Source organism: Actinocorallia sp. B10E7, assembly GCF_039871655.1.
Classification (GTDB): domain Bacteria; phylum Actinomycetota; class Actinomycetes; order Streptosporangiales; family Streptosporangiaceae; genus Actinocorallia.
Genome location: NZ_JBDPLZ010000012.1, coordinates 1 through 109840, shown reverse-complemented (window position 1 = coordinate 109840; position 109840 = coordinate 1). Strand labels below are relative to the sequence as shown.

The 109840-nt window shown below is 70.2% G+C and carries 112 protein-coding genes, 3 pseudogenes and 3 riboswitches (1 of these 118 cut by a window edge); of the genes and pseudogenes, 67 read left to right on the top strand and 48 right to left on the bottom strand.

Annotated features, from left to right (window positions below):
• From ABGB12_RS30645 to ABGB12_RS30625, 5 genes are all read left to right on the top strand, one after another.
• Positions 1-373 carry the 3' portion of a hypothetical protein gene (locus ABGB12_RS30645; RefSeq protein WP_347683242.1) on the top strand. Its footprint begins 14 nt before the window's first position, so the window shows 373 of its 387 coding nt (coding positions 15-387); the start codon falls outside the window, past its left edge; the stop codon is at positions 371-373.
• A gap of 83 nt (positions 374-456) precedes the next feature.
• Positions 457-1128, top strand: a complete 672-nt coding sequence (locus ABGB12_RS30640) for a DUF6766 family protein (RefSeq protein ID WP_347683240.1) — start codon at positions 457-459, stop codon at positions 1126-1128.
• Between the two features lie 12 nt (positions 1129-1140).
• Positions 1141-1635 carry a DUF6328 family protein gene (locus tag ABGB12_RS30635; RefSeq protein WP_347683238.1) on the top strand — a complete coding sequence of 165 codons (495 nt, stop codon included), beginning with the start codon at positions 1141-1143 and terminating at the stop codon, positions 1633-1635.
• Positions 1636-1769: 134 nt separating this feature from the next.
• Entirely contained in the window at positions 1770-3836 is a 2067-nt protein-coding gene (locus ABGB12_RS30630) for a catalase (protein WP_347683236.1), read from the top strand.
• Positions 3837-3882: 46 nt separating this feature from the next.
• Positions 3883-4212: a plasmid stabilization protein gene (locus ABGB12_RS30625; RefSeq protein WP_347683234.1), complete on the top strand. Its 330-nt coding sequence runs from the start codon at positions 3883-3885 to the stop codon at positions 4210-4212.
• A gap of 69 nt (positions 4213-4281) precedes the next feature.
• On the opposite strand, the gene ABGB12_RS30620 is transcribed toward ABGB12_RS30625, so the two are convergent.
• The 5 genes from ABGB12_RS30620 to ABGB12_RS30600 all read right to left on the bottom strand — a co-directional run bounded on the left by ABGB12_RS30620 (position 4282) and on the right by ABGB12_RS30600 (position 12646).
• Positions 4282-7680 (bottom strand): SbcC/MukB-like Walker B domain-containing protein, encoded by a 3399-nt coding sequence (locus ABGB12_RS30620; RefSeq protein ID WP_347683232.1) that lies wholly within the window; start codon positions 7678-7680, stop codon positions 4282-4284.
• Positions 7677-8888, bottom strand: coding sequence for a TIGR02678 family protein (locus ABGB12_RS30615; protein ID WP_347683230.1), 1212 nt, complete (start codon positions 8886-8888; stop codon positions 7677-7679). The genes ABGB12_RS30620 and ABGB12_RS30615 overlap by 4 nt, the downstream gene beginning before the upstream one ends.
• Positions 8885-10417: a TIGR02677 family protein gene (locus tag ABGB12_RS30610; protein ID WP_347683228.1), complete on the bottom strand. Its 1533-nt coding sequence runs from the start codon at positions 10415-10417 to the stop codon at positions 8885-8887. Before ABGB12_RS30610 ends, ABGB12_RS30615 begins: the two co-directional genes overlap by 4 nt.
• A 33-nt stretch (positions 10418-10450) precedes the next feature.
• Positions 10451-11458, bottom strand: a complete 1008-nt coding sequence (locus tag ABGB12_RS30605; protein WP_347683226.1) for an ADP-ribosylglycohydrolase family protein — start codon at positions 11456-11458, stop codon at positions 10451-10453.
• 135 nt (positions 11459-11593) lie between these two features.
• The gene (locus ABGB12_RS30600) at positions 11594-12646 is read right to left on the bottom strand and encodes an NAD(P)/FAD-dependent oxidoreductase (protein WP_347683224.1); all 1053 of its coding nucleotides are present in this window, start codon (positions 12644-12646) and stop codon (positions 11594-11596) included.
• Positions 12647-12729: 83 nt separating this feature from the next.
• Here ABGB12_RS30600 and ABGB12_RS30595 point away from each other — a divergent pair, with 83 nt between their 5' ends.
• From ABGB12_RS30595 to ABGB12_RS30580, 4 genes are all read left to right on the top strand, one after another.
• On the top strand, positions 12730-13320 hold the full coding sequence (locus ABGB12_RS30595) for an XRE family transcriptional regulator (RefSeq protein ID WP_347683222.1): 591 nt from the start codon (positions 12730-12732) through the stop codon (positions 13318-13320).
• 130 nt (positions 13321-13450) lie between these two features.
• Entirely contained in the window at positions 13451-14245 is a 795-nt protein-coding gene (locus ABGB12_RS30590) for an enoyl-CoA hydratase-related protein (RefSeq protein ID WP_347683220.1), read from the top strand.
• 126 nt (positions 14246-14371) lie between these two features.
• Entirely contained in the window at positions 14372-14869 is a 498-nt protein-coding gene (locus ABGB12_RS30585) for a SigE family RNA polymerase sigma factor (RefSeq protein ID WP_347683218.1), read from the top strand.
• The gene (locus tag ABGB12_RS30580) at positions 14866-16044 is read left to right on the top strand and encodes a hypothetical protein (RefSeq protein ID WP_347683216.1); all 1179 of its coding nucleotides are present in this window, start codon (positions 14866-14868) and stop codon (positions 16042-16044) included. Before ABGB12_RS30585 ends, ABGB12_RS30580 begins: the two co-directional genes overlap by 4 nt.
• 15 nt (positions 16045-16059) lie before the next feature.
• On the opposite strand, the gene ABGB12_RS30575 is transcribed toward ABGB12_RS30580, so the two are convergent.
• A complete protein-coding gene (locus ABGB12_RS30575; RefSeq protein ID WP_347683214.1) occupies positions 16060-17436 on the bottom strand; it encodes an FAD-dependent monooxygenase in 1377 nt (458 codons plus the stop codon).
• A 153-nt stretch (positions 17437-17589) separates the two neighbouring features.
• Positions 17590-18009: an organic hydroperoxide resistance protein gene (locus ABGB12_RS30570; RefSeq protein WP_347683212.1), complete on the bottom strand. Its 420-nt coding sequence runs from the start codon at positions 18007-18009 to the stop codon at positions 17590-17592.
• Between the two features lie 67 nt (positions 18010-18076).
• Here ABGB12_RS30570 and ABGB12_RS30565 point away from each other — a divergent pair, with 67 nt between their 5' ends.
• A complete protein-coding gene (locus ABGB12_RS30565) occupies positions 18077-18622 on the top strand; it encodes a TetR/AcrR family transcriptional regulator (RefSeq protein ID WP_347683210.1) in 546 nt (181 codons plus the stop codon).
• 16 nt (positions 18623-18638) lie between these two features.
• On the opposite strand, the gene ABGB12_RS30560 is transcribed toward ABGB12_RS30565, so the two are convergent.
• Genes ABGB12_RS30560 through ABGB12_RS30550 form a run of 3 tightly spaced genes read right to left on the bottom strand, consistent with a single transcriptional unit; the run spans position 18639 to position 20210 of the window.
• The gene (locus tag ABGB12_RS30560; protein WP_347683208.1) at positions 18639-19076 is read right to left on the bottom strand and encodes a hypothetical protein; all 438 of its coding nucleotides are present in this window, start codon (positions 19074-19076) and stop codon (positions 18639-18641) included.
• A complete protein-coding gene (locus ABGB12_RS30555) occupies positions 19076-19447 on the bottom strand; it encodes a roadblock/LC7 domain-containing protein (RefSeq protein ID WP_347683206.1) in 372 nt (123 codons plus the stop codon). The genes ABGB12_RS30560 and ABGB12_RS30555 overlap by 1 nt, the downstream gene beginning before the upstream one ends.
• A 52-nt stretch (positions 19448-19499) precedes the next feature.
• Positions 19500-20210 (bottom strand): hypothetical protein, encoded by a 711-nt coding sequence (locus ABGB12_RS30550; RefSeq protein WP_347683204.1) that lies wholly within the window; start codon positions 20208-20210, stop codon positions 19500-19502.
• Between the two features lie 436 nt (positions 20211-20646).
• Here ABGB12_RS30550 and ABGB12_RS30545 point away from each other — a divergent pair, with 436 nt between their 5' ends.
• Positions 20647-21360: a hypothetical protein gene (locus ABGB12_RS30545; protein WP_347683202.1), complete on the top strand. Its 714-nt coding sequence runs from the start codon at positions 20647-20649 to the stop codon at positions 21358-21360.
• Positions 21361-21420: 60 nt separating this feature from the next.
• Here ABGB12_RS30545 and ABGB12_RS30540 read toward each other — a convergent pair whose 3' ends face one another.
• The 4 genes from ABGB12_RS30540 to ABGB12_RS30525 form a co-directional block, all read right to left on the bottom strand.
• A complete protein-coding gene (locus ABGB12_RS30540) occupies positions 21421-21960 on the bottom strand; it encodes a flavoprotein (protein WP_347683200.1) in 540 nt (179 codons plus the stop codon).
• A gap of 105 nt (positions 21961-22065) precedes the next feature.
• Positions 22066-22734: a hypothetical protein gene (locus ABGB12_RS30535; RefSeq protein WP_347683198.1), complete on the bottom strand. Its 669-nt coding sequence runs from the start codon at positions 22732-22734 to the stop codon at positions 22066-22068.
• A gap of 188 nt (positions 22735-22922) precedes the next feature.
• Positions 22923-23330, bottom strand: coding sequence for a nuclear transport factor 2 family protein (locus ABGB12_RS30530; RefSeq protein ID WP_347683197.1), 408 nt, complete (start codon positions 23328-23330; stop codon positions 22923-22925).
• A gap of 147 nt (positions 23331-23477) precedes the next feature.
• A complete protein-coding gene (locus ABGB12_RS30525) occupies positions 23478-23681 on the bottom strand; it encodes a cold-shock protein (RefSeq protein ID WP_347683195.1) in 204 nt (67 codons plus the stop codon).
• A 312-nt stretch (positions 23682-23993) separates the two neighbouring features.
• Between ABGB12_RS30525 and ABGB12_RS30520 the strand changes: the two genes are divergently transcribed.
• On the top strand, positions 23994-24188 hold the full coding sequence (locus ABGB12_RS30520) for a DUF1918 domain-containing protein (protein ID WP_347683194.1): 195 nt from the start codon (positions 23994-23996) through the stop codon (positions 24186-24188).
• On the opposite strand, the gene ABGB12_RS30515 is transcribed toward ABGB12_RS30520, so the two are convergent.
• Entirely contained in the window at positions 24173-24784 is a 612-nt protein-coding gene (locus ABGB12_RS30515; protein ID WP_347683193.1) for a TetR/AcrR family transcriptional regulator, read from the bottom strand. The two genes, ABGB12_RS30520 and ABGB12_RS30515, sit on opposite strands and share 16 nt — an antisense overlap.
• A 51-nt stretch (positions 24785-24835) precedes the next feature.
• A complete protein-coding gene (locus tag ABGB12_RS30510; protein ID WP_347683191.1) occupies positions 24836-25093 on the bottom strand; it encodes a DUF6343 family protein in 258 nt (85 codons plus the stop codon).
• A 168-nt stretch (positions 25094-25261) separates the two neighbouring features.
• Here ABGB12_RS30510 and ABGB12_RS30505 point away from each other — a divergent pair, with 168 nt between their 5' ends.
• Complete coding sequence (locus ABGB12_RS30505) at positions 25262-26302, top strand: iron-containing redox enzyme family protein (protein ID WP_347683189.1); 1041 nt, start codon at positions 25262-25264, stop codon at positions 26300-26302.
• On the opposite strand, the gene ABGB12_RS30500 is transcribed toward ABGB12_RS30505, so the two are convergent.
• The 5 genes from ABGB12_RS30500 to ABGB12_RS30480 form a co-directional block, all read right to left on the bottom strand.
• Complete coding sequence (locus tag ABGB12_RS30500) at positions 26273-26497, bottom strand: CDGSH iron-sulfur domain-containing protein (RefSeq protein ID WP_347683187.1); 225 nt, start codon at positions 26495-26497, stop codon at positions 26273-26275. The genes ABGB12_RS30505 and ABGB12_RS30500 overlap by 30 nt on opposite strands.
• Complete coding sequence (locus ABGB12_RS30495) at positions 26481-27125, bottom strand: HemK2/MTQ2 family protein methyltransferase (protein WP_347683185.1); 645 nt, start codon at positions 27123-27125, stop codon at positions 26481-26483. The genes ABGB12_RS30500 and ABGB12_RS30495 overlap by 17 nt, the downstream gene beginning before the upstream one ends.
• An 80-nt stretch (positions 27126-27205) precedes the next feature.
• Positions 27206-28792: an alpha-L-fucosidase gene (locus ABGB12_RS30490; protein ID WP_347683183.1), complete on the bottom strand. Its 1587-nt coding sequence runs from the start codon at positions 28790-28792 to the stop codon at positions 27206-27208.
• Positions 28764-30074: a hemolysin family protein gene (locus ABGB12_RS30485; protein WP_347683181.1), complete on the bottom strand. Its 1311-nt coding sequence runs from the start codon at positions 30072-30074 to the stop codon at positions 28764-28766. Before ABGB12_RS30485 ends, ABGB12_RS30490 begins: the two co-directional genes overlap by 29 nt.
• A 95-nt stretch (positions 30075-30169) precedes the next feature.
• Positions 30170-31480 carry a helix-turn-helix transcriptional regulator gene (locus tag ABGB12_RS30480; RefSeq protein ID WP_347683179.1) on the bottom strand — a complete coding sequence of 437 codons (1311 nt, stop codon included), beginning with the start codon at positions 31478-31480 and terminating at the stop codon, positions 30170-30172.
• A gap of 191 nt (positions 31481-31671) precedes the next feature.
• Between ABGB12_RS30480 and ABGB12_RS30475 the strand changes: the two genes are divergently transcribed.
• The 3 genes from ABGB12_RS30475 to ABGB12_RS30465 are packed head-to-tail and all read left to right on the top strand — an operon-like array spanning position 31672 to position 33397.
• Positions 31672-31893, top strand: a complete 222-nt coding sequence (locus ABGB12_RS30475; protein ID WP_347683177.1) for a hypothetical protein — start codon at positions 31672-31674, stop codon at positions 31891-31893.
• Positions 31890-32852 carry an ATP-grasp ribosomal peptide maturase gene (locus tag ABGB12_RS30470; protein WP_347683175.1) on the top strand — a complete coding sequence of 321 codons (963 nt, stop codon included), beginning with the start codon at positions 31890-31892 and terminating at the stop codon, positions 32850-32852. Before ABGB12_RS30475 ends, ABGB12_RS30470 begins: the two co-directional genes overlap by 4 nt.
• A gap of 5 nt (positions 32853-32857) precedes the next feature.
• On the top strand, positions 32858-33397 hold the full coding sequence (locus ABGB12_RS30465; RefSeq protein ID WP_347683173.1) for a GNAT family N-acetyltransferase: 540 nt from the start codon (positions 32858-32860) through the stop codon (positions 33395-33397).
• A 56-nt stretch (positions 33398-33453) separates the two neighbouring features.
• Here ABGB12_RS30465 and ABGB12_RS30460 read toward each other — a convergent pair whose 3' ends face one another.
• The gene (locus ABGB12_RS30460) at positions 33454-33663 is read right to left on the bottom strand and encodes a hypothetical protein (protein ID WP_347683171.1); all 210 of its coding nucleotides are present in this window, start codon (positions 33661-33663) and stop codon (positions 33454-33456) included.
• 113 nt (positions 33664-33776) lie between these two features.
• Here ABGB12_RS30460 and ABGB12_RS30455 point away from each other — a divergent pair, with 113 nt between their 5' ends.
• From ABGB12_RS30455 to ABGB12_RS30435, 5 genes are all read left to right on the top strand, one after another.
• A complete protein-coding gene (locus ABGB12_RS30455) occupies positions 33777-34004 on the top strand; it encodes a hypothetical protein (protein ID WP_347683169.1) in 228 nt (75 codons plus the stop codon).
• A 179-nt stretch (positions 34005-34183) separates the two neighbouring features.
• Complete coding sequence (locus ABGB12_RS30450; RefSeq protein WP_347683167.1) at positions 34184-35620, top strand: helix-turn-helix domain-containing protein; 1437 nt, start codon at positions 34184-34186, stop codon at positions 35618-35620.
• Positions 35621-35774: 154 nt separating this feature from the next.
• Positions 35775-37748, top strand: a complete 1974-nt coding sequence (locus ABGB12_RS30445; protein ID WP_347683165.1) for a hypothetical protein — start codon at positions 35775-35777, stop codon at positions 37746-37748.
• Between the two features lie 72 nt (positions 37749-37820).
• Positions 37821-38549, top strand: a complete 729-nt coding sequence (locus tag ABGB12_RS30440) for a hypothetical protein (protein ID WP_347683163.1) — start codon at positions 37821-37823, stop codon at positions 38547-38549.
• A 64-nt stretch (positions 38550-38613) separates the two neighbouring features.
• Positions 38614-39204 carry a TetR/AcrR family transcriptional regulator gene (locus ABGB12_RS30435; protein ID WP_347683161.1) on the top strand — a complete coding sequence of 197 codons (591 nt, stop codon included), beginning with the start codon at positions 38614-38616 and terminating at the stop codon, positions 39202-39204.
• A 60-nt stretch (positions 39205-39264) separates the two neighbouring features.
• Here the strand turns inward: ABGB12_RS30435 and ABGB12_RS30430 are convergent, their stop codons facing one another.
• Together ABGB12_RS30430 and ABGB12_RS30425 are read right to left on the bottom strand one after the other, a co-directional pair.
• Entirely contained in the window at positions 39265-39387 is a 123-nt protein-coding gene (locus tag ABGB12_RS30430; protein WP_347683159.1) for a hypothetical protein, read from the bottom strand.
• A 161-nt stretch (positions 39388-39548) separates the two neighbouring features.
• Positions 39549-40037, bottom strand: coding sequence for a hypothetical protein (locus ABGB12_RS30425; protein WP_347683157.1), 489 nt, complete (start codon positions 40035-40037; stop codon positions 39549-39551).
• A gap of 224 nt (positions 40038-40261) precedes the next feature.
• On the opposite strand from ABGB12_RS30425, the gene ABGB12_RS30420 reads away from it, so the two are divergent.
• The 8 genes from ABGB12_RS30420 (at position 40262) to ABGB12_RS30385 (ending at position 44291) form a co-directional block, all read left to right on the top strand.
• Positions 40262-40486 carry a hypothetical protein gene (locus ABGB12_RS30420; RefSeq protein ID WP_347683155.1) on the top strand — a complete coding sequence of 75 codons (225 nt, stop codon included), beginning with the start codon at positions 40262-40264 and terminating at the stop codon, positions 40484-40486.
• The gene (locus tag ABGB12_RS30415) at positions 40483-41121 is read left to right on the top strand and encodes a hypothetical protein (RefSeq protein WP_347683153.1); all 639 of its coding nucleotides are present in this window, start codon (positions 40483-40485) and stop codon (positions 41119-41121) included. Before ABGB12_RS30420 ends, ABGB12_RS30415 begins: the two co-directional genes overlap by 4 nt.
• Complete coding sequence (locus ABGB12_RS30410) at positions 41118-41309, top strand: helix-turn-helix domain-containing protein (RefSeq protein WP_347683151.1); 192 nt, start codon at positions 41118-41120, stop codon at positions 41307-41309. The genes ABGB12_RS30415 and ABGB12_RS30410 overlap by 4 nt, the downstream gene beginning before the upstream one ends.
• A gap of 144 nt (positions 41310-41453) precedes the next feature.
• Positions 41454-42227: an N-acetylmuramoyl-L-alanine amidase gene (locus ABGB12_RS30405; protein WP_347683149.1), complete on the top strand. Its 774-nt coding sequence runs from the start codon at positions 41454-41456 to the stop codon at positions 42225-42227.
• A gap of 22 nt (positions 42228-42249) precedes the next feature.
• A complete protein-coding gene (locus ABGB12_RS30400) occupies positions 42250-42672 on the top strand; it encodes a hypothetical protein (protein WP_347683147.1) in 423 nt (140 codons plus the stop codon).
• A 57-nt stretch (positions 42673-42729) separates the two neighbouring features.
• Positions 42730-43302, top strand: a complete 573-nt coding sequence (locus ABGB12_RS30395) for a hypothetical protein (RefSeq protein ID WP_347683145.1) — start codon at positions 42730-42732, stop codon at positions 43300-43302.
• Positions 43303-43608: 306 nt separating this feature from the next.
• Positions 43609-43896 carry a hypothetical protein gene (locus tag ABGB12_RS30390; RefSeq protein WP_347683143.1) on the top strand — a complete coding sequence of 96 codons (288 nt, stop codon included), beginning with the start codon at positions 43609-43611 and terminating at the stop codon, positions 43894-43896.
• Positions 43897-44084: 188 nt separating this feature from the next.
• Entirely contained in the window at positions 44085-44291 is a 207-nt protein-coding gene (locus tag ABGB12_RS30385) for a hypothetical protein (protein ID WP_347683141.1), read from the top strand.
• Between the two features lie 245 nt (positions 44292-44536).
• Here ABGB12_RS30385 and ABGB12_RS30380 read toward each other — a convergent pair whose 3' ends face one another.
• Positions 44537-44896 carry a hypothetical protein gene (locus ABGB12_RS30380; protein ID WP_347683139.1) on the bottom strand — a complete coding sequence of 120 codons (360 nt, stop codon included), beginning with the start codon at positions 44894-44896 and terminating at the stop codon, positions 44537-44539.
• Positions 44897-45156: 260 nt separating this feature from the next.
• Here ABGB12_RS30380 and ABGB12_RS30375 point away from each other — a divergent pair, with 260 nt between their 5' ends.
• The 9 genes from ABGB12_RS30375 (at position 45157) to ABGB12_RS30335 (ending at position 51360) form a co-directional block, all read left to right on the top strand.
• Positions 45157-45810 carry a hypothetical protein gene (locus tag ABGB12_RS30375; RefSeq protein ID WP_347683137.1) on the top strand — a complete coding sequence of 218 codons (654 nt, stop codon included), beginning with the start codon at positions 45157-45159 and terminating at the stop codon, positions 45808-45810.
• Between the two features lie 362 nt (positions 45811-46172).
• Positions 46173-47066 carry a hypothetical protein gene (locus ABGB12_RS30370; protein WP_347683135.1) on the top strand — a complete coding sequence of 298 codons (894 nt, stop codon included), beginning with the start codon at positions 46173-46175 and terminating at the stop codon, positions 47064-47066.
• Positions 47063-47863: a hypothetical protein gene (locus tag ABGB12_RS30365; RefSeq protein WP_347683133.1), complete on the top strand. Its 801-nt coding sequence runs from the start codon at positions 47063-47065 to the stop codon at positions 47861-47863. Before ABGB12_RS30370 ends, ABGB12_RS30365 begins: the two co-directional genes overlap by 4 nt.
• Positions 47863-48996 carry a hypothetical protein gene (locus ABGB12_RS30360; protein WP_347683131.1) on the top strand — a complete coding sequence of 378 codons (1134 nt, stop codon included), beginning with the start codon at positions 47863-47865 and terminating at the stop codon, positions 48994-48996. Before ABGB12_RS30365 ends, ABGB12_RS30360 begins: the two co-directional genes overlap by 1 nt.
• Positions 48993-49232 (top strand): hypothetical protein, encoded by a 240-nt coding sequence (locus ABGB12_RS30355; RefSeq protein ID WP_347683129.1) that lies wholly within the window; start codon positions 48993-48995, stop codon positions 49230-49232. Before ABGB12_RS30360 ends, ABGB12_RS30355 begins: the two co-directional genes overlap by 4 nt.
• Before the next feature lie 14 nt (positions 49233-49246).
• Positions 49247-49834 carry a hypothetical protein gene (locus tag ABGB12_RS30350; RefSeq protein WP_347683127.1) on the top strand — a complete coding sequence of 196 codons (588 nt, stop codon included), beginning with the start codon at positions 49247-49249 and terminating at the stop codon, positions 49832-49834.
• Positions 49834-50082: a hypothetical protein gene (locus ABGB12_RS30345; protein WP_347683125.1), complete on the top strand. Its 249-nt coding sequence runs from the start codon at positions 49834-49836 to the stop codon at positions 50080-50082. Before ABGB12_RS30350 ends, ABGB12_RS30345 begins: the two co-directional genes overlap by 1 nt.
• A 3-nt stretch (positions 50083-50085) precedes the next feature.
• On the top strand, positions 50086-51117 hold the full coding sequence (locus tag ABGB12_RS30340) for a hypothetical protein (protein WP_347683123.1): 1032 nt from the start codon (positions 50086-50088) through the stop codon (positions 51115-51117).
• A 12-nt stretch (positions 51118-51129) separates the two neighbouring features.
• The gene (locus ABGB12_RS30335) at positions 51130-51360 is read left to right on the top strand and encodes a hypothetical protein (RefSeq protein ID WP_347683121.1); all 231 of its coding nucleotides are present in this window, start codon (positions 51130-51132) and stop codon (positions 51358-51360) included.
• A gap of 206 nt (positions 51361-51566) precedes the next feature.
• Here the strand turns inward: ABGB12_RS30335 and ABGB12_RS30330 are convergent, their stop codons facing one another.
• Positions 51567-51707, bottom strand: a complete 141-nt coding sequence (locus ABGB12_RS30330; RefSeq protein ID WP_347683119.1) for a hypothetical protein — start codon at positions 51705-51707, stop codon at positions 51567-51569.
• A gap of 230 nt (positions 51708-51937) precedes the next feature.
• Between ABGB12_RS30330 and ABGB12_RS30325 the strand changes: the two genes are divergently transcribed.
• Both ABGB12_RS30325 and ABGB12_RS30320 read left to right on the top strand, forming a co-directional pair.
• Positions 51938-52267: a hypothetical protein gene (locus ABGB12_RS30325; protein ID WP_347683117.1), complete on the top strand. Its 330-nt coding sequence runs from the start codon at positions 51938-51940 to the stop codon at positions 52265-52267.
• Between the two features lie 111 nt (positions 52268-52378).
• Positions 52379-52957, top strand: a complete 579-nt coding sequence (locus tag ABGB12_RS30320; protein WP_347683115.1) for a Uma2 family endonuclease — start codon at positions 52379-52381, stop codon at positions 52955-52957.
• 107 nt (positions 52958-53064) lie between these two features.
• Here ABGB12_RS30320 and ABGB12_RS30315 read toward each other — a convergent pair whose 3' ends face one another.
• From ABGB12_RS30315 to cobN, 4 genes are all read right to left on the bottom strand, one after another.
• Positions 53065-53256, bottom strand: a complete 192-nt coding sequence (locus ABGB12_RS30315) for a DUF397 domain-containing protein (RefSeq protein WP_347683113.1) — start codon at positions 53254-53256, stop codon at positions 53065-53067.
• Positions 53253-54062, bottom strand: coding sequence for a helix-turn-helix transcriptional regulator (locus ABGB12_RS30310; protein WP_347683111.1), 810 nt, complete (start codon positions 54060-54062; stop codon positions 53253-53255). The genes ABGB12_RS30315 and ABGB12_RS30310 overlap by 4 nt, the downstream gene beginning before the upstream one ends.
• 242 nt (positions 54063-54304) lie before the next feature.
• On the bottom strand, positions 54305-55084 hold the full coding sequence (cobF, locus tag ABGB12_RS30305; protein ID WP_347683109.1) for a precorrin-6A synthase (deacetylating): 780 nt from the start codon (positions 55082-55084) through the stop codon (positions 54305-54307).
• Positions 55081-58707 (bottom strand): cobaltochelatase subunit CobN, encoded by a 3627-nt coding sequence (cobN, locus tag ABGB12_RS30300; protein ID WP_347683107.1) that lies wholly within the window; start codon positions 58705-58707, stop codon positions 55081-55083. Before cobN ends, cobF begins: the two co-directional genes overlap by 4 nt.
• A 294-nt stretch (positions 58708-59001) precedes the next feature.
• Positions 59002-59213: riboswitch (cobalamin riboswitch) on the bottom strand.
• Between the two features lie 48 nt (positions 59214-59261).
• On the opposite strand from cobN, the gene ABGB12_RS30295 reads away from it, so the two are divergent.
• The 4 genes from ABGB12_RS30295 to ABGB12_RS30280 all read left to right on the top strand — a co-directional run bounded on the left by ABGB12_RS30295 (position 59262) and on the right by ABGB12_RS30280 (position 63917).
• The gene (locus tag ABGB12_RS30295) at positions 59262-60152 is read left to right on the top strand and encodes a nitrite reductase (protein WP_347683105.1); all 891 of its coding nucleotides are present in this window, start codon (positions 59262-59264) and stop codon (positions 60150-60152) included.
• Positions 60153-60302: 150 nt separating this feature from the next.
• Complete coding sequence (locus ABGB12_RS30290; protein WP_347683103.1) at positions 60303-60959, top strand: precorrin-8X methylmutase; 657 nt, start codon at positions 60303-60305, stop codon at positions 60957-60959.
• Positions 60956-62500, top strand: coding sequence for a precorrin-2 C(20)-methyltransferase (locus ABGB12_RS30285; protein ID WP_347683101.1), 1545 nt, complete (start codon positions 60956-60958; stop codon positions 62498-62500). The genes ABGB12_RS30290 and ABGB12_RS30285 overlap by 4 nt, the downstream gene beginning before the upstream one ends.
• Before the next feature lie 202 nt (positions 62501-62702).
• A complete protein-coding gene (locus ABGB12_RS30280) occupies positions 62703-63917 on the top strand; it encodes an oxygenase MpaB family protein (protein ID WP_347683099.1) in 1215 nt (404 codons plus the stop codon).
• A gap of 98 nt (positions 63918-64015) precedes the next feature.
• Here ABGB12_RS30280 and ABGB12_RS30275 read toward each other — a convergent pair whose 3' ends face one another.
• A complete protein-coding gene (locus ABGB12_RS30275) occupies positions 64016-64555 on the bottom strand; it encodes a hypothetical protein (protein ID WP_347683097.1) in 540 nt (179 codons plus the stop codon).
• Between the two features lie 169 nt (positions 64556-64724).
• On the opposite strand from ABGB12_RS30275, the pseudogene ABGB12_RS30270 reads away from it, so the two are divergent.
• Positions 64725-64904, top strand: a pseudogene (locus tag ABGB12_RS30270) (hypothetical protein); the annotation flags it as partial.
• A gap of 694 nt (positions 64905-65598) precedes the next feature.
• Here ABGB12_RS30270 and ABGB12_RS30265 read toward each other — a convergent pair.
• A complete protein-coding gene (locus ABGB12_RS30265) occupies positions 65599-65739 on the bottom strand; it encodes a hypothetical protein (RefSeq protein ID WP_347683095.1) in 141 nt (46 codons plus the stop codon).
• Positions 65740-65751: 12 nt separating this feature from the next.
• On the opposite strand from ABGB12_RS30265, the gene ABGB12_RS30260 reads away from it, so the two are divergent.
• Positions 65752-66417 (top strand): STAS domain-containing protein, encoded by a 666-nt coding sequence (locus tag ABGB12_RS30260; protein WP_347683093.1) that lies wholly within the window; start codon positions 65752-65754, stop codon positions 66415-66417.
• Between the two features lie 29 nt (positions 66418-66446).
• Here ABGB12_RS30260 and ABGB12_RS30255 read toward each other — a convergent pair whose 3' ends face one another.
• A complete protein-coding gene (locus ABGB12_RS30255; protein ID WP_347683091.1) occupies positions 66447-67181 on the bottom strand; it encodes a GAF and ANTAR domain-containing protein in 735 nt (244 codons plus the stop codon).
• 369 nt (positions 67182-67550) lie between these two features.
• Here ABGB12_RS30255 and ABGB12_RS30250 point away from each other — a divergent pair, with 369 nt between their 5' ends.
• A complete protein-coding gene (locus ABGB12_RS30250) occupies positions 67551-67835 on the top strand; it encodes a lipase family protein (protein ID WP_347683089.1) in 285 nt (94 codons plus the stop codon).
• 92 nt (positions 67836-67927) lie between these two features.
• Here ABGB12_RS30250 and ABGB12_RS30245 read toward each other — a convergent pair whose 3' ends face one another.
• Positions 67928-68530: a TetR/AcrR family transcriptional regulator gene (locus tag ABGB12_RS30245; RefSeq protein WP_347683087.1), complete on the bottom strand. Its 603-nt coding sequence runs from the start codon at positions 68528-68530 to the stop codon at positions 67928-67930.
• A gap of 79 nt (positions 68531-68609) precedes the next feature.
• Between ABGB12_RS30245 and ABGB12_RS30240 the strand changes: the two genes are divergently transcribed.
• From ABGB12_RS30240 to ABGB12_RS30230, 3 genes are all read left to right on the top strand, one after another.
• Entirely contained in the window at positions 68610-71117 is a 2508-nt protein-coding gene (locus tag ABGB12_RS30240; RefSeq protein WP_347683085.1) for an SDR family NAD(P)-dependent oxidoreductase, read from the top strand.
• 100 nt (positions 71118-71217) lie between these two features.
• On the top strand, positions 71218-72735 hold the full coding sequence (locus ABGB12_RS30235; RefSeq protein ID WP_347683083.1) for an NAD(P)/FAD-dependent oxidoreductase: 1518 nt from the start codon (positions 71218-71220) through the stop codon (positions 72733-72735).
• Positions 72732-73766, top strand: a complete 1035-nt coding sequence (locus tag ABGB12_RS30230; RefSeq protein WP_347683081.1) for an alpha/beta hydrolase — start codon at positions 72732-72734, stop codon at positions 73764-73766. Before ABGB12_RS30235 ends, ABGB12_RS30230 begins: the two co-directional genes overlap by 4 nt.
• Before the next feature lie 74 nt (positions 73767-73840).
• Here ABGB12_RS30230 and ABGB12_RS30225 read toward each other — a convergent pair whose 3' ends face one another.
• Together ABGB12_RS30225 and ABGB12_RS30220 are read right to left on the bottom strand one after the other, a co-directional pair.
• A complete protein-coding gene (locus tag ABGB12_RS30225; protein ID WP_347683079.1) occupies positions 73841-74374 on the bottom strand; it encodes a hypothetical protein in 534 nt (177 codons plus the stop codon).
• Entirely contained in the window at positions 74367-74789 is a 423-nt protein-coding gene (locus tag ABGB12_RS30220) for a hypothetical protein (RefSeq protein ID WP_347683077.1), read from the bottom strand. Before ABGB12_RS30220 ends, ABGB12_RS30225 begins: the two co-directional genes overlap by 8 nt.
• Positions 74790-74977: 188 nt before the next feature.
• Between ABGB12_RS30220 and ABGB12_RS30215 the strand changes: the two genes are divergently transcribed.
• The 3 genes from ABGB12_RS30215 (at position 74978) to ABGB12_RS30205 (ending at position 77585) form a co-directional block, all read left to right on the top strand.
• Positions 74978-76177, top strand: coding sequence for a histidine kinase (locus ABGB12_RS30215; RefSeq protein WP_347683369.1), 1200 nt, complete (start codon positions 74978-74980; stop codon positions 76175-76177).
• Entirely contained in the window at positions 76174-76776 is a 603-nt protein-coding gene (locus ABGB12_RS30210; RefSeq protein ID WP_347683075.1) for a response regulator transcription factor, read from the top strand. Before ABGB12_RS30215 ends, ABGB12_RS30210 begins: the two co-directional genes overlap by 4 nt.
• A gap of 143 nt (positions 76777-76919) precedes the next feature.
• Positions 76920-77585 carry a hypothetical protein gene (locus ABGB12_RS30205; RefSeq protein ID WP_347683073.1) on the top strand — a complete coding sequence of 222 codons (666 nt, stop codon included), beginning with the start codon at positions 76920-76922 and terminating at the stop codon, positions 77583-77585.
• Between the two features lie 40 nt (positions 77586-77625).
• Here the strand turns inward: ABGB12_RS30205 and ABGB12_RS30200 are convergent, their stop codons facing one another.
• The gene (locus ABGB12_RS30200; protein ID WP_347683071.1) at positions 77626-78417 is read right to left on the bottom strand and encodes an SAM-dependent methyltransferase; all 792 of its coding nucleotides are present in this window, start codon (positions 78415-78417) and stop codon (positions 77626-77628) included.
• Positions 78390-79598, bottom strand: coding sequence for a precorrin-6y C5,15-methyltransferase (decarboxylating) subunit CbiE (gene cbiE / locus ABGB12_RS30195; protein ID WP_347683069.1), 1209 nt, complete (start codon positions 79596-79598; stop codon positions 78390-78392). The genes ABGB12_RS30200 and cbiE overlap by 28 nt, the downstream gene beginning before the upstream one ends.
• 63 nt (positions 79599-79661) lie before the next feature.
• A riboswitch (cobalamin riboswitch) is annotated at positions 79662-79795 on the top strand.
• Between the two features lie 21 nt (positions 79796-79816).
• On the opposite strand from cbiE, the gene ABGB12_RS30190 reads away from it, so the two are divergent.
• The 6 genes from ABGB12_RS30190 (at position 79817) to ABGB12_RS30165 (ending at position 86172) form a co-directional block, all read left to right on the top strand.
• Positions 79817-81862 carry a VWA domain-containing protein gene (locus ABGB12_RS30190; RefSeq protein WP_347683067.1) on the top strand — a complete coding sequence of 682 codons (2046 nt, stop codon included), beginning with the start codon at positions 79817-79819 and terminating at the stop codon, positions 81860-81862.
• Positions 81862-82476, top strand: a complete 615-nt coding sequence (cobO, locus tag ABGB12_RS30185) for a cob(I)yrinic acid a,c-diamide adenosyltransferase (RefSeq protein ID WP_347683065.1) — start codon at positions 81862-81864, stop codon at positions 82474-82476. Before ABGB12_RS30190 ends, cobO begins: the two co-directional genes overlap by 1 nt.
• Positions 82470-83864, top strand: a complete 1395-nt coding sequence (locus tag ABGB12_RS30180) for a cobyrinate a,c-diamide synthase (protein WP_347683063.1) — start codon at positions 82470-82472, stop codon at positions 83862-83864. Before cobO ends, ABGB12_RS30180 begins: the two co-directional genes overlap by 7 nt.
• Positions 83864-84934: a uroporphyrinogen-III C-methyltransferase gene (gene cobA / locus ABGB12_RS30175; protein ID WP_347683062.1), complete on the top strand. Its 1071-nt coding sequence runs from the start codon at positions 83864-83866 to the stop codon at positions 84932-84934. The genes ABGB12_RS30180 and cobA overlap by 1 nt, the downstream gene beginning before the upstream one ends.
• Positions 84935-84956: 22 nt before the next feature.
• Positions 84957-85093, top strand: a riboswitch (adenosylcobalamin (AdoCbl) riboswitch).
• Position 85094: 1 nt separating this feature from the next.
• Positions 85095-85307: a CbtB-domain containing protein gene (locus tag ABGB12_RS30170; protein WP_347683060.1), complete on the top strand. Its 213-nt coding sequence runs from the start codon at positions 85095-85097 to the stop codon at positions 85305-85307.
• A gap of 91 nt (positions 85308-85398) precedes the next feature.
• Positions 85399-86172: a CbtA family protein gene (locus ABGB12_RS30165; protein ID WP_347683058.1), complete on the top strand. Its 774-nt coding sequence runs from the start codon at positions 85399-85401 to the stop codon at positions 86170-86172.
• A 31-nt stretch (positions 86173-86203) separates the two neighbouring features.
• On the opposite strand, the gene ABGB12_RS30160 is transcribed toward ABGB12_RS30165, so the two are convergent.
• The 3 genes from ABGB12_RS30160 to ABGB12_RS30150 are packed head-to-tail and all read right to left on the bottom strand — an operon-like array spanning position 86204 to position 93161.
• Positions 86204-86950, bottom strand: coding sequence for a cobalt-precorrin-6A reductase (locus tag ABGB12_RS30160; RefSeq protein WP_347683056.1), 747 nt, complete (start codon positions 86948-86950; stop codon positions 86204-86206).
• On the bottom strand, positions 86947-88455 hold the full coding sequence (locus tag ABGB12_RS30155; protein WP_347683054.1) for a cobyric acid synthase: 1509 nt from the start codon (positions 88453-88455) through the stop codon (positions 86947-86949). The genes ABGB12_RS30160 and ABGB12_RS30155 overlap by 4 nt, the downstream gene beginning before the upstream one ends.
• A gap of 35 nt (positions 88456-88490) precedes the next feature.
• Positions 88491-93161, bottom strand: a complete 4671-nt coding sequence (locus ABGB12_RS30150) for a lysylphosphatidylglycerol synthase domain-containing protein (RefSeq protein WP_347683052.1) — start codon at positions 93159-93161, stop codon at positions 88491-88493.
• Between the two features lie 169 nt (positions 93162-93330).
• On the opposite strand from ABGB12_RS30150, the gene ABGB12_RS30145 reads away from it, so the two are divergent.
• Positions 93331-93543, top strand: coding sequence for a hypothetical protein (locus ABGB12_RS30145; protein ID WP_347683050.1), 213 nt, complete (start codon positions 93331-93333; stop codon positions 93541-93543).
• A 61-nt stretch (positions 93544-93604) separates the two neighbouring features.
• The gene (locus ABGB12_RS30140) at positions 93605-94168 is read left to right on the top strand and encodes a hypothetical protein (protein ID WP_347683048.1); all 564 of its coding nucleotides are present in this window, start codon (positions 93605-93607) and stop codon (positions 94166-94168) included.
• Positions 94169-94184: 16 nt separating this feature from the next.
• On the opposite strand, the gene ABGB12_RS30135 is transcribed toward ABGB12_RS30140, so the two are convergent.
• Positions 94185-94835: a thioredoxin family protein gene (locus tag ABGB12_RS30135; protein WP_347683047.1), complete on the bottom strand. Its 651-nt coding sequence runs from the start codon at positions 94833-94835 to the stop codon at positions 94185-94187.
• Here ABGB12_RS30135 and ABGB12_RS30130 point away from each other — a divergent pair.
• Complete coding sequence (locus tag ABGB12_RS30130; protein ID WP_347683045.1) at positions 94834-95190, top strand: hypothetical protein; 357 nt, start codon at positions 94834-94836, stop codon at positions 95188-95190. The two genes, ABGB12_RS30135 and ABGB12_RS30130, sit on opposite strands and share 2 nt — an antisense overlap.
• A gap of 53 nt (positions 95191-95243) precedes the next feature.
• On the top strand, positions 95244-97106 hold the full coding sequence (locus ABGB12_RS30125) for a glycoside hydrolase family 15 protein (RefSeq protein ID WP_347683367.1): 1863 nt from the start codon (positions 95244-95246) through the stop codon (positions 97104-97106).
• Positions 97107-97115: 9 nt separating this feature from the next.
• Here the strand turns inward: ABGB12_RS30125 and ABGB12_RS30120 are convergent, their stop codons facing one another.
• A complete protein-coding gene (locus tag ABGB12_RS30120) occupies positions 97116-97508 on the bottom strand; it encodes an NUDIX domain-containing protein (RefSeq protein WP_347683044.1) in 393 nt (130 codons plus the stop codon).
• Between the two features lie 204 nt (positions 97509-97712).
• On the opposite strand from ABGB12_RS30120, the gene ABGB12_RS30115 reads away from it, so the two are divergent.
• Positions 97713-98942, top strand: a complete 1230-nt coding sequence (locus ABGB12_RS30115; protein WP_347683042.1) for an alginate lyase family protein — start codon at positions 97713-97715, stop codon at positions 98940-98942.
• A 63-nt stretch (positions 98943-99005) separates the two neighbouring features.
• Here ABGB12_RS30115 and ABGB12_RS30110 read toward each other — a convergent pair whose 3' ends face one another.
• Positions 99006-99296, bottom strand: a complete 291-nt coding sequence (locus tag ABGB12_RS30110) for a DUF1905 domain-containing protein (protein ID WP_347683040.1) — start codon at positions 99294-99296, stop codon at positions 99006-99008.
• A 27-nt stretch (positions 99297-99323) separates the two neighbouring features.
• A pseudogene (locus ABGB12_RS30105) lies at positions 99324-99844 on the bottom strand (transposase).
• Positions 99845-100445: 601 nt separating this feature from the next.
• Here ABGB12_RS30105 and ABGB12_RS30100 point away from each other — a divergent pair.
• Positions 100446-101306 (top strand): M12 family metallopeptidase, encoded by an 861-nt coding sequence (locus ABGB12_RS30100; RefSeq protein ID WP_347683038.1) that lies wholly within the window; start codon positions 100446-100448, stop codon positions 101304-101306.
• Between the two features lie 14 nt (positions 101307-101320).
• Positions 101321-101626 (top strand): hypothetical protein, encoded by a 306-nt coding sequence (locus ABGB12_RS30095; protein ID WP_347683036.1) that lies wholly within the window; start codon positions 101321-101323, stop codon positions 101624-101626.
• A gap of 12 nt (positions 101627-101638) precedes the next feature.
• On the opposite strand, the gene ABGB12_RS30090 is transcribed toward ABGB12_RS30095, so the two are convergent.
• The 3 genes from ABGB12_RS30090 to ABGB12_RS30080 are packed head-to-tail and all read right to left on the bottom strand — an operon-like array spanning position 101639 to position 108942.
• Complete coding sequence (locus ABGB12_RS30090) at positions 101639-105199, bottom strand: hypothetical protein (protein ID WP_347683034.1); 3561 nt, start codon at positions 105197-105199, stop codon at positions 101639-101641.
• The gene (locus ABGB12_RS30085) at positions 105196-107925 is read right to left on the bottom strand and encodes a hypothetical protein (RefSeq protein ID WP_347683032.1); all 2730 of its coding nucleotides are present in this window, start codon (positions 107923-107925) and stop codon (positions 105196-105198) included. The genes ABGB12_RS30090 and ABGB12_RS30085 overlap by 4 nt, the downstream gene beginning before the upstream one ends.
• Positions 107926-107934: 9 nt before the next feature.
• Complete coding sequence (locus ABGB12_RS30080; RefSeq protein ID WP_347683030.1) at positions 107935-108942, bottom strand: hypothetical protein; 1008 nt, start codon at positions 108940-108942, stop codon at positions 107935-107937.
• A 262-nt stretch (positions 108943-109204) separates the two neighbouring features.
• Here ABGB12_RS30080 and ABGB12_RS30075 point away from each other — a divergent pair.
• Positions 109205-109715 (top strand): annotated as a pseudogene (locus ABGB12_RS30075) (IS5 family transposase); the annotation flags it as partial.
• Positions 109716-109840 lie beyond the last annotated feature (125 nt).

The window sequence follows — 109840 nt, the reverse complement described above, 5'->3', positions numbered from 1 at the left end:
TGCGCTGGTGCCGGTGGCGGCCGCCGTGACCGGCGGCTGCTCCCAGGCGCGGGACGAGTCCTCCGTCGAGACGACGGCACGGAACTTCTTCGGCGCCGTGACGTCCGAGGACGGGAGCCGGGCGTGCGCCCTGCTGACCCCGCGGGCCCGCAGTGCTCTGGAGACCGGCGGATCGCGGTGCGACGAGGAGATCACGAAGCTGCCCCTGGAGGGCGGGGAGGCCGGACCGGCCGAGATCTGGGGTGAGCAGGCGCGGATCCGGATGGGCGGGGACACGGTGTTCCTGACCCGCTGGGCCTCGTCCTGGAAGATCACCGCCGCCGGTTGCGAGCACCGCACCGGGGAGCCCTACGACTGCGAAGTCGAGGGCTGAGCCGTGCGGATCCTGTTCACCGCGACGCTGCTGTTCATCTTCGGGGGGCTCGCCTACCTCATCGCGCTCGGGGTGATGCACCGGTGAGGCGCTTCCTGCGGGACAACGGGCTGACGCTCTTCTTCCTCCTGATCATGGCGGTGGCCCTGGCCGGGCAGGCGGTCGCGGGGGTGCTGGACTACAACGACCGGGCGGTGAGCCAGGGCGGACACCCGGTCTCCCTGGGACGTTATGTGACGGGATCGCAGTTCGCGGTGGACGTCGCGGAGAACTGGCAGTCGGAGTACCTGCAGTTCCTCCTCTTCGTCACCGTCACCGTCTGGCTGGTCCAGCGTGGCTCCCCCGAGTCCAAGCCCGTCGGCTCGCAGGGCGCCGAGTCCGACGCCGACCAGCAGATCGGCGTCCACGCCCTGCCCGGCTCTCCCGCCCCGGCCAGAGCCGGCGGCCTCCCCGCCCTGCTCTACGGGTACTCCCTCGGGCTGACCATGGGCGTGATCTTCCTGCTGTCCTGGCTGGCCCAGTCCATCGCCGGGCGGGCCGCCTTCAACTCCGAGCGTCTCGCCGACCACCGGGACACCCTGTTGTGGACGCAGTACCTCGTCTCCCCCGACTTCTGGAACCGCACCCTGCAGAACTGGCAGTCGGAGTTCCTGGCGGTGGCGTCCATGGTCGTCCTGTCCGTCTACCTCCGGCAACGGGGCTCCCCCGAGTCCAAGCCCGTCGGAGCCCCCCACGCCACCGGCATCGAAGGGTGAGAGCACTTGAGCATGGAAGAACCCCAGGACATGGACGAGGCCCCCAGCGGAGTGCCCGGCGAGAGCCCCGCCGCCAGGGCCGACCGGAACTTCGTGGAACTGCTCCAGGGGCTGAGGGTCGCCGTCACCGGAGTGCAGGTGCTCTTCGCCTTCCTGCTCACCGTGCCGTTCTCCCCCGGCTTCGGGGAGGTGACGGAGCTCCAGCGCGTCCTGTACTACGTGGCGCTGGTGGCCGCGGCGGTCGCCTCGATCTTCTTCATCACCCCCGCTGCCCAGCACCGCATCCTGTTCCGGCAAGGGCTGAAGGAGCCCCTGGTGCACCGGTCGAACCGGTACGCCATGATCGGGACTCTCTCCCTGGCGGTGTCCATCACCTCCGCGACCCTGCTGGTCGTCGACTACATCTTCCGCTGGCCCCTCGCGGTGGTCACCGCCTCCATCCTCGCCTTGATGGCGCTGTGGCTCTGGTTCGTCGGGCCGATCGTCTACCGCTCCCGCAAGGGCTGAGACCCGCCCCGGCGTCACGAGAGACGATTCACAGATCATCACCGTAAATAAACGACAAGTGACAGATTCAGCCCTGACTACGGGGGGAGGTGGCGATATATCGGACCCCGCGCGACACCGAAGGCGGAACAGGCATGACCCACGACGGTACGTCCAAGGACCGGCAACTCGCCGGCTTCCGGGTGAACGCCGCGGAAGGGACCCTCACCACCGACCAGGGCATACGTGTCGACGACACCGACAACACACTGCGCCCCGGCGAACGCGGACCGAGCTTGCTCCAGGACTTTCACTTCCGCGAAAAGCTCACCCATTTCGACCATGAACGCATTCCCGAGCGGGTGGTCCACGCCCGCGGCGCGGGCGCCTACGGCTATTTCGAGCCCTATGACGGCTCCCTCTCGGAGTACACCAAGGCCCGCTTCCTGACCATTCCGGGGCAGCGGACACCGGTGTTCGTCCGGTTCTCCACGGTCGCGGGCTCCCGCGGCTCGGCCGACACCGTACGGGACGTCCGGGGCTTCGCCACGAAGTTCTACACCGACCAGGGAAACTTCGACCTCGTCGGCAACAACATGCCCGTCTTCTTCATCCAGGACGGCATCAAGTTCCCCGACTTCGTCCACGCGGTGAAGCCCGAGCCGCACAACGAGATCCCCCAGGCGTCCTCGGCCCACGACACCCTCTGGGACTTCGTGCAGCTCCAGCCCGAGACCACGCACATGATGATGTGGCTGATGTCCGACCGCGCGCTGCCGCGCAGCTACCGGATGATGCAGGGATTCGGCGTCCACACCTTCCGGTTCGTCGACTCCGCGGGCCGCAGCACGTTCGTGAAGTTCCACTGGAAGCCCCGGCTCGGAGTGCACTCCCTGGTGTGGGACGAGACCAAGAAGATCGCCGGGCAGGACCCTGACTTCAACCGGCGGGACCTGTGGGAGGCGATCGAGAACGGCGACTTCCCCGAGTGGGAGCTCGGCGTGCAGCTGGTGCCCGAGGAGGACGAGCACAGGTTCGACTTCGACCTGCTCGACGCCACCAAGATCATCCCGGAGGAGGAGGTGCCGGTCCGGCCGGTCGGCCGCCTGGTCCTCGACCGCAACCCCGACAACGTCTTCGCCGAGACCGAGCAGGTCGCCTTCCACCTGGGCAACGTGGTCCCGGGCATCGACGTCACCAACGACCCGCTGCTGCAGGCCAGGCTGTTCTCCTACCTGGACACCCAGCTCATCCGCCTGGGCGGCCCGAATTTCACGCAGATCCCGGTCAACCGCCCGGTCGCCGAGGTCGCCACCCACCACCGGGACGGCTACCACCAGACGACGATCCACAAGGGGCAGGCCTCCTACCACCCCAACTCCGTCGGCGGCGGCTGCCCCGCGTTGGCCGGCGACGCCTCCGCCTACACCTTCTACACCCAGCAGGTCGACGGGCCGATGATCCGCAAGCGCGCGGAGAGCTTCAACGACCACTACAGCCAGGCGACCCTGTTCTGGAACAGCATGTCGGTCTGGGAGAAGAAGCACATCATCGCGGCTTTCCGGTTCGAGCTGGGCAAGGTCGGCCGGAAGCACATCCGGGAGGGCGTCGTCCGCAACCTCGCCCACGTCGACCACCACCTGGCCGTGGCGGTCGCCGAGGGCGTCGGCGTCACCCCGCCCGAGCGGGCCGGGGAGACCCACAAGCGCTCCTCGCCCGCGCTCAGCCAGGCCGTCGACCCGGTGCGCGACGTCGCCACCCGCAAGATCGCGGTCCTCGTCGCCGACGGCGTGGACGCCTCCGACGTGACGGCGGTGGCCGAGGCCCTCACCGGCCGGGGCGCGGTGTGCGAGGTCCTCGCCTCCCGCGACGGCTCCGTGCGCGGCGCGAACGGGGACCGGGTGGAGGTCGACAGGTCGATCAAGACCGTCGGCTCGGTGCTCTACGACGCCGTCTACGTACCGGGCGGCGACGAGAGCGTCGAGGAGCTCGGCAAGGACGGGGACGCCCTGCACTTCGTCACCGAGGCCTACAAGCACGGCAAGGCCGTCGCCGGTTCCGGAGAGGCGGCGCGGTCGCTGCTGGAGCGCGCCGGGGTCCCTGCTTCCGCCGAGGGCGTGGTGACCGGCAACGCCTCGGCCGCCGAGTTCACCAACGCCTTCACCGAGGCCGTGGCCGCCCACCGGCACTTCGGCCGCGACTCCGAGCACGTGCCGGCCTGACCGGCGCGTCCCGAGGACAACTGATTGAAAGGAAGGAGAAGAAGAGATGCCTGAGGCATGGAACGCCAAGCGGGAACGCCAGTACGAGCACATCAAGCAGTCCCAGGAGGAGCAGGGCACCGGTGAGAAGCGCGCCAAGGAGATCGCGGCGCGCACCGTGAACAAGAACCGCGCGCAGTCCGGGGAGGCACGCCAGTCGAGCAGGACCTCCAGGGAGGACATGTCGCCCCAGCGCCGGGGCGGCCTGCGCTCCGGCAAGCCCGGCCCGCGCGGACGCACCAAGGAGCAGCTCTACGAGGAGGCCAAGCGCCGGGACATCCCCGGACGCTCCAACATGACGAAGTCGGAGCTTGAGAAGGCGCTCAAGTCGGACTGAGCCGAATGCTCCGCCCGTCGGCCGGACGGACTCCGTCCGGCCGACGGGCGACGTCACCGGGCGGTGGGCTCACCGCGTCCGTTCGCCGTCCCAGACGAACCGGGTGGTCGTGACGGCGTCGTCGCCGTCGCCCGTCTGCAGGACGTGGACGGCGATGCCGTCGAGCTCCCGGTACTCGCACCACTCGTGGTCCGAGGTCAGCACCAGGTCCAGGCCGAGGTCCACCAGCAGCTGGAAGACCTGTCCCCGGTTGGCGCGGTCGACGCCGACGAAGACCTCGTCGAGCAGGATGAACCGCGGGCAGCCCGGGTCGGCCTGGTAGTGGGCCGCCACCGCCGCGAACAGCGGCAGGTGCAGGGCGATGGCCTTCTCCCCGCCCGACAGCGCGCCGTGCAGCTTGCGGGTGAGCTCGTGCCAGCCCCTGCCGTCGCCCCGGTCCAGCCGGACGACGAACTGGTGCCAGGCGGTGTAGTCCAGCACCCTGAGCAGCTGCTCCTCCCAGGTGGCCGCGGTGTCGTCGGCCCTGGCCTCGTCGAGCAGGCCGCGGAAGAACCGGTGCAGCGCGGCCCGGTCGGCCTCGCCCAGCTCCCCGGGATCGCGGAGCAGCAGTCCGCGCGCCTCCCTGGTGTCGGCGGGCTTGCGGGGGTCGACCTGCCAGACCAGCTCGACCGCGACCCTGGAGGCGGTGCGCACCCTGCGCAGCCGCTCGTTCATGCCCGCCACCAGCTCGGTGGCCTGGCGGATCCGTTCGGCCAGGTGCCGGCGGGTGTCCCCGGCCAGGGTCCGGTCGAACAGCTCGTGCTCGGAGTCGGTGATGTCGGAGCTGCGCTCGTCGCGTTCGGCGCGCAGCGCCTGCTCGAAGGCGGCGATGCCGAGCCTGATGCCGCCGACGGCGGCGGTGAGGATCCGCACGTCCTCGTCGGGGGTCAGCTCCAGGTCGGCACGGGTCTGCAGCACGTCCCTCGCGTGGTGGTAGGCCTCCTGGAGGGCGGTCTCGGCCTCGCGGACGTGCTTGGGCCCGTGCGGAACCTTCGGCAGCCGTTCGGTCACCGCCCGCGCCGCCGCCGTGACCGCGCCGAGCTCCGCTCCCGGCGGGGCCAGGTCGAGGCGGGCGTCGGTGAGCAGATGGCCGCGGGTCAGGCGGTGGAAGCGGGCGGCGGCCCGGTCGCGGGCCCTGGCCGTCTCCGCGCGGCGGACCTCCAGCGCGGCGGTCTCGTTGGCCAGTACCCCGATGGCGACCTTGAGCCCGGTCCGGCGTTCGGCCAGCTCCCCGAGCCTGGCGCGGCCCGCTCGGCGCTCCTCCAGTGCCGCCTGGATGCTCTGGAGGATCTCGCGGTCGGAGGAGCCCAGCGCGGAGTCGACCGCCGCGTGGCGCTCCTCCAGCGCCTCGGCCCCGGCCGCCGCCTCCGCCGCCTCGGCCGCGGCTCGCCGGGCCAGGTCCCGGTAGGCGCCGGCGGTCTCCTGCGCGACGTCCCTGAGTTCGGCGGCGGTGCGAGCGCGCTCCCTGGCGTCGAGCCAGGCGTTCAGCGCCTCGTCGGCCTTGTTGCGGGCCGCGTCCAGCAGATCGAGCTCGAACCGGGAGGTGGGCAGGCCGAGCTTCGCCCCCGTGTAGCCGAGCCTGCGGGACGCCGCCGCGACCTCCTTCTCCCGGGTCTTGACGTGCTCCTGCCGGATGCCCGCGGTGTCCTCGCGGTCGGCCGCGGTGTGCTCGGCCAGGTCGAGTTCCCGGACCGCCTCCTCGAACGGACCCCTGTCGGGCCGGGCGTCGAGTTCGCCGCCGAGCGCCTTGCGCTCGTCCGCCAGGGAGAAGGGGCCCGTCCCGTGTTCTCGGGTTCCAGGGGTCGCCCCCAGCCCGGCGACGAGCGCCTCCAGCCTCCCGGCGGCCAGGCGGTCGATCGCGTCGTCACGCGCGGTGCCGATCATCGTCTCCACCGCCGCCGCGTCCTCGGCCGCCGAGGCGAGGGCGGAGCCGTCGAGCTCCAGCAGGACGCACTTCTCCGCCCAGGCGGTGTAGGCGGCGGCCAGCTCGTCGCCCAGCTCGTCGCGCACCGTCCGGGCGTGGTCTGCGGCCTCCCTGGCGGAGGCCAGGCGTTCCAGCGCCTCGTCGCGGTCGCGCTCGGCCTCGGTGCGCAGCCGCACGGCATGCGCGTGCGCCCTGACCTGGGTGCCCGCTTCGCGGATCCGCGCGGCACGGGCGCCGATCGCGGCGCGCAGGAGCGTACGGGCCTGTGCGAGACCGGGTGTCCCCCGGAGCTCCTCGTAGACGGTCTCCAGACCGGACTGCTGGGCGATGCGCGCGGCGTCGTCCTCCGCGCGGGCGAGGAGTCCTTCGGCCTCGGACAGCTCCTGGCGGGCCTTCTCCGCGGCTTGCTCTTTCTCCTCGGCGGCGCAGGCCGCTTCATCGGCCCTCCTCCGCCGCTCCCCGGCCAGCCGGAGGGCTTCAGCCGCCTCGGCCTGGAGCCGGGACAGGTCGTTTCCGGCCCTGTAGGCATTACTTTCCTTGAGGCCTTCGACCCTGGCCTCGAGCCGTTTGACGAGGTTGTCGGTCTCGGTGTGCTCGGCGGCCACCTCCTCCTGCTCCTCTTCGGCGGCTCGCAGGGCCTCGCGCTTGGCCTTCAGTTCGCCTTCGGCCTTCTGCGTGGTCTCGACCGCGCCGAGCACGGCGTGCGCGGCGGCGCACAGGACCCTCCGGGCATAGGTCTTCTGCTCGGAGGCGAGTCTCGCGGCCTCCTCGACGTGCTCGTCCAGGGCGCGCAGCTCGGTGCGCTGGCGGTCGAGCCGTTCGAAGCCCTCGGCGATCTCGTGGATCTCCCCCTCTCCGAGCGGCGGCAGCGCGCTGGACAGCAGGTCCGACAGCAGTCCCGGGTCGAGCCTTTCGGACAGTTTCGGTGTCCGGAGCTGGCGCAGCGCGGCCAGGAGGGAGTCGTAGCGCGCTTCGCCGAGCCCCCTGTAGAGGGTCCGGCGGACCCGCGCCCGGTACTCGTCGGCCGAGTCGTGGACGGTTCCGTGCCCTCCGAGCGCGGTTTCGAGCTGGGCGCGGGTGAGCGGCTGGCCGGTCTCGGTGGTCAGCGACAGCCCGTCGCCGATCCGCAGCCCGGTCGTGAAGTAGGACGGTGTGACGGTCGTGGTGTGCGCGGTGGCCTGGAGCCGGACCCCGCAGGTGAACCGGCTCCCGTCCGGATGCTCGAACTCCACCCACACGTAGCCCGCGCGGGTCGTGCCGGTCGCGCCGTCGCCCATGAGGTTCCAGTGCATGGTGCGTTCGGTGCCGCCGAACGTCGACAGGCGGCTCGCCTTGAGGCTCCCGTCCAGCACGAACGGCAGCAACAGCTCCAGCACCTTGGACTTGCCGCTGCCGTTGGGGCCGCGCAGCAGCAGCCGCCCCTTGTGGAACTCGAAGATCTCGTCGTAGTAGCGCCAGACGTTGAGGATCCCGGCGCGCGTCGGCATCCAGCGGGGTTGGGTCATGTGGTTTCCAGAGCGACGCGGTAGCGGGCGGCTGCGGGCAGGGGGAGGGTCATGCCCTCGGTGCGGTGAACCAGGCCGAAGAGGGCCAGGACGTCGAGGGCGTCGTCCAGGAGGCGGGCCGGGCCGCCCTCGGACCGGTAGGCCCTGGCCCATCCGGGGAACCTCTCCAGGATCCCGTCGAGCTCCTGTTTGAGCCTGATCGTCGACAGGGGGCCGTGCTCGGCCAGGAGGTCCAGGAGCAGGAGGGCGGCGACCTGGGCGGGGCTGCCGTCGTCGGGGAACCTCGTCTCGGTGGCCAGGCCCTCGGCGTCGACCAGCAGCAGGCCCTCGGCGCGCTCCTCCAGGACGAAGCCGGCCCGTTCGGCGGCCTCCCGCACGGTCCTGCGTCCGGCGGGCGAGGCCAGGAAGGCCGCCTGGTCCGGGGTGAGTTCCTTGCGGTAGACGACGGGGTCGTCCAGCAGCCGGCGGAGAAGGGAGTGGCGGGCCCAGAGGTTGCGCTGGTTGCTCGTGGGGGCCGCGGGACCGGCCGTGCCTCCCTTCGGGGAGGCGCCGTAGCGGCTCTCCACGGCCAGTCCCGCGGGGTCGGGCCAGCCGTCGCCGTCCTCGGTCCGGGACGGGGGGACGGGTGTCGCCAGGAGACGCATGATCCTGGTGGTGTCCACCCGGTAGAGGACCTTGGCGTCGGCGTCCTTGAGGTAGGCGTCCGTCATGCCGTCGGTCGCGGCGAGCACGCCGTAGTGCTCCAGCAGTTTCAGAGCGTCCACGAACGCGGACCTCTCGTCGGCGCGTACGGGATCGAACTCCGGGACGTCCGGCTCGGCCGCGGCCGCCTGGACGACGCTCCGGGCGATCATCCCGATGGTCGTGACGGGGGTGGCGAGCAGTTCCGCGCAGGCCAGGCAGAACAGCGTGTAGCGGCGGCGGTCGAACGGGGCGCGGCCGCCCCGCCGCCGTCTGGCGGGACGCGACGGGCCCGCGTCGCCCCGGACCTTGACGAGGCGCGCGTAGCCGTGGCGGGGCTCCACGACGAGCCGCCAGCCGCAGTAGTAGTCGAACCACGCGGTGAGCGGCTGCCGGCGTTTGCGGATCAGGTCGAATCCCGCGGGGTCGAGGTGCACGGAGATCAGCGGGTCGCGCAGCAGCAGCCTGATCGCCCGTGCGATCTCCTCGCGTTCCCGGCGGGCGAGCTGGTTGCCGGACCGGCTCACGCGCCCGCCGCCGCTCTGCCCGCGACGCGCACGTCGATGACGTAGTCCGGGCCCAGGAGCCGCCCTTCCGACGTGCGCAGCTCGGCCGTCGCCCCGTCCGCCGGAGGACGGAGGAGGATCTCGGCTCTCCCGTCGGAGGTGACGGCGCGTCGCGTCCCCTCGGCGTCCGCCCGTTCCGCGAGGGCGCGTCCCAGGAGTTCCAGGAGGCGCCCGAAGGTGCCGTGGTCGAGGTCTCCGAAGGACGACAGGCGGACGGGGCCCGGGGTGGCGAGCATCGCCCATGCCGCTTCGAGTTCGGCGCGTTCCCGTTCGGCGCGGGCTCTGCGTTCCGCCCGTACGGCGGTGACGTCGCGGACGCGTCCGGGCCTTCCCATGCGTTCGGTCTTGCCCTTCTCCCGCAGCAGAGCCGACACCCGGACGGGCGCCGCCCCGCTCCAGGGGATCCCGGCGGGGATGACTTCGGCGTCCTCGTGTCCCAGGTGGGCGTGCAGTGAGGAGCCGAGTCCGAACGCCACGGACCACAGCCGGTGGGCTTCCGGTTCGGACGGGGCGGTGGCGAAGCGGCGTGCCAGCGTCCGGAAGTCTCCCGCCACACTCGAGGAGCGCCGCCGTGAATCGGTGATGCGGTCGAGTACCTGGAGCAGCGACACGATCGCGTGGCGGGCCACATCGTGCAGCCGTGTCACGCGCGGTGCGCCGCCGTCTTCGGGAGCGAACCAGTCGCGCAGCGCCTCCCAGCGGGCGGCGCGCGCGCTGAGCCAGGCCGCCGACGGGTCGGTTCCGTGTGCGGGCGGAAGGTCGGCTCCCGAAAGGGCCCTTCTGTGCAGGGTGTTGACGCCGTGTGCGTTCACGGTCTCCAACGCTTGTGCGACGGCGTCCGCGCGCGCTTCCAGGTCGGTGACGAACTCCTGGAGGTAACTGACGGTCGCGCGTTTCACCTCGTGGAAGGTCGCGAGGTCGGTTCCTTCGATGCGCATCAGCCGTTGCAGTTCTCCGTTGAAGCCCTTGGTGTTGGCCCGCAACGTCTCCAGGTGTCCTTCGAGTTCCTGCAACGCGGAGAAGATACGCCGGTCCTTGCTCCTGTCGGCGTCGCCCAGCAGTGTTCCGAGTTCGTTCAGCCGGTCGGCGATCGCATCCAGGACCGCCGTCTGCAACGCTCCAGTCGAGCTCAGCACCGACAGCGCGTGCCGCACTCCCGCGAACGCGGCCTCGCCTCGCCTGGTCAACGAGTACTGCAGGTTCTTGCGCTCGTACTCCTCGGCTGTCGCGAAGTGGCCGGAGTGGTTGAACACCACGTCCAGCAGACCCCACTGCACCAGGTTGTCGAGCGCGCCGCTCAGCTCGCCGACCTCCAGCGCGAGGTACCATCCGGCCGCGCGCAGCCGTTCCAGCACCTGCTCGACGGTCAGCGCGGCCACCAGCAGTTCGCCGGCCTCACCGAAGGCCCACAACACCGCGGTGTGCAGTTCGGCCTTCTCCGTGGTGGTGAACCGGAACATCTCACCCGGCACCCGAGGCACCCCTGCCACCGCGTACCCCCTCCCAGACCGCCAGCCCGAATGCTACGCCAACCAAAAGGCACCAAATAAGACGTTCCAGGCCGCGCCGAGCGCCAGCAGGCGGTCCCGGTACTCCACGGCTTCCGTCCACTCCCGGGGCCAGGCGTCCGCGCCGTGGTGCGCGCCGACGAAGGCGCCCGCCAGCGCGGCGATGGAATCGGAGTCCCCCGAGGAGCACGCCGCCCGCCGCACCACCGCCGTCGGATCATCGGGCAGCATCAGGAAGCAGTACAGGCCGGTGGCGAAAGCCTCCTCGGCGATCCAACCCTCGCCCGTCGCCAGGCACGGATCGGCCTCGACATCGGGGTTCGCCAGCGCGGCCTCCAGGCGGTCCAGCGCCTCCAGGCACTCATCCCAGCCCCGGGCGATGAAGGCCTCCCGGTCGTGGTCGTGCGCGTGCTCCGCCAGGTCTCCGAGCCAGTCCTCCCGGTAGATCAGGCGGTTCTCATGCGCGTACGCGCGGAGCAGTCCGGGCAGCCCGGCCGGATCGGCGCCCCGCGCCAGCAGCCGGACGGTGTAAGCCGTCAGGTCGCTGGCGGCCAGCGCGGTGGGATGCCCGTGGGTGAGGGCGGACTGCAGTTGCGCGGCGCCCGCACAACGCTCGAGGTCCAGCCCCGGGATCAGGCCCAGCGGCGCGACCCGCATGTTCGCCCCGCACCCCTTGGAACCTACCTGGCTCGCCGCCCGCCAGTCGCCTCCGCGGCTCAGCTCCTCGCAGGCCCGCAGGCAGGTCATCCCCGGCGCCCGGTTGTTCTCCGGCGACCGCCACCACTGGACGAACCGTTCGCGCACCGGCGGCTCCATGCGGTCCGCCGTCAGCGGCCCCCGGGCCAGCGCCTCGACGAGCCCCTCCCCCAGCGCCAGCGTCATCTGCGTGTCGTCGGTGACGTAAGCGCGTCCCGAGGCCAGAGGCAGGGGCATCTCCCGCCAGGGACCGACCTTGGCGACGATCCGCGCCAAATCGTCGAACTCCGTGGGGAAGCCCATCGCGTCCCCGATCGCCAGCCCCATCAAGGCTCCGGTCGCCGCCCGCTTCACTCCGTCCCCTTTCCGCCTCCGGCAGACTATCCGGCGCCTTCGGACATGTCCCCCCTTCCGCGGCCCCTCCTGACCTGGACCGGCGGCTTCTCGGTGAACTCCTCCCGGTCACAGGCCGTGGCGGCGGGCATCCAGGACGCGTTCACAGACCTCCCGTTCCAGCTGGGCCGAGAACGGCTCGCCGCGGGCGGCGACGGCACGGCTGGTCTCTTCCGCGATGAGGTCCGCGTTGACGGCCGCGCCGGCGCGGACGCCGCCCGCCGCGGCGGCGATGACCTGGGCGCTCAGGTCGGTGACGTTCCCGGCGACCCAGACACCCGGGACGGACGTCGCTCCCGAGGCGTCGGACGGGACGCGGCTTCCGACCGCGTGGCCGAACATCTCCTGTTCCTCGGACTCCAGGCCGAGAGAGGTGAGGAGGCCGGAGCGGGCGGCGAGGTAGGGCGCGACGACCAGGGCCCGGCAGGACACGAAGCGGTCGCCTTTCAGACGGACGCCGGCGAGCCTGCCCTTCCCGATGTCCAGCCCCGTCACCTCGCCGGTCACCAGCCTGATCTCGCGGGCCGCGAGCCGTTCGTACTCGTCGTCGCCGAACTCGGGGGCGGTGTGCTGGAAGAGGGTCACCTTCGGGGTCCACTGCCGCCACAGCAGAGCCTGGTGGACGGCCATCGGGCCGGTGGCCAGGACGCCGACGGCCTGGTCGCGCACCTCCCAGCCGTGGCAGTACGGGCAGTGCAGGACCTCGCGGCCCCAGCGCTCCCGCACCCCGGGCACCGGGGGCAGTTCGTCGACGAGGCCGGTGGTCACCAGCAGCCTGCGGGCCAGGACGGCGGAACCGTCCGCGAGGACGACGCGGAACCCGCCGTCACCCGGGCGCTCTACCGCCACGGCCTCACCGGTCATGATCTCGCCGCCGTAGGCGGCCACCTCCGCGCGGCCGATCCCCAGCAGTTCCGAGGGCGGCGTGCCCTCCCGGGTCAGGTAGGTGTGCATGTGCTCCGCCGGGGCGTTGCGCGGCCTCCCGGCGTCGATCACGAGGACGGAACGGCGGGCGCGGCCCAGGGTCAGCGCTCCGCTCAGGCCCGCGGCGCCCCCGCCGACGACCACTACGTCGTACCGCTTCGCTCCCCCGTGGGGGACGTGCTCGGTCTGTTCGCTCATCTCACTTCCTTCCATGGAGTGAGATGCTGCGTCGGACTCCTTTGATTTGACAAAGTTTATTGCCGTATCGGCAAAATACACTCATGCCTGAAGACGACTTGGACGGGGTGCTCGACGCCGTGGGCCCCCGGTTGCGCGAGATCCGGAAACGGCACGGCCTCACCCTGGCCCAGGTCGGCGAGAGCACCGGAATCTCCCTCAGCACCCTCTCCCGGCTGGAGTCCGGGCAGCGCAGACCGACCCTGGAGCTCCTCCTCCCCCTGGCCAAGGCCTACGACGTCCCCCTGGACGACCTCGTCGGCGCCCCTCCCACCGGGGACCCCCGCGTCCGGTTCCGCCCCTTCACCCGCTACGGCATGACCTACATCCCGCTGACCCGCCACCTCGGCGGCCTCCAGGCCTACAAGCAGATCCTCCCCGGCAGGACCACCGACACCCCGCCCGAGCAGCGCTCCCACGAGGGGTACGAGTGGCTCTACATCCTCTCCGGCCGTCTTCGCCTCAGGCTGGGCGAGCACGACCTCGTCCTCACTCCGGGCGAGGCCGCCGAGTTCGACACCCGCACCCCGCACGGCTGGGCCGCCGCCGACCGCGAACCCGTCGAGTTCCTCAGCATCTTCGGCAGCCAGGGCGAACGCATGCACGTCCGGGCCAAGCCGCGGTCCCGTCCCTGAACGTGCCGCCGGAACGGCTACCGGACACCGCGCTCAGGATGCGGGAACGCCGTCGGCTACGGTTGGCTGCGCGTCGGAGTGGCCGCCACCACACCGAACTCGTGTCGAGGAAGTCCGTAGGGAGACAGCGTTGGGCAGCAAAGTTCGTTACGAGGCGGTGGACGGCACCGCCCGGATCACTCTCAGCTCGCCCGGAGACGGCAACGCCATCAACCCGGAGCTGGCGTCGGACCTCCTCGCCGCGGTGCGCAAGGCCAAGGCCGACGACGTCCGGGTGGTCGTGCTGTCCGCGGAGGGCAAGGCCTTCTGCGTCGGAGGCGACATCCGCTCCTTCAGCTCCGCGGATGATGTCGAGGTCTTCCTGGACGACCTGGCCGAGACCCTGCACCACGCCGTCAGCGAGCTGCAGCGGATGGACGCGATCGTCGTCTCGGCGGTCGCCGGGGTGGCGGCGGGAGCCGGAGTCCCGCTCGCGGCGGCGGCCGACCTCGTGCTGGCCGCGCAGTCGGCGAAGTTCACCCTCGCCTACACCGGCATCGGCTTCTCCCCCGACGGCGGCACCTCGCTGCTGACCGCCTCGCTCGGCCTGCACCGGGCCCTGCACATGGCGCTGCTCAACCCCAGGCTCTCGGCGGAGCAGGCACGGGAGGCCGGGCTGGTCGCCGAGGTCCACCCCGACGAGGAACTGCCCGCCGCCGTCGAGCGGGTGGTCTCCACCCTGCTGGCGGGTTCGCGTACCGCGCAGGTGGCGACCAAGCGGCTGCTGCGCGAGCAGGCCACGCCGCTCGCCGAAGGCGCGCTGCGCAAGGAGACCCTGTCGATCCGCAGTTGTGCCGCCTCCCCCGACGGGCGGGAGGGCGTCGCCGCCTTCCTCGACAAGCGTGCCCCGCAGTTCCCCAGCGGACGGTCCCGGTCCGCCGAGTGACCGTCTCCCGGGCCGGTACGGGCCGGTCGCCACGATCCGTGGCGACCGGCCTTTTCTCTTCCCATGCAACCCGGACGGAGGCCGACGGCATCAAGGGGGTGTGACCCCCCAACAGAAAGGGCAGGTGTGAGTTCCGACGACGAATACACCGCCTACGTCTCGTCACGTCTGGCCTGGCTGACCCGTGTGGCGTTCCTGCTGTGCCAGGACCGCGCCCGCGCCGACGACCTCGTCCAGACAGCGATCACCCGCCTGTACACGCGGTGGCCGCAGGTCTCCCAGGTCGAGAACCTCGACGGGTACGCCCGGACCGTCCTCGTGCATGTGTTCCTCGGCGAGCAGCGCACCTCCTGGTGGCGTCGGGTCACGGTCACCCGCGACCTGCCCGAGACACCCGGAACCGCCGCCGACCTCGAGCAGGCCGAGGACCTGCGCACCGCGCTCGCGTCCCTGCCTCCGCGGCAGCGCGCCGCCGTGGTGCTGCGCTTCTACTGCGACCTGTCCGTGGACGACACCGCGGCCGTGCTCGGCTGCACGGCGGGCACCGTCAAGAGCCAGACCTCGCGCGCCCTCGCCTCCCTCCGCCGCCTCCTGGAACCCCGCCTCGAAGGGAAGACCTCATGACCGACCAGCACCTGACCGAAATGGAGGGCGAGCTGCGGACGGCGCTGCGGCTGCTCGCGGACGACGAGAACACCGCCCCCGGCGCCGACATCGCCCGGGCCCGTCTCCAAGGGCGGCGCGCCATCCGCAACCGACGCCTCACGAGGATCGTCGCGCCCGTCGCCGTCGCCGCGGTGGCAGCCGCCGCGGTGGGGCTGTCCCTGCCCCGCGAGGCGGACCGGGTGGCTCCGGCGCAGACGGGCGACGACGCGCAGAGCCGGTGGAGTATTCCGGTGTCGTTCGGCCGGCTCCCCTCCAGGTACGTGGGAGCGCTGACGAAGGCTGAGGAAGGCTCGTACACCATGGTGGCCGAATCCTCCGATCCGCAGAAGCCACTGATCACCCTGACGGTCTTCCACGAGAACGGAGAAGGACGCCCCTGGCAGTGGAGCGCCGAGAAGGACGTCGAGACCTGGGCCGCGGACCCGGTGCACGGCAGGGCCGCGCACTGGGTGACTGCGGGCCAGGATCGGTCGATCTTCGACCTGCGCTTCCAGTACGCCGAGAATCTGTGGGCCCAACTCGAGACGTTCCAGTTCAAGGCGACCAGGGAGGAGACCCTCGCAGTCCTGCGCGAGGTCGCCGACAGCCTGGACTTCACCGAACGGGCGGTGGCCCTGCCATTCCGGATCACGGGTCTCCCCCCGGACCTCTGGACGTTGACCACGAGGATCATCGAGCCGCATGATCCTGCCCGCCGGAAGGTCGAGGTCTCCTTCCGGCACGGCCTCCGCCTCGAGATCACTCCGGCGGGGTCCGACCGCCGGCACCGGCCGAACACGACCGCGGACGGACGTCCCGCCTACCATTTCGCGGGCACCGAGACCCGTCTCCCGGCCCTGTCCGGCCGGAGGGGGGAAGCGCCCCAGCACTTGGAGGAGATCGACGGGCGCCAGGAGAGGCTGGTCGGTTCGGAAGTGCTCTGCGTCTACGGGGTCCGGCGGTTCGACGTGTGCCTTTCCACCAAGGCGCAGGTGCCCATCGACCCCACCGTCTCCATCGACGTGGTGACGCCCGGGGCCGACTGGGCGTCGGAGCTCCTCAAACCGTCCGGCGGCCTGCTCGGCCTGTTCCGGCGGATGACGCTGATCGACGGGCCGGCGTCCGAATGGAGCACCACTCCCCTGCCCGGCTGACCCGGCCGGGTCGGCTCATTCGTCGCGGACCGCCGCCGTGCCGACGAGGACCCGGGCCTCCCGGACGGCGGCGGGGCGGGGGCGCAGCACCCTGGTCAGAATTCTGGGCGAGAAGAGGCTCTGCGGCGGGGCGACCAGGTTCGTGACCTGGAGGAAGGCGTTGCCGACCACCGGGTCGGCCTCGGCCGCGACGTGCAGCCGGGCGATGTAGGCGTTGAGCAGCTTCACCCGCAGGGTGCGGCGTCCCTCGATGTGCGGGAAACGCAGGTCGGCGCCCACCGCCATGTCCCACGGCACGTCGACGACCTTGGCCGCCAGGGGGAAGAACCTGCGGGCCACGCCCTCGACGCCGCCGCGCAGCGCTTCACGCAGTGCGACCGCCTCGCAAGCGGCGACCGTCATGCCCTGCCCGTAGGACGGGTTGAACTGGCACAGCGCGTCACCGAGCACCACATAGCCCTCGGGGAAGCGCCGGAGCCGTTCGTAACGCCGCCGGATGCTGGTCGGAATGCGCATCAGCCTGGGGGCCCCGATCGGCTCCAGGCTCTGCATGAGCCGGTGGATGTCCGGGATCGGCAGCCCTTCGGCGAACCGCTCGTACTCGTCGGGGTCGGCGGAGGGGATGTCGTCGCCCATGCCCAGCACGGTGATCAGCCAGCGGTTCCCCTCGGCCCTGATCGCGAATCCGCCCCGGGGCGCGGCGGTGCTGTGCGCGATGAGGATCGCGGCGGCCTCGGAGTCACCGGGACGTCCCCGGTATTCCCGCGACACGTAGACCAGCCCGGAGTCCACCCGTTCCTCTTCCGGGACCCCGTACCCCAGTTCCCGCAGCCACACGACGCCCCGGTCACCACGCCCCGCCGCGTTCACGACGAGCCCGGCCGCGAGTTCCTCGGGTTCGCCGCCTCCCACGGGCAGCACCTTCACCCCGCTCACCCCGCCGTCGCCCGGCAGCAGGCCCACGGCCTCGCACCGCGAGCGGATCTCGACGTTCGGCAGCGCCGCCACCCGCGACCGCACGTGCTGCTCCAGCAGCGGCCGGCTCACCACCAGTCCCCGCAGCTCCGAGGGCGCCGGGTGCAGCCGCCGCGCGTCGTTGTGCCAGACGCAGTCGTTCTGCGTGTCGCATTCGACGGCCCCGAGCGCGACGAGTTCCGCCGTCAACCCCGGGAACAGCTCGTTGAGGATCACGCGTCCCCTGTCCAGCATCCCGTGCGGGTGGTGCCCCTGCGGCGCCCTCCGCCGCGGCGCCGCCTCATCGACCAGTTCGTCCCGGTCCACCACGGTCACCCGCGCGAACTCCTCGCTGAGCACCCGCGCCGCCAGCAGCCCGGCGATGCTCCCTCCGATGACGACGGCGTGCCCCCGCCTGCCCTGTCCGCTCTCCGGCATGACGACCCTTCCAGTAGGCGCTGCTCGTACCGGCCCGGCCGGCCGACCCCCTGATCGGCCGTCTCTCCGGACCGGTATGAGCATGGATCCGCCTACTTGGCGGCGGCTTGGAAGCGACTTGCCCCGCTGGTCAACCGTCGCGCCGCCGGGCGGTCACTCGCGGACGAGGGAGACGGGGATGTTGCCCCGGGTGGCGTTGGAGTAGGGGCAGACCTGGTGGGTGGCCTCCAGGAGGCGCTCGCCGTCCTCGGCGGAGATGGTGTCGGGGAGTTCGGCGCGCAGGACGACTTCCAGGGCGAAACCGCCGGAGCCGTTGGGTTTGAGGCCGACCTCGGCAGTGACGGCGGCGTCGGAGACGTCGAGCTTCATGCCTCCGGCGACCAGCTTCATGGCGCTGGCGAAGCAGGCGGCGTAGCCGGCCGCGAAGAGCTGCTCGGGGTTGGTGCCGAGGCCGTCGCCGCCGAGCTCCTTGGGCAGGGCCACGGCGACGTCCAGCTTGCCGTCGTTGCTGGCGGCGCGTCCGTCGCGGCCGGAGGCGGTGGCTATGGCGGTGTACAGGGGGCTCATGCTCATCTCCTAGACAGACCTGTCTGTATTGGGCTTGCCCAACGTAGACAGGTCTGTCTGGTAAAGTCAAGCCATGAAAGACGCCCGGCGGAGGATCCTCGACACCGCGACGCGCCTCTTCTACACGGAGGGCGTGCACACCGTGGGCATCGACCGGATCATCGCGGAGGCAGGGGTGGCGAAGGCCACCTTCTACCACCACTTCAAGGCCAAGGACCTCCTGGTCTGCGCCTACCTCACCGAGCAGTACGACCTGCAGCGCATCGCGCTGCCCGCCCTTCCCGGCGAAGGGCGGGCCAAACTGGAGACGGTCTTCGCCAGGCTCGCCGAGCTCGGGACGGGGCCGGGGTTCCGCGGCTGCCCGTTCCTCAACGCCGCCGCCGAGTTCGCCGACCCCGCCCACCCCGTCCGCGCGATCGTCGACGACTACCGCGTCTGGTTCACCGGGTTCATGAGCGGGCTCCTCACCGAGGCCGGCCACCCCTCCCCCGAGCCCACGGCCCACCAGCTGCTGCTCTTGCGGGACGGAGTGGCCGTCAGCGGTGCTCTCGACACCCCCGAGCAGGTGCGCGCGAGCGCCCTGGCCTCCCTGCGGAGCCTCCTGGACGCACCCGCTTAGGGCTCACACGCTCGCATCAGGCCGCCGTGTACTGGGAGATCACGCGGCGGCTCTGGGCGAAGAGCATGCCGACGTTGACGGACTTGCGGCACACCACGACGGCGACCACGTCCTGCTGGGTGATCATGCGGAGGAACAGGTGCGTCACGTGCTGGCTGTTGACGAGGACCTCCTGGAAGTAGTGCTGGTCGGACGAGACCCCGCGGCGCTCCTTGAAGACGTCCTCGATCATCAGGACGGTGCGGCCCTGGAAGAGGTCGAGGGTGGCGCCGGCCAGCAGGTCCAGCACCTCGGTCGGGTGGTTGTCGACGGTCTCGTAGGCGAGCAGCATCCCGGTGGCCATGTCCACGACCCCGGCGGCGACGCAGTCGGGCGCCTCGGACCGGAGTGCCTTGACCATGCTCTGGATCTGGTCCGAGAAGTTGCCCGTCATCTGCTTCTGCGGCGTTCCCATCATTCTCCTTCGGTGAGGATCGAGCCGATACGTTCGAGCGCGGGGCGTGACTGGCCGTGCAGGCTGCCGACGTCGAGGCCCTCGTCGCCCAGGACCACCATCAGCGCCATGTCGCCGACGGCGTAGACGGCGGTGCAGCCCTTGCGGCCCTGGATCATGGTCTGGAGGAGGGCGCCGCGGTCGGTGACCTCCACCGTGCGGCGGGCGATGCTCAGGCCGGCGGCGGCGACGGCCGCGAGGTGGTCGGCCGCCACGCTCTCCTCGGTGTCCGAGGCGACGAGCAGTCCGTCGATCGTCGCCACCAGGGAACCGGTGACCCCGACCACCCGCTTGCGCAGGCCCAGCATCTCCGCGGTCAGTGCGTTGTTCATATCTGTTCCTCCCGAGAGTGCGCTTTCGGTTCGTCTTCGGAGGTTCTCAACGTCACTTGGCCAGATCGCGGAACCGGGCGAAGTCCGCCCAGTCTCTGGCGCGTTTCTCTGGCCTTGAGGGATCGATGCCGTTACGTCCCGGTTTCCTTCGGGGAAGTTCCTGCGGAGAGCCGAGGACCGTGCCCTCCGGCACCGGCGCCCTGGGCAGGAGTGGCATCGGCGTCTCCCCCTCCGCCCCGAGCTTCGGCTCCTCGAACGCGACCCGTTCCAGCAGCCCGTCCCCCAGCATCCGGGAGACTTCTACCGCGACCGAATAAACCCCATGGGCCGTGGCATAAGCGATGTCCCGGCATGTTCTGCGCCCATCAGCCAGAAGAAGGATCTCCTTTCTGATCGGCGGCCTTCCTCTTTCTTCCAGGTCGATCCCGGCAGCCGCGACCACCCTGTCGTCGTGCGGCAGGACCGCGTGCGGCAGCGCCTTCAACGCCTCCACCCGCCGCAGCGCCTCCCGCACCAGCCTTTCGGGCTCCTCGCCGCGCCCCGCCGCCTCCGGTTCGCCCCCGGTGCGCAGCACGCAGTCCTCCACCGTCCCCGCGATGATCGCGAAGGCGGCGTCATAGGCCGAGACCATCCGGACGACCTCGAGTTCGGCGGCTCCCACCTTCCTGCCCTCCTCCCCCGCGCACTCCCCCGGCGAGGCGATCCGCCCGGTGCGCATCAGCAGGGCCTCCGGCCCGGGGGCGCCCGGCGTCTGTACCGCCACCACGAACCCCCGCCTGTAGTGGAAGACCCCTCCGGGCCTTCCCTGGACAAACAATGTCCCTGTTATCCGGGTCTGCCCGCATTTGACGAGCGCGCCGGGCAACAACCGGTACCCGGCCTGGTCGGAGAACCACTCGGCAGTGGACAGCGCTTCCCCCGATTCACGACTTGAAGGACGGAGGTTGCATTTCTACCAGCCATCGCAAGACAGTTCACAAGAAATACCGAAAATCAATAAGAGAGGAAAATTCACTACCCGAAACCGAATTCCTACCGGTAGGTATCTGACCTCTAACGCAGCCTCAGTGCGGTCCCGGTCATCACGTCCCCGACGACCCCCGTCCCCGTGGCGGCCTCCTCCTCCGGAGCGTTCCCTGTGCGCGATCCCACCTGGCGCTCCGTTGCGCGCGTCCGGTGGAGATCATTAGCCTCCTCCAGTGAGAACCCCCCTCTTTTTCGTCGCGACGGCGGTGGCCGCCTCGCTCCTCATGACCTCCGCATGCCTGGGTACGGACGACCCCTCGGCGTCTCCCGGCAGCAAGGCCCCCTCCCGGTCGGACGCCGCGGAGCCCGAGAAGCTCACCGGCAAGGAGCTGAACCGGCTGCTGCTTCCCGCGAAGAGCGTTCCGAAAGGGCTGAAGCTGGACCCGGACAGCGTCCGGAACACCGGGGACACCGGGGAGGCCGCTCTGGAGAAGATCCCGGCCTCGAAACTCTGCGACAGGCTGGGCAGCACCAGTTGGAGTTCGGTCGCCGGAGTCAGACCGGCGGCTTTCGCGCAGAACTATTACATCGACGCGAAGCAGCACAACCTGTTCGGGCAGGAGATCGAGACCTACGAGGGTTCCGGCGCCCAGACGACCATGGCCGGGATCTCCGCCGCCCTCGCCAAATGCGCCTCCTTCACGTCCCATGAGGACGGGGTGACCGCGAAGGTCACGGTCACCAAGGGCAAGACGAAGAGCGGCGGCCTCAAGGCCACCATCAGCTCCCCCGTCTGGGAGGGCGGAGCGACTCTCGTCGCCCTCAGGGTGGACGACGCCGTCGTGACGGTCATCTACGACACCGACCGCGCCGACCGCGGCGTCCGGGCCGTCGCCCTCGCGGAGAAGCTCGCGAAGAGGGTCCAGCAGGCCCGGCAGCGCTCCTGAGACGGCCTCCTCCCGGCTCGGCCGCGGCACCGAGGCCGTGTCGCGGCCGGCGGTCCGGTTTCACCGGTCGGCGTGCCGGTCCCGCAGGAGGTCCAGCGCCCGGTGCCAGGGGAAGGCCGACGGTGCGGGCCGGGGGTCCGGATGGAGCAGGGACACGCCCGCGCCTCGGAGGAGGCTCAGGTTCGCGGACAGGGCCGGGTGGGCGGAGAGCGCGTCGCTGAGGCAGGGGACGGCGGCGACCGGGATGCCGAGGCCGAGGGCCTCGTTGGCCAGGCCCAGGGCCAGGGTGTCGCTGATGCCGGCCGCCCATTTGTTGAGGGTGTTGAAGGTGGCGGGGGCCACCAGTACGGCGCCGGGCGGCGGCAACACGTCGGGATCGATGGGCCGTTTGTAGGCGGATCGAACCGGATGCCCGGTGAGCGCCCCCAGGTCGGTGAGGTCGTCGGCCAGCCAGCGCGCGGCGGTGGGAGTGGCGATGAGGCACAGGTCGTACCCGCGCTCGTGGGCCTCGCCCACAAGGTCGCGGACGTGCAGGGCGGGCGGCGCCGCGCAGACGATCGCGTACAGGACGGTCTGCGCCGTTCTCGACGGAGAGCTCACCACTGTCTCCAGACACCCGGCCTCTCGCGGCTGGGATGTCACCGTTGCGGACGCCGCAGGCGTTCGTGCCTGCGCGCGAGCCCGGCGGCGTCCGCTGAGCCGGTGTCAGCCGCCGAGGTCGGAGACGGCCGTGTCCAGGGCGCGGGCCACCTGCTGGAGCGCGGTGCGGGACCGGTCGCCCGCGGGGAGGGTGCGCAGGACCTCCTCCCGTTCGGCCACGACCAGGCCTCCCGAGGACTCGGCGGAGGAGACGACCTCGATCCTGCCGCCGACCGCCACCAGGGCGGCGCCGGGGTCGTCGGTGTTCAGCAGCTGCTCGACGTGTTCGGCGGTGACCGTGCCCGGGGACGCCGGGGCGGACGGGGTCTCGACGACCGGTGTCCTCATCGCCGCGCGGCGCTCGGCCACGGCGGCCTGACGGGCCTTGCGGCCCATGCGGAGCCAGGCGACGATCCAGGCGGCCTCCAGGGCACCGTCCAGCAGGTACGTCCAGCGGATCCGGCCCCTGGGCGCGTAGATCAGGTCGATGGCCAGCAGGGTCGCGGCCGTGCCCAGGCCCGTCCGGCGGGCGTGGGCGTGGCCGCCGGGCTCGCCCACGGTGAGCACCTGCGAGCAGCCGGCCGCGACCAGCAGGGCGCCGGTGGTCTGCTGCAGCCATTCCTCCTGTTTGGGGCCGAAGAATCCCTCGAAGCTCCGCCGGTGCACCAGCGGCCACGCGCCGCCGACGATGTTGAAGAGCCCGTGGGCGCGGGCCAGCCCCTCAGGGGTGCTCAACTTCGCGGATCGACTCCGAGAGCGAAACGGCATGGTCTTTCCCTTTCCCCCGACTACACGGAACGGCGGTGTCGCCCCGGACACCACTCCTAGCCCATGCCCTGACCGCAGCTCAGATAACGCCCAAAACCACCCGTCGGGCCTCAAAGAGGGGGCAAAGACCGCCCCCGAGTGCTCTGGAGATCGGTTCAGCCGGGCTGGAGCACGCCGAAGTCCCCCAGCCTGATACGCATGTCGAACCTTCGGTAGGACAGCCGCCACCCGTCCCCGGTGCGCACCCAGCGGTCCTCGTATTCGCCGAGGCATTCGAAGAAGCCCCCCGCGCGATCCCCCGCCCCCTCGTGGTAGACCCGCGCGTAGGTGAGGGACCGGGCGCCGTCGCCGTCCACCTCGACGCGGTGGTTGCCCAGCAGGTGCTGCGTGGCCCCGCATCCGCCGAGGTGCCCCCGGATCGTGGCGATGATCGCGTCCCTGCCGCTCCGGCCGTAGGCGTTCGCGTCCTCGGCGAGGAGCTCCCGGAGCAGTTCCCAGTCCTTGGCGTCCAGCCCCGCCGCGAACCGGGCGAGCTGCTCGATGATCTGGTGTCGGTCGTCCATCAGGAGTTTCTAACGGCACCGCGCGCCGGAGGCGCCGGGCCGTCCCGCTCAACGGACGAGGGCCCGCCGGGCCGTCGCCTCCGGCCGGAACGGGCCGAGGCCCGCACCTTTCCAGGTGCGGGCCTCGGTCGTGTCGTGCGTGCTGCGTCAGGCGGGAACGATGTTCTCGGCCTGCGGGCCCTTCTGGCCCTGGGTGACGTCGAAGGAGACCTTCTGGCCCTCCAGCAGCTCGCGGTAGCCCTGGGCAGCGATGTTCGAGTAGTGGGCGAAGACGTCGGCGCCGCCGCCGTCCTGCTCGATGAAGCCGAAGCCCTTTTCGGAGTTGAACCACTTCACGGTGCCTGTAGCCATGTCGATCTCCCTTGGTAAATGGGGGGCAGAGCCGGAATCCGCACTGTGCCGATTCCGCGTCGCCGCGATGAGCCCCATCCGGAGATGACCGGTTAGAACAAAAATGCGCCCGAGGGTTACATCCCGTCAGGCGCACACAAAGTCTCATGGGTACCACAACTGCAACTGGGCCGAGCGTAGCACCGATCCGCTGACGAGTGGTAATCGGTCGACCCCGGGCCGCCGATCCGTCCCTTCCTCCCCGGACGGCCCCGGGAGGCGTATCTTGGAAGAAACCCCCCTACGGCTGCTTGTTCGGGGGAGGAGAGGTCCGTGAAAGCCACTGTGGGAGATCGGATCGACATTCTGCGGCACGACGAGCACGGGGTCTTCCGGGACGGCGTGGTCATCGAGGTGCCGGACCCGGCGGGAGATCCGCCCTACTACGTGCGCTGGTCCGACAACGGGCACGTCTCGCTGTTCTTTCCGGGGCCCGACGCCAGGGTGACCCACTACGCGCACGGGTGAGGCCGGGCCGGGGGCCTCACCGGGCGGGTGATGTTCTCCATGAACGTCCACAGATGTTCGGTCAGGACCGCTGGATCCGGCCTGGGGGTGCGGTTGAGGGCCAGGCCGATGGCCGAGCGGAGGCCGCCCATGAGGTTGGCGGCGAGGAGTTCGAGGTCGCCGCCGGCCGCCGCCTCGCCCCGGGTGCGGGCGGCCGTGAGGTTGCGGGCGGCGCGGTCGATGACCAGACGCATGTAGCGGGCCTCGACCTCGGCGGCCTGGACGTCGCGGCTCATCTGGCCCAGGATCACCGGGGCCACGGGGTCGGCGTACAGGTGCCGTACGAGGGCCTCCATCCTGGCCCGCTCCCGTTCGGCCCAGGTCTCCCCCGGGAAGCCCCGGAAGACCTCGGCGTCGACGCCGTAGTAGAAGCGCGCCAGCAGGGCGCTCACCAGGCCGCTCTGGGTGCCGAAGTAGCGGTAGGGCAGCCCCACGCTCACCCCGGCCCGCCGGGCGACCGCGGCCACCTCGACCTGGCCGGTGCGGATCAGTTCCTCGGCCGCGGCGTCCAGGAGGCGCCTGCGGGTCCGGACCCCGCGTTCCGAAAGGGATGTCATGCCCTGGAGACTAAGTTGAGTTCAGCTCAGCCATCAAGGCCCCGCCGATGCTCAGCCGGGCTCGTGGCGGGATTTCCGCCTGGCCACGACGGCGAGGTCCACGACGGCGGTGAGGGCGATGAGGCCGAACAGCACGGCGAATCCCCAGGGCAGGCCGAGGGCGAGGACGAGGACCACGCCCGCGAGACCGGCCAGCAGTCCGAAGGCCGCCAGTACCAGGCGGGCGGTCAGAGCGCTGCGGGCGGGCGGCAGATGGCCGCCCGCCGTCCTGGGATCCAGGTCGGTTCCGTACAGGCGCTTCCAGGGCATCGGATCACCGGGGTTCGGGCCGCGGGCTTGAGGATGACCTTGCGCTTTCCAGGCAATCAGAACTCGGGGCAAGCCCAGGGAAAGAAACGGATGAAACACCATGAAAGCGCCTCTTTGGCCACACGGTTCATGTTTCATCACCGAAGTCGGGGGCAAGGCAACGACACCATGACCATCACCACCGCTCACCTCGAGAAGACCGGCTTCTTCGAGGTCCCTCTGCCCCGTCCGCGCGGCCCTCTGTCCGCGCTGGTCGTCCACGCCCTGCAGGGCCCGCCGCGCGCCGGCGCCGTCCCGGCGGGACCGGCGGCCGACGGGCTGGACGGCGCGGACCCCTTCGGAGAGGACATCCAGCTCGCCCTGTATGTCTGCTACGAACTGCACTATCGGGGTTTCGTCGGCGTCGACCCCGCCTGGGAGTGGGAACCGGATCTCCTGAAGCTCCGCCGCGACCTGGAGGACGTCTTCCTCCGCGGTCTGAGGGCCGAAGTCGCGGGCGGCGACGACGTCGGAGCCGCTTTGGGAGAACTCCTGGTGGAGGACCTCGACGTCCCCGGCGTCTCCCACCACCTCAAGGACCGGGGCGAGTGGTGGCAACTGCGCGAGTACCTCGTCCACCGCTCGATCTACCATCTGAAGGAGGCCGACCCGCAGGCCTGGGTCATCCCCCGCCTCCAGGGCCAGGCCAAGGCGTCGCTCGTCGCGGTGGAGTTCGACGAGTACGGCGGCGGGCGCGCCGACCGCATGCACTCGCGGCTCTTCGCCGAGCTGATGGAGGAGGCGGGCCTGGACTCCGGTTACCTCTACTACCTGGAGATCGCCCCGGCCGTCGCGCTCGCGCCCGTCAACATGATGTCGCTGTTCGGCCTGCACCGGGCGCTGCGCGGCGCCCTCGTCGGCCACTTCGCCGCCGTCGAGATCACCAGCGCGCCGGGTGCTCGGCGCATGGCGCAGGCGCTGGAGCGCTTCGGCGCGGGCCGGTACTCCACCGTCTTCTACACCGAGCACATCGAGGCCGACGCCGTGCACGAGCAGGTGCTGCGCCGCGACGTCGTGGGCGACCTGCTGGACCGCGAGCCCGAGCTCGCCGCGGACGTCGTCTTCGGCGTCCAGGCGACCGAACTGGTGGAGGAGAGGCTCGGTTCCCACCTGCTGGAGTGCTGGCGGGACGGCCGGGGCTCACTTCTCTCGGAGCTTCCCCGGCGCTGAGCCGCGCTTCTTCTTGCGGTGGCTGGTGTCGCAGAGCGGGTAGTCCCGGCTGCGGCGGCAGGTGCACAGCGCCACCATGAACCGGTCGGAGACGACGGTGGAACCGTCCTCCAGGACGATCTCGACGGGGCCTTCGACCAGGATGGGCCCTTCCGGGTCGAGCACGACCCGGCGCGGTTCACGCTCGCTCGGCACTGATCACCACCAGTTCCTCCCGGTCCTGCCCCCGGCGGATGAGCCCGTGGGACGCCAGTTCGTCGGCTTTTCCCCGCATGACGGGCCCGAAGGGCTCCTCGCGCCGCAGCAGCACGGACGCCTTCAGCCCGGACGCCCGGAGCGCGCCCAGGGTCGTCTCCACGCCGCACAGCGCCGAATGCACCATCAGCAGCATCCCTCCGGAGCCCAGCAGCCTCGGGGCCTGGTCGCAGACGCGGTCCAGGGTGGCCCTGCCGCCCGGTCCGGCGTCCCAGGCGCGTTCCCTGCCGTGCCGCCCGGGTTCGCCGTTCAGGTTCGGCACGTAGGGCGGATTGACGGTGATGACGTCGAACCTCTCCTCTTTCACGGGGGTGAAGAGATCTCCCTGGCGGACCCGGATGTCCAGCCCCCGCATCAGCGCGTTGGCGCGGGCGGACACCACGGCCCGCCAGGACACGTCCACGGCCGTCACCTTCGCGGCCCCGTAGAGCGCCGCGGCCAGTGCCACGCGCCCGGTTCCGGTGCACACGTCCAGCACCTTGGCCCCGCGCACCCCGGCCTCTTTCAGCGCGTCACACAGCAGATGAGTGTCTCCTTGTGGCCGGTACACTCCCGGCAGCCTCAACATGACCACTACTTTCAGCTACCACCGACCCCACCCCGCAAACCCGAAATGACCCAAATATCCCTTTTCCTTACGTTCAGCGCTCAGGAACCGGGATTAACGATCTTGAAGACCGGGGCGTAGGAGCCGTTCAGCGCGGAGGAGACGATCCTGGTACCGCCGTCCGACGCCGACAGCCCCGCCCGCGCGCCGGAGCCCAGATGGACGGCGGTGCCGCTGAGGGCGACGCCCTTCAGCACGATCGGACCCCGGGGACGGCCCAGGACCGTCGCATAAAGAACGTCGCCCTTACGGGTGAAGGCGACCTTCGTCCCGTCCGAAGTGGTCGCGGACGAACGGGTCCAGGGACGGGTGCCGTGGAGCGCCTCGCGGTTCGCCTTCATCCAGGCGCCGATCGCCTTGAGCCGGCTCGCCTGCTCGGGAACGATGGTCCCCTCCCCTCCCTCGGGGCCGAGATCGAGCAGCAGGGCGCCGTTGTTGGCCGCCGCGTCGACCAGTTCGTTCAGGAGTTCTTCGGCGGAGGCGTAATCGGCGTCCGTCTCGGCGCGGTTCAACCCGAAGGAGCCGCCCATCCCCCGGTCCTGCTGCCAGAACTTCTCCTGGACGGTGTCGTGGGCCCGGTACTCGGGTGTGCGGAAATCGCTGTGCGGAACGTCTTTGGGCGTGCGGAGCCGGTCCCCCGCCTTCGGGTCGGACAGGGCCGTCTTCAGCAGAACGTCGAATCCCCTGCGCACCGGTTTCCAGCCCAGCAGTTGGCGGCCGAAGGAGGCCGTCTCCCACCGGTCGTTGACGACGCCTTCGGGGACGGTGTTGTAGTAGTCGGCCAGCAGGGAGAACAGCCTTTTCTCTCCGGTGGGCCAGAAGATGTCGTTCCACAGGATGTCGGGGCGGTAGCGCTCGATCAGCTCCCGCACCTGGGCGACGGCGTAAGCGCGGTAGTCCTCGCCGTACGGCTGGTAGGCGTAGTCCCCGAACGTCTTCATCACCGCGGGGCGGAACGTCCAGTCGACGCCGCCGGAATAGTAGATCCCGAATTTCATTCCCCGGGCCCGGACCGCCTTCGCCAGCTCGCCCACCAGGTCGCGCTTGGAATGGAAGCCGGGTGCGTGCGGATTGCGCACCGAGGTCGGCCACATCGAATAGCCGTCGGCGTATTTCGCGGTGATGACGACATAGGACGCCCCCGCCTCCTGGAACGCGGCGGCCCAGCCTTCCGGGTCCCATGCCGCCAGACCGGCTTCGAACTTCCGCACGAAATCGGAGTAGGGGGCGTTCCCGTGGTGCTTCCGGTGGTAGGCCGCGGTGGGTGACGACGGGTCCTTCATCGCGTTGGCGTAGTCCTCCGCGTAGGGATTCCTCGTCATGGCCCGGTCGTAGTCCTCGGCCAGCAGTTCGGTGATGGTCCTGCCCTTGGGCGCGAAGGCCGGAACGGAGTACAGCCCCCAGTGCAGCATGATCCCGAATTTGGCGTCGGCGAACCAGGCCGGCAGTTCGTGCTTCCCCAGGGACTCCCTCGTCGCGGTGAAAGGTCCTTTCGTGGCCATTCGGGCCCGGGAGTCGTCGCGCATCATCCAGACCGTGGATCCGGCCAGGAAGACCACGCCGACGAGGACGAGCCCGAGGACCGCCGAACCCAGGAACTTAAGAAGGAGCCTCCGGATGGTCTTCATGCGGTTCCTCTGGACGCGCCGGACGGAGCCTCACGGATGTGATGGCATGGCGTTCGATCTCGACGACCCCGAAATCCCATCCCGCGACCTCGACGTGATCCCCCGGCCGTTCGGGGAGGCGCCCCAGCCTGGAGAGCACCAGCCCCGCGACGGTGGTGTACCCGCTGTGCCGCGTTTCACCGAGGTCCACGTTCAGATCGGGCAGATCATGGACGGGAAAGGTGCCGGGCAGCAGCAACGCCCCTTCCCGTTCATCCCTGATGTCCAAGATGTCCTGATCGATGCCTCGGGCGAACTGACCGGCGACCTCCTCCATCAGGTCGTCCAGTGTGACGATGCCGGCGAGTGAGCCGTTCTCGTCCATCACCAGCGCGAACGCCTGGCTCCTGTCCTTGAACTCCCGCAGCGCCTCCGTGACCCGCATGACGTCGGGAAGCACCATCGCCGGACGGACCCTGGAGCCGACGGGCACGTCCAGGTCCTCCATGACGAGGTCCCGCAGGTACGCCACCCCGACGACGTCGTCCACATGCCCGGCCATCACCACCGGGGCCTTGGAGTGCCCCGACTCGGCCAGGTCGAGCCGGGCGCGTTCGACCGGCATGTCGTGCGGCAGCGAGAAGACCAGGCGGCGCGGCACGAGCACCTCGCGCAGGATCCGCGCCCGCAGGTCCAGCGCGCTGGAGATCACGGTGCGCTGCTCGGCGGTCAGCTCCTCGTGCCCGGACACCAGTTCCTTCAGTTCCTCGGAGCTGACCGGCTCCTCGCCCAGCGACGGGTCTCCGCCGCACAACCTGACCACCCCGTCGGTGGCCCTGCCCAGCGCCCACACCACGGGCCGGGACAACGTCGCCATCCATTCCAGCGGCGCCGCCACCAGCAGCCCCCAGCGCCGCGGGTACTGCATCGCCAGCCGCTTGGGCGCGAGTTCGCCCAGCACCAGCGTGAAGAAGGTGAGCACGACCGTCACCGAGGCCACCGCCGCCGGACGCGCCGCGCCGCCCAGGAAGCCCAGCGGCTCCACCAGCGGCTGGGCCAGCGAGACGGCGGCCGTCGCGGACGCGAGGAAGCCGGCGAGGGTGATGCCGATCTGGATGGTCGCCATGAACCGGTTGGGATCGCGGGCGAGCCGGGCCAGCCGCCGGGACGCCCCGCCCTCGTCCTCCAGCTTCCGCAACTGCCCCTCCCGCAGTGAGATGAGCGCGATCTCACTGCCCGCGAACAGCGCGTTGACCAGGATCAACAACAGGACCAGCGCGATGTCTCCCCAATAACCGCTCACAGCAGAGTCCCCTACCCCGGCGAGGGCACATCCAGGGCACATGAGTCCGACGTCACCCTCAGAACACGACCGGTGAGCTGATCATCCGCGCTCCCTCACTCACGTGAGCCGAGCGCCCCGGCCAGTTCCCTCGCCCCCGGCACGAGCCGGTGCCGGGCGACGAGCTCGTCCGCGATCGCTCGAATCGCAGGCCGGTCACGAACTTCAGCGGGAGCCTGACGCATCGCCGACAGCAGCTCGGCGGCGGTCTGCTCTGCTTTGCCTCGCTGCCACCACGCTCGAGCGAGATCGGTGTGATAGCGGCCGCGGCGCTCAGCCGTGGGGAACAGCTCCGCTCGCAGGCCATCGGCGGCCGCCAGCGCGTGGCCCGCGTCTCCCAGTGACCACAGCACTCCGACCTCGTACAGTCGCACCTCCGGAGTGGTCAATGCGAAACCCAGCGTGGAGCGGCGCGTAGAGGCCGCGGGCAGGAGCCGCGCCGCCCGTTTGGCTTCGCCCATCATCTCCAGCGCATCGCTGCGGTCCCCGGCTTGGGCGGCGCTGTAGGCGGCAGTGCACAGCATCTGGGCATACGCCGCAGACTGGGCGCGGGTCGTCAGGCCGGTCTTTTCCACACGGACCGCGGCGCGGACAGTGAGCTCTTGGGCGACGGTGCGGCGATCCTCATGCCGGAGGACGATGGCGAGTTGCCGGTCAGCGGCAGCACGGGCGATGGGGTCTTCTGAGCGTTCGGCGTAGCCGACCGCCCGGTCAGCGGTGAGGCGTGCCTGTTCGCGAATACCGACTTTGGTGAGAGCGCCGGCGGCCAGCCCATAGGCGGCGGACAGGATGACGAGCGTGTTGCGGTCGCTGGTCTTGTCGACCTCGGCGTGAGCGGCGGCCAGGAGGTCGGGCAGACCTCCAACGAGTGGGGCGATGTGTCCGTCGTCGAAAAGTTTGCGGGCTCGGCCGAGCCGCTGCAGGAGCTGGTGGAGGTCAGCGGGCTGGGATGGGATGGGCATGACGGCCAAGGCGTCGTCGAGGCGGGAAAGGAGGCTCAGCGGTAGGGCGAGCCCGCCGGCGGCTATCAGGGATCGTCTGCGCATTGGGTCGTCCTCTCCAGCAGCGGCACTGCGGACCACCGTAGTAGCCACGGCGGGAGGCATACCCGTCAGCACGGCGAAGACCTCTGGTGGCATGTTCAAGGCTTGGGCGATGGCTTGCAGGCGAGGCAGGTTCCCGGGGGTGAGGCGTCCGCTTTCGAGGCGGCTGATGGTGGAGCGGGAGTAGCCGGCCAGTGCGGCGAGGGTGTCCTGGCTCCAGTCACGGCGTTCCCGTGCCAGGCGTATGACGGTGCCTGCCTGCCCTGCGTGGGCGGCGTGGCGCACCGCGGTCGAGCGCCAGAACGCGTCGTCGCTACTGCTCATCCGGACTCCCTGAGGTGGACCGGGGCGGGTGCACCGCCACGTTACGACAGGGCTTGGCCGCTGTCCGTGAGATGTGCAGTTCCTGCACGGCCCGTGCTGATCCCGCACGATCATGAGCTCATCCCGCGGTGGCTGCGGTGTCGTAGAGCCAGCGCCGCACAGGCGGCACCCCACCCACCAGGGAGGAACCCATGAGCAGCATCGTTTTGGACCGCCCCTACGGGCTGAGCCACCAGCAGCCCCTCGGCCCCGAGCACACCCGGCCCGCCATCCTCGACCAGGCCGTCTACGACGTCGACCTCCAGCTCACCGTCATCGGCGAGATCCCGATGGCCGACCACCCGCAGATGGCGGACAGCACCGTCACGTGGGGCACCACCGGCAACGACAACAAGTCAGACCCCGACAAGTGATGATCAGCCGTGCTTCTGTCCTGGTCGTCACGTCCGATGACGACTACGGCACCGACCTCGTCATCCAGGCCCTCGACGGCACCCCGGTCGTCCGCCTCAACCCCGGAACCGGCGTCCACGTCGACGCGGAGCTGGCAGCCGGGCAGTGGCGCGGCACAGTGGGGGACGGCCGCCGCCACGTCGACATCGACACGATCGTGTCGGTGTTCTGGCGGTGGCCGGACCCTCCGGCAGGAGACCCGTCCATCGCGGACGAGGCAGCCCGCCGCTGGGCCGCCCGCGAGGACTACCACGCCTTGTACGGGCTGCTGCGCGGACTACCCGTTCGCTGGGTCAACCACCCCGGCCGAGCGCAGGCCGCCGAAGACAAGCCCCGCCAGCTCGCCATCGCCCACCAGTGCGGGCTCGTCACCCCGGCGACCCTCATCACCACCCGCGGCGCCGCCGTCCGCCGGTGGCTCGTCGACCGCCCCCTGATCTACAAGGCGTTCAGGGCAGACGGTGCCGATGAGGACTGCATGGTCACCGCCGGCAGCCTAGACCGCTCGGCTGTACCGGATCGGCTGCTGGCCGCCCACACTGTCCAGGAGCGGGTCGACGGCGTACCCGTCCGGCTCACCGTCGTCGGGGATGAGCTGTTCGCCGTGCGGATCACCGGTACCGACCTGCTCGATTGGCGGCCCGTCCAAGGTGGTCTCGCCTACGCCCCGACCGAAGTGCCGCCACCGATCCGCCGCAGTGTCCTTACTTACATGCGGGCGTTCGATCTGTTGTACGGGGCGTTCGACTTCATCGACCCCGGAGACGGGCCGTGGGTGTTCCTCGAATGCAACCCGACCGGGCAGTGGGGATTCGTCGATCGCAGGACCAACCTGCCCATCACGGGCGCACTCGCCGGCCTCCTGAGGACACCGCTTCCGCAATGTTCTGGGAGTCTCATGCGGCGCCTGGCAAAGTGAGAAGCATGCGCTTCCTCGCTCCCGCCACGCACCTCGTCCCGTCCTATCTCGAAGCGATGAAAGAGCACGACCGGATCGACGGCAGGCCTGATGCGGACGGCCTCACCTGGTCCGATCTCGAAGGCCGTACCCTCGAGGGCTACACCGCCGACCTCGCCTCCGGGGCCTATCCGCGGCCGGGCGTTGAATACGGCGTCGCCGGCACGGAGCTGTGGTGGTGCCGACTCAGCGAGCAGGGGCAGGCGAGCTACGTCGGGCGCGCGAGCATCCGCCACCACGTGGTGCCGCTGAACCGCAGGTGGGGCGGGAACCTGTGGTGGTCGGTACGGCCGTCCCTGCGCGGCCGGGGGCTGGGCACACAGCTGCTGCAGGAGGTGCTGCCGCTGCTGGCAGGCCACGGCATCAACGAGCCGACGATCACTGTCCTGCAGGACGATGTGGCGCGGCGCCGGGCCTTGGCCAAGGCCGGTGCGGTCGAGCTCGGGACACGAGGCGGGTTCCTGGCGTATCAGCTACTACCTCAGCAGTTGCCCGTTACCACCTAGGGTCCACAACACGAGGAAGGGGAGCCTGCTTCAGGCTCCCCTTCCTCGTGTTGTGGTCAATAGATCCGCGGCGGGTGGCGCTCCACCGGTTCTCGGTACGCCGCAGCTTCGTAGTTGTCGTTCGGGTCTGCGGTGCCGACGAGGTCGGTGCGGTGCACGCAGATCCCGTAGATGTCCGACTCGCCCTGGCCATGCACGCCCGCTATGCGCCGCTTAGGGCGGTGCAGTCGGGCGAGGGCGGCGAGCGGGCCAGGTCCGTCGATCACAGAGACTCCTCAGGCGGCGCGGAAGTTCGTTCTCTCAACTTGCTTGTAGGTTCACCGTGGGACATGCTGTAGCTACAAGTAATCGAACAGGAGAAGTCATGAGAGGATCAACGATGTCACCGAGGATCGGAGTCGAAGTGCCGCCAGGAACGCCGTTCCGCCGCATCCGCATGGATGACGAGATGTGGAACGCGCTCGCTGCCGCCGTCGCCAAGGCCGACCCCGAACTCGACCGCTCGAAGGTCATCCGCCAGCTCGTCCGCTGGTACATCGGCGAGACCGACCATCTGCCCCGCCGTCCCGAACAGAAGAACGCGAGCGGCGACGAAGAGCAGAGCTAGCAAAGGGGCGCGCTGGCGCCGAGTGGATGGCCTATGGGTCTCTTCTGATCGGCGCTCCCCAAGCTCACCCGGCAGCGACTCGTCCGCACCCGTGGTCCGCATCTGCTGACTCCGGTTTAATTCCGGACGCCCTCAGTGGCCGCTCATCCTCTACTCCCCGACCTGGGGGTTTCTTTCGCATGCCCGAAAACTTTGGGCTTCCCATCGACGCCGCCCAGCTCCCCGAGTGGGCGAAAGCATACTTCTCCCCCGCACAGCTCCGCCTCGACCGCGGCCTGCTGTGGTCCCTGCTGGTCTACGAGTCCCGAACCTTGACGGACTCGGCGACCGCCGTGGCCCAGCGGTTGTTCGTTCACGCCATCGGCAAGGAGGTGAAGCAGGTGTGGCCCACCCAGCAGCGGATCGCCCACGACGTGAAGCTCAGCGAGAACACTGTCATCACCGCACTGGACCTCCTCGTTGAGCAGGGCTGGCTCCTCAAGGAGCCGAAACCCGGCGACCGCCGCAGGTGGGTCTACACGCTTGCTTGGCCGGCCGTTGACCGTGTCGCGGCTGGTACTCCGAAGACCGACCGGTGCGGTCATCCGACGGGGAAGGGTGGGACCTGCACGCGCCCGGCCGGGTGGGGGACCAAGCACCGCGGGGTGGGGATGTGCAAGCTCCATGAGCTGGAATCGCCTCAACCGTCAGGAGAGCCCGGAGAGGCACAGCCTGCTCCTTCTCCTCAACAGTTGAGGTCGTCTACTTCGGGATCGCCTCAATCGATGGAGCCGATCACCTCAACGGTTGAGGACGATTCACCTCAACCGTTGGAGCAAAAGACCTCAATGATTGAGGACAAGTACGTAAGGGAGTGCGTTACCGAGTTCGTTAGCGGGAGTGGCCAGGGTTCTCTCCCTCCTGCGGCCGAGGTGGAAGTCCATCCGCACCCGTCGCAGACGCTTGGGAGATCGGCAAGCAACAGGCAGCCCGACAAGCTCAAAGCCGCCCGCTCTCAGCGCGATGCCGTTCGTCTCACCGATGACGCTCGAGGCCGCCGCTGGCTGACCGCAACGCTCTTCCTCGACGACGACGCCGCTGACGAGGTGATCCGGATCGTCCGCAGCATCGACCCGAATATCCGCAACCTGGCCCGCTACCTCGAGGCCATGCACCGCGACGAGCAAGGCAACCCCAAGCCCGACCTCCTCGACATCGTCGAAGCCGTCCAGGTCGCCGGGCAGCCACCGGCCAACGCTGACGAGCACGAGGCAGACCCGGAGAACTTCCCGGAACCGGGAGGCTTCACCCGGCCGCCGATCTGCACCGAGCACCGCGGCGGCCCAGAAGACCCGCGCCCGACCGGCGATAGCCGCTGCCTGCTGTGCAACGACCGCCGCCGAAAAGCCGCCCAGACACCCGCCGCAGACGCCCGCTCCGGGCTCCGTGCCCGGCTCGACCAGATCAAGCAGAAGCAGCGCGAGGTCAGGCCCAGCGGCAAGCCCGTCGTCCGTATCGCCTACAGCCCACCGCCTGAACTCGACGCCCACCGCGAAGTCGTCCTCCGCCGCAAGGGACACCTCGATCTACCTCGGGTCGAGGAGCAACTCGAGCGCCGAAAACCCGCCGGTGCCTGACTCATAGGCGGCGCAGCAGCTCGGTGAGGGGCGGATCACCGCGGAATGTTGCAGGACCGCTCCTGGACAGTGCCGAGGAACGGTTGACCGCGTCGCTGCGGAGGGGGATGGTGCGATCAGTACATGAAGGTGTTTCAGGTCACGGAGGTGGCGGGTGCGCGGACGGACCCTGGCATTGCTCGTCCTCATCGCCGCGAGCATCCTGTTCTCGCCCGCGGCGTCCGCCGAACCGGCCGGGGATCCCGCGGCCTGCGACCCCGTGGACCCGGCGGCCTGCCTGCTGCCGTTCCCGAACGACTGGTACACCGTGCCGGACGCGAGCACCTCGACCGGGCTGCGGGTGGACCTCGCGCCTTCCTCGACTCCCCGAAACCGGCTCGGAAAGCACATCGACCCCGCCGAGTGGAACCGGAACGACGGCTTCTCCCCCGGCTCGATGCTGCTCGCCCACGTCCCGGGGCTGGACCTGAACGTGACGGGAGCGGCCCCCGTCACGGACATGGGACGCTCGCTCCGCGACGACGCGCCGATCGTCATCGTGGACACCGTCACCGGAGAACGCTGGCCCCACTTCGCCGAACTGGACGCCAACGCCTCCTCCCCTGACCGGCGAGCACTCATCATCCGGCCGGCGCGCAACTTCCTCGAAGGCCACCGGTACGCGGTGGCCTTGCGCGGCCTGAAGAACGCCTCCGGGGAGGCGATCGAACCCCCCGACGTGTTCCGCACGCTGCTCGGGCCGACGCTCCCCGACGACGATCCGCTGTACGCGCGGCAGCGGGAGGCCAAGGGCGTCGTCGCCGACCTGAGACGGCACGGCGTCGGCACGGACGGCCTCTACCTGGCCTGGGATTTCACCATCGCCAGTGAGCGCAACCTGTCCGAACGGATCCTGCGCATCCGCGACGACGCCTTCGGCAAGCTCGGCGGCAGAAGCCCGTCGTTCCTCGTCACCAAGGTCACCGACAATCCCGAGGGCGATCCGATCGCCCGCAGGGTGCGCGGCCAGATGACCGTCCCGAGTTACCTCGACACCTACGGCGGCCTGCCCGGATCCCGTTTCCGGTACGGCGCGGACGGGCTTCCGTCCCGGCTTCCCGGCAACGTCCAGGTCGCCGCATTCCAGTGCGAGATCCCCCGCAGCGCGCTCACCGCGCCGGGCCGCGCCTCCCTCTACGGGCACGGACTGCTGGGCAGCGAAGAGGAGGTCGGCTCCGGCGCGGTCAAGGCGTTCGCGGCCGAGCACGGCTTCGTCTTCTGCGCCACCAAGTGGGCGGGCCTGTCGAAGGACGACATCGGGAACGCCGTCGTCTCCCTGGCCGATTTCAGCAACTTCCCCTCGATGGCCGACCGGATGCAGCAGGGCATCCTCAACATGCTCTGGCTGGGCCGCGCCATGACCACCGGGCTGCCGAAGCACAAGGCCTTCCAGAACGCCGAGGGCGAGCCCGTCATCGACGTCTCGCACGGCCTCGCCTACTACGGCAACAGCCAGGGCGGGATCATGGGCGGAGCGCTCACCGCCGTCTCCACCGACATCCGGCGCGCCGTGCTGGGCGTTCCGGGGATGAACTACAGCACGCTGCTCAACCGCAGCGTCGACTTCACGCAGTACGCCACCGTGATGAACCTCGCCTATCCCGACAAGCTCGACCAGCAGCTCAACCTGGCGTTGGTCCAGATGCTCTGGGACCGGGGCGAGGCCGACGGGTACGCCCAGCACCTCACCGACGACCCGCTGCCCGGCACTCCCGCCCACCGGGTCCTGCTGCACGTGGCGTTCGGCGACCACCAGGTCTCCCCGCTCACCGCCGACATCCAGGCCCGCACCATCGGCGCACGCGTCCACCAGCCCGCCGTCGCCCCCGGGCGCCACCCCGACACCGTCCCGTACTGGGACATCCCGGCCATCGACTCCTACCCGTACACCGGCTCGGCCCTGATCGTCTGGGACAGCGGCTCGCCCTACGGTCCGCTCACCAACACCCCGCCCACCGAGGGCCGCGATCCGCACTCCGACCCGCGCAAGTCCGCCGCCGCCCGCCTCCAGGCGGCCACGTTCCTCAAGACCGGCGAGGTCGTGGACGTCTGCGACGCCTCCCCCTGCACCGCGACGCCGGGAGGCTGAGGTCCGCCCTCCCGCCCGAACCGGAACCAGGCCTGGCTAGGCTCTTCGTAGATCGCACGAAGAGGGGGCGTGATGAGTGAACTGGTGATCCCGAAGCGGTTCAACGGGCCCGCGAACAGCGGCAACGGCGGCTACTCCTGCGGGGTCTTCGCCGCCGCGGCGGGCTTTCCCGACCTGCCCCGATCCGTCGTCACGCTCCGCCTCCCCCCTCCTTTGCACACCCCGTTGACGGTCGAGCGAGGCGAGGAGGAGTCCCGCATCCTGCACGGTGACGCCGTGATCGCCACCGTCACGCCGGGCGCGGACCAGATCCCCGCCGTACCCCCCGTGCCGGTGGAGACCGCCGAGGAATGCCACGCCCGCTACCAGGGCCACACCTACCACCCCTTCCCGACGTGCTTCGTCTGCGGCCTGGGCCGCCCCGAACACGACGGCCTGGCCCTCACCCCCGGCCCCCTCCCGGGCCGCCCCCGCGAGGTCGCCTGCACCTGGCGCCCCGACCCCTCTTTGGCGGCCCCCGACGGCACCCTCGACCCCGCCTTCGTCTGGGCCGCCCTCGACTGCCCCAGCGGCTGGACCGAGGACCTCTCCGCCCGTCCGCGCGTCCTCGGCCGCATGTCCGCCCAGATCCACACCCTTCCCTCCGCCGGAGAGCGGTATGTCATCACCGCCTCCTCCACCGAACCGGAAGGCCGCAAGATCTTCAGCCATTCCTCCCTCCACACCGAGGCCGGCACCCTCCTGGCCGTGGCCTCCGCCACCTGGATCACCGTCCCCCACGGCGACACCCCGCCTGCCTGAGCATTAATATCCGCTTTGGGAAATATGCCCGGAAGGTGCCCTTTCTCTTCTTAGTGTGGGAGGCATGGACGCCACACCGGAACGCCTCATCGAAGTGGCCACCCGCCTGTTCGCCGGGCTCGGCTACGACATGACCTCCCTGGAGACCATTTCGGAGGCCGCGGGCGTCCCCTCCTCCGTGGTCCTCGAGGAGGTCGGCGACAAACGCCGGCTCTACCTGCTGGTGCTGGAGCGCATCTACGAGGCCAACCGCGTCAAGGTGCAGAAGATCATCGACGAGGTCCACTCACCCCACGAGGCCGCCCACCTCATCGCGGACTCCTACCTCGACTTCTTCCTCGAACGCCCCGAACTCATCGCCCTGTGGACCCAGCGCTGGGTCGCCGACGCCGCCGACGTCCCCGACGTCGAGGACCACTACCTGCGCCCCCTGATGACGATGGCCGCCCGCAAGATCCACGACGCGGTGCCCGAGGCCCTCGGCCCCTACCCGTTCCTGGGCATCGTCCTGTGGTCCATCAACGGCTTCCTCTGCACCGGAGTCCTGGCCCCCGAGAAGGGCATGCTCCCCGCCGAAGACCCCCACGCCCAGAAGGCCTTCCGCGGCTTCCTCCACACCGCCATCGACAGCATGCTCCACCGGCCCGCCGCCTGAACAGCCGATGGCTCAGTGGCCGGTGCCGTGGGGACGGGGACGGGCCCGCCCCCACGGTGTTCAGGGGTCGATGCGTGCGATGCGGTCCAGCAGGACGTCCAGACTCAGGAGGTCGTGGTGCGTGGCGAAGACCGTGTCGACGGCGATCCGGGCCGAGACGGGGTCGCCGAGCAGGTCTCCCACCGGGGCACCGGTCCAGTAGTGGCCGTGATCGGCGGGAACGGGCGGGGCCGGGCGGTCGGGTGCGCGGAGACGGGCTCTGCACCGGGACCACCAAGAGATTCTTTTCCTAGATTTACTCATATTAGGAAAATATAGGCTTGGCGTGGGACGCGCTCAAGGGCTCAGTCACCCGAGGTGCGGGAGACGGTCATGTCCCCGCGCTCGCCGAGGAGGCGCAGGGCCAGGCCCACCAGCGCCTCCTTGCCCTCCGGGCCCGCCAGATCGTAGGCGGCCGTCACCAGGGCGCGTGCCTCCGCGTCACCGAGACGGAAGGTGTGCGGCCCGTCCCGCCGCGGAGGTGGCTCGACGGGGAGTGTCTCGGCCGGCGCCTCTTGAAGCGTCTTCTCCGCGCGGAGGGTGCTCTCCGCCCATTCCCCGGAGAGCACCCTGTCCAGAGCTCCTTCGGGGAGGTCGTAGGCGCGCTCCACCGCGGCCTTGGTGCGGGAGGCGAAGTTGACGCGGCGACCGGCTTCCAGGTCGGTGAGGATCCGGTAGCCGATGCCGTGCTCCCGGCTGAACTCGGTCAGCCGGTCAATGCCCAGGTCGCGGATCCTGCGGTCGCGCAGGGCCGCGCCCAGACGTGTCCAGCGATGTTCGGTGCTCGATGCCACGGTCGACGATTCTTTCCGGTCCGGAGGAGTAGATGAGACGCCACAGTGCCGGTATCGATCGGTAACGTCAAGTAAGCAAGCGTGTCACAGATCGGCAATCTCCCTTCGAAAGTAAGAAAGAACCTCCTCTAAGACTTGCCCGGTAAAGATCTTTTTCCTATATTGCCCGCTACGGGCTTTCACTAACCTGTCACATCCTATGGATGCTTTACCTGGAGTAGATCTTGAAGACTCAGCCGACCCATGCCGCCGCCTCCGCCGAAGGACTCCTCGAAGGGGCCCTGAGCGAGCTCAGCCGTATCCGGTCCGGGCAGAAGGGCCAGGTACTGGCCCTCGCCGCGGTGGCCGTCACCCGCGCGCTGCAGGACATCGCCTGCGCCGTCCGGGAGAACACGGCCAAGGAAGTGGTGGTCCGGATCGCCGCGGGCGGCCAGGAGAAGGGCCTGTGAACGGGCGCCAGTGCCCGGGGACGTGCAACGCCGCCCACCGCAGGAACGGCGCCGGCACGCTGATCTCCGGCGATCCGGTCTGGTGCCGCCGGTGCCAGGCGCTCATCCGCGCCAGGCTGCTCGACCTGGACGACCAGGCCGCCCTGCTGGCCGCACTGGAGGGCGGACACCGCGCGCGGTCGGGGGAACGGGTTTCGGGCTCGCGGGGCCGTCCGTCACCGGCCCCGCACGTCGACGACCTGGACGAACTCCTGCACACGCTGCTGGGCTGGGAGGACGCCTACCGGGAGCACCGGGGGCTGGCGCCGCGCCCGCGACGCGGCCGGTTCGCGCCGACCCTGGCCGGGAACATCGCCTGGCTGGCCGCGCACCTGGACGGCCTCCTCTCCTTCGACGGCGCCGCCGACTTCGGCCGGGAGGTGCTGCGGCTGCACCGGAGGCTGGTCCGGCACACCCGGGGCGGGCGGAGTTCCGGCCGGGTCCGCATGCCCTGCCCCGGCTGCGACCTGCGTTCGCTGGAACGCGACGAGGCAGGCGAGGGGATCCGCTGCCGCAACCGCAGGTGCGGACGCACCTACACGAGCGAGGAGTACGAGAGCAGGATGCGCGGGGCGGAAGGGGGCGAGGCACGGTGAAGACGAACGAGACCTTCCTGCGCGTGGACGAGGCCGCCGAACTGGCGGGAGTCTCCCCCGCGGCGATCCGCAAGTGGGTCAGCCGTGGCACCCTCTCCGCCGTCAAGATCTCGGGCCGGCTCTGGTTCCGCGAGCTGGACGTCCTGGAGGCCGAGCGACGCACTCGCCTCCGTGCCGGACGACACTAGTTTCTGAAATTTTCCTATAAACGGGTTGCAAAGATGCCTAACTAGTGTCACGATAGGCATCGAAGTTGGTGAACTGCGTCCAGGAGAGCCCCCGGGTCCACGATCCGGGGGCTTTCGCGTGGGCGGACCTCGAAGGAGCACCCGATGCCGATCAAGCTGGTACCGCGCACCGCGTGGGGAGCGCGCAGGCCCGCCACCGGGCTGACCGTGATCCGGTCCACCCGCGGAGTGAAGATCCACTACACGGGCTCCCGGGTGGATCCGAGACTCTCCACCGAGCACAGACGCTGCGTGACTCTCGTCAAGACGATCCAACGCGGCCACATGGACGGGAACGGCTGGAGCGACATCGGCTACTCGATGATCGCCTGCCCGCACGGCCATGTGTTCGTCGGCCGCGGCCCGCACCGCCTGCCCGCCGCGAACGGTCCCGGTCTCAACCACGACCACTACGCCGTCCTCGGCCTCGTCGGGAACGCCGGGCTCACCGAGCCGACCGACGCCATGCTGCACGGCCTGCGCGACGCGATCGAGTACCTGCGTAAGCACGGCGACGCAGGCAAGGAGATCAAAGGCCACCGAGACGGATACGCCACGGACTGTCCAGGAAAACGGCTGTACGACTGGGTGGGCGCCGGGGCTCCACGCCCCGGATCGGTACAGCCGGCGGCCACGCCGGAGCCGGCCCCCACGGCTCCGGCGTGGCCCGGACGCCTGCTGCGCTACCCGCCCCCGACCCGCGGCGACGACGTGCGCCGCTGGCAGAAGCGCATGCACGACCGCGGTTGGCCGGTCACCGTCGACGGCGTCTACGGCCCCGCGTCACGCGCCACCTGCCGCGCCTTCCAAACCGAACACGACCTTCCCGTGGACGGCGTCGTCGGGCACATCACCTGGCGGGCCACCTGGGAAAAGTGACCGCACACCCAAGGAGAACCCCTTGAACGATCCTCCGACCACCCTGCCCGACGTCGAGGTCCTCGTCGTCGACTTCCTCCAGGACGATCCCGCACTGACCGGCGTGACGGTCACCAACGTGGTCCCGCCGGGGTTCGACGGCACCACGCCGGCCGTCCTGGTCTCCCGGATGGGCGGCGTTTGGATCGACGACCAGCGCCTCGACACCCCCATCGTCCAGTTGGAGTGCTACGGCGCCGACAAGCAGGCCGCCAACACCATCGCCATCGCGGCCCGCGTCCGGATGCTGCACATGATCGGCCTGGCCCTGCCGGTGTCCGGCACCGCCACGGCCGTCATCGCCGACTGCGTCGAGACCGACGGCCCCCGATGGCTTCCCGACTATCTGCACTCGGCCGCAGACCGGTACGTGAGCTTCCACAAGCTCACGATCCGTCCGCTCTGACGGCCTTCCCTTCAGGGGGCACGATGCCCCGTTCCTTCTCTCCCTAGGAGATCAGTCATGGCTGGAAACAACCCGAACGAGATCCGCGTCGCCGGCACCGGCCGCGTCCTCGTCGCCCCGCTCGGCACCGCCGTCCCGACCGACACCACCACCGCGTGGGCGGCCGGCTGGAAGGACCTGGGCTTCACCGGCAACGACGGTGTGAAGTTCGCCAAGAAGGACAAGATCGAGCAGGTCGAGACCTGGCAGTCGACCAGCCCCGCGCGGCTCGTCTACTCCCAGCGCGACCTGACGGTCAAGTTCGGCCTGCTGCAGCTCAACGAGGACACCGTGCCGTTCTTCTTCGGCGGCGGCGCCGTCGAGGAGACCTCCGCCGCCGGCACCTTCTCCTACGACCTGTCCACGCAGGCTGTCGCCGACGAGCGCATGCTGGGCATCGAGTTCACCGACGGCGCCGCCGTCAAGTACCGCTTCATCGTCCCCCGCGGCCAGGTCACCGACAACGAGGACCTGACCCTCGTCAACACCGCCGCCATCAAGCTGGCCGTCACCTACACCGCCCTGGCCCCGTCCGACGGCTCCCCCTTGGCCACCTGGCTGATGACCGACCCGTCCTACGCCACGTCCTGACCCCCGACCGTCCAGGCGGCACCGCCGCCCGGACCCGCCCGCGCGGCCGTCTCCCTCGAGCCGGCCGCGCGGGCGGCACGGCGTAACGGCGGTCATCGGGAATCCCCACCCGCCGGCCCGCCACCCGTCGACCGTTTGCGGAGTGATCGCGTCGAGCATGTGCAGACGTGCCTCGGCTGATGCCTTCCGATCGCAGAGGCCGACGACCGTCCATCCGCATCGAATTCCCCTCCGAAAGCCGAGCGACCGCCTCCTCCAGGCGTCTCGCGCGGCTTTCTCCATTTCCCGAGTCATAAGGAGTCCGTCATGGCCTTCAACGTGAACGCCGCCCGCGCGCAGCGCCTCGAAGCCCTCGGCCGCGCCTGGGAGTTCGAGATCGACGGCGAGACCTTCTCGCTGCCCACCGAGCTCCCCCGCCGCGTCACCAGGCAGCTCCAGGCCCTCGACGACAACGACATCGACGGCCTCCTGCAGCTCCTCCTCGGCAACGCCCAGTACGACCGCTTCGCCGAGAAGGACCTCACCATCCAGGACGTCAACGCCATCCTCGAGGCCTACGGCCAGGAGACCGGCCTCACGGTGGGGGAAGGCTGAGCCTCGGCGCCCTCGTCGAGGAACACGCCGAAGCCCTTGAAGCGGACCTCCTCCGCCACTACGGCATCGACCTCCTCGACTGGCACCGAGGCACTCTCACCAGCCGCCGCCTCCGCGTCCTCCTCGAACACCTCCCCCGGGACAGCGCCTTCGTCCGCGCCGCCTCGGGGGAGGCCGCCGAATGGTCCGTGACCGACTACCTCCTCGCCCTGGCCGTCGACCACCTCGCCATCGGCAACTGGCTCTTCACCACCGCCCACACCGACAACGACCCTTCCGACCCCCCAGAGCCCCTCCCACGCCCCACCGCACCCGACACGACCAGCCGACCTCCTGCCGATACAGGTCGACAGGAGGCGACTCCCGCCGAACTCACCGCGTTCTTCACCGGCTGACGGCTCAACGGGCATCTCACTCAGGCGAGTCGTCCCTCGTCCTGAGACCGCTCGCGCGGCCGCATTCCCGGGCGGGTGGCACGGGCGGTGCAGCGCCGGGCCAGAAGAAATTCCGATCCCTCTGACGGCCCGGGCAACCGCCCACGAGGAGAGAAAGCCCCGTCCTCGTCCTGCTCCGCCGCGAACACGACCGCACCCGCTGACGCGGTCACGCAACGCCGGCGGTCGTGACACGAAAAAGCTCATCACCTGCCGTTGGTCACCATCCAGGCTGGAAGAAGAAGCGGTACTCCGAACCCCAGGCCAACAACTGCGAGGATCCCGGCCGTTACCAAGAACTCTGTTCTTCTACGAGTGTTCCAGACGGCGAGGACCGCCAGTACGACGGTGAGCGACCAAATAGAGAACACACCGGCCCGGAACGCCGCGTCCGGTTCGCCGCCGAACAGCCGGACCGCACCGATGGACATCGGGAGGACCACGAAGATGCCGTAGTTGATCCATGGAAGTTTCTTCTCGTCCTGGCTGCTTTCCTCGGGAAAGAATCGCATGACGGCCAGGGCCAGCAGCCCGATCCCCAGCCCGACCAACCCATCGAGATGCATCCGACCAGCATCGCGTATCCGTGCAACATGGGTCTACCGGATCGGCCGTCCGCCTTCCGCCCAGAGGAGCCACCATGCTCTTCAGCGGGAACACCGCCCGCTCCGGTAACGGCACCCCGGACCCGTTGGCTCTCATCTGCCGACCCGGTCCGGGACGGCGTTCCCCTCCCGCCGCCCCTGCGCAAAATCGCCGCACTTGCACTTGTCAACGCACGTCACGACTCACTGAGAAAAATTGGAAGTGATGTCAATTGGCCCCTGTGGACGACTTGAGAAGAAGAGTAGAAAAACTTGAAATGCAGACCATCAACTGGTCCGCGTTTCACAAGAACGAGGAGAGTACAAAAAAGCAGTTCGACCAGGTACAGAAGCAGATCGACGAATCGAACAGCTGGTTCCAGAAATGGAAGCACGAAGGCTTCTGGGGAAAGACCGAAGTCGTCACCACGATCGCATTCGGGTTTTCCGTGCTCGGCGTTGACATCAAATTGTTCCGATTTGACTGGGAACTCCGCGATCTCCGCCAGAGATTCGATGCATGGCGAAAGCCAAAAGAGCAGCCGGTCACCGTCCAGCAGTTCGACGAGCACAAGAGTGAATTCGACCAGGACAGAAGAGATCTAAAAGAGCACGCAAAAGACCTGGACGAGCACAAGAAGAGGACGAACACCCTCGGAAGGCTTCTTCGCGCAAAGATCGACCAAGTCGAGGGAAGGGTTCGCGACACAGAAGGGGAGGTACGCAGGACAAACAACAGAATAGACAGGCTCAGAAATACCAGAGAAAGCCGAATAAACACCGTCCAGAACCAGGTCCAGGAAATCAGAGGGATTGGGGCAAGTGACACAGAAGGCGACATCAGGGGACTGAGGAAGCAAGTCGAAGAACTCATCAGAGTTTTCTCTACCCTTTAGCAGAAGGGAAAGAAATGGCGCAACTACTCACAAGGACCGCTCAAGGATTGGGCCGGATCCGGACAGCGGCACAGAGCGCGAGCCGATCGTTCAACCAGTTGGGAAGCTCCGCATCCCGCGCGTCCTCGGATTTTTCCAACGTCCAGAACAGAGCCAATCAGGCAGCCACGGCCACCGGTCGGATCAAAGGACAGGCAGATAAAGCAGCCGCAAGCTTCAAAAAACTCGGGGACGAGTCCTCCAGAGCCGGGAGATCGGTTTCCGACTATGGGAGAAACGCCTCGACCGGTGGCGGGTTCTTCGATCGGCTGAGAACTGGAATCAATGGGGCGACCACCGCGCAGCGCGGGTTGAACACCGCGATGAAGGGCAGTGCGATCGGGCTGCTGCTGGCGCTGCTGGCGCCGCTCGTGACGAAGATCATCGACATGGCGATGCAGTCGGAGACGATGCGGCGGATCGTGTCGAAGGTCTTCGAGACGATCGGCAAGGTCGTGAGCACGGCGATGACCACCGCGCGGCGGGTGATCACCCAGGTGTGGGGGGCGATCGGGCCCTTCGTGAGCAGGGCGGTGCAGGGCATCCGCCAGGTCGTGACGGCGGTGTTCCAGGGGATCGCCAAGGTCATCCGGACCTACGTGAACGTCTACCGGACCGTGGTGGTGACCGTCTTCCGGGCGGTCACGACGGCGGTGCGGGCCGCGGTGAACGGGGTCCGGACGGTGATCAACAACGTCTGGGGCAAGATCAAGGGCATCATCTCGCCGGTCGTCAACTGGATCCGGAACACGATCCCCAAGGCATTCGACAAGGTCAAGGACGGCCTGGGCAAGGCCTGGGGCGGACTGTCGAAGATCGCGAGCGCCGCGTTCAGCGGGATCCGGAACGTGATCAGGGAACCGATCAACGGGATCATCGAGCTGGTCAACGGCGTGATCCGCAAGCTGAACGGGATCAAGATCAATCTTCCCGGCATCAAGTTCGGCGGACTCAACCTGCCGACCATTCCGAAACTGGCCGAGGGCGGCATCGTGATGCCCCGGTCCGGCGGGAACCTGGCGGTCATCGGCGAGGCCGGCGAGGCCGAGGCCGTCATCCCGCTGTCGCGGCTCGGGGAGTTCGTGCGCGGCGGGGCCGCGCCGAACGTGCGGGTGTACATCGGCGACACCGAGCTGCGGGACATCGTGCGGGTCGAGGTCGACCGCAACAACACCGACCTGGCCCGGGAACTCTACGTCGCGGGAGGGGTCCGATGACCACGACCATCACGGCAACACCCCAGGCGGACCTCGCGCAGGTCCTGCTGGAGGTGTCCACGGACAACGCCGCCGCCGAGGCCGTCACGGTCTACCGGTCCGGGGCGGACGGCGAGCTGCAGGTCGTCCGGACCATGCGGGGACTGGCGCTGAACGACGGCCAGGCCGTCGCCGCCGACTTCGAGGCGTGGCTGGACGAGGACAACGTCTACCTGTGCCGGGTCCTCGACGCCGACGGCGACGTCCTGGAGATCGGCGGCCAGGTCGCCGCCCGCCTCCCCTACCGGCGGACCTGGCTGCGGGACGTGTCGCACCCGTCGCTGTCCACCCAGGTGGAGATCGTCGCGCTGCCCGAGCTGAACCGCGACATCTCCGCCGGCGTGCACTACGTCGTCGGGCGGCCCGACCCGGTGACCATCGCCGACGTGCGGCGCAGGGCGACCTTCACGCTCACGCTCCTCACCTTCACCAAGCGGGAGGCCGACGACCTGCGGCGGCTCATCGGCTTCGCGCCCCACCTGCTGCTGCAGGGCGCCCCCGACGAGGGCGGCAACCTGTACTTCCTGGCGCAGGCGACCAAGGAGATGCGGGTCGGCCGCACCGCGTGGGAGACCGCGCGACGCTGGGAGCTGGCCTGCACCCAGGTCGCCGCCCCCGTCACCCCGCTGATCACCGAGGGCGTCGGCACCGGCTACGGCGACTGGCTCGGCGTGTACGACGAGTACAGCGACGTGCTGGGCGCCTACGGCTCCTATCTGCACTGGGTGCGCGACACCCTGCCGGTCGGGGGCCCCTGATGTGGCCGACGGACGCGCTGTTCGGCGAGCTGATCCGCGGCCCGCACGAGATGACCGTCCGGGTGGAGCTGTGGCGCGGCACCCAGGTGAAGCTCAGCGACAATCTGGAGATCTCGGCGGGGTCGGTGACCCTCGACCGCAACACCGACGTGTACTCCGCCGCCGAGCTCACCGTACAGCTCACCGAGAACGGCGGGCTGCTGGGCACGGACGCGATCAGCATCGCCGACCTGAACGTGTACGGGCTGGTCATCCGGCCCTACCGCGGGGTGCGGCTCCCGGACGGCTCTGCCGCCGAGGTCCCGCTGGGGCATCTGCTGGTCGAGCACTTCAAGCGCGCCGCGGTCTCCACGGCCGTCACGGTGAAGGCCGGCGGCTACCGCTCCTACCTGCGGGACGCCAAGCTGCGCGAGCCGTTCGCCGCGGGCGGCCTGGTCGCCCGTGACGTCCTGCTCACCCTGATCCAGGGCGGGCTGCCCGCGGACTTCGGAACGATCGACTACGACACCGCCGAGTGGGACGCGCTCGGCACCGGGACGCTCCCCGACGGCACCGTCTTCGAGTCCGACCGGCTCGCCGCCATCGACGAGATCGCCACGTCGTTCGGCGTGGAGGTCTTCCCCGACAGGGAGGGCGTCTGGCGGTTCCGGCGCCTGGACGAGGTCGCCGAACCCGTCTGGGACCTGGACACCGGGCCGAACGGCGTCCAACTGGAGGCCCAGGCCGGGCAGGACCGCAGCAGCGTCTGGAACGTGGTGATCGCCCGCGGCGAGGCGTCCGAGGACGCTCCCGCCGCGCAGGCCGTCGCCGAGAACTCCGACCCGAGCAGCCCGACGTATGTCGGCGGCCCGTTCGGCGAACGGGTGTGGGTCTACACCTCAGGCCTGCTCACCGACCACGCCAAGGCCCAGGCCGCCGCCGACCTGCTGCTGGCCAGGCACTCCCTGGCCGACACGGTCGTCGACTGCACCGCGGTCCCCCATCCGGGGCTCGATCCCGGTGACGCCGTCCGGGTGAGCATGCCGGACGGCGCAGTCCGCGTCTTCCAGCTCGACGCCGTCACCATCCCCCTCACCGTCGACGGCACCCTCGGCCTGGCCACCCGCCAGCGATCCATGGAGGAGGGCGTATGAGCCTCGAAAGCTGGCGAGGCCGGCGCGAGCTGACCCAGCGGCTGAGCCGCGGCCGGGAGACACAGCGCCCCGTCACCGGCACGGTGACCGCAGTCGCGGGGCCCCTCGTCACGGTCGCGCTGGGCGGAGCCCCCGTCGACCTGCCCTACCTGTCCCACTACACGCCGACCGTGGGCGACACCGTCGTCCTGCTGTGGCTCGGCACGTCCGCCGCCGTCGTCATCGGCGCCTACTGATCACAGGAGTCCCCATGGGAAGCACCCCCAACTACTCGTGGCAATACCCCGCGCTCACCGACCCGCCGAACGTCCCCCAGCACCTGCAGACCCTCGCCGACGCCATCGACACGACCGTCAAGGGCATCGACACGCGGATCGACGAGCTCATCACGCCTCCCTATGCGTCTCTGTCCAACAACGGCGGAGCGACGGTGGAGAACAACACCAGCACCCTGATCTACTGGGACAGGGAATACGCCGACAGTGCCAACGGGCACAGCGACACCGTCAACAACACGCGTTACACGGCCCAGCGAACCGGCCGCTACCTCGCCAACGCCACCCTCGCCGGGACCCTTCTCGCGCCCGGTCCCGTCCAGTTCTTCTTCCGGATCACCTCGGGCAGCGGGACCACAAGCCCCATCGACCTCTGGGGCGCGGCGCTCAACGCCAACGCCGGGGCCTTCGCGGTCAACATCACCCGCATGCCGTGGTTGCAGGTGGGCGACTACCTCCAGATCTACGCCCTCCAGACCACGGGACAGCCGATGTACCTGTCGTCGACCACCGGTCTCAACGGCGGCTGCATGTGGGAGGTCACCTGGCTGGGTAACACCTGATGTTCGACGGCCTGGTCCGCACCTTCGTGCCGGTCGCGGCCGGCGTGCTGCTCACCAGGGTCGCCTCGTACGGCTTGGAGCTCCCCGAGGCCGCGGTCACCGACGTGCTGACCGTGCTGGTCACCGCCGCGTACTACGCCCTGGCCCGGCTGCTGGAGCGGCGGGCGCCCCGGCTCGGCCGGGCACTTGTCTCCGCCAGCCTGACCTCCCGCACCCCGGTCTACACCGCCGGGGACGGCACGCCGTGACCGATGGCGGGCCGTTACCGCTATCTGTTCTGCGACCTGCTGACCGACCGGCCGATCACCGAGCTGGACCTGGCCGAGGCCGGGTTCGAGCGCAGGATCGGCCGGCCCGGCCGGTTCCGGGCGGTACTGCACCCGCGTGAGGCGGAGACGGTCCGCCGTGTCAGGGCGGCCTTCCCGCCCGCGCACGGCGGGCCCGCCGCGGCCGGCCCCGGCCGGGTGGTCTGCCACGTGTACCGGGACGGGGAGTTGTGGGGCTCCTACATCGTGTGGAGCTCCGTCTCCTCGGCGGACGGCTCGGACGGGCCCCGGCTCGCGCTGTACGGGGCCTCTCTGGAGTCGTACCTGTACCGGCGGGTGATCCGGCGGGAGCTCCGCTTCGACGACGTCGACCAGATCGCCATCGCGCACGATCTGATCGGCGCGATGCAGGAGGTACCGCACGAGGACATCGGGCTGGTCCCGGCAGGGAGGCTCTCGGGCGTCCACCGGACCAGGACGTACTCCCCTGAGCGGACCGTGACCTACGGTGAATGCCTGGCGGAGCTCGCCGCGGCGCCCGACGGCTTCGAATACCGCATCAGCACCTATGGAAACGAGACCCGGCGGCACAGAGAGTTCGTCACCGGCCATCCTCGGCTCGGCGCCCTCGACGCCCCGGCCCGCACGGAGTTCACCTCTGGCAACGTCCTGGCCTGGTCCTACCGGGACAGCGCGGCCGCCGGGTCGACCCGCTCCGGAACCGGCCGCGACACCTTTGAGGCGCGAAGCCATCTGCTGGCCGGCTGGCCCGCTCTGGACCGCGCTTCCGCGCACGAAGGACCGTGCGTCGCCAATGCCCGGGCGCTGAAGCTCGTCGCCCCGCTCGACGAGCACCCGTCGCTGCACCCGGACCGGCTCGGCGAGCGGGTCCGGGTGCAGCTGGAAGAGACCTGGTGGGATCCCGGCCCCCGCTGGCGGATCGTCGGGATGACGATCACCGCGCACACCGGCCGGGTTCTCCTGACCCTTGAGGAGGACCAGATTGGAACCGTCTGAGGTACCCGCGCCATGAGCGAGGGCTTCATGATCACTACGAGGGACATCTACGACAAGCTCATCGAACTCGGCAGCAAGGTCGACAGCTCGCTCGCCGCCCACGAACGCATCCGCGAACAGGTCATCGACCACGAGCAACGCCTGCGCGCCACCGAACGCTGGCGCTACACCCTTCCCCTGTCCTTCCTGTTCGCCGCCCTGTCCACGGTGGTGAGCCTGCTCTCCTCCCTCACCTCCGTATGACCCGTCTCCGCGAAGAACGCGGAGAAAAGGCCGGACCCGTTCCCGGGTCCGGCCTTTTCTGTTCTCCGTCCGACAGCGAGACCTACGATCCGAAACCATTCCACCTTCGTCGGACGTGAGCCCCAGAAACCGCTCGCCTACCGGTGGAACGGCAGGTCGTGGCGTTCGTCGCCGATGCCCGGCGGGTTCGACGACATGGCCAACCTTCAGATCGAAGCGGCCGCTTCGGGGCCTTCCAACGTATGGACGCTGGTGTCGACCCGGGACGAGTTCGACAGGCCGGGCAGCAGCTGGGTGATCCGCTGGGACGGGCGGCGCTGATCGAAGGTCCGGTCCTTCCCCGACATGCTGCTCGCAGCCCGCCTACCTCGAGGTCCGGTCGGGCGCGGGCCGGATCTGGGCGATCGACCGGTTCGGCGGCCACAGCCTGTTCCGCTGGACCGGAACCCGGTGGAAGACCGTCAAGGTCACACTGCCCGGAGGGGCCTCCCGTTGGGAGACGACGTCCCTGGACGTCCAGGGCGAGCGCGTCACCGTCGGCTTCTCCACGAAACGATCGACCGAGGACGGCGTCCCGTTGGACGGCGAAAGCCGCATCGTCTCCGGGGACGGCCGCCGCTGGCGTGTCGAGAAGCCCGGACCGGCCCGAAGCAAGGTCCTGCAGATGGCGATCCCGGACGGCCGCGGCGGCATGTGGGCTCTCGGCTCCGAACCCGCCCTGCTCAACGAGGTGGACCGCCTCTACCACCGCACCGCCAAGGGCCCCTGGAAGACCCGCGTCCTCCCCTACGGCAACCTCAACACCCGGCCCGACGACCTGACGTCCCTGCCCGGCTCCACCCGACTGGTCGGCGTCGTCGGCACCTACCTGGTCCACGAGTACGGCCGCATCATCACCACCCGCTGACGGCATTCGGTTTCATATCGAATTCGTAACCAATAGGCTACCGATCGTTACGATCGTTACGATCGGGGTAGCGTGGTCGCGGCCCGCGAGTCGACGAAAGGGCGGACCATCATGGCGAGCCGAGACCTGCCCGACGCCCAGCAGGCGTTCGGGGAACTCATCGTTCCCGAGGGCTTCAGAGCAGAGTTGATCGACGGGGAGATCATCTTGTCGCCTTCAGGCCGTCGGCTGCACTGGCGTCTCATCAGCCGGATCGCGGCCCAACTCACCTCGCTCACAGACTGGGAGTGCATCACCGAGCAGACGATCCAGCACCCGAGGTTCACCGATCTGCCGGAGCCCGACCTGGCCGTCCTCCCGTACACGGACGAGCCCTCCGACGACACCTACCATCCCGCCGACGAGGTCGTCTTCGTCGTCGAGGTCGTCTCACGGAGGGACCCCCACAACGACGGGGTCCGCAAAACCGATGTCTACGCCAGGTTCGGGATCCCGCTCCACCTGACCGTCGATCCGTTCAAGGGAAGGTGCGTCCTACGCCTCGTCCCCCAGAGCGGCGACGAGCGCGTGGGCCCGACCTACACCGAGCACCGCGTCTTCCCCTTCGGCGAGCCGATCGATCTCCCGCCTCCCCTGAACATCACCCTGGACACCAGCACCTTCCGCACCTACGGCCCGCCGTCGACCTGACGTTCACGAGAGAGCGGTCACCGCCGGGACCGCGCTGCTCGGGTCAGGTGCCGACGTTGACCCTTGCTGCGGCGATACGGCAGCGAGAGCTATGATCCGGCCGCGTTCTAGCCGTCGCGGAGGCCACGAGCGAACACGCTGAACGCGGCCCGCCCGAACACCAGCTTCGGCCCTTCCGGAGCCTTGGAGTCCCGTACCGCTATCGCAGCAGGAAGCCCGACGACCTCGACACAGTTGTCTCCGGACGCGCCGCTGTAAGAGCTCTTTCGCCAGAGCGAAGGCAGATCGGATGCGCTCATGTGCCCTCCATGATCGTATGGATCAGATGCTCGGTTTCCTCCACCGGCAGCGCGGCGGCCCTGATCACGTTGAAGAGTACGTCAAGCCCCCGCACCTCCTCGGCTTGAACGAACATCTGGCCGTGCCCGTTCGCCCCCTCCACGTAAGCGACGTCTGCGGCACCCGCGAAGCTCAAGATCTGGAAGCCGGTCGGCTCGAAAACATGCGTGCTACTTGGAATGACCTGGATGAAGACCCTTGGCCACGAGATCAGATCAAGGAGCTTCTTGCATTGATCGATCCGGACCTCTAGCGGCAGATCTCGGATCACCGCTTCCCGGATCACCAGGAAGACCGCCGGAGGATCGGCCTTCTCGTACAGCTTCTGACGCTCCATCCGGATCGCCAGAAGTTCCTCGAGGTTCTCCTGATGGAAACCCGTGCTGAGCACCCGGCGTGCGTACTCCGCGCTCTGAAAGATGCCGGGGATCAGCAGCGGTTCATAGATATTGATCTGGACGGCTTCCCTCTCAGCGTCGATCAACGGCCGAAACGCGCTGGGGACGAGCCCCTGTTTCCGGGCTTCCACCATCTGCTCCCACAGACGGCGGAACGTCCCTCCCGTTTTCCAGTAGGTGTCGAGGTCGTCGGCCAGCCCTTCGGAGGGCGTCTTGTCGTAGTTCTCCACCTTCGACAGCCACTGAGGCGTGCAGCCCAGAGTCTCCGCGAGCTTGTTCCGGGACAGCCCGACAGCCTCGCGTCGAGCCCGCATCTCCATCACGAACGACTTCTGGGGGCCGACCACTTCACTGTTCTGAGATGCCATCAGGTTCTCCCGGGGGCCAGGCCCGCGGACCGGTTTCACCAGGTCCGAGAGGGGTTCCGCATGGGGGTGCACGTTTCGTAGCACACAGTAACCGTCGCCTGTGACAATCATCTCGGATTCCCCAGACTCTCTCCAGGAAGCACCGATGACCGAGGGCTCGCGGCGGCGCGCGGGCCGGCCGCTGCCGGGCATCACATGCGGGTCTTCGAGAAATACGCCTGGTGGTTCCGCCGCATCAGCGACTACCTTTCCGTGCCGCCGGACGGGAGGCGGCGGAGGAGGTAGGTGTCCATGACCCAGCCTGCGGCGGCTTTGACCCGGGTGCGGACGCTGACGATGTCGTCCAGGGCCTCGTCGAGACGGCCGGAGGCGAGAGCCTCCTCGGGGGAGCCGAGGTTGGCGCCCCACCAGATGTGCCAGGCGGACGGGGCGGGCAGGGTGCGGCAGCGGAGGGCGCCGTCGAGCATGACGACGAGGTTGTCGGCGCCCGCCGCGGCCTCTGCGGGGAGGCGGCGGCCGGTGGTGACCATCAGGGATGTGCCTATGTCGTTGAGGACGAGGCGGTGGCGAGCGGCGAGGAGTTGGAGGCTGCTCACGCCGGGGATGACGTCGTAGTCGAAGGACACGGCGCCCCTGGCCAGGACGCGTTCGACGACGCGGATGGTCGAGTCGTACAGGGAGGGGTCGCCCCAGACGAGGAAGCCGACGTCGCCGGGGTGTTCCAGCATCGCCTGCTCGTAGGCGGCGGCACGGGCCTCGTGCCAGTCCTCGACGGCGCGGCGGTAATCGGACGGGTCGTCGCGGTCGCGTTCGGGGTCGCGGACGGTCACCACGCGGTATTCGCCGGGGATGTGGCGGCGGCAGATCTCCTCGCGGGCGCGCAGCAAACCGTCCGTGCCCGCGTGGTCGGCCGACTTGTCGGGGACGAGGAAGTAGTCGGCCTCGTTCATCGCGCGGGCGGCCTCGGCCGTCACCTGGTCGGGGTGGCCGGGGCCGATGCCGATGATGCGGACGCGTCTCACCGGGCGTCGTCCTCCAGGTCGCCTTCGACTTCGAGGTAGACCTGCCGCAGGCCGTCCAGCAAGGCAGGATCGGGCGACTCCCACAGGCCGCGTTCCGCGGCCTCGTCGAGGCGTTCGATCACGCTGCGCAGCGCCCACGGGTTGGCGCGGCGCATGAACGACTGAACCTCCTCGTCCAGGACATAGGACGTGGCGAGGGCCTCGTACATCCAGTCGTGGACGACGCCGGCCGTCGCGTCGTAGCCGAAGAGGTAGTCGACGGTGGCGGCGAGTTCGAACGCGCCCTTGTAGCCGTGGCGGCGCATCGCCGAGATCCAGCGCGGGTTGACGACGCGGGCGCGGAACACCCGGGCGGTCTCCTCGGCGAGCAGGCGGGTCCGCACGGCGTCCGGGGCGGTGGAGTCGCCGATGTAGGCGGCGGGGGCCCTGCCCGTCAGCGCCCGGACGGTGGCGATCATGCCGCCGTGGTACTGAAAATAATCGTCGGAGTCGGCGATGTCGTGTTCGCGGGTGTCGATGTTCTTGGCGGCGACCGTGATCCGGCTGTAGTTGGCGCGCAGGTCCTCCTCGGCGGGGACGCCGTCGAGGCCGCGACCGTAGGCGAAACCGCCCCAGGCGGTGTAGACCTGGGCGAGATCGGCGTCGTCGCGCCAGTTCCCGGCCTCGATGACCTGCAGGATGCCCGCCCCGTACGAGCCGGGCTTGGAGCCGAAGATCCGGGTGGTGGCGCGCCGTTCGTCGCCGTGCGCGGCCAGGTCGGCGCGGGCGTGGGCGCGGACGAAGTTCTGCTCGTCAGGTTCGTCCAGTTCGGCGACGAGCCGGACGGCGTCGTCGAGCATCGCGATGACGTGCGGGAACGCGTCGCGGAAGAAACCGGAGATCCGGACGGTGACGTCGATGCGGGGCCGTCCCAGCTCCTCGATCGGGATGACGGCCAGCCCGTTCACGCGCCGGGACGCCTCGTCCCATTCGGGGCGCACCCCGAGCAGCGCGAGGACTTCGGCGATGTCGTCGCCGGACGTGCGCATCGCCGACGTCCCCCACACCGACAGGCCGACCGAGCGCGGGTACTCACCGGTGTCCTCCAGGTGCCGGGCCAGCAGCGACTCGGCGATGGAGCGGCCCGTCTCGTAGGCGAGGCGGGACGGCACGGCCTTCGGGTCGACGGTGTAGAAGTTGCGGCCGGTCGGCAGGACGTTGACCAGTCCGCGCAGCGGCGAGCCGGACGGCCCTGCGGGGATGAAGCCGCCGTCGAGCGCGTGCAGGACGGCGTCGATCTCTCCGCCGGTGGCCGCGAGCCGCGGGACGACCTGCCGGGCCGCGAACTCCAGCACCTTCGCGACGGTCTCGTCGTCCCGGCCGAGGCGGTCCCGGACGAGGCCGGGGATCTTCGCGGGGTCCCAGCCCGCGTCCTCCAGGCCCGAGACCAGGGAACGTGCCGTCTCCTCGGCGGCGTCGACCTCGGCAGCGGGCGCGTCCTGCTTCAAACCCAACGCCGCGCGCAGTCCCGGCAGCGCCTTGGTGTCGCCGCCCCAGATCTGGGTGGCGCGCAGGATCGCCAGCACGAGATCGACCCTGGCCGGGCCCTCCGGCGCCTGGCCGAGCACGTGCAGGCCGTCGCGGATCTGCGCGTCCTTGATCTCGCACAGCCAGCCGTCGACGTGCAGGAGGAAGTCGTCGAACTCCTCGTCGTCGGGCCGCTCGTCCAGGCCGAGGTCGCGGTTGATCTGGGCCTGCTGGAGCAGCGTCCAGATGCGGGCGCGGATCGCCGGGAGCTTGGGCGGGTCCATGGACGCGATGTTGGCGTGCTCGTCGAGGAGCTGCTCGAGCTTCGCGATGTCGCCGTACGTCTCGGCCCGCGCCATCGGCGGCACCAGGTGGTCGACGATCACGGCGTGCGCGCGGCGCTTGGCCTGCGCGCCTTCGCCGGGGTCGTTGATGAGGAACGGGTAGACGAACGGCAGGTTCCCGAGGGCGGCGTCCGTCGCACACGCCGCGGACATCCCGGCGTTCTTGCCGGGCAGCCACTCCAGCGAGCCGTGCTTGCCGAGATGGACGACGGCGTGCGCGCCGAAGCCGCGTTCAATCCAGCGGTAGGCCGCCAGGTAGTGGTGCGACGGCGGCATGTCGGGATCGTGGTAGATCGCCACGGGGTTCTCGCCGAAGCCTCGCGGAGGCTGGATGAGGATGACGACGTTCCCGGCCCGCAGCACGGCCAGCACGAGTTCGTCGTCCTCGTTGACGAACAGCTTCCCGGGGGCGGGCCCCCACGCTTCCGTCATCGCGTCGGTGAGCTCGGCGGGCAGGCCTTCGATCCACTCGCGGTAGTCGGCGGCCGGGATGCGCACGGCGCTCCCGGCGAGCTGGGCGTCGGTCAGCCACTCCTCGTCCTGGCCGCCGGCCTCGATGAGCGCGTGGATGAGGGCGTTGCCGGCGGTGGTGTCGGGGGCCTCGCCCTCGACGGGCGGCAGCGGGTCGAGGCCGGGGAGCTCGCCGGGAGCGCCCAGGTCGTAGCCGTGTTCGCGCATCGCGCGCAGCAGGCGGACGGCGGAGACCGGGGTGTCCAGGCCGACGGCGTTGCCGATGCGGCTGTGCTTCGTCGGGTAGGCCGAGAGCACGATCGCGACGCGGCGCTCGGCCGCAGGGACGCGCCGCAGCCGCGCGTGGGCGACGGCGATGCCCGCGACCCGGGCGGCCCGTTCGGGGTGCGCGACGTAGCGGGGCAGGCCGTCCTCGTCGATTTCCTTGAACGAGAACGGCACCGTGATGAGGCGCCCGTCGAACTCGGGGATCGCGATCTGGGTGGCGGAGTCCAGCGGGGAGACGCCGTCGTCGGAGCCCTCCCAGGCCTCGCGCGACCAGGTCAGGCACAGCGCCTGCAGGATCGGGACGTCCAGGGCGCGCATCCGCTCGACGTCCCAGGCCTCGTCGTCTCCCCCGGCGCTCGCGGCGGCCGGGGAGGTGCCGCCGGCGGCCAGGACCGTGACGATGATCGCGTCGAACGCGGCGAGCTCGGCGTAGAGCTCGTCGGAGGCCGAGCGCAGCGAGGAGACGTAGAGCGGGACGCCGACGGCTTCACCGGTCGCGTCGATCGCGTCGGCGAGGGCGTGCGCGAAGGCGTTGTTCCCGCTGGTCTCGTGGGCGCGGTAGTACAGGATGCCGATCTTGGGCAGGTCGCCCGGCGGGATGTCCCGCGCCGCATGGCCCCAGTCGGGGACGACCGCCGGGGGCTCGAAGCCGACGCCGGTGAGCAGCACCGTGTCGGTGAGGAAGGCGTGGAGCTGGGCGAGGTTGCCGGGCCCTCCCTGTGCCAGGTAGCGGTGGGCCTCGGCCGCGACGCCGACGGGCACCGTCGAAAGCGCCATCAGCGCGGCGTCCGGGGTCTGCTCGCCGCCGAGGACGACGAACGGCACGTCCCGCGCGGCGATCGCGTCGAGGCCGTCCTGCCAGGAGCGAGCCGTGCCGAGGATCCGCACGACGACGAGTTCCGCGCCGTCGAGCAGGCCGGGCAGGTCGATGGCGACGTCGAGCCGGGAGGGGTTGCCGAGCGCGTAGTCGGATCCGGACGCGCGGGCCGACAGCAGGTCGGTGTCGGACGTGGACAGCAGGGCGATGCGCGTCATGACTCTCCTCGGTCGCGAGATGCGAGGGGACGGGTGAGTTCTCTGCTCAACGAGGGATCGGCCGGCTGGAGGAAGGAGGCCGAGGCTCCCGGCAGGCTTCGCGCCAAGCCGAGCAGCTCGCCCCTGCGGGTGGCTTCCCCCGGTGGCATCCCGGCCGGCACTGCGGCGGTCCCGCCGTCCGGCTCCCCGCTCAGCATGAGTGCCGCGGCACGACGCACCGCCTGCGGGCAGGGGGATGCGGATCGCGGCAGGGCACGGGCGTTCGACTGCGCATTTCTACTTCCAGACCCTCGTGGAAACATGACGCGCCCCGGCCGGTCTCCTGGCTCACGCGTCAGCGCCGTACGTCCGGCCTTCCCGGACTGGCGTCCAGTGGCCTCCGACGAGCGGGCTCGTCGGCGAGGGTCGTACGACTCGGCGTTCACAGTGGCGAGGGCCGCGCCGGATTCACACCGGCTTCCCGAGCACCAAGGCAGAAGCAATGTACCAGCGTCCGACGACACCACTGATGTCCATCATGCGCCGTTCGGGAGCATCTGCAGCGCTGTGGCACCATGGCGCCCGTGACCCGTGACCGTGCCGACCGATGCCCCGGCGTGCTGCGACCCTGGATCGCCGACGACGGCGCCCTCATCAGGCTGCGCCTCGTCGGCGGCGAACTCGACGCCGACGCGCTGCGCCGCCTCGCCGCGATCGCCGAGACCTTCGGCGACGGGAACCTGCACCTCACCAGCCGCGCCAACCTGCAGATCCGCGGCATCGCCCACGCCGGCGACCGCCTCTCCCCCGATCTCGTCGACGCCGTGCGCGCCACCGGCCTGCTGCCCAGCCCGGCCCATGACCGGGTGCGCAACATCCTGGTCTCCCCGCTGACCGGGCTGGCCTCCGGACGCGCGAACCTGCGCCCGGTCGCCGCCGAACTCGACCGGCTCCTGTGCGCCGATCCCGGACTCGCCGCCCTGCCCGGAAAGTTCCTGTTCTGCCTGGACGACGGCCGCGGCGACGTGTCCGCCGGACGCCTCGACCTCGGCCTGTTCGCCCTGGACGCCTCCCGCGCCCGACTCCGGATCGGCACCGCCCACCAGGGTCCCGTCGTCCCGCTCTCCGAAGCACCCGAGGCGCTCCTCGCCTTCGCCCGAAAGTTCCTGCGCGCCCGGGGAACCGGCGACTCCGCCGCCTGGCACGTCGACGAACTCCCCCGGACCGGACGCGAACTGCTCGACGCCCCGCCGCCCGAGCAGCGGTGCCCCGACCCCGTCGCGACCGTGCCGCCGTTCGGTGGGATCGAGCAGGACGACGGACGTCAGGCCGGGCATTTCGCCGTACCGGACGGCCTCCTTCCCGCGCGGGAAGCCGTCCGGTTGGCGTCGCTGGGCTCGCGGGCCATCGTGACGCCCTGGCACAGCATCATCATTCCCGATATGTCCGCTTCGGAGTTGTTTTGATCTCCTTCTCGTCCTGATGAAACGGAGTTCCCGCGGCCGGCCGCGGGGCTCTCCCACCGATCCGCGGATGTCGCCGCCCCGCGCGCCTTCGACCTTCGCGGCTTCGCCGTGCCCTCCCCGGCTGAGGCCGGGGTCTTCCTAGGAGTTTCGATGAACCCGACTCGCCCGACCAGGCGGTTCGCCTATGCCGACGACGGGGCCGCGATCTACGTGGACTCGTTCGCGACCATCCGCGCCGAGAGCGACTTCTCGCACCTGCCGGCCGACGCCGAGAAGGTGGCCGTCCGCATGGTTCACGCCACCGGGCAGGTGGACCTCGCCGGGGACCTCGTCGTCCACGAGCGTCTGGTGTCGGCGGCCCGCGCCGCGCTGGAGGCGGGAGCGCCGATCCTCACCGACGCCAACATGGTCGCCTCCGGGGTGACCCGCGCCCGGCTGCCGAAGGACAACGAGGTGCTCTGCCTCCTGCGCGACCCGCGCGTCCCGGACCTCGCCCGACAGTGGGGCACGACCCGCTCGGCCGCCGCGGTGTCGTTGTGGGCCGACCGGCTGGAGGGCGCGGTCGTCGCGATCGGGAACGCCCCGACGGCCCTGTTCCACCTGCTGGAGATGCTGTTCGACGGAGCCCCCCGGCCCGCCGCCGTCATCGGCGTGCCGGTCGGCTTCATCGGGGCTGCCGAGTCCAAGGACGCGCTGATCGCGTGCGCGCCCGAACTGGACCTGCCGTTCCTCGCCGTCCGAGGGCGGCGCGGCGGCTCGGCCATGGCCGCCTCGGCCCTCAACGCCCTCGCGAAGGAAGCCGAATGACCGGAAAGCTGTACGGGGTCGGCGTCGGCCCCGGAGATCCCGAACTCATCACCCTGAAGACCGCGCGGCTGATCGCGGAGGCCGACGTCGTCGCCTACCACGCGAAGGCCACTGGGCATTCCAACGCCCGGCGCATCGCGGACTCCCTGATCCCTGCCGGAGCCGTCGAAGAGGAGCTCATCTACCCGGTGACGACGGGTTCGACGGACCATCCGGGCGGCTACTCGGGAGCGATCGCGGAGTTCTACGAGGAGTCAGCCGGACGGCTCGCCCGGCATCTGGAGGCCGGACGCGACGTCGTCCTGCTCTCCGAGGGCGACCCGCTCTTCTACGGCTCGTACATGTACATGCACGACCGCCTCTCCTCCCGCTTCCCCTCCGAGATCGTGCCGGGCGTGACCTCGGTGTCGGCGGCGACGGCGGCGATCGCCAGCCCTCTCGTCCGGCACACCGACGTCCTGACGGTCCTGCCCGGCACCCTGCCGGTACCCGAACTGGCCCGCCGCCTCGCCGACACCCAGGGCGCGATCATCATGAAGCTCGGCCGCGCCTTCCCCGGCGTGCTCCAGGCCCTGGCCGAGGCGGGCCGCCTCGACGACGCCCTGTACGTCGAACGCGCCTCCATGCCAGAGGAGTGCTGGCGCCCCGTCCGCGAGGTCGACCCGGCGGCCGTCCCGTACTTCTCCGTCATCGTGGTCACCGGAGACACCGTGAACGGCGTCCGCGAGACCAGCGCCCCCGCGGCCCGTCTCACCGAAGCGCCCTCCGCCCGGCCCGACCCGCTTCCCGAGGCCGCGGCGGAAGCCGCCGAGCTGCTCGTCGTCGGCCTGGGACCCGGCCCCGACGAGTGGCTCACCCCCGAGGCCGCCGAGGCACTGGCGAACGTCGACCACGTCGTCGGCTACGCCCCGTACGTCAACCGCGTACCCCAGCGGGCAGGCCTGCGGCGCCACGCCAGCGGCAACACCGTGGAGGTCGACCGGGCATCGTCCGCCCTGCGACTGGCGGCTTCCGGTGAACGCGTGGCCGTGGTCTCCGGCGGCGACGCCGGCGTCTTCGGCATGGCCGCCGCCGTCTTCGAGGCCGCCGAACACCCCGACCTGCGGCACGTCCCCATCCGCGTAGTTCCCGGCATGACCGCCGTCCAGGCCGTCGCCGCCCGGGCCGGAGCCCCCATCGGCGGCGACTTCGCCGTGATGAGCCTCTCCGACCGCCTCAAGCCGTGGGACGTCATCGAGAAGCGCCTGCGCGCCGTCGCCGAGGCCGACCTCGTCCTCGGCGTCTACAACCCGGCCTCCCGCTCCCGCACCACCCAGGTCGCCGAGGCCCGGAAGATCCTCCTGGAGCACCGCCCCGCCGACACCGTCGTCATCGTGGGCCGCGACATCGGCCGCGCCGAAGAGTCGCTGACCGTGACCACCCTGGGCGAGTTGCGTCCCGAGTCCATCGACATGAAGTGCCTGCTCATCATCGGCGCCCGAGGCACCCGGCGCACCCCATCCGGACGGGTCTGGACCTCCCGCTCCGTCCCGGCCGGCTGAAGTCCGCCATTGGACGCACAGGTTCCATGATCCCCTCCCTGAATGATCGCTTCCCATTCGATCATCCGCGGGTCCCCGCGATATGGGCCTTGTGACAGCAGTCACACCGTGCTTTATTGACTTGAAACAGTGATACGCAGAAGCAGTTTGTGTATCACCGTATCAGCAAAGGTGTTCCCAGCCTGAGATGAGGAGCGAAGGCATGGAGAGACCCAGCAGACGCAATGTGCTGATCGGGGGAGGCACGCTGGGCGCACTCGGTGCGCTGAGCGTCGCGACACCCGCATGGACCTGGTCCCCCACGGGTTCGGTGGTCGGCGCCGGCGCCGGCGCCGACCCGCGGTGGGTCTGGGACGACGTGGCCGACCCGATCGTCGCCGACCTGATCAAGACGGGCAAGGTACCCGAGGTCAACAAGCTGCTGCGCAACTGGACCAAGAACGGCCAGACGCTGCCGGCCGGACTGCCGAGCGACCTGAAGAACTTCATCGAGCAGGCCCGGGCGCTGCCGTCGTGGTCCGACCAGAGCAAGCTCGACACGGCCTTCGAGTTCAACGAGAAGCGCGGGCTCTACCTCGGCGTGCTGTACGGGTTCGCCAGCGGCATGATGAGCACCGTCATCCCCAAGGAGGCCCGCGCGGTCTACTACTCGCAGGGCGGCGCGGACATGAAGGACCGCATCTCCAAGACCGCCAAGCTCGGGTACGACATCGGCACCGCGAACGCCTTCAAACCCGACGGCGAGATGATCGTCACCTGCGTCAAGACCCGGCTGGCGCACGCCGGGGTGCGCCACCTGCTGCCCCAGTCCCCGTATTGGGACAAGGTCGCCGACGAGGAGATCCCGATCAGCCAGATGGACATGATGGTCACCTGGCACAGCCTGCCCACGACCGTCATGCGGCACCTGAAGAACTGGAAAGTGCCGATCCCCGCCGACGAGGCCACGGCCTTCCTGCACTCGTGGCAGCTGACCGCGTACATGCTCGGCATCAAGGAGGAGTACATCCCCGCCTCCTGGGACGCGGCCGAGTCCCAGGCCAAGCAGTCCCTGGACACGCTCCTGGCCCCGACGCCCGAGGGCGTCAAGCTCGCCGACATCCTGCTCAGCCTCGGCGCGCAGATCGACGGCACCATCCTCAGCAAGTCCATCCTCGGCTCGTTCACCCGCTTCCTGCTCGGGGACGAGATCGCCGGATGGTTGAAGATCCCCCGCTACCTGCTGTGGGACAACCTCCTCAAGACGTCCTGGGGCCCGTTCATCGCCGTCCGCGAGGGCCTGCTGCCGTTCCCGCTGGCGCCGGCGGCCTACTGGACCTTCGACGAGTTCCTCCGCAAGTTCGCGCTGCTCTTCCTGTCCGAGGGGCAGTCGATCAATATCCAGATCCCCGACACCAACAACCCGAACTACCCGTGACGCCCCGGGCACCGGGGTGACCCGTCCGGCCGGGCGCAGACCGCCCGTTCCGTCCCGGCCGGATGAAGCTCTCGCACCGGGACCGGCTCCCCGGCCTGTCAGGCGGCCCGGATCCGGTTGAGTTCGTGGCCGAGGGGGGTGTCGCGGAAGGCGTCCCAGACGGGGCCGGTCCCGGTGGCCGCGTGGTGGCCCAGCAGCCAGCGGGCGTCGACCGAAGAGCCCTCCCAGAGCGGCGCCATGCCCTTCAGAGTGGGGACGAGACGCACCGCTGGAGGCTTTCCGCCTCTGAGGAGAGCCTCATCGGCGGCGCAGCAGGCCACCAGCCGCGGCGCGCCTCCCTGCGGCCGCCACAACACCCTCGCGTCGGCGTTCTCGTGGTGGGGATCGAAGAGACACGGCCGGAAAGAGGCACCGTAGTACTCGGAGCGCGCCATGGAGATCTCGGCCGTGAACACCTCCACTGACTTGTTGTCCCAGTGCAGGTTTCCGGGCTCTCCCGCCCGCCACCCGTCCCGCAGCCTCCTGGCCGCCTCCAACGGACCGCCCACCAGTTCCTCGACCAGGGTCAGCTCCCGGTCCAGCCCGTCCATGATGCGCAACGCCAACGCCCGTCCCAGGGCCAGATCATTTCTCGACACGCAGACATGGACGTTTCGACGACCCTCCTGGTTCGTCCGATGAGCCCGATCATTGAACCTTTTTCATCCTCGGTTCGGGTGCGCTGATCACAGCATGATCGCGGGTTGACGGTCCGGCCCCGAACATGAAGAAGCCCCTGGTAGATGGCTTGATCACCAACCAACACCCATTCCAACCAGGAGCTTCGGTGCTGTTCTATCGTGCCGCCGTCGTGCCGCCGTCGATTTGTCGTCCTCAACGCTGAACCACCTGGCCGGGGCGATCCGCCGGCACCGCAAGGCCATCGGGTCCGCTTGGCGGCTGCCGAACCCGGGGCGGCAAGCCCTGCTGGTGCTGGTCCGCTTGCGCAAGGCCGAGCGGGACGGCCAACTCCATCTCGTGCTGGACGGCGCCCTGATCCGCACCGACCCGGGCGTTCGGGTTGATCTTCCGGATGTGTTCCTCGGCCGAGGCGAGGATGCCGGGACGGGGTCAGGTCCACGTCCCGGCAGGGAGATCGGGGCGACCTCGGCCGTCCGGCCTGCGGGGATCTCGATCGGGCCGGAAAGAACCCTCCGTGGGGGGACGCCTTTGAGGAGCTCCGCTCTGTGCGGGGGGCTCTCCGCTCAGAGTCGCGTCTGTCCGCTGCGGATGAGAACGGCCCTCGGCGGGGTTCCCTCGTGGCCTGGCCGGGCGTAGCCTGAACGCAGAGTTCATCTCCTTCTTGGGCTGCGGCCCGGGAGTCTGCTGATCTTGTCGCTCCGGTCCCTGGCGGCGTTCACGCAATGTTCTGCCAGTGAATCGTCGTGAGGAGTTCCGGCATGAGTCAGCCTCCCTTCGTCCCTCCGGTCGTGTCTTCGTCCTGTGCTGTGCCGTCCTGCCGTGGCGGTGAGGTCCCGGGCGGGGACGAGGAGATCTTCGTTTCCGAGCATGGTCCGGCCGCTCTGGGGTTGCTCCTGTCGATCGAGGCCCTGGCGAGTGCCGGCCCGGTGGCGCAGGCACCGGCCGGGGCCGGGGGTTGAGCATGGATGGGCCGCTCCACAAGAACGTCGGGGACACACGGTCAGGTGACGGTGCCGCCTGGCGGGGTGAGGGGCATGCTCTTCACCCGGATCCGGTGGGGAAGGGCGGCCTGGATCGGGCTGCCGATGACCCTGCGGCGGAGATCATCAGGTGGTTGTTCTCGGTGGGTCTGGATCTGCATCTGGTCCTTGGCGTGATCGACCATCCTGCGGCGGCGCTGCGGCTGCACCGGGCGATCGCGACGGTGGACGCCGCGATCGCCGGCATCCAGGCGGCGGTCCTGCACGGGTCGGCGCCCCTGGCGGGGCAGGCCGCCATGACCGGCGGGGCCCTACCTGGGCCATCGGCCGATGAGCGCCCCGCGCCGGTCTCTTCCCAAGGCGGTGGTGTGCGGGTCCAGGATCAGTCCCGCGGCGTCGCGGACGGTGGCGGAGAGTCGATGGAGAGCGACAGCTGCGGGACGGCATTGGCGGTTGCCTCCGGTGGTCTGGGCTCCTACGCACTGGTGTCCCTAAGGGGGGAGATCGACGCGTCCAACAGCGGCTGGCTGGGCGATCGGTTGTCGTCCGCCATCGACGCCGCCGCCTGCGGGGTCGCGGTGGACCTGGCCGGGGTGGGGTTCTGCGATGCCAGCGGGATCGGTGTCCTGATCGGCGCGCTGAAACGATGCCGGGCCCGCGGGATCGGCTGGGAGATGGCCGGGGCGCATGACCGGGTCGCCCGGGTCTTTCACCTGACCGGGGTGGACCGGGTCCTGTCCCTGCACCCCGATCTGGACGGGTTGTCGGCCGCCCTCACCGCCCAGGCCGGGCCCGCTCCGGAACCTGTGCCGCCCGGGGCCGCTCCCACCGCCGCCTGACCAGGTCACCTCGTCCGGGCCGGGATCGGTCAGGACGGCGGGCGGGTGCGGGCGGATTCGGGCAGGAGGATGTCGCCGTTGATGACGCCGGTGGCGACGTCGGTGAGCTTGCGGTTGTTGTTGCGGGCGTAGGCGCGCATCACGACGAACGCCTCATCCACCGACCCGCTGCCGCGCTCGGCCAGCATGCCCTTGGCCTGCTCGATCAGGACCCGGGTGTTGAGCGCGATCTGGAGCTGCTGGGACAGAAGCGCCTGCTCACGGGCGGCCCTCTCACCGATCAGCCCGATCGTGGCGACATCGGCGAACGCCTGCCCCAACGCCGCGGTCCTCGCGTCCAGGCCGCCGGGGGCGGTGCCGAACAGGTTCAGGGCGCCGATGACCTCGTCACGCAACCGCATCGGCAGAGCGTGCACCGCGGCGAAGCCGCGCTCGTGGGCGACCGCGGTGAACCTCGGCCACCGGCCGGTCTCAGCGGCCAGGTCCGGGACGATGACCGGGGTTCCGGTGGCGTAGGCGTCCAGGCAGGGACCCTGTTCGGCCTCGAGCTGGAACAGCTCCAGCAGCCGTGACTGCTCATTGGAGGCGGCCACCAGCTGCAGGCGGTCGACCTGGTCGGTGAGCAGGAGCCCGGCCGCGTCGATCTCCAGCACCTGCACGCACCGCTCGGTGAGCAGATGCAGGAACTCGATCACGTCGAAATCGGCTATCAGGGTGTCGGCCAGCTCGACGAACACCTGGGCCAGAAGCTCTTCACGCGGCATGGTCGGTCACACTTTTCTGAAAGCTCAGGCCCTGGGCGTGCGCACAGGACGGTGGTAGGTCAGATGCCCGCATCCAGCTGTACCGCGACCATCCCGATCGCCTGGTGAACCTCCGCCCGCATCTCACCCAGCTCCCCGAACGGCCGAACCTCCGATGAGCCTGGGCTGCGGTGGGCGGAGTGGAGCATCACCTGCAGGGCGGCGGCGAAGGTAAGCGCGTCGGCGCGCTGCCCGGTCTCCGCCCTTGGCCGCCATCCGGCGATCACCGCCTCACCGCCCGAAGGCGGTCATCGCGCACCACATTTCCTGTCGCCCCACCTTCCCACCCCCGGCGACCAACTAGGACGGCCCGCCACCTACCGCGACACGGTGGAGGCCTACCTGCGGTCGGCCGGGATCGCCGCCTCATCTCAGCGGATCTACCGGATCTCGCCACTCTCGACGGGCACGCACGTCCGTGGTCTGGACGCGGTGAGCGTGCTGTGGGGTTTTGCGCCAAAGCTGCCAAAGGACTGGTGCGCCAAGGGCGCCGATGTCACCTGGCAGGTCTACCCGATCGCCGAGCACGTGCTGGGCACGATCTTCGCCGAACCGGCCTCGGTCATGTTCCTCGATGACCGCTTCAACGGCAAGGCGGTGAAGGGCGACGGCTGATTCCGGCGATGCGAGGAAGGATCGCCTTCCGGGTGCGGGAACGTCTCCGGACGGCGATCTTGTCGCGTTCGGCCGCCGATTCCCTGCGAACGTCAGTGCGACTCGGCGGCGCCGGGGGTGAGGCCGGTGGCCGCGAACAGGGTCTCCAGCAGGTCCTGGATGGGCTGGGCGGTGACGGTCGGGTCGATGACATGGCGGACGGCCACGCCGATGGCGAGGTTGATGATGGCCTCGGCGCCCTGGGTGGCGAGCGGCGCCATGGCGGGGCTGATCTTCTCCAGGGATCTGGCGAGCCGGGCGACGACGGAGCGGTGGCGTCCCGCCTCCGCTTCGAGCAGGGCGGTGTCGGACTTGGCGTCCAGGGCGAACTCCAGCTCCAGGCGAGGCCACCCGGACGCCAGGCCGTCATCGGCCCACTCCCGTAGCGCCCGGAGTGCGTTCGGGTCGGGGATCGTGTGCAGGATCTCCTCCAGTCGGCTCGCGTACCTCTCTTGGACGCCGCGGACGACGTGCAGGGCGATCTCCTGCTTGCCGGTGAAGTTGGAGTAGACCGCGCCGGTCGACAGACCGGCCTCATCGGCGATCTTCGCGATCGAGACCGACTGGTAGCCGTCGCGCAGGAACAGCCTCTCGGCCGCGCTCAGCAAATGCTCGCGATTGCGGGCCTGGGTCTCGGGACGGGTCAGGCGGGCCATGATCGGAATCATACCATTGACAGAACATCGATACCTGGATAATCATGACACTCAAATAATACCATTATTTGGAGTGGTGATGGGGCGCAGTCTGCTCGACCGGCTGGTCAATCCGTCGTGGACGGTGGCCGGGTCGGCGTTGGAAGGGGCGGTGCGGGGCCGGGTCGTGCTGGTGACGGGGGCCTCGCACGGGCTGGGCGAGGCGACCGCCCGGGGACTGGGCCGTGCGGGAGCGCGGGTGCTGCTGGTCGCTCGGTCGGCGGACAAGCTCGAAGCCGTCGCCGAGCAGATCCGCGGGGAAGGAGGGAAGGCGCACACCCATCCGTGTGATCTGTCGGATCCGGTGGCCGTGGAGGAGCTGGTCAAGCAGCTGCTGGAGACCTACGGGCGGATCGATGTGCTGGTGAGCAACGCCGGCAAATCGATGCGCCGGTCGGTGGCACTGCAGACCGATCGGTTCCACGACTTCACCCGCACCATCGGCGTCAACTATCTCGGGCCGATCCGGCTGGTGCTGGCGCTCCTGCCGTCGATGCGTGAGCACGGCGGGCACATCGTGAACGTCTCGACCATCGGGGTGCGGGTCTTCCCCAGCCCGCGATGGGGCGCCTACCAGGCGTCCAAGGCCGCGTTCGACGTTTGGCTGCGCAGCGTCACCCCGGAGATCCGGTCCGACGGCGTGACCGTCACCACTTTGTACATGGCGCTGATCTACACGCGGATGAGCGCGCCGACCCCGATCATGCGGCGGTTGCCGGGGCTGCTCCCCGAGCAGGCCGCAGGGCTGGTGTACCGGGCGATCATCGACCGGCCTCGCGCGATCGGCCCGTGGTGGGTCGGGTCGGCCGAGTTGCTGTCACTGCTGAGCCGTGGCGTGCAGGAACCGGTCCTGGCGCGCGTCCACCGGTTGAGCCGCGACACCCCGAGCGCGCTGGCCGGGGTGTCAGCGATGCCGGCACGGGGCACCGCGAGTCCAGCGGAGGGCGCGGGCGCCGATGCCGTCCGACTGTTCAGGCAGGCGATTCCGGTGCTGCGGCGGGCGGGGATCGTCGGGGCGGTGCCGCCGGGGCGGCTGGCGGGGATGATCCGGGCGGTTCGCGGGCGCGGGCTGACACTCGCCACGCTGTCGGGGATCGCGGCGGCGCGCTGGCCCGACCGGATCGCGGTCAGCGACGAACGGGGCCATCTCACCTACCGGCAGCTCCACGACCGGGTCGGCGCGCTCGCCGGGGCGCTGGCCGAGCGGTACGGGATCGGGCCCGGACGTACGGTCGCCGTCATGTGCCGCAACCACCGCGGATTCGTCGAAGCGGCACTCGCCGCCGCGGCGACCGGAGCCGATCTGCTGCCGCTGAACACCGAGTTCGCGGGGCCCCAGCTCGCGCACACCCTGTCCCGGCATCCCGCCGATCTGGTCATCGCGGACAAGGAGTTCGCCACCGTCCTCGACCAGGCCCACGCGGGACCACGCATCAACACGTCGTCGGAGTCGGCGGGGCGGAACGAGAGCATCGACCTCCTCATCGCGCTGAGGCGGCGTGCACCTGCGGGCCCGGCGAGGTCGGGGCGGATCCTGGTGCTGAGCTCGGGGACGACGGGTGCGCCGAAGGGCGTCGGCCGGACGCCGGAGTCGACAGGCATTCTGGGCCCGATGGTCTCCGCCATCGACCGGCTCGACCTTCGCACAGGCCGGCCGATCCTCATCGCCCCGCCGCTGTTCCACGGGTTCGGGCTGATCTATCTCGCGCTGGCCCTCCTGTTGGGCTGCCCCGCGGTGCTGCGCCGCCGGTTCGACGCCGCGGACGCGCTGCGGGTGATGGAAGAGGAGAAGGTCGCGGTGCTGGCGGCCGTTCCGATCATGCTGCAACGGATCATGGAACTGCCGGAGGGCGAACGGTCCGCCCGGGACGTCTCGTCGCTGAAGGCGGTGCTGACCGGCGGCGCACCGGTGCGGCCGGACACTGTCAAAGCGTTCACGGACGCCTTCGGGGCGGTGCTGGCCAATGGGTACGGTTCCTCCGAGATCGGGATCGCCACCATCGCGAGCCCCGCGGACCTGCGTACGGCCCCCGAGACCGTCGGTCGTCCGGTGCTCGGCGTCCCGGTCGAGATCCGCGACGACCACGGCCGCCGGCTCCCCGCCGGGACGACGGGACGGATTTTCGTGGGCGGGGCGATGATCGCCGACGGCCATGGGAGCGGGGGCCTGATGGACACCGGCGACCTGGGCCACCTCGATGCCTCGGGCCTGCTGTTCATCGACGGCCGCTCCGACGACATGATCGTCTCCGGCGGGGAGAACGTGTTCCCGCAGGAGGTCGAGAACCTGCTGGCCGCCCATCCGGCCGTCGCCGACGTCGCCGTCCTGGGCGTCCCCGACGCCGACTTCGGGCAGCGACTGGCCGCGTTCGTCGTCCCAGCCGGTGCGGCCGACGGTCTGCCCGACCTGTTGAAGGACCACGTCAAGCACCATCTCGCCCGCTACAAGACTCCACGCGAGGTGCACATCGTCGACGGCATTCCCCGGACCCCGACGGGAAAGATCCTCCGCCGTGTCCTCACCGACTCCGCGGCCGACCGCACCTGACCCGCTCGACCCCGTTGAGGAGAACCATGAGATACCCACCCGTCTTCGGCACCCGCGGCGAACACGACGAGCGCCTCATCGAGCAGTCCAGGAGACGAGCATGAGCGCACCCGACCACGAGATCGTGATCGTCGGCGCCGGGTTCTCCGGCATGGGCGTCGCGATCCAGCTGCGCCGCGCCGACCGCCACGACTTCGTCATCCTGGACGCCGCCCCGTCGGTGGGCGGGGTATGGCGGCACAACACCTATCCCGGTGTCGCGGTGGACATCCCCTCAGCCACCTACTGCTATTCCTTCGAGCCCAACCCGTCCTGGTCGCGAGCGTTCGCACCCGGCGCCGAAGTGCGCGCCTACGCCGAACACTGCGCCGACAAATACGGGCTCCACCCCCACATGAGGCTCGGCGTCCGGGTGGAGTCCGCCACCTGGGACGAGGAGAACCGGCTATGGCGCATCGGCACCGACGGCGGCCGGCTGACCGCGCGGTTCCTGGTATCGGCGGTCGGCCCCCTCGACCAGATCAAGAACCCCGCCATCCCCGGCATCGACACCTTCAAGGGCGACATCGTCCACACCGCCCGCTGGAACCACGACCTCGACCTGGCCGGAAGGAAGGTCGCGGTGATCGGCACCGGCGCCTCCGGCCTCCAGGTCATCCCGAAACTCGCCGAGCAGGCCGCCGACCTGAAGGTCTACCAGCGCACCCCGATCTGGGTCCTGCCGAAGGTCGACCTCCCGATCCCGGCACCGGTCCGCAGCCTGTTCCGACTGGCGCCTCCCCTGCAGCGCCTGGTGCGGCTCGGCACCACGGTCGCCTCCGAGGCGGTCATGGTCCTCGGGATCGTCCACTACGACAAGATCCCGTTCATCGTCCGGATCACCGAACAGATCTGCAAGGCGCATCTGCGCCGCCAGGTCCCCGACCGCGAGACCCGCCGCAAGCTCACCCCGACCTACGGGTTCGGCTGCAAACGGCCATCGTTCTCCAACACCTACCTGCGGTCCTTCACCCGGAAGAACGTCGAACTGGTGACCACTCCGATCCAGGAGATCACCCCCACCGGGATCACCACCCGCGACGGCCTGCACCGCGAGATCGACGCGCTCGTGTTGGCCACCGGCTTCAAGGTCCTCGAAGTCGGGGCGATGCCGCCGTTCCCCGTCGTCGGCTTGGACGGGGTGAACCTCGGCGAGCACTGGGACACCCACGGCTACGCCAACTATGAAGGCCTCGCCTCGACCCACACCCCGAACTACTGGCTCATGAACGGCCCGTACACGGTGTCGGGCGCGTCCTGGTTCGCCATCATCGAAAACAGCGCGACCCATATCGTCCGCTGCCTCACCGAGGCCGAGCGCCGCCACGCCACCCGCGTCGTCATCCGGCAACAGCCCCATGACGCCTTCACCGAGGACATGCGGCGCCGCATGAAGAGCACGATCCTCGCCCAGTCCTCCTGCGCCACTTCCAACAGCTACTACTTCGACCGCCACGGCAACTCACCGTTCATCCGCCCCCAGTCGGGCTTCCAGACCTGGCGTCGCGCCCGCGCCTACAACCTGGACGACTACGCCTACAGCGCCGACCAGCGCGCCGACGGTCCGGTCGGCGCATGACCGCCGATCCCGTTCACCCCAGCCCATCCGGACATGCGGTCACCAAGCCGCAACCGTCGCCGCAACCGTCCTCCATCGGGGCACGGATACTGGCCCGAGCGCTCCATGCGACGGTCCGTCCGATCCTGGACCACGGTCCGGTCACCCCGGCAGTGCTACGGGCGGCCTGGCTGTCCGACTACGCGGGCCTCCTCCTCCCCGCCCCTCGCGGCACCCGGCGGCAGCACGTCCCGTTCCCCGGCTTCGACGGCGAACTCGTCATGGGGCCAGGGGTCCACGGCCGCAACACCGGCGGCCGGATGGTGCTGTACTTCCACGGCGGAGCCTTCATCAGCTGCGGCCTGCGCACCCACTGCCGCCTCGTCGCCCGCATCTCCACCGCGGCGCAGGCCCCCGTCCTTCACATCGCCTACCGGCAACTCCCCGACGCCACCCTCGTCCAGACCGTCGAGGACTGCCTGGCCGCCTACCGGCACCTGCTCGACCGCGGCATCCCCGCCGACCGCATCGTCATCGCCGGTGACTCCGCCGGCGGCCACCTCGCCTTCGCCACCGCCCTCGCCGCCACCCTCCACGCTCTTCCAGCCCCGGCCGGAATCGCCGCGCTCTCCCCCTGGCTCGACCTCGAATGCGCCCACAACATCCACCACCCCAACGCTCCCACCGACCCCTACCTACCCATCCACCAGCTCGCCCGCATCGCCACCATGCTCACCCCCGACGGAACCCCACCCCCCTCCGTACTGGACGCCGACCTCACCGCCCTACCCCCAGTCCTCATCCACGTCGGCTCCATCGAAGCCCTGCGCAGCGACGCCGAACTCATGACCGACCGACTCCACCACTCCGGAATCCGGACCGACCTGCACATCTGGCCCGGCCAGATCCACGTCTTCCAAGCCTTCGCCGACCTCACCCCCGAAGGCCACCAGGCCATCACCGAAATCGGCACCTTCATCCGCACCATGACCGCCACACCAGACCACCGAAAGACCACAGCCACCCACCCGCCGCAACCCGGAAACGACTAGATCCCGCCCGAACCCAGACCGTCGTCTGGGCCTACCGCACCGGCTTCACCGACCGCCCCTGACGGCCCGGCCTGTCAGGAAAGGAGCACGAGCTGGGCCGCGACCAGGACGTCGAGGGTGCCGCACCACTTCGCGTAGGAGCGGGAGACGACCGCGTCCTTCTTGAGGTGGACGAAATCCCAGAGGCCGTGGAGGAACCAGCCTGCGGCGATCAGGTGGCGGCCCAGGTCGGGCTCCGTCAGCAGGCCGGCCAGGGCCAGGGAGCCGAAAGCGATCATTCCGAGGGTCTGCGTGCGGAAGGCGCGGGAGTCGCGTAGTGCTCCGTCGAAGGTACCCCAGACGAGCATGGCCAGTGCTATCGCAGCGAAGGCGGTGGATGGCGCCACCAGGTCGAGTGCCCGCAGCAGTACGTAGGAGCCGGTGAGGAGCAGGAGGGCGGGCCACGACGCCTCGCGCCGGTCCGTCTTGGCGGCCACGAGGTAGACCAAGGGCAGCAGAAGGAGGATGTCGGTGAGGACCGTCCGGATCGAGGAGTCGTCGGTCGGCATGGACGCCGCCATGGCGATGGCCAGCGCGAACGGCCAGAGCCGGGCCATGCGGTCAGACATGGTCGGGGCCTCCGTACTCCTCGCGGCGGCGGAGCATGACCAGGAGCATGAGCGGGAGCATCAGCACGTGTTCCAGGAGCATCGCCGTGCCGCCCGAGAGCACGTCCAGCCACAGGAGCGGGAGCAGGGCGAGGGCCGGGACGATCATGGAGGCGGCCATCTCGGCGGTGGCGGGCCAGGCGTGGCCACGGTAACGCATCCAGAGCGTCATGCCCGCCGTCATGTCGAAGGCCATCTCCAGGATGAGCAGTTCGGGGTGCCTCGCCGGGAACTCCAGTCCGGCGAGTGCGAGGCCGCCGCGTATGAGCATGCCGAAGACGGCCATGCCGACGAGCATCGCGGCGATCATCTCCAGGTAGTGGCGGAGGAAGGGGAGCCATCCTCGCGCTTGATGGTCGTGGCCGGTGCGCTTCATGTGCCGGTTCCTTCCGGTACGGAGTCGAAGGGGATGAGTCACAGACTGCGGCAGGCCGGTGCCGTCCAGTAGTGACGGAAGCGCACGCGGTCGGGTGCGGCTGTCACGACCTCTCATGACATTTGTCATCAGCCAGGCGGTGCGGCCGCGTCCCTCGCTGGAAGAGGGACAATGTCGGCGTGCGTGACATGCCGACGGAACGCGGGACCGGTCTGGGAGGTTTCCGCCGTTACACATGGTGGAGTCTCGCCGGGACCATCACGCTCTTCCTCGTGCTCTCCGTCCGGGGCTGGGGCATGGACCCGCGTACGCCCGGCTGGGCGGCGCTGCTCGGCGCCGCCGCGCTCGCCGTGCTCCTTCCGGCGGTCCTGGTTCTGCTCGACCGTCGGCTTCCCCGCGGAACCGGCGGCGCGCGGCCCGGACGTCCGCCCGTCATGTGGCTCGCGGCCGGCTGCGCGGCGGCGGCCGTGCTCGGCCTGGTCCCGCTGGTCCTCCTCGGGCATGAGTCCTGGCCGCTGCCCCCGGCCGTGATGGTGTCGGTCGCGGCGACGTTCCTGCCGCCGACACGACGGCGCGCGCTGGTCGCCGCGGCGGTGGTCTCGGCCGCCGCGCTCGGCGGAGCCGCCGGCCTCCTCTCCGGGGACGCGGAATGGCCGTTCGCCGCGGTCTTCCCGGCCGGGACCGTCGCGTTCACGGCGTGGATGACGCTGGGCATGTTGTGGGCCTGGGACGTCGCCGACCGCCTGGACGCCGCCGGACGTCTGGCCGCCGAGCTCGCGGTGAAGGAGGAGCGGCTCAGGTTCGCCGCGGACCTCCACGACATCCAGGGACACAGCCTCCAGGTCATCGCCCTCAAGAGCGAACTGGCCGAGCGGCTGGCCGCGACCGACCCGTCCCGGGCGGCCGCGGAGATGCGGGAGGTGCGGCGGCTGTCGGCCGACGCGCTCCGCGACACCCGCGCCGTGGCGCAGGGTTACCGGCGCACGGCGCTGCGGGACGAGATCGCCAACGCGTCCAAGGTGCTGGAGGCCGCCGAAATCCGGACGAGCGTCGAGCGCGCCGACGGCGCCGACGCGCGGGCCCTCTCCGAGACCGGCCGCCACCTTCTGGGCCTGGTGATGCGCGAGGCGACCACCAACATGCTGCGCCACAGCAGCGCGAGCCGCGCTCGCATCTCCTACCGGTTCGAGGAGGGCCGCGCCCTCCTGCGGGTCGGCAACGATGGCGCGGACGGGGCCTCTCCCCCGGACGCGGGCACCGGGCTGTCCGCCCTGGCCGAACGCCTGCGGGACGCCGAGGGCACGCTCGAGTGGCGGCGGGAGGGCGGCTGGTTCGAGGTCGTCGCGTCGCTTCCGGCGGGGACGGCCGCATCGGCGGGTGCGGCGTGATCCGGCTGCTGATCGCCGACGACGAGGACCTCATGCGTGGTGCGCTGGCGGCGCTGCTGGAGCTGGAGGACGACCTGTCCGTGGTCGCCGAGGCGTCGACCTCCACCGACGCGGTGCGGCTGGCGCGCGAGCACCGCCCCGACATCGCCGTGCTCGACCTGGAGATGCCGCCCGCCGACGGGCTGCACGCCGCGCAGGAGATCCGCGCGGAGCTGCCGACCCGGATCGTCCTGGTCACCCGCCACGCGCGTCCCGGGGTGCTCCGCCGCGCCCTCGCCGCGGGCGTCAGCGGTTTCGTGCCCAAGACCACGCCCGCCTCCCGGCTGGCCGAGATCCTCCGCGACGTCGCCGCCGGGCGGCGCTACGTCGACTCCGACATCGCCGCCTCCGCGCTGGCCGAGGACGACTGCCCGCTCACCGCGCGGGAGCTGGAGGTGCTGCGCGCGTCGCGGACCGGTGCCTCGGTCAACGAGATAGCCGCCCAGGTCCATCTGGCCCCCGGCACGGTGCGCAACTACCTCTCGTCGGCCATGGCCAAACTGGGCGTCTCCTCCCGTCACGCCGCCGCCCACCGCGCCTGGCGGGAAGGCTGGATCTGACCCGGGCGACCGGTCGGAATTAATGATCCTCGACCATATTCATAATGAGGAGAAACACTGCGCGGGCGCGTAGATGATCTCCTGTTCCTGTCATCCGGCGACCGGGCCCGGATGGTGTCGGACAAGAGAGAAGAATGCTTCTTATGCGGTTGTCGGTCTTTTTTCTGGCAGTGGTGACCGCCTCTGCCTTCGCCCTCTTCACCGGCCCAGCCGACGCTCTGAGCTCGAGCGGAGGATGCTACAAGCGGGTGAAGATCAAAGAAAGGGGACACAAGCCCAGATTCGTCTTCGTCAAAATCAAATGCGCCAAATCCAAGGGACGAAAAGGCCGCAAGGGAGAGAAAGGCGAGGAAGGTAGGGAGGGCCGGGACGGAAGAGACGGTCCGAATGGCGTGGACGGCAAAGACGGCACGGATGGCGCGGACGGTTTGGACGGCCGGGACGGCTTGGACGGCCGGGACGGGAAGGACGGCGCAGACGGAAGAGACGGCCGGGACGGCGAGAAAGGAGAAAAGGGAGATAAAGGCGACAAGGGCGATAAGGGCGACCCTGGCCCGCCCGGAGCGGTGGGGGATCCCGTGACCGTGCCGGGCGAGGCCGTGACGGTGCCCGCGAGCGGTTCGGCGGTCGCGCTCGGAGGCGAGTGTCCGGCGGACACCGTGCTGGTCGGCGGGGCTTTCAACGCCACGTCACCGGTCCTCTCGCAGAGCTCCCAGCCGTCCGTCCGGCAGTGGCAGGGGACCTTCTCCAGCGAGAACGGGTCGCCGGGAAGCGTGACGGTATCGTCGGTCTGCATGCCCACGTCGTGAGCGCGCCCGGTGAGGGCGGGCCGGCCGGGGATGGAGGGACTCAGTCCTCGCGGGCCGTAAGGCGGCGTTCCCTGCGGGCGTCGTACAGGTAGGACTCCCGGCCTCGGCGAGCCTCGGGGTCCAGGGCGCGGCCCACCAGGATGACGGCGGCCTGTCTCAGGCCGTGGGCCTCCACCTGGTCGGCGATGTCGGACAGGGTGCCGGTGAGGATGAGCTCGGCGGGCTGGGAGGCGTTGGCGACGACGACGGCGGGGCAGTCGAGGCCGTACTCGGGGACGAGTTCGGCCGCCAGGTGCCGGACGCGGGTGATGGCCAGGTGCAGGACGAGGGTGGCTCGGGTCCTGGCGAAGGCCGCGAGGGATTCGGTTTCCGGCATGGCGGTGGATCTGGCCCGGGTGCGGGTGAGGACGACGGACTGGGCCAGCAGCGGGACTGTCAGCTCCCGGCCGAGGAGGGCCGCCGCCGCCGCGTAGGCGGGGACGCCGGGGGTCACGTCCCAGGGGACGCCGCGCTCGTCCAGGCGGCTGGTCTGCTCCGCCAGGGCCGAGTAGAGCGACGGGTCGCCCGAGCAGAGGCGGACGACGTCGCGGCCCGCGTGGTGGGCGTCGGCCAGGTGGGCGACGATCCGGTCGAGGTCCAGGTGCCGGGTGTCGATGAGGACGGCGTCGTCACGGCAGTGGGACAGCACGTGCTCGTCGATGTAGGTGCCGGGGTAGAGGCAGACGTCCGCGCGTTCCAGCAGCTTGACGGCGCGCAGGGTGAGCAGGTCGGCGGCGCCGGGTCCGGCTCCGACGAAGTGGACGGTCACTGTGCTTCCTTTCTGAGCGACCATTGGGTGACGGTCCTGGAGGGGGTCCAGCCGTCGAACGCGCCCAGGGGCGCCAGCTGCTCGACGCTCAGGCGCACCAGCTCGCCGCCGAGTTCGCGGTACTTGGCCGCCAGCAGCACCTCCGTCTGCAGGGTGACGCCGTGAACGACCAGGCGGCCGCCCGGGCGGAGAGCCCGCAGGCAGTGCTCGAGCACGCCCTCACGGGTGGCTCCGCCGCCGACGAAGACCGCGTCGGGGGCTTCCAGGCCGTCCAGGGCCTCGGGCGCACGGCCGTGCACGACCCGCAGGGCGGGAACGCCGAGGGCCGCCGCGTTCGCCTCGATCCTGCGGGCCCGTTCGGGATGGGACTCGACGGCGACGGTCCGGCAGGAGGCGTCGGTGCGCATCCACTCGATGCCGACCGAGCCCGCGCCCGCGCCCACGTCCCACAACAACTGGCCGGGCATCGGGGCGAGCCGAGCCAGCGCGGAAGCCCGGACGTCCCGTTTGGTGAGCTGGCCGTCGTGCTCGAACGCCTCGTCGGGCAAGCCCGCCACCAGCGATTTTCCGGCCGGGGAACCGGCGCACTCGACCGCGACCACGTTCAGCGCCGGCGACCGCGCGGGCACGCCCTCGGCGGCGACCGCGCGGAACGCCGCCTCCTGGGCGGTGCCCAGGTCGGACAGGACCGTCAGCTCGCTCGTCCCGAACCCGGAGGCGACCAGGAGTTCGGCGACGCGGCGCGGGGTGGAGCCGTCGCCGGAGAGCACGAGGATCCGGCGGCCGGGGGTCAGCAGCCGCAGAAGGGTGCGCGGGTCCCGGCCGACGAGGCTGAGCACGGTCGTCGTCTCGGCGGGCCACCGCATCCGGGCGCGGGCCAGCGTGACCGACGAGAGGGCGGGGATGACCTCCACCCGCTCGGGGCCGAGCACGTCGATGAGGGTGCTGCCGACTCCCGACAGCAGCGGGTCGCCCGACGCCAGCACCACCGCGCCGCCGTCGCAGGACGCCAGCAGCTCGCGCAGCCCGGCGCGCAGCGGGGACGGCCAGCGCAGCCGCCGCTGCCCCTCGACCGGAGGCACCATCGCCAGGTGCCGTTCACCGCCGATCAGGGTCCCGGCGCGTTCGACGGTTCGGCGGGTCTCCTCGTCGAGCCGCGCCCAGCCGTCGGCGCCGATGCCGACCACGGTCACGCAGGAAGTCATGGCGCACGACCCTAGCGCTCGACCACCCGCGGTTCGTCCCGCCTTCTCCGGGGAGTAGCCTTGGCGCGTACTTCAGCACGAGGTGCCCCTCCGGGGGAGAATCTGGGAAGCCGGTGAAAGTCCGGCACAGGCCCGCTGCGGTGACTCAGGCGAAGACCTGGGAAGTCCGAAGACCGGCCTCGTGCGCTGATCGGCGGCACGACGAGCGGGAGCCTCACATGCCATCGCCTTTCCCCTTCAGCGCGGTCGTCGGCTCCGACGACATGGCGCTCGCCCTCACCCTCACCGCGGTCTCGCCGGCGGTCGGCGGCGTCCTGGTCCGGGGCGAGAAGGGCACAGCCAAGTCCACCATGGTCCGGGCACTGGCCCGGGTCCTGCCACCCATCGAGGTGATCGCGGGAGACCGTTTCTCCAGCGACCCGGCCGAGCGCGACCCGCTCTCCCCCGACGGCCCGTTCCCCGCGGACGCGCCCGTGGAGACCCGGCCGGTCCGGCTCGTCGAACTGCCCGTCGGCGCGACCGAGGACCGGGTGCTGGGCTCGCTGCACCTGGAGAAGGCCCTGGCCGAAGGCGTCACGGTCTACGAGCCGGGGCTGTTGGCGCGCGCCCACCGCGGCATCCTGTACGTCGACGAGGTGAACCTGCTGCACGACCACCTCGTCGACCTGCTGCTGGACGCCGCGGCGATGGGCCGCTCGACGGTCGAACGCGACGGGGTCTCCGTCGAACACGCCGCCCGGTTCGTCCTGGTGGGCACCATGAACCCCGAAGAGGGGGAGCTGCGGCCCCAGCTGCTCGACCGGTTCGGGCTGACCGTGGAGGTCGCGGCGCCCCGGGACCCGCGAACCAGGGTCGAGGTGGTCAAGCGGCGGCTGGCCTACGAGGCGGACCCGGACGGGTTCGCCGCGCGGTTCGCCGGCGCCGAGCAGGAGCTCACCCGCCGGATCCGCACGGCACGGGAACTGCTCGGCCGGGTCGTGCTCGGCGACGCGGCCCTGCTCAAGATCGCCGAGGTGTGCGCGGCCTTCGAGGTCGACGGCATGCGCGCCGACCTCGTCACGGCCCGCGCCGCCGCCGCCCACGCGGCCTGGCACGGCCGCGACGCCGTCACCCGCGAGGACATCCGGGCCGCCGCCCGCCTGTCACTTCCGCACCGGCGCCGCCGCAACCCGTTCGACGCGCCCGGAATCGACGAGGATCTGCTCGACGAGATCCTCGGCGACGAACTCCCTCCGGATCCGCCCCCGCCGTCCGGGCCTGAGCCCTCGGACCCGCCCCCCGGGCAGGACGAAGGCCCCGCGGACGAGGAGACCTGGACGCCCCTCGACGCCCACCAGAGCTCCGAGCCCGACGCCGGGCCGACCGAGCCGGGCGAAAACGGCGAAGAATCCGCCGAGAATCCTTCCGCGACGGACCCCGCGGATCCGGACTCCGGCGCGGCCGGTTTCAGCGTCGTCTCCCCCGGCACCCCCTACCGGTCCAGGATGTTCCGGGTTTCCGGCACCGGGACCGGCGAGGCCGGACGCAGGTCTCCGGCGCTCACCCGGACCGGGCGGCGGATCGGCGCCCGGCGGCCCGGCGAGGGGGCGGGTCAGGTCCACCTGCTGGAGACGTTCCGCGCGGCGGCCCCGCACCAGCGCGCACGCGGCCGCCGGGGCTCCGGCCTGCTGGTGCGCGGCGAGGACCTGCGGATCGCCGTCACCCAGGGCCGCGAGTCCAACCTGGTCCTGTTCTGCGTCGACGCCTCCGGCTCCATGGCCGCGCGCCGCCGCATGGCCCAGGTCAAGACGGCGATCGTCTCCCTGCTGCTCGACGCCTACCAGCGGCGCGACAAGGTGGGGCTGGTGACGTTCCGGCAGACGTCCGCCGAAGTGGTCCTGCCGCCGACCTCTTCGGTCGACGTCGCCGCCGCCCGCCTGGCCGAGCTGCCCGCGGGCGGCCGCACCCCGCTGGCCGAGGGCCTGCTCGCCGCGGCCGAGGTGCTGCGGCGGGAACGCCTGCGCGACCCTCGGCGCAGACCCCTGCTCGTCGTCGTCACCGACGGCCGGGCCACGGCGGGCCCCGACCCGGTGGCCAGGTCGCGACGAGCCGCCCGGTGGCTGGCCGACACGGGCGTGGCCGCGCTGGTCGTCGACTGTGAGACCGGCCGTTTCCGGATGGGCCTGGCCCGCCGGCTCAGCGGGGAACTCCGCGCCGAGTACGTGCCTCTCGGCGAGGTCGCCGCCGATGAACTGACCACCGCCGTCCGAGAGAGGATCGCCTGATGCCCCAGGGCCAGCCGCTGAACGTCCCCGAAGACGGGCTCACCACCCGGCAGCGGCGCAACCGGCCGCTGCTCGTGGTGCACACCGGCGACGGCAAGGGCAAGTCGACCGCCGCGTTCGGCCTGGCCATGCGCGGCTGGAACCAGGGCTGGAGCATCGGGGTGTTCCAGTTCGTGAAGTCCGCCAAGTGGCGGGTCGGCGAGCAGACCGTGCTGGAACGGCTCGGCCGGCTGCACGACGAGACGGGCGAGGGCGGACCCGTCGAGTGGCACAAGATGGGCTCGGGCTGGTCCTGGTCGCGCACTCAGGGGTCGGAGGCCGACCACGCGGCCGACGCCGCCGAAGGCTGGGCGGAGATCAAACGCCGGATCGCCGCCCGGACCCACGACCTGTACGTCCTGGACGAGTTCACCTACCCGATCGTCTGGGGCTGGGTCGACGTCGAGGACGTCGTCGAGACCTTCGTGAACCGGCCGGGGCGGCAGCACGTGGTGGTGACGGGGCGGCGGGCCCACCCCCGGCTGCTGGAGGCCGCCGACCTGGTGACCGAGATGGCCAAGGTCAAGCACCCGATGGACACCGGACAGAAGGGCCAGCGGGGCATCGAATGGTAGACCTGCCGCGCCTGGTCGTCGCCGCCCCCGCCTCCGGCCACGGCAAGACCACCGTGGCGACGGGCCTCATGGCGGCGCTCCGGGCGGCCGGACACCGGGTGTCCGGGCACAAGATCGGCCCCGACTACATCGACCCCGGGTACCACTCGCTGGCGACCGGGCTGCCGGGGCGCAACCTCGATCCGCACCTGGCCGGCGAGGAACGGCTGGCGCCGCTGCTGCTGGCCGGAGCACGGAACGCGGACATCGCCGTCATCGAGGGCGTCATGGGGCTCTACGACGGGAAGCTGGGCGGGGACGGCTTCGCCTCGACCGCCCATGTCGCGGCCGTCACCGGCACGCCCGTTGTGCTCGTCGTGGACATCTCGCACGCCTCGCGGTCGATCGCCGCCGTCGTCCAGGGCATGGTCGCCTACGGCCCGGAACTCCGCATCGCCGGGGTCATCCTGAACAAGGCGGGCTCGGAGCGGCACGCCGGAGAGGTCCGACGAGCCCTTGAACCGACGGGCGTGCCGGTTCTGGGCGTTCTGAACAGGGACGACGGGATCACCGTCCCGTCCCGGCACCTCGGGCTCGTCCCCGTCGCCGAACGAGACGACGCCACCCGGGCGCTGGAACGGCTGTCGGCGCGGATCGCCGAGAAGGTCGACCTGCGGCGGATCGTCGCCCTCGCCGGGCAGGCCCCGCCACTCGAGGCCGTCCCGTGGTCGGCCGCCGAGAACATCTCGCCGCCCAGCGCGCGGCGGCCCGTCGTGGCGGTCGCGGGCGGACGGGCGTTCACCTTCCGCTACAGCGAGACCGAGGAACTGCTGCGCGCGGCGGGATGCGACGTCGTCCACTTCGATCCGCTCGCCGACTCCGGGCTGCCCGACGGCACCTCGGGCCTCTACCTCGGCGGCGGCTTCCCCGAGGTGCACGCGAGCGGGCTGGGCGCGAACCTCCCGTTGCGCACGGCCCTCGGACGGGCCGTGGACGGCGGCGTGCCCGTCGTCGCCGAATGCGCCGGGCTGCTCTACCTGTGCCGCGTCCTGGACGGCGAGCCGATGGTGGGCTCGCTGGACGCCGAAGCGAGCATGTCCCCGCGGCTGACCCTCGGCTACCGGGAGGCCACCGCGCCGCAGGACACCCTGCTGGCCGGGGCGGGCGACCGGGTCACCGGGCACGAGTTCCACCGGACCGTGGTCGGGCCGCCCGCCGGACGCCGCGCGGCCTGGACCGTCGACGGCGCGCCGGAGGGATTCAGCACCGGCCCCGGCACGCCGACGGTGCACGCCTCCTACCTTCACACCCACTGGGCGGGCCATCCGGCCATGGCGCGGCGTTTCGCCGGCGCCGTACACCGGTTCGCCGCCTCCGCCCTCACCTCACCTCGGCTGGGAACCTCATGATGAATCCTTATCCTCTGGACCTTTCGGGGCGTGATGTCGTCGTCTTCGGCGGCGGGGAGCCCGCGCTCCGCCAGATCGCCGGGCTGCGCGCCGCCGGAGCCCGGGTCCACGTGGTCGCCCCCTCGGTCGTCCCGTCCGTCGAGGACCTCGCCACGCGGGGACTCGTCCGGTGGAGCGCGCGGAGCCTCCGTCCCGGGGATCTCGACGGGGTGTGGCTCGCCGTGGCCGCGACGGGCGTCGTCGAGGAGGACGAGGCCGTCGAGCGGGAGTCGGACGAGGCCCGTGTGCTGTGCGTGCGGCCTCCCCGCGCGGAGGGCCGCGCCTTCGCCGGAGCCGGCCGGGTGACGCTCGTCGGCGGCGGTCCCGGGGACTGCGGGCTGCTCACCGTCAGCGGGCGGGAGGCCCTGGAGTCCGCGGACGTCATCGTCACCGACCGGCTGGCCCCGCTGGACGCGCTGCGCTGGGCGCGTCCGGACGCCGAGATCATCGACGTCGCCAAGGTGCCCTGGGGCCGGGCCGCCGCACAGTCCGACATCAACGCGCTGCTCGTGGAGCGCGCCCTGGCGGGGGCGCACGTCGTGCGGTTCAAGGGCGGCGACAACTTCGTCTTCGGGCGCGGCGGCGAGGAGCTCCTCGCCTGCCGGGCCGCCGGGGTGCCCGTCACCGTGGTCCCCGGTGTCTCCTCGGCGGTCGCGGTGCCCGCGCTCGCCGAGATCCCGGTCACCCACCGGGGGCTGTCCCAGGGGTTCACCGTGGTGTCCGGCCATGTGCCGCCGGGGCACCCGGACTCGTCGGTGGACTACCGGGCACTCGCGGAGTCGGGGACGACCCTGGTGTTCCTCATGGCCGTGCGCACCCTCCCCGAGATCGCCGAGGCGCTGCTGGAAGCCGGTATGCCGGCCGAGACCCCGGCGGCGACGATCGCGGACGGGGCGTCGTCCGGACAGCGGGCCGTGCGTTCCACACTCGCGAAGATCGCCGATCTGGTGCGGGCCGAAGGGATCACCGCTCCGGCCGTGACCGTGATCGGTTCCGTCGTCTCGATAAATGACCAGCCGCACGGCAATTGACCAGAATTTAAGTAACCTGTACCGTTTTACATAATCGTCCGCGAGGAAGCCGGTGGGAATCCGGCACAGTCGCGCTACTGTGACGCCGTTCTCGGCGAAGTCAGACACTCGAGGGCGAGGTTCCATCCAGCGGGACGCAGTATCCCTTGACGGAGGTCTCATGTCTCACGTGTCCACGACCAGCCCCGAGCTGGAAGTCCCCAGGCTTCCCCTCTCCGCCCTCGCCCCGTGGGCCTTCTTCTTCGTGCTCCTGGCGTCCATCGCCGTCTTCTTCGTCGGCGCCGAGCAGGGGGCCTTCTCGCTCTTCTCCGGCACCGCGATCCACGAGTGGGTCCACGACGGCCGCCACCTGCTCGGCTACCCCTGCCACTGAGGCACTCCCCTTTCGCCGGGCGACCGGCTTTTTCAGCATGCCCGAAAACACTTTTCCTTTCGGGTATGCCTTTGTGCACCAGGAGCAGGAATTGAGTCCCAGGACTTTTCTCATCCACGGCCTCTTGGCCGGTTTCATCGCCGGAATTCTGGCTTTCGGGGCCGCTTATGTCTTCGGAGAGCCCCACATCGACGGCGCGATCGCCGTCGAGGAGGCGGCGGCCTCCGACCACGCCCACGCGGAGGGTGCCCCCGCCCACAGCCATGGCGAGGAGGGCGGCATCAGCCGGGCCCGGCAGTCCACGGCGGGCCTGGCCACCGCGACCATCGCCGTCGGCGTCGCGCTGGGCGGCGTCGTCGGGCTCGCCGCCGCCTTCGCCCTCGGCCGGGTCGGCAGGCTGCGGCCTGCCGCGTCCACGGCCCTCGTCGCGGTGGTCGGTTTCGTCTCGTTCGCTCTCGTGAGCTGGGCCAAGTACCCGCCGAACCCTCCCGCGACGGGCAGCGGCGAAACGATCGCCTCGCGGACCGCCGCCTACTTCGGCTTCCAGGCGTTCTCGGTGGTGCTCGCCGTCGGCGCGGTGGTCCTCGCAGCCCACCTGGCCCGGCGCGGCGACGCCTGGTTCGCCTCCGTGGTCCCCGCCTTGGGCTGGCTCGTCCTCGTGACGGCCGCCGGCCTGGCGCTCCCGTCGATCGACGAGGTCCCCGGCGACTTCCCGGCCGGCACCCTCTGGGGGTTCCGCTTCTCCTCGCTGGTCACCCAGACCGTGTTGTGGGGCACCATCACCGTGGTCCTCAGCGGTCTCGTCCAGCGGACGGCGCGGGCCGCCCAGGCCCGACAGTCGCTCATCGAGAGCGTCCGCACCTGAGTGGACGGCCCGGCCTGGAGTCCCGCCCCGGTCAGGCCAGTCCTCTCTCTACGAGCCAGCCGCCGGCGGCGACGTGGTCGATGACCACCTCGACGCCGGCGGTTCGGCTTTTCCTCCGTACGACGATGACGGGAAGCCCCAACTCTCCGGCGGCGACCATCTTCGGCCAGGTGTGGGTGCCGCCGGAGTCCTTCGTCACCAGCACGTCGCATCCGTGGCGGCGCAGGAGTTCGCGTTCGCCGTCCAGGACGTAGGGGCCGCGGCTCCGCAGCAGGGTCCAGGACGGAGGCAGCACCTGCTCGGGGGCGTCGACCACCCGCACCACCGCCGCGGCGTCCGCCAGCGGCTCGAGGAAATGCCCGAGCGTCTGGCGGCCGGTCGTCAGGAACGGGGCGCGGCCCGTTCTCGCGGCGGTCTCGGCCGCTTCTTCGTGGGTGTCGACCCAGATCCAGGAGTCGCTCCCGGGAGCGGACTCCCAGCCGGGTCGCTCGAGGCGCAGCAACGGCACGTTCGCCTGCGCGCACGCGGCGACGGCGTTGCTCGAGATCCCCCGCGCGAACGGATGCGTCGCGTCGACGACCGCCGAGATGCCGTTCTCCTTCAGATGGCCGGTGAGGCCTTCGACGCCGCCGAACCCTCCGATCCGCACCTCGCCGACGGGAAGCCGGGGCTGCGCGACCCGCCCGGCCAACGACGAAACGAACTGGACGTTCCGGGCTTGGAGCAGGAGCGCGAGTTCGCGCGCCTCGGCCGTGCCACCGAGTATCAGAACGGTCATCGAGAGGCTCCCGGCTCCAGCAGCGGCGGATCGGACGGGGCGCCCCCGGAGACGAGGGCGAGGAGGGCGTCCACGTCCAGGTGCTCCTCCACGAGGTCACCGAGCAGGTCGAGGCGGCGTTCGCGCAGGTCGGCGAAGGCCTCGGTGCCCGGAGTGAAGTCCCCGTGCCCCGCGACGGCCGCGACCTCCCGGAGCCAGGCGCGGCGGAACCCGTCGCTCTCCAGGCTGCCGTGCCACATCGTCCCGTACACCGCTCCGCTGCGCGCTCCCCCGAGGAACTCCTCGGTGCCGTCAGCAGGCGTGATCCGGCCGTGGTGGATCTCGTATCCCCCGACCGGATGCCCCAGCGCGCTCCCTTCGGGCAGGCGCAGGACCTTCCGCGGCGAGAACAGGGTGTCGACGCCCAGCAGCCCGAGCCCTTCGACGGACGCCCCGGCGGCGCCCTCGACCCCGTCCGGGTCGGCGATCGCCCGGCCCAGCATCTGGAAACCGCCGCAGATCCCCAGCACCGGCCGTCCCACCCGCGCGTGCGCCAGCACCACCTCGTCCATGCCGCGCTCGCGCAGCCACCGCAGATCGGCGATGGTCGCCCGGGTGCCCGGCAGGACGATGACGTCGGCCCCCTGCAACGCCCGCGCGTTGCCCGCGAACACGACGTCGACGTCCGGTTCGGCGCCCAAAGCGTCGATGTCGGTGAAGTTGCTGATCCGGGGGAACCGCACGACGGCCACCCGCAGCGCCGCCTTGTGCGTGGACCTGCGCCCCTCCAGGTCGAGCGCGTCCTCTGAGTCCAGCCACAGGTCGGGCCGCCAGGGCAGCACCCCGAACACGCGCCGCCCCGTCAGCCGCTCCAACTCTTCCAGTCCCGGCTTCAGCAGCCCGAGGTCGCCCCGGAACTTGTTGACGACGAAGCCCGCGATCAGCCGCTGGTCGGCGGGTTCCAGCAGCGCGACGGTCCCGTGCATCGCCGCGAAGACCCCGCCCCGGTCGATGTCGCCGACGACCACGGTGGGGATCCCCCCGTGCCGCGCCAGCCCCATGTTGATGTAGTCGCCGGCCCGCAGGTTGATCTCCGCAGGGCTGCCCGCCCCCTCGCAGACCACGACGTCGAACCGTCCGCGCAGGTCGTCATATGCCGCGAACGCCGCCTCGGCGAGCCGCGCCCGCCCCCCGGCGAACTGGTAGGACTCGATCGCCCCAGCGGGCTCCCCCATCACCACCACATGGCTGCGCCGGTCGCTCCCCGGCTTCAGCAGCACCGGATTCATCGCCGCCTCGGGTTCGGCCCGCGCCGCCAGCGCCTGCACCCACTGCGCCCGCCCGATCTCCGCCCCGTCGGCGCAGACCATCGAGTTGTTCGACATGTTCTGCGCCTTGAACGGCGCGACCCGCGCCCCCCGCCGCGCCAGCGCCCGGCACAGCCCGGCCGTCACGACACTCTTGCCCGCATCCGACGTCGTCCCCGCTACCAGCAGGCTTCCCCCGGGCGACCTCGACGTTTTCACCCGAGAAATGATATTCCGCCCCGGGCACGGCGGTCTCACCCGGCGGGCGACGCCTCCTTGCGGAATCGTCCTCCCCGGCGCCAGGCGAGGGCGCCGGGGAGGACGGGGAGCCAGAAGGACAGGACGCGGTGGAGGACGACCGCGACGACCGTCTCGGTGACGCCGCCGCCGAGCATGACCAGGACGACCACCAGGACGGGTTCGACCAGGCCGATGCCCGCCGGGAGCGGGCCCAGGAGGCGGAGCGGGATCGTCGCGAGGAAGGCCGCGGCCAGGGCGCCGGGGCCGACGTCCACGCCCAGGGCCTGCGCGGTGGCCAGGAACGCCAGGGCGGAGGAGACGGTGACGGCCGAGGACCCCGTGAGGAGGGCCGCCATGCGGGGTGAGGCGCCCGGGCCCCGGGTCAGGGCGGGGAGCGCGTCACGCAGCCGGCTCAGGAAGGACTGCTGGACCTTCAGCTGGATGATCAGGCCGACCACGGCCAGAACGCCCGCCGCCGTCAGGAGGATCGGCCATTCCGGGAAGTCGAGGGGGCTCGGGCTTTCCACCACTGCCGCGACGAGCGCCGCGGCGAGCACGGCGGTGTGGACGAGCGCCCCGGTCAGGCGGGTGGTCGCGACGGCGGCCTCGGCCTTGTTCGCCGACGCCCCCGACGCCTGGAGGTATTCGGCCAGAAGGGCGGCCGACCCCAGGCCCGGGAGGTGCTGCCGGGAGGAGTAGGCGGCGGCCAGCTGCTCGCGGCAGGTCCGGAGGAACGGCAGGCGGCGCCCGTAAGCGCCCATGAGCGCGAGCGCGCCGGCCGCGTACGAGACGGCGATCAGCACGACCGCGGTCGCCAGCCAGCGCGGGTCGGCGCCGCCCAGCACGTCGAGCGGGTCGTGGACCTCCGGCAGGCCGGACAGGCCGACGGCCGTGGCGGCCATGCCGAGCAGGGCGAGGAACAGCGTCCAGGCGCGGGACGGCAGGCGGGTGAGCCGGATCTCCTCGGCCTCGCCGGCCCCGGTGGTCCGCCGGATCTCGTCCTTCAGCTCGTCCAGCAGGTCGGGGTGTTCGCGCAGCGCCTTGCGGGTCGCGCTGCCGAAGGCCAGTGGCTGCAGAAGCGGGATCGCCGCGGCCAGCTCCGCGGGTTCCAGGACGTCCGCGGCCGCCTTCACGGGCCTTTCCGGGCCGACGAGCATCGCGGTGGAGCACAGGAGTTCGGCGACGTCCTGGGCGAGTTTGCGGTCGCTGGCGCCGTCCTCGGCGAACCCGAAGTCGACGATGACGGGGCGGTCCTGCTCGTCGACGAGGATGTTCGCGGCCCTCAGGTCGCGGTGCGCGATCCGGGTGCGGTGGAGCTTGCGGGCCTCCTCCCAGAGGCCGCGCAGGAACTCGTCGGTGAGCTCGGGCAGGTCGGCGAGCTCGCGCGCGTTCTCGACCGCCTCCTCGGCCAGCAGGTAGGTGCCGCCGCCGCAGGGCGCCAGGCCCGCGAACGCCGGGACGCGCACGCCCGCGCCCTGGGCGCGCATCACCAGGCACGCCTCGTGTTCCAGCTGGCGGCGCGGGGTGGCGAAGGGGCTCTCGTCCTCGACGCCGCGCATGGTCAGCAGCCGGGCGAGCTTGAACAGCAGGTCGGCGTCCCGGTGGTCGCGGCTGACGGCCTTGATGAACAGGCCCGTATCGTCCCGTGTCCGCTCGGCCAGGAACGGGACGGAGCCCCGGGCGTCGGCTTTCAGCTTCCGCACGTTGTCGACGCCGCCGACGGCCAGGCGCAGGCCCCGGACGATGTCGTCGTGGCTCGGGAGGATCGAGGGCGTGCCCCAGAGCATGTGGAAGGCCCCGCCGATCAGCAGGCCGAGACCCAGGCCCGCGACGACGTCCAGCGGGAAGTGCGCGCCGACGTACACGCGGCTGACCGCCACGACCACCGCCCACGCCCAGAAGACGCGGCGGAGCCGACGCGGCACGTGGGCCGAGGCGATGGTGGCGAGGGTCGCGGCGACGGCGGCGTGCCCGGAGATGAACCCGAGACCGCCCTCGTGGGCGCCCCGCAGGACGACTTCCTCCAGGAGCGCTCCCGGGCGTCCCCGGTCGGCCATGTCCTTGAGGAACTTCGCCAGGAACCAGGCGAGCGTTCCGCCGAGGGCGAGTTCGGCGGAGAGCCGGAAGCGGCGGAAGAGCAGCGCCACCGCGGCCGCCACGCCGACGGCTCCCAGCGCTCCCGCCTGCATGAGGATCTGCAGGGGCCAGAACAGCCAGTCCGGCAGGCTGTTGACCAGCCGGAAGAGGTCGCCCTCCACGGGCAGCAGGAACCCGTCCGCGGCGTAGAGGGACAGGAACGTCACCAGGAACAGGCCGACGATGATGCGCACGACGTCGCCCGGGTGCCGCGCGGTGTGCGGGCCGGTCCGGTTCCAGCGCCTCTTCCGTTCGGGGACCTCGAGATCGGGTTCGCCGGCGCGTTCCCGGGCTGCTTCGGCGCGTTCGCGGCCGACCAGTTCCTCGGTGACGGCCAGCAGCCGGTCGCGGTCCAGCTTCAGCGCCTTCACCGGCGCCTGGGAGCGGGCGCGTCCGAAGCCCACCAGGTACGGGAGCCCTTCGGAGTCGACGACGATGTTCTCCGCGCTCAGTTCGCGGTGCGCGACACGTGCCTCGCCCAGCAGCCTGAGCTGCTCCCACAGCTCGTCCAGGAGTTCGTCGCTGATGTTGTTGATGAGGTTGAGCCCGGCTCCGTCGACGTACTCCATCGCCAGGTAGCAGTCACCGGAACGCCTGGCCACGAACCGTTCGACGGCCGGTACGCGGACTCCCCTGTGCCGGGCGAGCTGCAGGACGTACTCTTCGTGCTCCAGCTGTCGTCTGGCCGAGACGAACGGCGCTCCGGGGCTTCCGCGAAGGGACCTCAGACGGTCGAAGAAGTCGGCGTCGCGCTGGTCACGGCCGATCGCCTTGAAGAACAGCTTCACGGCGGGAGCCCGGTAGACGACGGCGCGGCGTATGTCGGTGCGGATCGGCTCCAGTGCGGCCGAGGGCGGGATCAGGTCGGGGAAGACGGTCCGCAGCCGGATGATCCCGGGGATGTGCGCGGGGGTGCCGTAGGCGAAGAGGACGGCCGAGCCGATCCCCCAGCCGAACGCGATACCGCCGACCACGTCCAGCGGCAGGTGCGCGCCGACGTACACCCGTGCGAACCCGACCACGGCGACCAGCCCCCACAGGACCCGCCGGTAGGAGCGCGGCAGGTACGCCGACGCCACGGTGACGAGCGCGGCGGCGACGGCGGTGTGCCCGGCCGGGAAGCCGACGCCTCCGACGTGGACGTCTCCGCGCAGCGTCACCTCCTCCAGGATCGCGCCCGGACGTTCCCGTCCCGCGACCCACTTGACGACCTTGGCCAGGCCCCAGGCCGCGCCGCCCGCCGTCGCCAGGGCCAGGGCGAGCGCCCTGCGGTGCGCGATGAGCGCCAGGAGCGCGCTGATGACGACGCTTCCGACCCATCCGGCCTGCATGAACACCCAGAGCGGCCCGAACAGGAGGTCCGGAAGGTCGTTGGCCAGGCGGAAGAGACTGGTCTCCAGGCTTCCCGGCCCCTGGGCGGCGAGCAGCGCGCATCCCGCCGTCAGCACGGCGGCGGCCAGCGCCCGGACGCCGTCGCCGGGGTGGCGGAAGACCGTCGGCTGCTCCTGGTCCTCGCGGTTCACCGCCCACTGCCACCACACCCACACCACGGCGCCCGCCGGCAGGTACAGCAGGAAGGTGAAGAAGCGGAACAGCAGGACGCCCGCCGCCATCTTCGGCAGGTCGCCGCCGGTCAGCCCGAGCCCTCCGATGAGGGCGAGTTCGATGACGCCGGCGCTGCCCGGGGTGAGGGGGATGGCCGTCACCTGGCGGGCCACCGTGTAGACGGCGAACGTCTCGATGACCCCGGCCTCGGTGACCCCCACGGCCTGCAGCGACATGTAGAGGACGCCGAACGTCGCCAGGTGGTAGGCGAGCGTCGTCGCCGTCAGCGAGGCCCAGCGGGACCGGACGAGCTCCCGCACCTCGGACCGGAAGAGCTGCAGTTTCTCGGGCTTCATCTCCGGCTTACCCGGCAGGATCCGTCCCGCCTTGGAGAGGCCGCGCGCCAGCTTCTCCGCCGGGAACGTCCCCCAGAAGAGCCACGCGGTGACACCGAGGACCAGCGCGGCGAGGCCGAACCCGAGCGCTCCCGCGCCGCGCACCCCCGAAGGCACCTCGGAGACCACCGCGGCGGCCCCGAGCGCCGTCAGCGGCAGGACGAGCCGTGCCACGAGGTTCCACACGCCCGTCGAGAGGGCCTGCGTCACGATCTCCGTCAGGGAGAAGCCGACCTTGCGCAGCATGGTGATGTTCAGCGCCGTCCCGGCCGCTCCCCCGGCGGGCAGTCCGTAGGACACCGCGGTCGTCACGACGTTCACCGCGGTCGCGTCCCGGAACCTCAGTCCGGGCAGGCCCGCCATCAGCTGTCCGGCGGAGGCGGCGATCGCGGCCAGCGTCAGCAGGACGAGGCCCGCCATCTCCACCGCGTTGACCTTGCTGCCGAGGATCTCCCCTACCTCCCGCAGGTCCACCAGCCTGGGCAGCACAGCTCCCAGCAGCACGCCGGCCAGGACGACGCCCAGCACCGCGCTGACCGTCCGGCGGGAGGGCGGTTCGAACGGGAGTCCTCGGCGCGAGGCGCGCGCGGCCGACTGGCGGAGCGTCATCGGGGGCTCTTCTCCTGTGGGGGGCGATCGTTCTCAAGCTTCCCGGACATTTCCCTTGAAAGCAGAACTAAACGACCGTATCGCGATGCCGAAGGTCCCGAGTGACCGACCCGGCCTTCTTTAGCAAGACGACATTGACAATCCCAATAAGGCAAGCAACGCTTGCCTTATGACTCTTCCCGACCTGGACGAACTGATCGCGGAAGTCGACCGCACCTGCGCGAACGCCTACCGCCCCGACGACTCGCAACCCGGCTGGCTCGCCCTCCTGCGCACCGGCACCGGCCTGGCCGGGCTCAACGCCGTCGGCCGGGGCGTGTCCTCCACCGTCCTGGGCGAACTCCCCATCGACGCCGGAACACTCCTCAGATCACGCGCGTAGACTGCCCCCGCCTTCCCTGAAATGATCTTCGATCGGCCATCACCCGACGCCAAGGACCGTCTTGAACCACGAAGAGCTGCTGAGAGAGTCCCGAAGGATCCTGGACGAAGGAGGAGTCGAAACCCCCGCTTTCATCACTCCCGTCCCCGGGACCTTCCCCTTGAACTGCGACATCGACAACGACGTCGCGGTCGTCACCTTCCTCACCTCGGCGCCCGAGAAGAACGTCCACTACAGCGAGGAGTACGTCTTCGAACGGATCCGGGGAACCTGGGAGTACCTCGGCGGCGGCTCGGCCTCGATGGGCCTCCCTCCCCCGGTCCGCCGTACCCGCGAGGAGCTGAACGGCCTCCACATGAGGCTGACCGGCCACGGCCTCACCCGACGCCGCCGCCACAGCCTCTTCCCCGCCAGACGCTGGATCTCGACGGCCGAACTCCAACTCTCCGACGAGGTCGCCGGCCTCCGCCTGGACGACCGTCCGGTGCGCGTCCCCCGCCACGGGATCGTCTCCGTGGTCTGGCCCACCCTTCACCCCGCCACAGCCACCGCCCTGGCCGCCGACGGCCGCACCCTGGCCTCGCTGACCCTGGAGCCCCGCATATGGACCCCGACCCCGGACTGACGTCCGGGGGCCGCTCTCATGCCCAGCGCTTGAGGAACTCGACGACCTTCGTGGACGGCATCTTCCCGGCCTTGGCGAAGGAGCCGTCGTTGGTGGCGACCTTGACCTTGCCCCGGGGGCTGAGCACGACGAGCGCCGGAATCCCGCTCTTCTTCAGATCGAGCCCGTACTTCTTCGCCACGTTCAGGTTGCGGTCGAGCTCCCCGACGTCCACGGCCACCACATGGAAGACGTCCAGGTGGCGGCGCACCGACTTCTTACGGAAGGTCTCCCCCAGAACGACACAGTCCGGGCACCAGCCGGCGCCGAAGTCGATCAGAACGGGATGCTTGTCCTTGCGCGCCTTCGCGAGGGCCTCAGTGATGTCCTCCGCCGGATCGCGGTCGGGATCGTAGCTCGGAAGCGGCTCCTCGGCCGGGAACACCGGAGCCTCCGGCAGAGCGGGCACGGTGACCCGAGCGGGCTGGATCGGTCCGTCATTTCTCTCATCGCCGCAGGCGGACAGCACCAGAATCGCCGCGAGCGGGATCGAAAGCCTTCTGAGCATGGGGGGATGCTCCTTGATCACGAGGATGGGGACCGCCAAGCATACGCTGAAGATCATGTGCCGGTGCCGGTCACCGGGTCCGGCGGAAGTGTCCCGGCCCGCCGATAAGGTCGCCCGCATGACGACACCTGTGCTGAGGGCGACCGAGTGGGACGGGACCTCCTGGGACGACCCGTCCGACGAGAAACTGCACGACCTCCTGGCCGACATGAACCTCACCTGGCGCTTCGTCATCGTCACCCGGCTCGACCTGGAACCCGCCGACCAGCACTACATGCAGGTCCACCTCAACGACGACCTGAGCTACACGATCGAATACCGCGAGGGAGGCCCGGACCGGCACTTCCAGGCCGAGGTGCCGAGAGGACACGAACTCCTCGGTCTGGAACCGGTGGCCAGGGTCCTGCAGGACTGGTCCCGCCGAAGGCCCGGCTGGCGCGAGGCGCTCTCATGGTCTCCGCTGTCGTTGCCGTGACCGCGTGCCGAAGTCCCGCCCTCATCTGTCGTCGCCGAAGCGGGTAGGTCCTCCTGCGAACCGCGCCGCGGCGCGGACACCGTCACCGGCTCTGGAGGACAGCGGACATGAGCAACGTTCCGATCGCCGACCACGCGTTGCTGTCGGACTGCCGCACCGCCGCGCTGGTCACCAGGGACGGGTCGGTGGACTGGCTGTGCCTGCCCCGTTTTGACGCGCCGTCGCAGTTCGCCCGGCTCCTGGACGACGAGGCGGGCCACTGGTCGATCCGGCCGGTGGAGCGGGCCCGGATCTCACGGCGCTACCTGGACGACACCATGGTGCTGGAGACCGTCTTCCGGCTCCCCGACGCCGTGGTCACCCTCACCGACGCGCTCGTGACCGGCGTCGAGGACCGGGGCCACGGGATAGGCGCGAACTCGCCGCACCTGCTGGTGCGGCGCCTGGACTGCGCCGGCGGTGAGGCCGAGGTGGAGGTCGTGTTCAGGCCCCGGCCGGAGTACGGCGCGGTCCGCCCCGTCCTGTCGGCCGTCGAAGGCGGGATCGAGGTGCCCGGCGGCACGGAACGGATGGTCCTGACCAGTCCGGTGCCGATGCGCCTCACCGAGGGCGACGCCACCGCCCGGCTGCGGCTCACCCCCGGACGGACGCTGCTGTTCGCCCTGCACTACTCCGACCCGGAGCGGCCTCCCGCGAGGGTGTGGACGCAGAAGGAGCTGCTCCGCCGTCTGGAGCGCACGGTGACCGCGTGGCGGTCCTGGTCCGAACTCCACCAGGCGTACGAGGGGCCGTGGCAGGACCTCGTCCGGCAGAGCGGACTCGTCCTGCAGGCGCTCACCTTCCAGCCGAGCGGCGCCATCGTGGCCGCCCCGACCACCTCCCTGCCCGAGGGCGTGGGCGGCGAACGCAACTGGGACTACCGCTTCACCTGGGTCCGCGACGCCAGCCTCACCATGGACGCGTTGTGGGTCGCCGCCTGCCCCGACGAGGCCGCCGGGTTCTTCTCCTTCCTCGCCACCGCGGCGGGGCCGCCCGGCGAGAACCTCTCACTGCAGATCATGTTCGGTATCGACGGCGAGCACGACCTCACCGAACGGGTCCTGCCCCATCTAGCCGGCTGGCGGGACAGCCGACCCGTCCGGGTCGGCAACGGAGCCTGGAACCAGCGCCAGATCGACGTGTACGGCGAACTGCTCACCGCCGCCCACCGCCTCGCCGACTACCTCACCGAGATCGACGACGGCACCCGCGCCTTCCTCTGCGCCTGCGCCGACGCCGCCGGCCGCCACTGGCGCGAACCCGACCACGGCATCTGGGAGATACGCGGAGAACCCCAGCACTTCCTGCACTCGAAGGTCATGTGCTGGGCCGCGCTCGACCGCGCCATCGCCCTGGCCGACCTGCTCCAGGCCACCGGCAGGGTGGGGGAATGGACCCGCGAACGCGACGAGATCCGCAACGACATCCTGGCCCGGGGCTGGAACCCCGAAGCCGGCACGTTCACCCGGCACTACGGCTCCTCCGAACCTGACGCCGCCGGCCTCATGCTGGCCATCACCGGTTTCCTGCCCGCCGACGACCCCCGCATGCTCGCCACCATCGACACGGTCGAACGGCGCCTCACCGACGACCGCGGCCTCGTCTACCGCTACCGCGCCCCTGACGGCCTTCCCGGCGAAGAGGGCACCTTCCTGCTGTGCACCTTCTGGCTTGCCCACGCCCTGGCCCTGTCCGGCCAGACCTCCCGCGCCCGCGCCGTGTTCGAACACGCCGCGGCCCATCTCAACGACGTCGGCCTGCTCGCCGAGGAGATCTCCCCCGCCACCGGCGAACACCTCGGCAACTTCCCCCAGGCCTTCAGCCACATCGGCCTCATCAACGCCGCCTGGGCCATCAGCCAGGCCGACCGCCCGTGAACCGCACCCCTACTCGGGCGCAGGCGAGCCCGTTTCCCGCCGGTGCCAGGCCCAAATAGAGTCCTTGTAGCCGTCCGGCATGACCAGCCCCCCGACCTCTTCGGCCCCGAAGAGACCGATCTCCTTGTGCTCGTGGCTCAGCTTCGGCACGACGCCGTCCTCCAGCAGCCGACACCCGTAGGTCACTATGAGCACCCTGGCGTTCGGAATCGGCTCGTACACCCACACGTCCAGCAACGGTCCCGCCGCGACCGTCCAGCCGGACTCCTCGGAGATCTCACGGACGACGCACTCCTCGGGCGTCTCCGCGAGCTCCAGCCGACCTCCCGGCAGCTCCCACTCCTCCCGTTCGTTCCGCAACAACAGAACACGTTCCGCACGATCGAGAACAACACCCTTCACAGAAACCGGCCACTTTCCGGCCACCCTCACCCCCGCATCGCCGACGGCCCGCCCGAGAGCCCGGGCCTGATCCTCCCAGCACCAGGCCGCAGCCGCCGAGAATCTCAAAAAAAGCCGAGAGTTCCCGAATCACACAACATAACAGTAACAACACGATAAGGTCCGACGCGTGAGTCTCGGGAGCAGCATTGATTTGATACCCGGGTGAGCAAAAAGTCGCTGGTAGTACTGGTGGCCTGCGTGCTGGCGACGGGCCTGCTGGTCGCGCCGCAGGGCCAGGCGGGTGCGGCACCGAAGTTCAAGCACCCCGGGGTGCTGGTCACCCGGGCGCAACTGGACTACGTCCGGGCCCATCTGAAGCGCAAGCCCTTCAAGGGCGCGTTCGCCGCTTTGAAGAAGAACCCGCTCGCCTCGCTCAAGGCCAAACCGCACCCCTGGACGCAGTCGATCTGCGAGCCGTACGGGGTCGGCTCCAACGGCGGATGCTCGGCCGAGCTCCACGACGCCAACGCCGCCTACGCGACCGCGCTCCTGTGGTACCTGACCAAGGACCGCCGTTACCTGGCCAAAACGGCCCAGTACATGAACTCCTGGTCGCGCACGCTGAAGGAGCGCGGCGGAGCCGACGCCCCCCTGCAGGCGGGATGGGCCGCGATCAGCTGGACGCGCGCCGCCGAGATCGCGCGCTACTCGCTGCCCAAGAAGGTCAGGTGGAAGACCGAGAAGCGGTTCGAGGACATGCTCCGCAAGTACTACCTGCCGTGGACCGTCAACGGCTACCACGACCGCGTCATGAACGGGAACTGGGAGCTGGCGCTGGCCGACGCGACCGTCGACATGGGCGTCTTCCTCGATGACCGCCGGGTGTTCGACCGGGGCATCGAGGTGATGCGCTCCCGCGTCCCCGCCTACTTCTACCTGAAGTCCGACGGGCCCAGGCCGCACCAGCCGACGCCGGCCGTCTGGGACCTGGACGCCTACTGGTACCAGCCGTGCAGCGAGACGATCAGCCCCGAGGAGCCCGAGGACGTCAGGCACCCGTGCGCCGAGGGACAGCACGTCCACTACGTCAACGGCCAGACCCAGGAGACCTGCCGGGACCGGCTGCACGCCACCTACGGCATCGCCGCGGTGATGCAGCTCGCCGAGACCGCGAAGATCCAGGGCCGGAACCTGTTCCCCGAGCTGCGCGCCCGCATCACCGCCGCGAGCGAGCTGACCTCCAGGCTCAACCTGGCCGGAGTCCCCGCGGACCTGTGCGGCGGAGCCATCAGCACCGCCACCGGCGCGCCCGCCTCCGCCTTCGAGATCGTCTGGCAGGAGTACCACAAGAAGACCAACCTGCCCTGGACCAAGAGGATGGTCCTCAAGCAGCGCCCCGGCACCGTCCGCGAGTTCATCGCCTGGGAGACCCTCACCAACGCCAGAGCCTGACCCTCGGCCGGCGCGCTCCCCCCGTCCTCCCTCTGCCGCCGTCCGGCGGACCGCACCCGCCTCTCACAGGCGAGTGTGGTCGACCTCGATCGCGACGTCGACGGTGTCCCCGTCGTCCTTTCCCGCTCGGATGCGGGCGGGCACCGGCAGTGCCCAGGCACCGGTCTTGTCCCGCCAGACGCTGGTCCGCCAGGTGTGACCGTCCACGGTCGCGATCACCGGAGTCCGCCCGAAAGGCCCCGCGACACCCGGCGCGTGATCTTCCGGGATCGGAGCGAACACCCAGGAGCCTTCGCCCTGCCAGCGGAACAGAATCGCCTCGAACGTCGTCACGGACGACGCCTCACTCGCCATGTCCGCTCTTCCTCCTAAGACCGTGTCCTACGTGGCGATTTTGGCGAGCTTCTTGTAGCAGGTCAAGGCGGCTGCGAGGGCGATGAACAGGTGGCCGTGGCGCTCGTAGCGGACGGTCAGACGGCGGTAGCCGAACGGCCAGGAGAGCGTCCGTTCGATCTTGCACCGGTGGCGGCCGAGGCGTTCCTTGGATTCGATGCCCTTGCGGGCGATGCGCGGGACGATCCCGCGTCCGCCGCGCTGCTCCAGTCGACCAGGCCGAACCGGCCCAGCTCGTCCAGCACCGCCCGGTGCAGTTGCGGCCGCAGTCCCTGCTCGGTCCAGAACATGAACCTGCGATGCGCGGTGGAGGACGACACCCCGAACTCCGTCGGCAGATGCCGCCACGCACACCCGCTGGTCAGCACGTACACGATCGCGGTGAACACCGCCCGGTCGTCCAACGGCGCCGTCCCGCCGCCCTGCCGCCGCTCCGGATAGCGAGGCACCAGTGGCCCCCACAACTCCCACAGCTCATCGGGCACCGACCGCAGACCCAGACTCGACATCAACACGATCTAGGATCATCGCCGCAGATCACCCGAAAATCCACGTAGGACAAGGTCTCAGTCTTTATAGCCCGACAGGGAGACGCCCAGAGTCCGGCATGCCATCGCCACGGGAATCCCGTGCCCGGAGAGTTCCCGGATCAGCGGGAACTTTATTTTGGGAGGACGTTCTCACGCGCGAAGTAGGTGACGGCACGTGATCTTCCTTCCCCTGATCGACCTGGTCCATCTCACCGCGCCCGGCCGTCGAACGGGGGAAGCTCGCACCCGGCACCACCTGGACCCTCACCCCGGCCCCTGCATAACCCCAAAAAGGGACTGCCCGGCCTACGGCCGGACAGCCCCAACCAAGATCTTCAGCGGTCTTCTACCAGCCGGGAGACCTTTACCCAGCACCTACTGGAGCGTGGTTAAGTAACGGGTATCGACCGGTCATCCGTGAAAAATCACCAGGAGGTGGGCGATGGCCGAGGATGACACCAGCTATCTGGAGACACTCCGATCGATCGCTGAAATCGCACAATCAGTGGAAAAGGGAAAACGTCCGGAGTCTCGCGAGGAGATGGTGGGGGCGCACAACGGCACGGCACCCGGGACGTGCATGCTGAAGACGCTCCCCACCCGGCTCCTCGCGAAGGCGGAGGAAGTCGCGATCCAGACCAACCGCCTCAACGCCCTGCGGCTGCTGGGGCTGGGGGACATGACCTGGGGGAAGGCGCTGCCCGCCCCCCAGCACATCGCGGTGGTGACGAGCAAGTACTGGGGCCCCACTCCACGGCAGCTGACGGTCAGCTTCATGGAGAGCACGCCGATCGACCTGCAGGACCGCATCATCGCGCACCTGAACGCCTGGGCGCAGACCTCGTGCGTGTCGTTCGTCCGGACCAACGGCATCGGCACCGTCCGGATCTCCCGGGGACCCGGCGGCTACTACTCCTACCTCGGGACGGACGTCCTCCTGATCCCGCAGGGGCAGCAGACGATGAACCTCGAAGGGTTCACGATGGCGACCAGCGAGTCGGAGTTCCGGCGGGTGGTCAGGCACGAGGCCGGGCACACGCTGGGCTTTCCCCATGAGCACATGCGGGCCGGGCTCGTGGCCCGGATCGACCGCGACAAGGCGTACGTCTGGTTCTTGGAGCAGTACGGCTGGCCGCCGACCATGGTCGACCAGCAGGTGCTCACCCCGCTGGACGAGGCCTCGCTGCTCGGCACGCCCGTGGACCAGACCTCGATCATGTGCTACCAGCTGCCGGGGTCGATCACCAAGGACGGTCAACCCATCCTGGGCGGGACGGACATCAACACCAACGACTACCTGTTCGCCGGATCCATCTATCCGAAGCTCGCCTTCCAGATGACGGCCGGGCGCACGGACGACTGGGACGAGAAGGACGATGTCACCGCCCCCGACCTACAGGCCGGACTGACGAAGACCGGCCTCACCCCGGCCGGGGTGTGAGAGCCCGTTCCGTCATGGCTCATCTGATCGAGATCCGGCCCGCCGAGGAGGGCGTGCCGGATCTCCTTCTGCAGGTCGGGGACCTACTCCTGGTCTGGGCGGTCGGGGGCCGCATCCGCTCCGGCGCGGAGACCGTCGAGTTCCTCGGACCGTTCTCGCCCGGCGTACTCGGCACCGACCAGCGACTCCACACGCCGGAGGGGCTCCCCGGCAGGGTTGCCTTCCTCGCCCGGCATCCGGGCCGGGCCGAGATCGAGCTCTTCAGCGGCGTCCCCTGGCCGGAGGTCCGGCGGACTGCCTTCTCGCTCACGGTCGAGTGACCGCCCGGCCAGTCACAGGATGGGTAGGGAAACGACGTCGGTGAACACCAGCCGTTCGGTGATCTCACCGGGTTTGCCGGAGTGTAGATGGGCGCCCGGCCGCGGCTCCCTGTTGGGGATGAGCTCGACCTCGCGCACCCGCAGCCGGAACGAACCTGTCCCCGGAGCCACGAAGAACCTCGACGTCCAGTGCTTGAGGGCGGGCGAGAGCCCTGCCGGCTTCGGCACCGGTGACAGGACGTGGGAGAAGACCCATGCCGGAACGGTGCTGCTCTCGGGACCGAGATCGATGAGCTCCACCCTGTCGGCCGGCATCCCCTCGGGTGCCCGGCAACGTTCCAAGAGGAAGTCGACCCTGTTGACGGCCGGGGCGGCGGAGACGGCCCCCGTGAGCCTCACCTCGAACCCGTCGGGCAGCCGGGTCACGCGCAGGGTGCGGCCGGGAAGGAGCGGCACCATGTCCGTCTTCACCACGTCCGACAGGAACAGGCCGTCGAGGCTGTTCGGCTGGTAGCGGGCGACGGCGAGCTGGAGGAAGGTGTAGTCGAAGGACGCGACGCCGCTCCCGGCGAAGGCCACGTCGCACAGCCAGCACTTCTCTTCCTCGCTGTACGTCGGTTCGTGCGGTTTGATGACGACGTCCGCGTCGGCCTCCTTGAGCCGCAGCCTCCGCTCCGGGCCGGCCCCGGTGGTGATGTGGGAGGCGAATGGGCCGCCGCCCCGGAAGCCGACGGACGGATAGATCGGGTCGTGTCCGGCCCGTGAGATGAAGTTCGCGAGCCGCTCGTCCGGAAGGTCGGACCCGTCGATCTCCGGGCGCACGACCACCGCCAGCGACTCGCCGACCCCGGTGGTGTGCCAGGGCGATTGCAGGGCGAGCCGTACGCGGGTGCCGAGGCGCTCCCGGGTGAGGACGCCCGAGGGGGTGTCCAGGCCGCCCGTCTCCTTCCAGAGGAACGCGGGCCTGGCGGAGAGCACCACGGGCGGCGCGGGGCGGCTCGTGCTGGGTATGTTCACCGGAGGCAGTGTCCTGGTCTGAGTGAACTGCTGGGGATCGTCCGAGTCGCGGAAGTAGTGGCGGAACCGGCTGACCGCCCTGAGCGTGTAGGTCACCCTGCGGTGGCGGGTGTCGCCGAACTCGTGACGGAACAGCGTCGCCGGCTGCGCCGGGTCGTCCTGATCGATGTCGAGAGAGGCGATCTGCACGTCGGAGACCGAGTACATGGTGCGGTCCATTTGGTCCTGCCAGCCGGCGGTGATCTCCAGCCGCACCGTGCTCTTCGGATCGAGCAGCGGGGTCTGCGGCGCGAGCCCGGCGAAGGTCGCGCCGGCCTCGCGGGACGGCAGCAGCACGGTCTCCGGGGCGCGGAGCGGACGCTGGACCGCGTGCACCAGCGTCAGGGTCCGGGCGGGCGTCAGCATCGGATGCCGTCCCTGCTGGGCCGCCTCCAGCGAGTTCTCGGGAAGATCGAACGCATGCAGGGCGAAGTCGTCGATGATCCCCTTCCTCGGGAACGTCGACAGCTGCAGGGTGATCTGCTCCGCCGGTGCGAGCCGCACGACCAGCCGTCCGTCCTCCCAGCCCACCTGGGGACGCCCGGGGCTCGGGGTGGTCAGTTCCAGCGTTTTGGGCAGCAGATCGGGCCACCTGTCCACCCCGTCCCAGTCCCTGGGCTGCACGGCGGCGGCGCCCGGCCGGACGTCCGTGACCACGACGCCGCCTGCGGCCGGATCGGGCAGCCCTGCCCCCTCGGCCCCGGCCTCGCCGGAAGCGGAGAGCGCACGCTTGACCCACTCCCAGGTCAGGCGGTTCACCTCGGCGTCGTCGCCGTCGAGATCGAACATCCCGTGCTGCTCTGCGATGTCCACCGTGGTGGCCGGGGGCAGGAGCACCCGCTCGTCGTCGACCCGGTAGCCGAAGCGTTCCCCGTAGGCGCTGACGTCGAGATCGGCGACCGGATCGCTGCGGACGACGATGTGTTCGGTCGACTCTCCGGGGCCCAGCAGGTTGATGAGGACGCCTTCGGGGAGGACGACGTCCGGAGAGGCCACCGGCTCGTAACGCGCGTAGAACTTCGACTGCGTACTGTGCCGGTTGGCGGCGGGGTCATGGAGTTCGAGCCCCCCGCCCGCGATGTCCACCACCCGCGCCCGGAGCGTGTAGAACTGTCCGAAGCGCAGCCGGGGCACCGATCCCGGCTCGACCTCGAAGCCCATGGTGACGTTCATCTCCGGCTTGGACGGCCGCTGCGTCTGCGACGCCGGATCGAAACCGGGGCGGGGCACGGCGAGGCTCCATCCCCGCCAGGAGGCCACGGTCTCGTCCGCGTACAGCGCGCTGCCGTCAAAGATCGCGGCATTCGTCTTGATATGGCCTTCTTCCGGGGTTCCCGGGGAGCCGACGACGAGGAAATCGTCGCTGATCCCGCCGTCGGGCAGGCGCCGATGGATCCGGTAGGTGGCGTTCCGCCGGTGCAGCGAGAACCACTGGGCACCGCCGAATCCAGGCCGGACATCGATGCGGTAGCCCAGCACCAGGTCGTCGGCGGTGAGGACCTCGGGCTCCGCCGCCGCCCGAGCACGAGCCGCCCTGGCGAGCCGCGCCCGCATCTCCTGCCCGCGTCCGCGGAACACCAGTTGCAGCCCGCCCGAACGCAGTGCGGGCAGCGCCGCGGTCTCGTCCGGACGCGCGGACACGGCGCGCGCCGCCTCGCGCATCCGCTGGGCGGCCACGTCCACCTCCACGGTCACCACCTCCCAGCGGCGGGATCCGGTCGCGTCGAGCCGGTCGAGGGTGACCATTCCGGCGTTCACCTGGGGCATGGAAGCCGGCAGGAACTCCGCGCCGAACCGTGTCCTGGGGGACACGACCTCGGGAAGCGGGGCGGCGCGGCCAGGCCACAGCACCCGCACCGTCCCGCCAGCGAGGGCGGAGACCTCCCGGGCATCGAGCCGCAACTCGACGATCAGACCGAGCGCCCGGAGTACCGCCGGATGCTCGCGCAGCATCGACAGGGTCCGGTGGAAGCCCGCCGGACGCTCCGGCGGACCCGCGAGCACGGCCGGATCGGGCGCGGACGCCGACGCGGACGGATCAGGACCGGTCCAGTGGGAGTCGTGGAGGGCGTTGCGCACCTTCTCCTGGAAATCGGGTGAGTGAGAACCGAGTTCCGCGGTCACCTGGGACTGGGAGACCGTCTGCAGTGTGCGCATGACCGCCTGCGCGTCCTGGGAGGTCGGACGTACCGTGAGCGGGCCGCCGCTCGGCGCCGCCGCCCGTTCCGTCACGGCGTCCTCGACCATCAGTCCCGCCACGAGTCGCTCCCAGAGGCCGGGCTGGACGTGGAACACCGGGGCCAGGTCGCGGATGAGGGCCGGGGGCGTCTGCGGGTCCGCGTCCGGACCGTGCGCCTCGACCCGGACGGCGCCCTGCCGCAGCGCCTGCGGCGGCCAGTGCTCCATGCCGTGCCCGGACAGTGAACCGCCGCCGAGCCTGGGCACGATGAGCACCCGGAGCAGCGCGTCGTCCCCCGCGATGCCGCCCGGGACGGAGAGCCACAACATCTCGCTCATGACGCGAACGCCTTCCGGTAGCTCTCCCAGGTCTCCAACCCGGCACCGCCTTCCTCCAGCATGGCGGCGAACCCGCTCCGCGCGGCGGGCGCACCGCCGCCGACCAGCTCGAACGTCCCGCTGTCGACGGTCACCGACTCGGAGTACAGTGTCAGGTCCAGTTCGATGACGAGCGTTGCCCGGCCGAACAACCGGGGCGGTTCGTCCCGGTAGATAAGGGTCACCCGCAGCTCGACCGACACGGTGACCAAGCCGAGCAACTCGACGCAGCCGCCGATCCGGATGAACGCCTCCAGCTCCATCGAGCCGTCGGGACAGCGCACGAAATGCGCGCCGCCGAAGGCGTGGACCTCGGCTTTGGCGACCACGAAGTCGAGGGCGATCATCGCCCCGAACTCCAGGGACAGCTCCACCTTTGGTTCCCGGTCTCCCGCCACCTCCAAGGCGACGTATCCGCCGCCGCCGAACCCGCTGACCGTCAGGGTGAACGGCTGCTCCCGGCTGGCGAAGGCCAGGACGACGGACACCGGCTGCTCCGCGAAGGGGACGTGCACCTCCATGCGGACGGCGATGTTCCGCATCACGAACATCCCGGCTGCCGCCGCGGGCAGGCCGATCCGGTAACCGGCGACGAGCCCCGTCGTCGACACGCTGATGGTCGGTCCCCGCCCGCCGATGAGCTCCATGAGTTTCGCCTGCAGATCGTGAAGCAGTCTGAGCCCCCGGCCGAACTCGACTTTCGGGTTGTGCATCTCCAGCTTCGTCGGCTGCCCCGGGAACTGTGTGAACGCCACCGAGTCGAACGACAGCGTCAGCAGGGAGGCCGCGGGAGGCGGCGGCAGCACCAGCATGAAGTTCTTCAGCGAGCAGGTGGGCTGCTGCTGGGCGTCGGACGGCAGCCACCCGCTGCGGACGACCAGATCGAACTGGGCGGGCTCCAGCCCCGGCCTGGGCCGGAACGGCCCGTGGTTCCTGAGTCTCACCTTCTCCCAGCGCATCTCCATGTCAACTGCGGCGCCCACCCGCCGCTGGACGATCTTCGGCGGCCCCGGCCTCGGGCTGGAGGTGGCGTCGATCAGCGCGGCCAGCGGGAAACCGAACAGCGTCGCCCCCTTGAACGCCTCGTTGAGCGCGCTCGCGGAGTCGGGCTGATGCGGCAGGACACCGGTCGGGACGGGACCGAGCTCGCGCGATATCCCGTCGGCGGTGAACCTGGGCGCGACCAGCCCGCCCGAGCGGTCGGCGTTCTCGGTGAAGTCGACCGGGACCTTGGATTGCTCGTCGAAACGGAGCACGACCGGAGGGATCGAGGACGCGGCCGCGGCGTCCGGGGGAGCCGAGAGCGCACGGAATTCGGGGGAATACTCCAGCGTCCGCTCCTGGGCGTGCTCCGCACCGGGGAGCAGGGAGCGCAGCGCGGGCAGCACCACTCCGGCCTTCTTCAGATCCGGCCGGAATCCGTCACCGTCCCGGATGCCGGAAAAGGTGAGCGAGTGCACCTCCTGGACGTCGCCCGGCTTGCCGTCGGCGCCCACCAGGTCGATCTCGACACCGGGGATGCGGACCGTTCCATGCTGATCCCACAACGCCGACGCGGCTCCTGCGGGGTCCGGCACCATGTCGGCGACGAAGACCAGGGGCGTGTCGAACCGCACGTCCTTGTCCCCGGTACGGCATCGGATCGGGAACAGGAACGACGCGCCGCCGTTCTCTGGAATGAACAGCTCCACATTGCCGGGCTCCCCCCTGCTGTTGATGGAGAAGGCAGTCCCCAGGATCTCGACCTCGTCGAACGGGAAGGTGCGGCCGCGTACCCCGGTGCGCAACGGCTGGGTGATCACCAGGATCCGCCGCGTCAGCAGTGCCGCTGCCTGGCCCACCGTGGTGGAGGTGTGGACGGGTAGGAAGGCGCGCCTGGTGAACACCTGGTAGATGGCACGGTGCCCGAACGGCCACAGCCTGCCCTGCGCGACCACCTCCACCTTCTGGTCGCGGCCGAACACGAGTTCGTGGCTCCACGCGCTGGAAGGCCACTTCCCGTCGGCCGACAGGGTCCCGCCCAGCGCACTGAGCTCAAGCCGGGTCGCCTTCGGTGGCAACGATGTCTCGTTCGTCCAGTTCACTATCTTCTCCCGCCACCTCTCGAGCGGCGGATCCTGGAAGAACCCCTGGTCGGCGATGCCGCTCCCGGCCGAGACCAACTGGGGCCACACCGCCAGCCGCGCGTCCGCCGGGCCTCCGTCGCCTGCGCGCAGCCGCGCATGCCACAGGCCCACCGCGTCCGCGATCACGGTGGGACGGGCGGCGTGGTCGGACACCACCGCCTCTCCCAGGGTCAGCGCCTCAGGTGCCAGCCGCAGCCCCCACGGCATCTCGACGGCGGATGTCGGCCCGAGGCGCGGGCCCCCGGCCAGCGCCTCAAGGACACCCGCCACGCTCAGCTCGATCCCGGTCCCCCTGTCGAGCCGGAAGACGAGCTCGCTGACCCCGGTCAACCGCGAGTCGCCGTGCACGAGACCCGCCGTACTGAAAATGGCCTGCGTCGTCGTCTGCTCCAGGATGGCCTGCGGCGGGAACGTCACCGTCACGGTCGGATCGGCGCCGGTCGCCACCAGCTGCGGCGGTGCCGCGGCGGACACCGGTGGGCGGACCTCGAACCCCTCCCAGCGCACGGCCAGGACCACGAGGTCCCGGCTCCGCAGGATCAGGAAAGTCTGCGATGCCATCTCCACCGCCTAGGTCTGCGGGGCGAGCGCGTAGCGCAGGGTGCCGTTCACCACGTGCGCCACATGCGCGCTCCCCACGCTGTCGAAGATCAGCTGCGGCCATCCCCCGCCCGCCTCCACGTCCTCGACGGCGAACGTGCCGATGCCGGTGCGCGTCGCGTACCGCAGCCGCCCCCCGGCCCCGTAGACGATGCAGAACCTCGACTGGTGGCTCACCCCAACCGCGGAGCGGACGTCGCTCACATCGCTCGACACGACCTCGATGGCGGGCGACTCGGGGAAATTGCCGAACATGCAGATTTTGAGGGACCGGGTCTTCCGCTCGAAATACGAGATGATTCCCTCCCCGGTGATCGAGTGCGCCATCGCGGGGCACTCGCCCAGGACATCTCCCCTGTCGAGGATCTCCACCCGCCATTCGTTGGGCTGGCCGGGGAAATCCACCCCGGGAATCATGGTCGCCATCCGCAGCTGCCGAGCCGTCACGCCCGCGGGCGACCGGTCGTCGAAATAGGCGGTCCTCAGCACTTCCTGGGAGTCGAAGTCCAGCGCCGTGAACCACCCCTTCTCCACGAGATTCGAGGAGTCGACCTTCTCCACGTTCTTACGCCAGGTCGGCGGGGCGCTCGGATTCGTCGGCGGAGGCGCCTTGGACGCATGCCACAGCGAAAGGCCAGCCTGATAGCAGAGATGTGGAATATCTTTGAAGGGAGGATTCTGGAAGACGCCATGGCAGACCTTCATGATGACGAAACGGACGCTGCCCGGGAAGAGGCCGCCTTCCGTGTTGGCCTCCTCGAACTGCCAGTTCACGTCCCGGACCCCGTAGATCAGATGATCGGTGGCTCTGCTCTGGTAGGCGAGGTGCGGCCGGGACTTGGAATCGATCGAGAGGGAGATGCGGTACTCGTCGCGCGCCGCCGGTTCGCACGGCAGCGCTTCCCGCAACCATTCCGTCGCGGTTCTGTAGGCCAGCATGACCGCGCCGGACTGCATCGTGTAAGCGATCCAGGGCACGTCCGACGAATCCACCGCCAGACAGACCTGACCATGGACGCTCCCAGAGTCGTCGACAGCCTCGGTGAAGAATTCAGTCGGCATCGCTCACGCCATTCACGGATCATCTCGCGCTCATCATCCCCGAGGACATGGCAACACGGAGATTCCTTTCCGGGCAACCCGCCGATGGAAAATATTATGTAATCAGATCCGGCCGCAACGCCGATTCTAGAGGTATTCTCCCGACGGATCGTTTTCTCTGCAAAAACCTCTTGAGAATGCCCTACCGACGGAGTTCGGGGTCTCGCCCGCCACGGTGCACCGCCAGTTCGTCTTCTGGACCAGGCAGGGCTTGCGGCAGGCCTTCCATCAGGCGGTGCTGGACGAGTTGGGCTCGCAGGCCGAGGTCGACTGGAGTAGCGCGATCGTGGACGCCGCGGTGGTGCGGGCGAAAAAGGGGGCGCGCTGACCGGCCCCAATCCGGTCGACCGGGGCAAGAGGGGAAGCAAACTCCACGTGGTCTGCGACGGGCAAGGCCTGCCGCTGGCCGTGCTGGTCACCGGCGCCAACGTCCACGACATCCACGGGTTCAAGCCGCTCATCGAGGCGATCCCGCCGGTCCGCTCCCGCCACGGACCGCGCCGGCGCCGCCCTGCCAAGGTCCGGGCGACAAAGCCTACGAGGCCGCCGACCTGCGCAGATGGCTGCGCCGGCGGGGAATCGCATCCCGCAAGGGAATCGAGTCCGGACAGCGGCTAGGCCGGCACCGGTGGAAGATCGAGCGGACCATGTGCGCCGCGAGGCGCTCTGTTGTATCCCCGGTTCAGCCGGGAGGAACTTGGAGGGAGGTTTCTGGGCCGAATGGCTGACCTGGATCCGAAAGGTGAAGGGGACAATAGCATGCCAGAAAATCCGG

What these genes read in the sequence shown, in the direction of transcription:
- ABGB12_RS30525 (WP_347683195.1), bottom strand. Translation starts at nt 23,681, where the DNA reads ATGGCTACAGGCACCGTGAAGTGGTTCAACTCCGAAAAGGGCTTCGGC.
- ABGB12_RS30310 (WP_347683111.1), bottom strand. Translation starts at nt 54,062, where the DNA reads ATGGCATCTCAGAACAGTGAAGTGGTCGGCCCCCAGAAGTCGTTCGTG.
- cobA (WP_347683062.1), top strand. Translation starts at nt 83,864, where the DNA reads ATGAATCCTTATCCTCTGGACCTTTCGGGGCGTGATGTCGTCGTCTTC.
- ABGB12_RS30390 (WP_347683143.1), top strand. Translation starts at nt 43,609, where the DNA reads ATGGCCTTCAACGTGAACGCCGCCCGCGCGCAGCGCCTCGAAGCCCTC.
- ABGB12_RS30515 (WP_347683193.1), bottom strand. Translation starts at nt 24,784, where the DNA reads ATGACATCCCTTTCGGAACGCGGGGTCCGGACCCGCAGGCGCCTCCTG.
- ABGB12_RS30450 (WP_347683167.1), top strand. Translation starts at nt 34,184, where the DNA reads ATGCCCGAAAACTTTGGGCTTCCCATCGACGCCGCCCAGCTCCCCGAG.
- ABGB12_RS30090 (WP_347683034.1), bottom strand. Translation starts at nt 105,199, where the DNA reads ATGAGCGAGATGTTGTGGCTCTCCGTCCCGGGCGGCATCGCGGGGGAC.
- ABGB12_RS30340 (WP_347683123.1), top strand. Translation starts at nt 50,086, where the DNA reads ATGGCGGGCCGTTACCGCTATCTGTTCTGCGACCTGCTGACCGACCGG.
- ABGB12_RS30200 (WP_347683071.1), bottom strand. Translation starts at nt 78,417, where the DNA reads ATGGTCGCTCAGAAAGGAAGCACAGTGACCGTCCACTTCGTCGGAGCC.
- ABGB12_RS30180 (WP_347683063.1), top strand. Translation starts at nt 82,470, where the DNA reads ATGGTAGACCTGCCGCGCCTGGTCGTCGCCGCCCCCGCCTCCGGCCAC.
- ABGB12_RS30570 (WP_347683212.1), bottom strand. Translation starts at nt 18,009, where the DNA reads ATGAGCATGAGCCCCCTGTACACCGCCATAGCCACCGCCTCCGGCCGC.
- cobO (WP_347683065.1), top strand. Translation starts at nt 81,862, where the DNA reads ATGCCCCAGGGCCAGCCGCTGAACGTCCCCGAAGACGGGCTCACCACC.
- ABGB12_RS30235 (WP_347683083.1), top strand. Translation starts at nt 71,218, where the DNA reads ATGAGCGCACCCGACCACGAGATCGTGATCGTCGGCGCCGGGTTCTCC.
- ABGB12_RS30280 (WP_347683099.1), top strand. Translation starts at nt 62,703, where the DNA reads ATGGAGAGACCCAGCAGACGCAATGTGCTGATCGGGGGAGGCACGCTG.
- ABGB12_RS30600 (WP_347683224.1), bottom strand. Translation starts at nt 12,646, where the DNA reads ATGAGCGAACAGACCGAGCACGTCCCCCACGGGGGAGCGAAGCGGTAC.
- ABGB12_RS30475 (WP_347683177.1), top strand. Translation starts at nt 31,672, where the DNA reads ATGAGCAGCATCGTTTTGGACCGCCCCTACGGGCTGAGCCACCAGCAG.
- ABGB12_RS30095 (WP_347683036.1), top strand. Translation starts at nt 101,321, where the DNA reads ATGGCTCATCTGATCGAGATCCGGCCCGCCGAGGAGGGCGTGCCGGAT.
- ABGB12_RS30225 (WP_347683079.1), bottom strand. Translation starts at nt 74,374, where the DNA reads ATGTCTGACCGCATGGCCCGGCTCTGGCCGTTCGCGCTGGCCATCGCC.
- ABGB12_RS30230 (WP_347683081.1), top strand. Translation starts at nt 72,732, where the DNA reads ATGACCGCCGATCCCGTTCACCCCAGCCCATCCGGACATGCGGTCACC.
- ABGB12_RS30240 (WP_347683085.1), top strand. Translation starts at nt 68,610, where the DNA reads ATGGGGCGCAGTCTGCTCGACCGGCTGGTCAATCCGTCGTGGACGGTG.
- ABGB12_RS30625 (WP_347683234.1), top strand. Translation starts at nt 3,883, where the DNA reads ATGCCTGAGGCATGGAACGCCAAGCGGGAACGCCAGTACGAGCACATC.
- ABGB12_RS30265 (WP_347683095.1), bottom strand. Translation starts at nt 65,739, where the DNA reads ATGCAGATCCAGACCCACCGAGAACAACCACCTGATGATCTCCGCCGC.
- ABGB12_RS30255 (WP_347683091.1), bottom strand. Translation starts at nt 67,181, where the DNA reads ATGCCGCGTGAAGAGCTTCTGGCCCAGGTGTTCGTCGAGCTGGCCGAC.
- ABGB12_RS30395 (WP_347683145.1), top strand. Translation starts at nt 42,730, where the DNA reads ATGGCTGGAAACAACCCGAACGAGATCCGCGTCGCCGGCACCGGCCGC.
- ABGB12_RS30330 (WP_347683119.1), bottom strand. Translation starts at nt 51,707, where the DNA reads ATGTCGGGGAAGGACCGGACCTTCGATCAGCGCCGCCCGTCCCAGCGG.
- ABGB12_RS30495 (WP_347683185.1), bottom strand. Translation starts at nt 27,125, where the DNA reads ATGTTGAGGCTGCCGGGAGTGTACCGGCCACAAGGAGACACTCATCTG.
- ABGB12_RS30285 (WP_347683101.1), top strand. Translation starts at nt 60,956, where the DNA reads ATGACCGGAAAGCTGTACGGGGTCGGCGTCGGCCCCGGAGATCCCGAA.
- ABGB12_RS30350 (WP_347683127.1), top strand. Translation starts at nt 49,247, where the DNA reads ATGGGAAGCACCCCCAACTACTCGTGGCAATACCCCGCGCTCACCGAC.
- ABGB12_RS30365 (WP_347683133.1), top strand. Translation starts at nt 47,063, where the DNA reads ATGACCACGACCATCACGGCAACACCCCAGGCGGACCTCGCGCAGGTC.
- ABGB12_RS30320 (WP_347683115.1), top strand. Translation starts at nt 52,379, where the DNA reads ATGGCGAGCCGAGACCTGCCCGACGCCCAGCAGGCGTTCGGGGAACTC.
- ABGB12_RS30605 (WP_347683226.1), bottom strand. Translation starts at nt 11,458, where the DNA reads ATGGGGCTGGCGATCGGGGACGCGATGGGCTTCCCCACGGAGTTCGAC.
- ABGB12_RS30575 (WP_347683214.1), bottom strand. Translation starts at nt 17,436, where the DNA reads ATGCCGGAGAGCGGACAGGGCAGGCGGGGGCACGCCGTCGTCATCGGA.
- ABGB12_RS30220 (WP_347683077.1), bottom strand. Translation starts at nt 74,789, where the DNA reads ATGAAGCGCACCGGCCACGACCATCAAGCGCGAGGATGGCTCCCCTTC.
- ABGB12_RS30565 (WP_347683210.1), top strand. Translation starts at nt 18,077, where the DNA reads ATGAAAGACGCCCGGCGGAGGATCCTCGACACCGCGACGCGCCTCTTC.
- ABGB12_RS30190 (WP_347683067.1), top strand. Translation starts at nt 79,817, where the DNA reads ATGCCATCGCCTTTCCCCTTCAGCGCGGTCGTCGGCTCCGACGACATG.
- ABGB12_RS30620 (WP_347683232.1), bottom strand. Translation starts at nt 7,680, where the DNA reads ATGACCCAACCCCGCTGGATGCCGACGCGCGCCGGGATCCTCAACGTC.
- ABGB12_RS30380 (WP_347683139.1), bottom strand. Translation starts at nt 44,896, where the DNA reads ATGCATCTCGATGGGTTGGTCGGGCTGGGGATCGGGCTGCTGGCCCTG.
- ABGB12_RS30505 (WP_347683189.1), top strand. Translation starts at nt 25,262, where the DNA reads ATGACCATCACCACCGCTCACCTCGAGAAGACCGGCTTCTTCGAGGTC.
- ABGB12_RS30295 (WP_347683105.1), top strand. Translation starts at nt 59,262, where the DNA reads ATGGCGCCCGTGACCCGTGACCGTGCCGACCGATGCCCCGGCGTGCTG.
- ABGB12_RS30455 (WP_347683169.1), top strand. Translation starts at nt 33,777, where the DNA reads ATGTCACCGAGGATCGGAGTCGAAGTGCCGCCAGGAACGCCGTTCCGC.
- ABGB12_RS30085 (WP_347683032.1), bottom strand. Translation starts at nt 107,925, where the DNA reads ATGGCATCGCAGACTTTCCTGATCCTGCGGAGCCGGGACCTCGTGGTC.
- ABGB12_RS30560 (WP_347683208.1), bottom strand. Translation starts at nt 19,076, where the DNA reads ATGGGAACGCCGCAGAAGCAGATGACGGGCAACTTCTCGGACCAGATC.
- ABGB12_RS30440 (WP_347683163.1), top strand. Translation starts at nt 37,821, where the DNA reads ATGAGTGAACTGGTGATCCCGAAGCGGTTCAACGGGCCCGCGAACAGC.
- ABGB12_RS30110 (WP_347683040.1), bottom strand. Translation starts at nt 99,296, where the DNA reads ATGGCGAGTGAGGCGTCGTCCGTGACGACGTTCGAGGCGATTCTGTTC.
- ABGB12_RS30370 (WP_347683135.1), top strand. Translation starts at nt 46,173, where the DNA reads ATGAAGGGCAGTGCGATCGGGCTGCTGCTGGCGCTGCTGGCGCCGCTC.
- cobN (WP_347683107.1), bottom strand. Translation starts at nt 58,707, where the DNA reads ATGACGCGCATCGCCCTGCTGTCCACGTCCGACACCGACCTGCTGTCG.
- ABGB12_RS30345 (WP_347683125.1), top strand. Translation starts at nt 49,834, where the DNA reads ATGTTCGACGGCCTGGTCCGCACCTTCGTGCCGGTCGCGGCCGGCGTG.
- ABGB12_RS30290 (WP_347683103.1), top strand. Translation starts at nt 60,303, where the DNA reads ATGAACCCGACTCGCCCGACCAGGCGGTTCGCCTATGCCGACGACGGG.
- ABGB12_RS30595 (WP_347683222.1), top strand. Translation starts at nt 12,730, where the DNA reads ATGCCTGAAGACGACTTGGACGGGGTGCTCGACGCCGTGGGCCCCCGG.
- ABGB12_RS30530 (WP_347683197.1), bottom strand. Translation starts at nt 23,330, where the DNA reads ATGGACGACCGACACCAGATCATCGAGCAGCTCGCCCGGTTCGCGGCG.
- ABGB12_RS30135 (WP_347683047.1), bottom strand. Translation starts at nt 94,835, where the DNA reads ATGCGGGCGACCTTATCGGCGGGCCGGGACACTTCCGCCGGACCCGGT.
- ABGB12_RS30100 (WP_347683038.1), top strand. Translation starts at nt 100,446, where the DNA reads ATGCTGAAGACGCTCCCCACCCGGCTCCTCGCGAAGGCGGAGGAAGTC.
- ABGB12_RS30490 (WP_347683183.1), bottom strand. Translation starts at nt 28,792, where the DNA reads ATGAAGACCATCCGGAGGCTCCTTCTTAAGTTCCTGGGTTCGGCGGTC.
- ABGB12_RS30635 (WP_347683238.1), top strand. Translation starts at nt 1,141, where the DNA reads ATGGAAGAACCCCAGGACATGGACGAGGCCCCCAGCGGAGTGCCCGGC.
- ABGB12_RS30510 (WP_347683191.1), bottom strand. Translation starts at nt 25,093, where the DNA reads ATGCCCTGGAAGCGCCTGTACGGAACCGACCTGGATCCCAGGACGGCG.
- ABGB12_RS30435 (WP_347683161.1), top strand. Translation starts at nt 38,614, where the DNA reads ATGGACGCCACACCGGAACGCCTCATCGAAGTGGCCACCCGCCTGTTC.
- ABGB12_RS30145 (WP_347683050.1), top strand. Translation starts at nt 93,331, where the DNA reads ATGACTCTTCCCGACCTGGACGAACTGATCGCGGAAGTCGACCGCACC.
- ABGB12_RS30215 (WP_347683369.1), top strand. Translation starts at nt 74,978, where the DNA reads ATGCCGACGGAACGCGGGACCGGTCTGGGAGGTTTCCGCCGTTACACA.
- ABGB12_RS30245 (WP_347683087.1), bottom strand. Translation starts at nt 68,530, where the DNA reads ATGGCCCGCCTGACCCGTCCCGAGACCCAGGCCCGCAATCGCGAGCAT.
- ABGB12_RS30355 (WP_347683129.1), top strand. Translation starts at nt 48,993, where the DNA reads ATGAGCCTCGAAAGCTGGCGAGGCCGGCGCGAGCTGACCCAGCGGCTG.
- ABGB12_RS30170 (WP_347683060.1), top strand. Translation starts at nt 85,095, where the DNA reads ATGTCTCACGTGTCCACGACCAGCCCCGAGCTGGAAGTCCCCAGGCTT.
- ABGB12_RS30205 (WP_347683073.1), top strand. Translation starts at nt 76,920, where the DNA reads ATGCGGTTGTCGGTCTTTTTTCTGGCAGTGGTGACCGCCTCTGCCTTC.
- ABGB12_RS30360 (WP_347683131.1), top strand. Translation starts at nt 47,863, where the DNA reads ATGTGGCCGACGGACGCGCTGTTCGGCGAGCTGATCCGCGGCCCGCAC.
- ABGB12_RS30335 (WP_347683121.1), top strand. Translation starts at nt 51,130, where the DNA reads ATGAGCGAGGGCTTCATGATCACTACGAGGGACATCTACGACAAGCTC.
- ABGB12_RS30405 (WP_347683149.1), top strand. Translation starts at nt 41,454, where the DNA reads ATGCCGATCAAGCTGGTACCGCGCACCGCGTGGGGAGCGCGCAGGCCC.
- ABGB12_RS30580 (WP_347683216.1), top strand. Translation starts at nt 14,866, where the DNA reads ATGACCGACCAGCACCTGACCGAAATGGAGGGCGAGCTGCGGACGGCG.
- ABGB12_RS30130 (WP_347683045.1), top strand. Translation starts at nt 94,834, where the DNA reads ATGACGACACCTGTGCTGAGGGCGACCGAGTGGGACGGGACCTCCTGG.
- ABGB12_RS30315 (WP_347683113.1), bottom strand. Translation starts at nt 53,256, where the DNA reads ATGAGCGCATCCGATCTGCCTTCGCTCTGGCGAAAGAGCTCTTACAGC.
- ABGB12_RS30480 (WP_347683179.1), bottom strand. Translation starts at nt 31,480, where the DNA reads ATGAGCAGTAGCGACGACGCGTTCTGGCGCTCGACCGCGGTGCGCCAC.
- ABGB12_RS30630 (WP_347683236.1), top strand. Translation starts at nt 1,770, where the DNA reads ATGACCCACGACGGTACGTCCAAGGACCGGCAACTCGCCGGCTTCCGG.
- ABGB12_RS30160 (WP_347683056.1), bottom strand. Translation starts at nt 86,950, where the DNA reads ATGACCGTTCTGATACTCGGTGGCACGGCCGAGGCGCGCGAACTCGCG.
- ABGB12_RS30150 (WP_347683052.1), bottom strand. Translation starts at nt 93,161, where the DNA reads ATGACGCTCCGCCAGTCGGCCGCGCGCGCCTCGCGCCGAGGACTCCCG.
- cbiE (WP_347683069.1), bottom strand. Translation starts at nt 79,598, where the DNA reads ATGACTTCCTGCGTGACCGTGGTCGGCATCGGCGCCGACGGCTGGGCG.
- ABGB12_RS30555 (WP_347683206.1), bottom strand. Translation starts at nt 19,447, where the DNA reads ATGAACAACGCACTGACCGCGGAGATGCTGGGCCTGCGCAAGCGGGTG.
- ABGB12_RS30465 (WP_347683173.1), top strand. Translation starts at nt 32,858, where the DNA reads ATGCGCTTCCTCGCTCCCGCCACGCACCTCGTCCCGTCCTATCTCGAA.